Source organism: Perlucidibaca sp. (assembly GCF_057084925.1).
Genome location: NZ_JBXMRC010000013.1, coordinates 1 through 114,499, shown reverse-complemented (window position 1 = coordinate 114,499; position 114,499 = coordinate 1). Strand labels below are relative to the sequence as shown.

Sequence of the window (114,499 nt, the reverse complement as noted above, 5' to 3'; positions counted from 1 at the left end):
GAAGCCTCAGGCGACCTCCTTGGTGCAGGGCTCATTCGAGCCCTTAAGGTTCACTTTCCGAATGCCCGATTTATTGGCATAGCTGGGCCACAGATGCTGGCCGAAGGTGCTGAAACCCTAGTGCCCATGGAGCGGTTGTCTGTCATGGGTTTGGTTGAGGTGTTAGGGCGTTTACGCGAGCTTTTTGCGGTTCGCGACCAGCTGATCGAGCGCCTGCAAGCAGAAAAAATTGATGCCTTTATTGGTATCGATGCCCCCGATTTCAATTTGCGCATCGCCGCAGCACTCAAACCCGCGGGTATCCCCACCATCCATTATGTCAGTCCATCCGTTTGGGCTTGGCGTCAGGGACGCGTCAAGGGCATACGGGCCAGTGTCGATCTAATGCTGTGCTTGCTGCCATTTGAAAAAGCCTTCTACGACACACACGGCGTTCCGGCGGTCTTTGTTGGGCACCCACTGGCGGATACCTTGCCACTCGTACCAGATGCGATGGCCGCTCAAGTCCGTCTCGGGCTGACATCGAAAGCGTCCGAGCGTGCTGCAACCGTGGCGTTGTTGCCGGGCAGTCGTCGTGGGGAAGTGGCTAGCCTACTGCCGTTGCTATTGGCGACGGCGAAAATCTTACACACGCAGTTTCCGACCCTTGAGTTCCTGATTCCGGCCATTAATGCGGAGCGCAGCGAACAAATTCGTGCCGCCGTTGATGCTCATGACGCATTACCCATAACGATTTTTGATCAGCAGATTGGGAACGATGTGGGGCGCGTGGTGATGTCGGCGGCGGATGTGATTGTGCTGGCGTCGGGTACCGCCACGCTGGAAGCCCTGCTTCTGAAAAAGCCCATGGTCGTCGCCTATCGCTTGCATTGGCTGACCTGGCTCATCGCGAGATGGCTGGTGAAAATTCCCTTCGTGAGTTTGCCTAATCTGCTGGCTGGCCGTCGATTGGTGCCTGAATTGCTGCAAAACCAAGCCACCCCAGAAAACTTGGCCCGCGAGACTGCCGAGTGGCTTAACTCGCCGGATAAGGTGCGAACAACCTTAGCTGCCTATGACGCACTGCACCTTGCCTTGCGGCAGGATGCGAGCGCCACGGGGGCGGCGGCTATTGCGCGCTTACTGTCGAGTCGCCCGGCGCCATGAGTCGTGACGCGAGCCAATGGCAAAGCGATTTTTTCGCCCCAGACCCGAATGCCCTGTTATTGGCCGGCGTCGATGAGGTAGGGCGTGGGCCACTCGTTGGAGCCGTCGTGACCGCCGCAGTGATCTTGGACCCAGCACGTCCTATTTCAGGCTTGAACGATTCTAAGAAGCTCAGCGCTACACAGCGTGAGCATCTGGCCGAGCAAATCCGTGAGCGGGCGCTGGCCTGGGCCTTAGGTCGCGCCGAGCCGGCGGAAATTGACCAAATCAATATTTTGCAGGCGACCATGCTGGCCATGCAGCGGGCGGTGGCTGCGTTGCCGATTACGCCAACCTCAGTGCTGATTGACGGCAATCGCTGCCCCTCTTTACCCATGCCAGCACAAGCGGTGGTTAAGGGTGATGCCACAGTGCCCGCCATCAGTGCGGCCAGTATTTTGGCGAAAGTGGCGCGTGATGCTGAAATGCAGGCATTAGAGCTTCAACATCCTGGTTATGGATTCGCCAAACACAAGGGCTATCCGACGCCAGCGCATCTCGAGGCCTTGCAACGCCTAGGGCCATTGCCCGAACATCGTCGCTCCTTTGCGCCTGTCAGGGCGCTGCTTTCGCTACCGAGTAAATCATGACGGCCTTTGTGCATCTGCGCGTTCATTCCGAGTTTTCTTTGCTCGACTCTATCGTGCGTATTGATGATGCCGTAAAGGCCTGTGCTGCTGCTGGCATGCCCGCGATGGCGATGACGGATCGAAGTAATTTCTATGGTCTGGTGAAGTTCTATAAAGCCGCTCAGAGCAAAGGCATTAAACCGATTTTTGGTGCCGACATGGTGGTCCGGGACGGTGAAAATCTCTCGCTGGTGACCGCGTTGGTGATGAATGAGGTGGGCTACAAAAACCTCATCGCGCTGATTTCGCGCGCGTTTGTCGAGGGCCAAGAGCAGGGTAGACCTATCGTGCAGCGGCGCTGGATTAATGCCCAACATGACGGCCTGATTTTTCTGCTCGGCCGGGGCAGCGATGTGGGGCTGGCCTTGCTGGGCAGCGATGCATCCCAAGCCGATCGCCTGTTACGCAGTTGGCTGGCATTGTGCCCATCCCGAGTCTATTTAGAACTGATTCGTACCAGCCGAGAGGGTGATGAAGACCACCTACATGCGGCTGTGGCGCTGGCCGAGCGCTGCCAGTGTCCGGTGGTGGCGACCAACGATGTGCGCTTCATCGCACAGGAAGAGTACGAGGCGCACGAGGTCCGTGTCTGCATCGCCCAGAGCTATGTGCTCGGCGATCCGCGCCGGCCGCGCGAGTACAGCGATCAACAGTATCTTAAGTCGCCTGCGGAGATGATCGAGCTCTTTGCCGACCTGCCCGAGGCCATCGAGAACACGGTGGAAATTGCCCGGCGTTGCAGCCTCGGGCTGACGCTGGGCAAGAGCTATCTGCCCGATTTCCCGGTACCGCCGGGCATGACCATGGCCGAGTACTTTGCCCAGTTATCGCATGAGGGCCTGACTTTCCGGCTGGGCAAGCTGTTTGACCCCAAGCGCCCGGACATGTCGACCATCGAGGCCGAATACCGCGCGCGTTTGGATTTTGAGCTGCAAATCATCAATCAGATGGGCTTTGCCGGCTACTTCCTCATCGTCATGGACTTTATCCGCTGGGCCAAGCAGAACGGTGTGCCGGTGGGCCCGGGCCGTGGTTCGGGTGCCGGTTCGTTGGTGGCGTATTCCCTGCTGATTACCGATCTCGATCCGATCAAGTACGACCTGCTGTTCGAACGCTTCCTGAACCCTGAGCGTGTGTCGATGCCCGATTTCGACATCGACTTCTGCATGGAAGGCCGCGACCGCGTCATCGAGTACGTGGCCAATCAGTACGGCCGGCAGGCGGTGTCACAGATCATCACCTTCGGCACCATGGCAGCCAAGGCTGTGGTGCGTGATGTCGCGCGTGTGCTCGGCAAGGCTTATGGTCTGGCCGACCGCATCTCCAAGATGATTCCGTTTACGCCCGGTATTTCGCTGCTAGAGGCGCGGGCGCAGGAGCCGATGTTGGAGGAGCTGCTGAGCACGCCGGGCCTCAGTGATCACGAAGATGCGCTGGAAATCTGGGAGATGGCGCTCAAGCTCGAAGGCATCACCCGTGGTGTCGGCAAACATGCCGGGGGCGTGCTGATTGCGCCGGGCAAGCTCACCGACTTCACGGCGGTCTATACCGACGACGAGGGCAAATGGGTCAGCCAGCTCGACAAAGACGATGTTGAGGCGGTCGGCTTGGTCAAGTTCGACTTCCTTGGTCTGCGCACGCTGACCATCATCGACTGGGCGCTGAAAGACATCAACGCCAAGCGCGCCCGCCGTGGCGAAGCGCCCATCGACATCGAACGCATTCCGCTCGATGACCCGCGCCCTTACCAGCTCATGTCTGAGGGCAAGACTACGGCTGTGTTCCAGCTCGAATCGCGCGGCATGAAGGAGCTGATTAAAAAGCTCAAGCCGTCACGCTTTGAAGATGTGGTGGCACTGGTGGCGCTGTATCGTCCGGGCCCGCTCGAATCCGGCATGGTCGACGACTTCATCAACCGCAAGCATGGCCGCGCTGATGTGGCTTATCCGCATCCCGAGCTGGAGCCAGTGCTGGCGAACACCTACGGCGTCATTTTGTATCAGGAACAGGTGATGCAGATTGCGCAGGTGCTGGCCGGCTATTCGCTGGGCGGCGCCGACATGCTGCGTCGTGCCATGGGCAAGAAGAAGCCCGAGGAGATGGCCAAGGAGCGCGTCAAATTCATGGAGGGCTCAGGCGCCCGCGGTGTCGACACGAATCAGGCTGGCGGCATCTTCGACCTCATGGAAAAATTCGCTGGCTACGGCTTCAACAAGTCGCACTCGGCCGCCTATGCGCTGGTGTCGTACCAGACCGCCTGGCTGAAGGTGAATTATCCCGCCGAATTTATGGCTGCCGTGCTGTCGTCGGAAATGGCCAACACCGACAAGATCGTCACTTTCATTGAAGAGTGTCGCGACATGGGTCTGAAGATTTTGCCGCCGGCGGTGAACTACTCGAACTTCCGTTTTCAGGCCAATGATCAGGGTCAGGTCGTGTACGGACTGGGCGCGATCAAAGGGGTGGGCGAGGGGCCGATCGAGTCTGTGCTGGCGTCGCGCGCCAAGAGCGGGCCGTTCAGCGATCTCTTCGACTTCTGCCGGCGCGTTGATCTCAAGCGCCTCAACAAGCGTGCGCTGGAAGCGTTGATCCGCGCCGGTGCGCTCGATGAGCAGGGCGAGCATCGCGCCATTCTCATGGCCAGCATTGAAGCCGCCGTGGCTGCCGCCGAGCAGCAGGCGCGCAACGCCGACATCGGCATGGTCGATCTCTTTGGCGATGTCCACGAGGCCGGCCCGGCCGGTGAATGGTCGGATGCGCTGGCGTGGACCGACGATGAGCGCCTGCAGGCCGAAAAGGAAACCTTGGGCTTGTACCTCACCGGGCATCCGATTGATCAGTACGAGAGCGAGCTGGGCCGCTTCGTGCAAGTGCGTCTGGCCGATCTGCAGCCGACCCGGCGCGGGCAGAACACCACCATCGCCGGCCTGCTGCTGGCGCATCGTATCGTCAAGGGTCAGCGCGGCAGCCGTGCCTTCCTCACGCTCGATGACCGTACCGGCCGCGTCGAAGTCACCGTCTTCGGCGAGATGCTGGAGCAGGTGCGGCATCTGCTGCAATACGAGGGCGTGCTGGTCGTCGAGGGCGAGGTGTCCATGGATGAGTATGCTGGCGCGCTCAAGGTCGTGGCCAAGCAGATTCTGCCGCTGGCACAGGCGCGCAATCAGTATTGCAAGGGTCTGGAGTTGACGCTGCCGGTCAGCCTTGGTCTGCGTGGAGTGCATGAACTCACCGAATGGCTGCAGGCGCATCGCGCCGCGCCCGATCAATCCGGCGCCAGTCTGCGCTTCCGCGTGCAACATCCTGCCGCTCAAGCGTTGCTGCAAGGTGGCGGCGGCTGGCGCGTGAATTTGTCGGATGCCTTGCTGCGCGGCCTGCGCCAGCGTCTGGATGGCACCGGCGTGCAGGTGCTGTATTGAGCCTGCAACTTGCGTTTATGAGGGTTTATTGCAGACCGACATGCCGCTACACTCGAGCCATTACCCCTAGGACTCAACCATGAATCCGAATTACCTCGACTTCGAACAACCGATTGCCGAGCTGGAAGCCAAAATTGAAGGCCTGCGCGTCGTTGGCGTTGGTACCAGCCTCAATATTGAGGATGAAGTGGCGCGCTTGCGCACCAAGAGCCTGAAGTTAACGGAAGATATTTTTGCCAACCTCAGCGCCTGGCAGGTCTCGCAACTCTCGCGCCATCCCAAACGCCCCTACACGCTGGACTATATTCAGCGTATTTTTACCGATTTCGACGAACTTCACGGTGACCGTGCCTTTGCTGATGATGCCGCGCTGGTCTGTGGCACGGCGCGTTTTCTCGGCGAGCCGGTCATGGTCATTGGCCATCAAAAGGGTCGCGAAGTGCGCGAGAAAGTGAAGCGCAACTTCGGTATGCCTCGCCCCGAGGGTTATCGCAAAGCCCTGCGTTTGATGGAAATGGCCGAGCGCTTCCGCATGCCGATTTTCACTTTCATTGACACGCCCGGTGCCTACCCCGGCATTGACGCGGAAGAGCGTGGCCAAAGCGAGGCCATTGCGCGTAATTTGGCGGTGATGTCGCGCCTGAAAACGCCGATTATTTCCACGGTCATCGGTGAGGGTGGCTCCGGCGGTGCGCTTGCTATTGGCGTCTGTGACAGCCTGATGATGCTGCAATACAGCACCTATTCCGTGATCTCACCCGAGGGCTGCGCCTCTATTCTTTGGAAAACTGCGGCGAAAGCTCCCGAAGCTGCCGAGGCCATGAATCTCACCGCCACGCGTCTACGCACACTGGGCTTTGTCGATGAGCTGGTGGAGGAGCCCCTGGGCGGTGCTCATCGCGACATGGATGTGATGGCCGACAACCTGCGCAAAGCCTTGCTGCGTCAGCTGAAAAAGCTGCGTACGCTGGATCACGACAGTTTGCTCAATCGACGCTATGAGCGGCTGATGAGCTACGGCAACACGCAACCCATCGCTTGAGCGCGAGCAACGACCAAGTCCAACATCCCCTCGATGCCTTGCAAGGTTTCTTGCAAGCGCGTCGAAAAGATTCGCCCACCGTTAACAGCCTAGTTGTAGCGCTGAGTGGCGGCCCGGACTCCTTAGCCTTGTTACTGGCTGCGGCCCAGATTGCCCCTCAGCTCGGCTATGACCTGCGCGCGCTACATGTTCATCATGGTTTGCACACTGATGCTGACCGCTGGGCTGAACAAGCGGTTCAGCAAGTCGCTGCCGTCAACGTGTGCTGTCAAATCCTTCGCGTGCGAGTTACTCAACAGGCCAGTGTTGAGGCTGCTGCGCGTCAAGCCCGCTATGACGCCTTGGCTCGGGCGATGGAACCCCATGAGGCGCTGCTGCTGGCGCATCATCAGGATGACCAAGCAGAAACCCTTTTATTACGTCTGATGCGCGGTGCGGGCTTGCAGGGTTTATCGGGCATGTCAGCGGTAAGCGCCTGGTCGTCAGGCGCGGGCGTTGAGATTGCTCGCTGGCGTCCATGGTTGGCTTTACCGCGTCAGACCATCGCACGCTGGTTGCCTCGTGCGGTCGCGTGTTGCCATAGCCATGCGCCTCATCTGCCACTGACCGCTTTGCAGCCTGTGCAAGATCCGGCTAATCAGGATGCACGTTTCGATCGCACACTGTTGCGCAGCCAGGTTTTGCCCCTATTAACATCGCGCTGGCCAGAAGCTGCGGCACTGTTGGCGCGCAGTGCGGCACAGGTGGCGCAGCAAGCACAGGCCTTAAATTCACTTGCGGACATTTGGTTAGCGACGCAGCCATCACAAGACACGTTAGCTGTTGAAGCCTTATTAGCACTAGATCCGGCCAGTCTTCAGGCCGTGCTGAGTCGCTGGTTGTGCTTGCATGGGGTGAGGCCTTTGCCTGTGGCCTATTGGCCCCGTGTCCATGCCGAGCTACTACTTGCACGCCACGATGCCAATCCGATATTGCACTGGGCTACGCAGTCATTGCGACGCTATCAGGGACAAATTTACCTGATTCGTGATGCGGATTTGATCAAATTACCCGAAGGCATCCGGTGGCTTAATCCTCAGCAGGAACTGAGCTGGGCAGGGCGACGTTGGTTGCCCGTTAGTCTCGCGGAGCATCACCCGCTTTGGCAGAGTCAATGGCGCATTGCGCCGAGGCTAGGAGGCGAGCGCTGGCGTCCAGCAGGTCGCTTGCACCATGTCCTGCTTAAGCACTGGTGCCAAGAGCAGGCTATCCCGCCATGGCAGCGACAAGCGATCGCCTGTATTTGGGCCGATGAAGCACTGGTTTGTGTGGTCCTGCCTAACGGTCAAGTGTGGCCATCTCACGCACTCGTCGCGTAACCAAACTTACCTCAAGGCAACAAATCTAGCCTAGGCTGGTCAGTGGCATTCCGCACGACCAAAATCCCGAATAAGTCGCTATTTTGACTTCAATTAAATTCTGCAAAACGCTGTTTTTCTCTTGGTTGATGGGCTGAGACTCAGGCTGCAGGCGGCTTCCAGCCGTTTTATTATTTAACGAGCTAATTTGCCCGTAGTGTCTATAATGGTTGTGTTGCAAACAGCCAATTATTAAAGAGTAGAACATGAGCAAAGGTACAGTGAAGTGGTTCAATGCGGACAAAGGTTTTGGTTTCATTACGCCTGAAGACGGCAGCAAAGACTTGTTCGTACACCATTCCGAAATCAAGAACGGTGGTGGCTATGCCACACTGAACGAAGGTCAAGCGGTTTCGTTTGACGTCGGCCAAGGCCAAAAAGGTCCTTGCGCAAACAACGTTGTGGCGCTCTAACCAGCCCGTAATGTAGCGTGTTGAGTTCATCCTCAACGCGTTGGAAAATATCGGTGGATGACCTAAACAGTCATTGCCGATTTTTTTTGTCTAAAATTTCAATGAGCGGATATGCAAGAACTAAAAGTCCCAGAAGTCAGCCGAGAGTTTATTGAGTTATTTCGTGCGGCACGCCAACATCTCCAGCATGTGGGTGGCGACACCTTAGATTGGCTGCGCACCGACTTCAATTTCCCTTTCCGAGATCATTTGTCGTTTCGACTCGGTAATCGGTTGTTCTTCATGTTGGTGGCCTCGGCGGAAGAAGATATTGAAAGCCCAGGCTCTTTAGAGGCATTGGAAGAGTTGGCTGCAGAGGCGAATGGGATTGCTTGTCTGCTTTTAATGACGCGTTCCGAAGATGGGCAGTTCAAACCCTTGGGTCAGGGCTATAGCTTGTTTGCGCTGGACTTTGATACGCCGATTGAGCCTGAGCGCTTGGTAACGGAGGAACTGGTTGTTATTTCTGACTGGGAGCTTCAGCGCTGTGCCACTCAAGCCATGATGATGCATTTAGAGAAGTATGACCTGCCTATTTTAGCCTCCGAGGTAGATCCTCAGGGTGCACCAGCTATTTGGTTTCGTAGTGCAGATGGCCACCCCAATTGGATTGTGATTCGGGGTTTACGCTTTCCCCACCGTGATGCACCCATGCCTGCTGGTTGGGCAGAAAAAGTGAAATTCATGGCGGAGAAAGTACCTAACAGCAAAGGATTTTTTGGCATAGTGACCATCGCCTCACCGGATGACAACTTTGACCCCCAGGCCACAGAGCATCTTTGTCCCTTGTATCGTGGCCAGCAATATCCGATGAAGGTGGTTGGTCTGAAAGGACTGGAGCCGCTGTAGTCAGTGTCCTATTGGGTTGATACATTGCAAGGTATGCCGTGTTTCAACTCATCATAGGAAAGTCATCATGGCCCTCACGTATTCACTCTTAGATGTCTTTGCTGACGCGCCCTTTCAAGGCGTGCAAGTGCCTGTGGTTTGGTCGGAGGGAGCAGCACTTAGCGATGCGCATAAGCAGGCGTTAGCGGGCGAGTTTCAGCAGACAGAAACCGTTTTCATTGATGCCGCTGCAACAGAGAACCCAGCCAGTGTGTTTAATAGTAAAGGGCCGTGCCTTTTTGGTGCGCACACAATTTTAGCGGCCTCTTTTATTGCCTATGAAAAAGGCATGGGTACACCCGAGGGGCGATTCAGTACCCTAAAATTTAGTCAGCAAACGCAGGAAATTAGTAGCTTCATAGATCACTCAGAAGGTGGCCCGGGCGCGATTCAGTTTTCGCGAACGTTGAATCCTAGTGTGGATCACTATGTGCCCACACTGACTCAGTTGGCAGCGATGCTAAACACGGAAGAGCGCCATATCTCATTCAGTAAATACAAGCCGTTAATTGTCAGCGTGGATCATCCGGTGTTGATCATTCCGTTTACACGCCCTGAGCATGTCTTAGCGGCGAGTTTAAATGCGGAGCGTTGGGCTGACTTAGCCGGTCATGTCTACACGCCGCAGTTGTTTCTCTATGCCCCAGGCAGCATTACCGGCAAAACCCAATTCCATGGACGCTTACTCAGTTTTGAGCAGGCTCGCGATGCCGTCCCACCGATCGGCAGTGTCATGCCCGAGTTCGTTGCCTACTTGGCTGCTCAGGCCGATGTCACAGACGGGACGCATACGTTTTCTATCGATCGTGGCAGTCCGAGCACGCGCAAAAGTATTTTGCATGCCGAGTTTGATAAGCGCCCGGGGCGGGCCTTGCGTTGTCGCTTAGGGGGCAATGTGATCAAAATGGGGCAGGGGGAGTTATTTTTTCCTTTTGAAAGACTTATCTAGTTTAACTATTAAAATAAAAAATTATTGAATTGGTTTGGTTATGCATGTCTGAATTAATTAGAAAGGATAGAGGTTTATATGCAGCTAAGATCTACGAGGCTGCACGCCGTGCAGGATTTGATCCCGATTTTTTATGTCGTCAGTTTGGTTTCTCTCCAGACGATTTCAATAATTTAGATTATGGATTTAACCATGAGTTTCATCGTATATTTTGGCCTGCAGTAGAGGAATATACAAAATGCCCTGATATTGGATTTGTTTTAGGCCAGCATCTTCCTTCAAGTTACGGTGATTTTTTTAGCACACTGCATTTTAGCTATCCAAATTTCGGTGCTTCTTTGCTAGGTAATATTGAGCTTTCACGCCTTGCTTCAGATGCAATGGAGTGGTCATTAGGTGAAGATGAAGAAGGTTTTTTTATTCAAGTAAGATCGCCATATGACGATATTCAGACTATACGCCATTTATTTGAGTGTTTATTTTTGGGGCTAATCTCATTTTACACTGAAATAACAAATGGTTTATTTTGTCCTAGCAAAATAAAACTTGCCTGTCAGCCGCCCTTGCAAATGGGTAATCGAAAAGATATTTATGGTTGCGATGCAATTTTTAACTGCAAGGAGAATCGTTTATATTTTCACCCCAGTATGCTAACGATTCCTATGGCAACCCCTGACGAAATTTTAGTAAAAATGCATCAGTCGTATGCCCGCTCAATAATAAAAAAAATTGAGGAAGAAGATATTTTGCAACTCACTCGTAATGTCATCTTTGAAATGCTGCCTTTAGGGGATATCACCCTAGAGCAAGTGAGCCAGCGTTTGAGTTTGACGCCAGCGGAGTTGAAGTATCGCTTGGAAAAAATGAATACGCATTTTCTGAAAGAGCGCGAAGCCTGCCGAAGAAGCTTTGTGATGACGAAGCTGAAAGAAAACCAAGCCAGCATTACGGATATCGCGCTACAGGCGGGCTTCTCTGAGCCCAGCACATTTTATCGCGCCTTTAAGCGTTGGAGTGACGGCGAAACGCCGGTGGCCTTTCGCGCTCGTCACCTAACCAACCCGGCGCATTGAGTTTAAAAACTGAAGGTACTGTAGAGCACGATGCGATCGCGATCGGCTTCAATATTTTCCTTTTCACTGCCGCCAAACTTGGCCTCATAACCGGCGCCGAGTAAAAGCTCATTGGGGAAGCGTAATTGCATGCTTAACGAGGCTGATCGGCGGCCTTGAACAAAGTTCGTGGCCGGCGAGGGGGTAATGCCCTTGAGGTCATGGAAGAACGTTAGGGTAGGCTCAAAGACCGCGCCGGGAATGAGCTTGTGATAAATCAAGCGATTGACCGTCCGATAGCCGTAAGACAGCGCTGTGGGAATGTTAAACGTCTGCGTGGTTGGGGTGAGGCGGCCTGTGTCCGGGGCGGTGCTGCCACTGCCATTGCCGGTGCCATCAGCACCTGCGCTGGGGTGAGTATTATCGCCGGGGCCATTTAGCGGCAACACATGAAAGTCCGTCATGCGGTGAACATAGGTGGCGCCTAACTCCAAGATACTAATCATGTCATCGGCACCAAACGGGTTATTGGGGAATAATTTCAAACCGGAAATGGAAACATTACTGACCGGGAAGCGTTCATAGCCCCGCACCAGTTGCTCGGGCTCAATACCGCCGCGGTATGCGGCTAGATAGGAGGGGATGCCTCGGTCTCGGGAGGGTAGTGTGGCAATACCCCCGTTAATCTCATTTTGGGGTAGCGCCGGTTGAGTTAAGGCATACACCACATCGGTAGTATGAATTTGCAGTGGCATATTGGGACGATAGGCATACTCCCCCGACAGTGCCATGCCAAAGACATTGGTATTAAAACTCAAACCAAACAGGTCAATATTTTCTGGATAGTCCAAAAAAAATTTTGAGGTGTTAATCGGCAAGGGCTCTTGGCCGCCCTGGAAAAGACTTCCCTTAAACCCGCCACAATCCACGAGAGCCATTGCAATGTTGTTGGTCGTTGGGCGAATACAGGTGCTCTTAGCGGCAAAGCCACTCAAATAGGGCAGCTGGCTGTGGTAGCGCAAATAGTGCAGGCCAATTTCGGTGCCATCGTTGAGCCAGTCCGCGACATAGGTGAGTCGTCCACCGTATTGACCTTTATTGGACGCATTGCCGTAGTTATATGGCAGTAGTTTCGAAGTGTAACTACTGGATGAGATTAGGCTGGCTGGGTAATAGACTTTGGACTCAAAGTTAGGATCTTCATGTATGTTGCCACCCAGCGTAATGAAGTGGTTGTAGGGAATGTCCGAAATCGCCGCAAAACTGCCGTGGGGTGGGGCATTCACTGGACGCCATTCAAGCGGTGCAACGAATTCAGCCGACAGGCTATCGCCAATAGGAAAGCTCAGTACGGCCATATTGACCGGCACGGAGGCATCGCTGACTTGGAAGCCGGGGCGCGCCGCTGCATTCGCATCCAGAGGATTGAGCTGATTCAGGTTATTAAAGAGAACCGTAAGGGCTTCGCCCCACGGTAGCACTTGCCGTCCGACCTTCAGGCTAAAGGACTGCCCGAGAATGTCTTGATCGACTTGCACGAAGGCTTTGCGAAGTTCTGCGCCTCGAGCATAGGCATCGACCACCTCTTGTTCGCGAGGTGTGTGAGTCGGCTGGAATGTATTGTCGGCATGGAACTCGGTGAAGTCCGCGTTTACTGGGTCATAAAAGAACAGCCCGGAGAACTCCATTTTGATATCGCCGCGTTGGAGTTTGATTTCAGGGCTAAACAGAACCAATGAATCTGTGATATCACCTTTTTCGTAGTTCCAGTTGCCGTCATCCGCATTCACTCCGCCAAATTGGCCCCGGGCGCGAATAAAGGCAGCGTTGCCTTCCACTGTTGTACAGCCATTATTGGCATTACTGCAGAGATCGTTACCCCGCTGTCCTGGCACAGACAATTTGGCCACCAGGTCCAAATCGCGCTCTTCTGCACGAATAGCCAAGCCTGCGGTCACGGTAGATTTAAAATTAAATCGAATATCGTTCCATTCGCCTTCAAGGGCGATCGCCTGTTGAGATAGCACCCCTAAGCTGATCAAAAATGCAATACGAAGCATCGCTGGACTCTCTTTCCGAGGTTGTATTATTGACTTGGACTTTAAGTAGCTCGTGGGCAATTTTCATTGGTCACGAGGCGCTTAGCCATCCGCTTGCAGGCCAATGCGAGACGGTGTGCTCCTGCCTAACATGCCTTAGCTAAAGCACCACAGGAGCGGTCATGAATAAGGTTTTTGCCACACTTCTTGCCGAAATTCCGGATATTTCAGAGCGTTGGCGGATTGTCGAGCGCATTGCTCTTATTGGCTTTGCCTGTATTTTTCCGCTGACTTTTATTTTGCTGTTGCCGGGCGCTTGGCTGGGTTTTGGCCTAGGTGACGAGTTTACTGTGGAGCAAGTGCAGGCCATGGTGGGTCTCTGGTATGGCGAATACCCGTTATTAGCCAACATTCTCTTGGGCGTATTGGTTATTCATTTGCTCTTTCGCACCTGGATTCTTGCCTTAGGGCATTGGCGTGTGAGCCATGCTGGGTCTGAGCTACCACTGAAGACCTTGGTCCTGTTTACCACCGCCAATACGCTGAACATTATTTTTGTGGTGGTGACGATGGCCTTGATTGGCGCCATTGGCGTGACTCAGGGTTACACCTTTCAGCAAGGCTTTGAGCTAGTTCAGAACCTCGTGGCCTGGTCAAATCAGCAAATTGAGCAAGTGCCTACGCTGGTTCAGTTGCCCCTGCTGCTGGCTTTCATCTTGGTTTATCAGCTGCAAGGCTTTTTCCATTATTGGATACACCGACTCTGCCATCACAACCGTGTGCTGTGGTTGGTCTTGCATCGTTTTCACCACATGCCGCCCGTTCTGGTGGGCATGACGACCACCGTGGTTATCTCCTCAATTCCAGCTTTTCTCGTCTTGGTCGTACCCAAGGTATTTATTTTTGGCACGATCAGTAAGCTGTTTTATGAGCGCCCGCTTTACGCGGAAATTTTTGCTTATCACATTGTGATGTGGATTCCGGAAATCTTCGGCCATCAAACCAAGATGTACCAAGATGGCATTCGCAGTCGCTTTATTCGCTGGAGCAGTTATCTCGGCGGCAATGGTGTTTACCACTATTTGCATCATGCCAGCTCGCCCTACAACCAAAACAAAACCAATAACGTGAATATTGCCGGCGGTTTCCTCATGCTCTGGGACCGCCTGTTTAAAACGTATCAACCCCTAGTGCCGACGGCGCCAAGGGTGGGGCTATGGGGCAATCCTGAACTTACTCACAGTCCGGTAAAACTGGTGTTCTCAGGGGTAATGCAAGTGCTCTATGAGCTCTGGCATAACAAGCGCTGGGATGTGCGCTGGCGCTGCGTGTTTGGGCATGTGTCGTATACGCCCCCCATCACCAAAGACTTTCATGTGAAGTAATTCAGTACCGGAGTTGGTCATGTCATTGAGTTCATCAAAACGCCTGCGTTGGCTGGGGCTTGGCGCCATCTTGCTGGCGGGTTTCGGATTCGGCATTGGGGCTGTTGACGACATTTCGGTAGAGCAACTGATTCAGCGCTATAGCTATCCTGACTCACGCTTCGTCACGATTGATGGCTTGAGCGTGCATTACCGAGAAAGCAATCCTCAGGGGGCAGAAACAGTGTTGCTGCTGCATGGCGCGGGAGCGTCCTTGCACACCTGGGCGGTCTGGCAGCGGGAGCTGGCAAAGCAATATCGTGTGATTTCCTTGGACTTACCCGCTTTTGGTTTAACCGGCCCGTTTCCTGATAACAATTACGGTCATGCACGTATGATGGCCTTTTTAGATGCGTTTCACGACCGGCTGGGGTTGAAGCAAACGCATTTAGTGGGTAATTCTTTGGGCGGCTTATACGCGTGGCAATATGCTCGTCATGCGCCTGAGCGCGTGGCTAAGCTAATGCTGTTATCGCCGGGCGGACTAGATTACGACGTGCCTGAAGCGAAAGCGTTTGATTTGGGTTTAAAGCTAGCGAAGTGGCCGGTATCGAGTGTGTTCTCTTGGTACATCACACCTAAATCGTTGGTGGAGCAGTCCTTAGAGCATGTCTATGCACAACCCGCCAAGCTGACTCAGGCCGATAAAGATCGCTACTACGATTTAATGCTGCGCGAGGGAAACCGCCGAGCCTTTACCGCCATTATGAAAACCTACGATGAGGTGATTCCGCAAGCTGCGGCTTCTTTGCAGCGCATTCAACAGCCCACGCTGTTGATGTGGGGTGATCAGGACACGCATCGCAACTTGGCCGTGGCACAAGCCTTCTCGGCGCACATGCCCAACGATGAACTGAGGGTTTATGCGCCCGCAGGTCATGTCATCATGGAAGAAATTCCGGAGCAAACCGTTGCCGATGCACTGGCGTTTCTCGCGCGCCGCTAGGCACTCTGATGACGTAAGCGGCGTCAGTAGTGGCTGGCCAAAAGTTGGCGCGCTACGACGCCGTCGCGCTGAGTTTTGCGCTGAATATCGTCGGCTAAGAATTTTGTCAGGGTGCCGCCCAAGAGGGGTACGGAGCAGGTCACATCCCACATCATTTGGTTCACGCAGCCACTCGCGGTAGCTAGTAACTTCATATCACAGCGAATGCTCGTGAATTTTTTGAAGGGCTCAATGTCAACCATGAGCTCACCGGTCAGGCTGGCAAAATGCCATCGTTCCGTTTGCGCCACGGAAAACCAATCACTGTCTCCAATAAGCTTGCGAGCCATGGTGGGTACCGTAATGCTGGCCTGCTCAAGGAATCGGTGGGTGACATCCAGATGCGCTTCATCCTGATCGCGGCGCACTACACTGACCTCCCGCAGGCCCATGACCGCATACTTGGCAGGGATGTAGGCCGCATCGGTATACATCGCCAAGACACGCTCAATGGGCGCTTCGAAAGCATGGTCACAACGAAATTTCATACGCTGATCTCTATTTTTTACGCAGGCCTTTGTAGGGCGCGAGGTCTAATACCGGCTTGATGTCGCGCCAGACGAGCTTAGCCATCAGGCCGGTCGGTACAAGGTTTGAGCCCACCCAAGTTTTGAACGAGTCTTTGCCGTAAACAATTTTGGCGCGACCTTTCAACAGTGCCTGTAACACATGCGTCGCAATCGCTTCAGGCGGCGTCACCAGATAATGCTTAGAGAACTCAAGTTCCTGGCCATCTACTTTGCCAATATTGGTCGCGATGCCGCCGGGGTGTACGAGATGAGCCGTCACGCCAGTATCTTGTAGCTCGGCCATGAGAGCCTCGGTGTAGCCGCGAACAGCGAATTTGCTGGCGCAGTAATCACCACTAAACGGGGCGCCTACCAGCCCAAAAATGCTGGAGACATTCACCAGTTGACCACTGCCAGCGGCGAGCATGTGCGGCAGAAAAGCCTGTGTGCCATGCACCACGCCATAGAAATTGATGCGCAGAGTGCGTTCCATGTCGGCAACGGAGAGCTCCCAAACGGGCTTGTTTCCGCCGGCAACACCCGCATTATTAATTACGATATCCACTTGACCAAAGGCGCGCATCACGTCTTCAGCGAAGCCAAACATAGCCTCCCGATCAGACACGTCAAAGGCGGCACTTAATGTGTCTTTTCCACCATGCAGCGCAACCGTTTCTGCCAAGCTCGCGGCATCAAAATCATTCAGTGCTAAGCGTGCGCCAGCCGCAGCATACACTTTCGCGTAAGCACGCCCCATGCCTGAGCCCGCACCGGTAATAACGACGACTTTATCCTTTAAAGACATGTTCGGATTCCTCAGGTAAACAGGTGATGTTGGGGCTTAAAACGATTGGCCATTTGCCGGTAGGTGAAGCTGAAGCCCGGGAACATCGCAATGACGTGACCGCTTTTGGATTGGTACCAGCTATTGCAGCCGCCAGATTTCCATACCGTTTGCTTCATTTCTTCATGGATCATTTGAGTGTAGTTGGCTTCGGCTTCGGGCTTCACTTCAATGGCTTGTTTGCCCGCCTGCTTGAGCGCATCAAGACTCTTCATGATGTAGTTCATCTGCGCCTCAATCACGAAGATCGCCGAGGTATGGCCGATGCCCGTATTCGGGCCGGTGACCACAAATAAGTTCGGAAAGCCTGGCATCGCGGTGCCTAAATAGGCGCGAGGGAACTCTTCCCATTGCTGCTGAAGGGTGGTGCCGTTGCGCCCAATCACAGGATAGGAAATTGCGCCGTCGGTGGCGTCGTAGCCTGTTGAGTAGACAATGACATCAACTGCAATGTCTTTTCCGTCTTGCGTGCGAATACCTGTTGGGGTGATCTCTGCGACGCCTGATCCCTTGGTATGCAGCGATACATTGTCGCGGCACAGGGCAGGGTAAAGCGTGTTCGACAAAATAATGCGCTTGCAGCCAATGGTGTAGTCCGGCGTCACGGCGGCGCGTAGTTCGGGGTCTTTGATTTGCTTTGCAATATGCCGAAGTGCGACTTTCTGGGCGAATTGCTTTAAACCCCAAGAAGAGTATTTGAAGCCAATCACACGGGTTTCAAGTTCCCAATAAATCAGCGAGCGCAGGGCCTTGTGCAGCGGCTTGATGCCGAGCAGTGCGCGTTGCCAGCCGGAGAATTTACGGTCTGGGCGAGGCATGACCCAGTGAGGCGTGCGCTGGAATACGTGCAGGTGACCCACTTCTGGCGCGATGGCCGGAATGGCCTGAGCGGCCGATGCTCCGCTGCCAATAATGGCCACGCGCTTACCTTTCAGGCTGACGTCGTGGTCCCAGTGATTGGTGTGGAAAGTTGCGCCTTGGAAGCTGTCGCGGCCGGGGAAGTTTGGAATGACGGGCGTGCTTAATGGACCCGATGCATTGATCACAATACGCGCTTCGAATACCCCTTTGGCGCTAGTCTCAATCATCCAACGCTGCTTATCAGCTTGCCAGCGCACCTGCTCAACATTGCAGTTTGTCTCGGTTCTCTCGCGCAGTTTGTACTTATCGATGACGAAGTTCGTGTATTCCTCAAGCTCGGCCTGTTCGACGAACATTTGCGTCCATTTGTAGGGTTCGAAAGAGATGGAGTAGAGCGGTGACTGCACATCAACGGCCGCGCCGGGGTAGCTGTTTTGGCACCAGGTGCCCCCCATGAAGTCGCGACGTTCGAGGATACGGAAGTCGGTGATGCCACGCTTGAGCAAATTGATGGCGGCACACTGTCCACCGAAACCGCTGCCAATAATGATGATGTCATGTTGCTGCATTGGATATCCTCGACGATGTATTGCTATCTGATGTTGCGTGTTGTCAATTTATATCTGAATACAGTTGTCGTCAAATTATTTTCTTCGTAAACTAGTGCGAACTGACGAATGGTTGATTTGGATGCTCATGGACGTACCTGCAAAAGAAATTGCGCCTTCACGCCTCTATGGCGGTGAAGCCCCAGACGTACGCCAAGCACGTCGGCGCGCTGCCTTTATTGCAGCCGGCCTGACCTTATTCGGTACCGTGGGGTACCGAAAAACCAATATGCGTTCGCTGTGCAAAACCGCGGGTTTAACGGATCGGTATTTTTACGAGTCGTTTGTGGACATGGAGGACCTGCTGGAAGCGGTCTATGACGAACGCATTGGGCAGATGCAGCTTCACGTCCTTGCCGCCATAAACGCGGTGGATGAAAAAAGCGATTGGGATGCCATGGTGACGGCAGCGCTTAATGCCCTGTTTAAGTTTGTAGAAGACCCGGTGACAGCACGCGTGGTTTGGTTGGAGGTCTTAGGAGTCAGCCCACGAATTGACCAACGCTATGCGGCATCGCTTCAGTTTTTCGTGACCTTTCTTCAGCAATTAACGCAGCACAATTTCCCGCGATGGATACCCGACGATACGCGAGCGAATTTAGTGTCTCGCGCAGTCATCAGTGCCGTCAGTGGCTCGGCCATGAATTGGCTGCTATCCCATTATCGGGAGCCTCGTGACGAGGTGATTGCAGCCTTGAAAATCGTCTTTAATGGATTGCTGCTGCAGGCGAAACTGAGCCGATGACTGACAAGGCCGGTCTTAATTAATTCTCTGGTGCTTTAACCGGGCGTCCGGAAAGTACGGTCTCTGCGCGCTTAGAGCGAAAAATCGGGTAAAAAAATTGGATATACCAACGCTCACTGCCCAAGCGACGATCATCGGGAAGGCCAAAAGTCGGTGGGTAGCGTCGAGTGATTCGCGCGGTACCAAAAAGAATGTCCCAGAAAAACAGTAAGTTGCCGTAATTTCCTTGGTAATACCCAATGCCGTCATCCTGACTCAAGGCATGATGGGCGTAGTGTGTTGCGGGTGTTGAGATGGTGCGCTCCAAGACCCAGGCGATAGGGTGCAACCAACGGTGTCGGTGCAGCGCTTCATCCCATCGTGCCTCCGAGTGAGCGCCAACAATGACGGCCATTTTGATGACGGAATAGACCACGTAAACCCAGCCAAAGCCTAGAAAGACAAGTGCGCCCGACAGCCATAAGCCAGGCATGGCTGCGTAGTAAAAGAAATTATTGCGGTAGACGACACGGACGCCCATATAGGCCGCCGAGTGATGTGCACGATGGAAGGGCCACATCCAGGTGCTATGCGACAGGCGATGCCACCAGTACTGCGTTAAGTCATCGGCAAGAAGGAGGGTGATGGCCATTGTCCACCACGGCAAGTGCGCGAGGACATCGCGATACTCTGCGAAGTGTTGCGTGCCCAGCCAGAAGCTGGTGAAGAAAATCGTGGGCACGATCATGATGGGGAAGACGACCATCACCACGGCGTCCAGCCATTTATCTTCCTGCGTTGCTTCTTTGGCCCAAAAGCGGCCACGTTTAAGTTCAATGGCGGCGAATAGGACAAAAATGGCCAGCACAGCGGCCGCTTGAAACCCGTTCATGTTAAGCACTCCACAGTATTTTTATTTTAGTGGCTTGGGTAGTCAGCGCTGTAGCCTAACGGCACAGGGAGCTCTTAGCAAAGTGGCCTGCCATAGAATGGCAGGCCACTTAAGTGCTTACTTTGCTTTCAGATCAAAACGATCCAAGTTCATGACTTTAGTCCACGCGTTGGCGAAGTCCTGGATAAACTGCTCACGACCATCTGCCGCAGCATAGACCTCCGAAATAGCGCGCAGCTCAGAACTGGAGCCAAAGGCCAGATCCACTGGCGATGCAGTCCATTTAAGCTTGCCAGTGCTACGATCTTTGCCCTCATATAGACCTGGCTTCGTCGCGGACTTTGTCCACAGCGTGTCCATGCTGAGCAAGTTCACAAAAAAGTCATTACTTAAGGTGCCTGGTTTGCCAGTGAGTACGCCTTTACCTTCGCCATCGGTACCCGCATTAAGCGCTCGCAGGCCGCCAACCAACACCGTCATTTCAGGCACGGTCAAGGTCAGCATATTGGCTTTATCGATCAGTGCATTGATCGGTGAAAGGGTGGCTTGCTCCCCGTAATAATTACGGAAGCCGTCAGCCATTGGCTCAAGCGCAGCAAAAGAGCTCACATCCGTTTGCGCTTGGCTGGCATCAACACGGCCTGGCGCAAAAGCCAGTTGTAGCTTATGCCCCGCCTGCTTGGCCGCTTGCTCAATGGCAGCATTGCCCCCGAGTACAATCAGGTCAGCAAGTGATACTTGCTTGCCACCGACCTTCGCATTGTTGAATTGTTGCTGAATAGCCTCTAATTTGACTAAGACATTCGCCAGTTCTGCGGGTTGGTTAATCGCCCAGTCCTTTTGCGGTGCTAAACGAATACGCGCGCCGTTGGCCCCTCCGCGCATATCGGTACCCCGGTAGCTTGAGGCCGATGCCCACGCCGTGCGGATGAGTGCTTGTGGGCTCAAACCGGACGCCAAAATACGGGCTTTCAGCGCAGTGACATCTGCTGCGTTGATCAGTGCATATTGACGTTCTGGCAGTGGATCTTCCCAAAGCAACGTCTCTTTGGGTATTTCAGACCCGAGGTATCGCGAGCGGGGCCCCATGTCGCGATGCGTCAGCTTGTACCACGCTTTGGCAAAGGCGAGCTGATAAGCCGCGGGGTTTTCCTTGAAGTTAAGTGCGATCTTGCGATACGCCGGATCCTCCTTAAGTGCTAAGTCAGTGGTGAACATAATCGGTGCGTGACGCTTCTTGCTATCGTGGGCGTCCGGTACCAAATTAGCAGCTTGGCCATTGGCTGGAATCCATTGAATGGCACCGGCAGGACTACGTGACTGCACCCACTCAAAAGCAAATAGATTGTCTAAGTATTGCGAGGTCCAAGCGATAGGGTTGACGGACCAAGCACCTTCCAATCCACTGGTAACCGTATCGCCAGCATTACCTTTACCGCAGCGATTTTTCCAACCAAGACCTTGTTCTTCCAAGCCAGCAGCAGCGGGCTCTGCGCCCACGCACTCTTCTGGCTTATGAGCTCCGTGCGCTTTGCCGAAGGTGTGGCCACCCGCAATCAGAGCCACCGTCTCTTCGTCATTCATGGCCATGCGGCCAAAAGCTTCCCGGATATCTTGCGCTGCTGCCAGTGGATCAGGCACGCCATTGGGGCCTTCAGGATTCACATAAATAAGCCCCATTTGCACTGCAGCAAGAGGGTTTAATAGTTTCCCACTCTTATCTCGACGCTCACCGGCCAAAAACTTAGTTTCAGGCCCCCAATAAACGAGATCTGGCTCCCAGTCATCTGTGCGCCCGCCGGCAAAGCCGAAGGTTTTGAAGCCCATAGACTCCAGTGCCACATTGCCCGTCAATACCATGAGGTCGGCCCAAGACAGACTACGACCGTATTTCTGTTTTACCGGCCAGAGCAGGCGACGAGCTTTATCAAGATTGGCGTTGTCAGGCCAGGAATTCAGCGGCTCGAAGCGTTGTTGGCCACCACCCGCGCCGCCACGGCCGTCGCTCACACGATAGGTCCCTGCACTATGCCAGGCCATACGAATGAAAAAGGGGCCATAGTGACCATAGTCAGCGGGCCACCAAGGTTGTGATGTGGTTAGGGTCTTACGGATATCTTGTTTAACAGCGTTTAGGTCCAACTTCGAGAAAGCACGGGCGTAGTTGAATTTCTCACCTAACGGATTAGATTCAGCAGCATGCTGACGGAGCGGAGCGAGGTTGATGAGTTCGGGCCACCAGAACTGATTTGACGTGTTATTGCTGTTATTCGCTTGAACAGTGAGTGGCATGAAGGTCATGCCGCTCAATGCGATGGCGAGAGCCAAAGCATTATTGATGGGTTTACGCATGGGTATGTCCTCTTTCGCTTGATAAGTAAGCATCTTGGATCCTAGGTGCGCACTAGTTTTTTTTAAAATTAATTATTTATTAATTATTGATAGCTTAAGTTAATCAATGATTATCATGCGTGGCCAACGCGGCTGCACATGTTGAAATTCAGTGGGTGTTTCGGTGGTCACAACATAAACACGCTGTGCATCACCCCACGTCGCGAGCAGGCCTTGCAGTACAGCGCCTTCAGGTGCTTTCACCCAGTAGGGCTTGTTCTTTAGGTCGCGCTCCATGTAGCGATTCACTACGATTTTTACAGCAACGGGATTAAATCGGTTCCACTTACCCTCATGAATGGACTCTAAGCGGGCACAAGGGCCTTGGAAAAAAGGGCTCTCGACGCCGTGTCGTTCTCCCCAGCGTACCCATTTCAATGTGCCATCTCGCAGGCGAATGGGCAGGTGAACAGCGGGGTCCTTCCAGAGATGCATTTGCCCTTCGTATTCAATGCCGCTGCACATGCCTTAATGCCCAGTAGATTCGTCTCTTAGCATCGTAGCGTAGATGCGTTGGCTGGATTTAGTTACATAAATAGTTTATTTTGAGATTTAATTTGAAATATATATTAAAAATATATAATTAAAACAATAACTTAAAAAAATATTGAGTGGGTTTCATCACTTTGTATTGCAGGATCTATTCATGAGAACTAGAAACTTACTATTTATTGCCTGCGCGATCGTGGTAGTGGGCTGTGGTAGCGAGCGCCCAAATAGCCGCAACTCCGATGCGGCACCCTCCATGCGCACCGCAGAACCCCGATATCAGTTAGCCAATCAGTGCTTCATCGCACGACATCAGGGTACGGGTGGCTATCTTCAGACGAGCCCCTCCGGTTTGGTCTCCTTAGTGATGAAGCCTGCAGACGCCACGCCTTTTTTTATGAAGCCCACACGCTTGGGTCATTATGTTTTTTTTGATCCACAGGAGCGTTTCTTAAGTCAAACCTTGGCGGCAGAAGTGCCCGCCAGTCAGTTAGAAAATATCTTGAAGCAGCTGGGTCAGACGGTGGAAGGTTTGGGCGATTTTATTGACCTAAATGCGGATGTGCACCCAGTAGCAGATGGTGTGGATCAGGTCGGGGAGCAAGTCACCGCACAGTCTTTGGTGGTGAGTGGTGCTGTGCGGGAGGGCGCCGGACGATCCTTAGCCATGCAAGCCAAGCCGGACGACAGCTCGGAATGGCGAATCAGTGGAGCTGCCGGCGCGTTGGATGTAGTGAATGTGGTCACCGAGCAGGGGCTTTTAGCTGAGTCCGGTGCCAGTCAATTTCGTTTTATTCCGGCCACCGGTTGCACCGAGTTTCCCGAGATATCCGTGAATGCCCAAGGCGAGCCCTTCAAAGGCCGTAACCCGGATGGCACGGTCTTTGGTTATGCAGAAACACATATGCATTTAGGCGGACATGAAATGTTCGGTGGCCGCTTAGGTTACGGCAAGCCATTTCATAAGTTTGGTGTTACCCATGCCTTGGGTCGCTGTGAGGAAAACCATGGCCCAACGGGAGAGCTGGCGCTGGTGGATGTGGTGGTCAATCCGAATCAAGGGCCACCGCAACATGATGTGGTGGGCTGGCCAACTTTTAAGGACTGGCCGAGTTATGGCGGCCAGATTCATCAGCAGACCTATTACATGTGGCTTAAGCGCGCTTGGATGGGCGGGCTGCGCCTCATGGTTAATCATTTGGTGGCCAACGAGGGACTTTGCTTGCTCTGGCCGCTGAAAGGCACGGACTGCAATGAAATGGAAACCATTGAGGTGCAGCGGCAATTAGTGCTGGGTCTGCAAGACTATATTGATGCTCAGGCGGGCGGCCCCGGACTAGGATTTTTTCGCATTGTGACCAGCTCGGCCGAAGCCAGACGCGTGATTGAGTCAGGGCAGATGGCGGTGGTGCTCGGTACCGAAAATGAAAAAATCTTTGATTGCGGTGAGTTTCTGGACCGGCCGGACTGCACGGAGGCATCCATCGAGCGCGATCTGAACACGTGGTATGAACGCGGCATACGCGCCATTTTCCCGATCCACCTAGTGGACAACGCCTTTGGCGGTACGCGACTGACCGATGAGCCGGCCATGAATGCGTTGTATAGCGTGGCGAACTTAGTGGAAACCGGTCACCCATACGCCACCGTGCCTTGTGATGGCCCCGATAACATTCAGCCGAATGAGGCCCAAGTCGAGTCACGCAGCATTTTTGACACGATTTTGCTGATGTTCACTAACCCGCCGCCGGTGCAGCCCGTCACGGGATGCCAACGTAATGCCCGAGGGCTGACGCCGCTGGGGGATCACTTTATCCATCGCTTGATTGACTACGGGATTTGGGTCGAGACCGATCACACGGGCACTTTGGCGCGCAATCGCATCTTTGATATTGCTCAAGCGCGTGGTGTGCCCGTGTTCTCTGGGCACACGGGGGAAGTTTCTGCCAAAACCAAAGACTCCGACCGTATTCTGCAAACCGGCGGGCTCATTTCCCAGTTACCCGATAGCACGAGTACGGATTTCATTACCTTTGTGAACGACTTGGAGGCCTTGCACCTTAAGCTCTTTGGCAATACGCGCGAGCTGGCAACCGGCATGGGTTCGGACATTAATGGCCTGCATATTCAAGCGCGCCCACGCGAAGATGTGGCTTCTAAGCCCTTAAAATATCCGTTCAAGTCCTATGACGGGCGCGTGGTTTTTGACAAACAAGTTTCTGGACAGCGCGTCTACGACTTAAATGTGGATGGCGTGGCGCATTACGGCCTGTTTCCCGACTACTTGGCCGATATCCAAATGCAGCCCGATGGTGAGAAAGCACTGAAGTATGTATTTCGTTCGGCGGAAGCGTATTTGCAGCGCTGGGCGAAAGTGGAGCGGGCTAGAAAACAGCCTCCGCTGAAAAACTGAGGGTGTTTTCATGCTGCGCTGTCGGTTGTGTTGCCCCAAGGCCAGTGCTAGTTTCTCATACCTATGCAGACGCTCACTCATCATCTGATTTGCCGCATGACGCTCTTGCTCATGTTGGCCACCTTCCTGTCTCCCAGCCTCGGCTGGCAGATGGTGATCGTGCATGATCATGATGGGCGTTCAGGGCATCATGTAGGGGTGTTGGAGCATCATGACGACATAGGTGATGGCGCTGATCTAGTTTCACCTGATACACACCTTGATGCCCATAGCATGATGGGTCACTTGCTCGGGCATATGCCGGCAAGCCTTGCACATATTCAACTCTTCGATGCGCCTACGGGTCGGATGGTGCTGAATGCTCCACCGCCTGACAGCATGTCTCACGCCATTCCTGATCGGCTTTTTCGTCCCCCGTTAAGCCTTTTCGTTTAAGACTTCAAATCCTGCCGGGTTAGTTTTGCTGGCCTTGGCGGCGGGTGAGCCTGGCAGCGAGATCCAAGCCCCCATGGCGGTGGTCATCTTGTTTGGTCTGCTGTCATCCACCGCGCTGAACATGTTTGTGGTGCCCAGTCTCTATCTGCGTTTTGGCGAGGCAGTTCGAGCGAAAAATCCCCTTACTGGCCATACCTCGTTACCGGACCTTACCTAGGAACTCTTCATGGAATCTTTTTTTGTCTCCACTGGCGTCGTTGCTCTCGCTGAAATCGGCGACAAGACTCAACTTTTGGCTTTTATGTTGGCAGCGCGATTCAAGAAGCCCGTGCCGATTATTTTGGGCATTTTCGTAGCAACTTTATTGAATCATGGCCTGGCCGGTGCACTGGGGGCTTGGATTACGCATGCGGTGACGCCAGAGATTTTGCGTTGGGTTCTTGGTGTGTCGTTCCTTGGCATGGCTGTTTGGATTTTGGTCCCTGACAAAATTGACGAGGAAGAGACTCAAGTTGCCAAACACTTCGGAGTTTTTGGAGCGACTTTGGTGACTTTCTTCCTGGCTGAAATGGGCGATAAGACGCAAATTGCTACCGTTGCCTTGGCGGCTCACTATGCGGCTCCTGTGCTTGTGATCATGGGCACGACGCTCGGCATGCTCATCGCCGATGTGCCCGCTGTTTTTGCCGGTGACAAATTGGCCTCCAGGATACCGATGAAGTGGGTTCACTCAATCGCTGCAGCCATCTTTGCCTTTTTAGGATTGGCTACGCTGTTTGGCGCAGGGGCTCATTTTGGTTTTTAGTGATGTGATTTGTCATGCGTGTGCTGACTCACCAATTCGTCGATCAGTGCAGAATTAAACAATTGGTCAGGAAGCGGAGCTGTATGTTGGCTTACGAAAAGTAGGCTCGGCGAGATCTGGCACAGCACTGGCACAAATTTGGCACAAACGTGAGGACGAAAAAAAAGGCGCCTATAGGGCGCCTTTTTTCTGTTGAAGATCAACAAGTTATTGGTGGGTCGTCCGGGACTCGAACCCAGGACCAATTGGTTAAAAGCCAACTGCTCTACCAACTGAGCTAACGACCCATGCTGACTAACGTTGAGCTAATCAAGCGGCGCGTAGTGTATTGCCTAGTCTGGCGTTGGGCAAGTGCGGCGACGTTTAGATGACCATAATTCCGCCATTTCTTTTCAGCGGGCGCTTGGCGTGAGTAACCGATGCGGTAACGGCGATAGCCCGAGCAGGGCTTTCACCAAGAGCCGGTAGCTGTCTTTATCGAGCAGCGCTTGCGTGGGTGTTCGCGCAATGCCTTCAATTTCGTGAGCGTGTGCTGTGCTGCCTAGCCAGCACCAGTGTTGAATCACGTGAAAATCGGTGTCGCCATTGCTGGCATCGGTTTCGGTAATAACCACGGCGCCATCAAAGGGCCAAGTCATCACCGCGTGTGCAGTTAAAGCGGCTTGCAGGCGTTGGTTGTGGCTCATGATGGTTTCACTGCCGTCGCAGAGGCCTTGGCAGCGCTTCAGCTGGCGTGAGGGGCAAGGGCGCTTGAGTCGGCGCTCCAGGGCTAGTGCGTAATCGCAGAGCCCGTGGTTGCTGGCCAGTTGCCGCAGGAATTTGCTGCCAGCGGCGGGTGAGGTGAACAAACCGTAGAGCGATTGGGCGGCATTCACGGCATCGCTATCGAGCCAGTGAGGTTGCAACAGGCCATCGGGGTTGGCAGCGAGCGTGAGCGAGATCAGCTTCTGTTGCCGGCGTAATTGTCGGTTATGCAGAGGCTGTAGGGTTTTCACATAGCGCGCTTCGCGGAGCAGAGCACCCAGTTCACCGGCGGTGATCTCCCACGTGATATGCCGTACCTGCTGCGCCATGCGCATTTCTTTGGCATCGCTGATGTCGTTGCTGAAATGGCTGAGTACGCGCTGGCGGATGTTCTTCGCTTTGCCGATATAGAGCAGGCCACTGTCGCCATGAAAAAAATACACGCCACAGCGGGTGGGCATTTCATCCACCAGCGTTTCATCTAAATACGGCGGCAGGCTGGGGCGCTTTTTCAGCGTGCTGATGGCGGTTTGAACGGCACAGAGGCCTGCTTGCTCAAGCGCATCGTGGAGGCTATCTAACGTTTGCCGGAGGCGCTCACTGGCGTCACCCTTTAACGGCCAGACCGGAAGATTCAGCGTTTGCCTTAGCCGCTGAGCACACAGGGTGCGGAGCTGTAGGTTTTGATCGGCGCGTGCCCAAGTCGCTTTTAAATAGGCGTAGTGCAGGCGTGCACTGTGAGCGATGAGCCAATGGTCTTGCCAGAGGCCGTTGATCGGGTGATCGGGTGTGGTGAGTGGTGCGATATCGGCGGTGCTGGACCAGTGTTGCAGGCTCACGGTGCCGGCGTCGAGCGTGGCAAGGCTGAGCGCAGTTAGGTGGTCACGATGATAGCGTGGGCCACTCAAGGTCATGCCGGCGATGACCACGGGCTGACCCAGCGCTAGGGCAAGCGTGCGTAGCAGGTCAGCGTCGCGGGAGTGGCTGTGCAGGTTGCTTTGTGTGTTGGACATGGCGCGCACCCTAGCAAGTTTGGGTGCGCCTGCAAGTCTACAGGGCTAGCTCGCCACTGAGATGGAGGGGCGTTGCTCTTCCAGGCCCGCCATGCGTCGGGCGACGCCCATGACATCGCTCAGGTCTGCGCTAAACACCATGTCGGCATAGGCTTGCCAGTGGCCGTCGCTGTTGAGCTCGTAGAGCAGCCAGCCATCCGGGTCTTCACTATGCAGGACTTTTAACACCGGATGTGCGACCAGCATTTCGGCATCGAGGGCGCGCGCGTGCTGCTGCACAATAAAGGCGTCATCGTTGAGGCGATAGCTGAAGTCTAAGTGTGTTCGCTCGCTGGGGAGTGGCCGGATTTCGGCCATCAGCGTTTCCAAGTGCTCTGTGACGCGGGCTTGTAAGCGGGTGTTCATCATCGAGCCAGTCTCCCTGTCGGCAATGTGGGTCAGTATAACGATTGCGCTGCCGTTCAGGCATAGGCGATCGGTAATTCGTCCCAGCAGGTGGTGTAGCGTGGCGAGCGATTGCCGGTACGCATTTGCCACGTGTTGCTGAGTTGTGTGCTGGCAAGTTGCAGTGTGCCAGCGCCTTGATCTCGGTTGATTCGATCCATCAGGCCCATGAGACGCAAGCGTTTCGGGTCATCAACCGGGGCAAACAAATCGGTTTGCTGTTGGCCGACGGGGCTGATTTCACCGAGCATGACGCCGCACTTGTGGTAGCGCAAACCCGGGACAAAAATCTGTTTTAAACCCCGCATGGCGGCTGCGAGAAGTAGGCCGGTATCGGCAGAGGCTTGCGCGAGTGGCACCAAAATACTGCGTCGATATTGCGTATCTTGTTCGCGAAATGGGTTGGTGCGCAACATGACATACAGGTGTGCGCATTGCCCTTGCTGAGCACGCAGCTTTTCGGCCGCTCGGCTGACATGATGGCTAATGGCGGCTTTGATGGCGTTGGGGTCAGTAATCGTGGTGCCAAACGAGCGCGAGGCAATGATTTGCTGTTTCGGGCGGCCGACGTCCTCGAGCGTGAGGCAGGGCTCACCGCGAAGCTCGCGCACGGTTTTTGCCAGCACGATGCCATAGCGCTGCTGAATGGCCAGCGGATCGCAGCGCGCTAAATCTAAAACGGTCTCCACGCCATCGGTCTGTAAGCGTGCGCTCAGTTGTCGCCCCACGCCCCACACCTCGGCCACAGGGTAGGCGGCCATGAGTGCCTGAGTGTGCGCGCAGGTGCTGGCGCTGAGTTGGCAGACGCCCGCGAATTCCGCTTGCTTCTTCGCCAGGTGGTTGGCGAATTTGGCCAGCGTTTTCGTCGCGCCTATGCCCACGCCGCAGGTGATTTTGATGTCTTGCTGCAAGCGTTGGCGGATACGAAGGCCATAGGCACGGGCATCGGCATAGCCGGCGAGGTCGAGAAAGGACTCGTCGATGGAGTAGCTTTCTACCTGAGGGCACATGTCTTGCAGAATGCTCAACATGCGCGCACTCATGTCGCCATAGAGGGTGTAGTTGGAGCTTTTGCTGATCACGCCGTGAGCATCGCAAAAGGCCTGCCATTGATGCATGGGGGCACCCATGGGAATGCCCAGCGCCTTGGCCTCGGCCGAGCGTGCAACAATGCAGCCGTCATTATTGGACAGCACCACCAAGGGCGTGTCGGCCAGTGCGGGGTCGAAAATTTTCTCGCAGCTGGCGTAGAAATTGTTGGCATCTACCAGAGCATACAGCGCCATGAGCTTAGCTTTTCCTTGGTTTTTTTAGGTGTTCCACAATATGACTGGTGACCACCCCGAAGATCTGCAAATCGGTGCTGGGGCGCAGTACGGGGTAGGGCGTGAGGCTGTTTTCCGAGTGCAGCTCGACGCGGCCCTGGTTGTGACGCAGGCGCTTGACCACGTATTTCCCATCCAAGCAGGCCACCACAATATGGCCAGAGACGGGCGGGCGTGAGGCATCCACCACCAGCACCGAGCCATCAACAATGCCGGCATCGCGCATGGAGTCACCGGAGGCGCGCACAAAGAACGTGGCCGCGGCGTTGTGAATCAGACGCTCATGGAGATCGATGGTGTTTTGTACGTAGTCGGCGGCTGGCGAGGGAAAGCCAGCCGGAATCAGCGCATCGAAAAACGCGAAGCGACGACGAATGAATGGGATGAGGGGTTTGCCGATAATACTGTTCATAAGGACAGTATTATCGGGATGCTAGGCTGACGTCAATGGGGCAGCGTCAGCGTCGCGCTCAGCGCCGCGTCGGCAGCACATCCTTGAGCTTGGCGTGCATGGACAGTACGGCTTTCTCGGTGGTTTCCCAATCGATGCAGCCATCGGTTACGGACTGACCGTAGACCAGCTGCGACAGATCCTTGGGGATGTCCTGACGGCCGAACTTGATGTGCGACTCGATCATCATGCCAATGATGGACTTGTTGCCCTCGACGATCTGGTTGGCGACGTTGTCCATGACCAGCGGCTGCAAGGCCGGGTCCTTGTTGGAGTTGGCGTGTGAGGCATCGATCATGATGTTCATCGGCGCTTTCGCCTTTTCCAGCTCGCGTTCGGCCAGCGCCACCGACACTGAATCGTAGTTCGGCTTGCCATCGCCACCGCGCAGCACGACATGGCCGTACTGGTTGCCGGTGGTGTTGATGACCGCGACTTTGCCTTGGTTATCGATACCCAGAAAGCTGTGCGGGTTCTGCACGGAGAGCAGGGCGTTGGTGGCAACTTTCAGGCCGCCATCGGTGCCGTTCTTGAAGCCGACTGGCGACGACAGGCCCGACGACATCTCGCGATGCGTCTGCGACTCCGTGGTGCGCGCGCCAATGGCTGACCAGGCGATGAGGTCGTGCATGTACTGCGGCGACATCGGGTCGAGTGCCTCGGTGGCACAGGGCAGGCCGAGTTCGTTGAGTTCGATCAGAAGCTTACGACCGACATGTAGACCTTCCTCAATACGGAAAGTGTCATCCATGCGCGGATCGTTGATCAGACCCTTCCAGCCCACCGTGGTGCGCGGCTTCTCGAAATACACACGCATGACCAGGTAGAGCGTGTCGCTGACCTTCGCGGCCAGCGCTTTCAGGCGCTGGGCATAGTCATGCGCTGCTTTCACGTCATGAATGGAGCAGGGGCCGATCACCAGAAACAGGCGGTGATCTTTGCCATCTAAAATGTTACGGATGACCTGACGGCCCTCAACCACCGCAGCACGTGCGGCTGGTGTGAGGGGCAAATCACGCTTGAGCTCTTCAGGCGTAATCAGGACATCGATGGAACGAATATTGAGGTCGACGACGGTATTGTCAGCTGGGTTCATAGCGGTCTCCACGCAAGCCCGCGATAATAGCGCAAAGTGGCGAAAAGCAAAGTTTAGAAAAAGATGAACTTCACGCTGAGTAGCATGAGCGTCACGCCCAAAATGGGGCGAATCAGATCCTCTCGCATGCGCGAGCTGAGGTTGGTGCCGATGACGATCATAGGCAGTGAGCCGATGAGCAGCAGGCCGAGCAGATGCCAATCGACATTGCCCATGCTGAGGTGACCCAGACCCGCCACCAAGGTCAGCAACACAGCATGGGTCACATCGGTGCCGATGATGCGAATCATGGCCAAGGCCGGGAACAGCGTCACCAAGACCATCACGCCGAACACGCCCGCACCAATCGACGACAACGTAACCAGCACGCCCAGTGCCACACCCATTGCGATGGTTGCCGCGGTTTGATGGCGAGCCAAGAAGTCGCGTACCGGTGTGTGTGTGCGTGCTTGCAGGCGGCGCTGCAGCCATGGTCGCAGCAGCAAGCTCAGGGCCGTCACCAGCAGCATAAAGCCGAGGGCGTGGGTGAGAATGCTTTTGTAGGCACTGGCGTCTGGGAACCAGTATTTCAGGCCCCAAACGGTCAGCAGCGCTGCGGGCAAGCTGCCTGCCGCGAGGGTTAGGGTGATGCGCCAATCAATGTTGCGATGCCGGTGATGAACGATGGCGCCACCGGTTTTGCTAATGGAGGCATATAGCAAGTCGGTGCCGATCGCCGTGTGCAGCGGCACGCCCATCAGGGTTAGCAGCGGGGTCATCAGCGAACCACCGCCCACGCCGGTCACACCCACAACAAAGCCGACCAGTGCGCCGGAAAGAATAAAGAGCAAATCGTGTGGCGCGAGGGGCATTGCAGAGATGGCCTAGGAAAACAGGATGGGCGGCGAAAATAGTGGGTTTTTAACCGTTTAGCTAAGAATTTTTCATGCTAGCTTTATAGCATTGAGTTATATCGGTCGGAGTTTGATGATGAAGTTGCAGCAGCTGCGTTACATCTGGGAAGTATCCCAGCATGAACTGAATGTTTCGCAAACGGCCAATGCCCTGTTCACCTCGCAGCCCGGCATCAGCAAGCAGATTCGCTTACTGGAAGATGAGCTGGGCGTGGAAATTTTCGCCCGCAACGGCAAGCACCTCACGCGCGTCACGCCGGCCGGGCAGGCTATCCTTAAGCTCGCAGGTGAAGTGCTGCGCCAGACTGAGTCTATTCGACAGGTCGCGCTGGAGTTCTCCGACGAAGCCAAAGGCAGCCTGAGCCTGGCCACTACCCACACGCAGGCGCGTTATCGCTTGCCGCCGGTGATTGCCGAGTTCCGTGACAAGTTCCCGGACGTGGCCTTGCACATGCACCAAGGCACGCCACAGCAAATCTCTGAAATGGCGGCCGACGGCACAGTCGATTTCGCCATCGCCACGGAAGCCCTAGAGCACTTTACTGATCTCGTCATGCTGCCAGCGTATCAGTGGAATCGCTCCGTGGTTGTGCCCAAGGGTCATCCACTCACGCAATTGGATAAGCTCACGCTGGAAGCTGTCGCGCAATTCCCTATTGTGACCTATGTGTTCGGCTTTACCGGGCGCTCCAAGTTAGACGAAGCCTTTAGCCAAGCCGGTCTGGCCGCCAACGTCGTGTTTACCGCTACCGATGCCGACGTGATTAAGACCTATGTGCGACTGGGTTTGGGCGTGGGCATTATTGCCAGCATGGCCTTTGAAGCCGAGAAAGATGGAAGTGACCTGGTGGCGCTGGATGCCGGGCATTTGTTCGAGCCCAGCACCACGCACATCGGGTTCCGGCGCGGTACGTTCTTGCGCGGCTTCATGTTCGACTTCATTGAAACTTTTGCCCCGCATTTAACGCGGGGGCTGGTGGAGTCGGTGTTGAATCGCGGCGATGCCCGTGCCGAAGTGGATCATTTGTTCAAGGGTCGGGAGCTGCCGAGTTTTTAACGGCATGGCAGTTTCGGATGCAGTGGAGCTGCTTGAGCAGCCAATTAAGAAGGTGCGCCGTGAACTACACAGGTCAATGTCTGTGCGGAGCCATTACGTATCAGCTCTCTGGCAGTCCCTATTCGGTGGCGCTGTGCCATTGCAAAGACTGCCGCCGGAGTGCGGGAGCGCCCGTCGTCTCTTGGGCGATGTTTCCTGAGTCAGCCCTCGTTGTGCTGAGTGGCCAGCCGAAAACGATTAATTCGTCGGGGGCCACCCTGCGCAGTTTCTGCCCTGAGTGCGGCACGGGCTTGTTTTATCGTAATGCTGAACATCTGCCGGGCATCGTGGATGTGCAGACTGCCACGCTGGATGACCCGGATGCGTTACCGCCCAAGCTGCAAATCCAGGTGGCAGAGCGGCTGCAATGGATGCAGCAGGTTCATGCGCTGCCCGAGGTGGAGAGGTTTCCGCTGACTTAACCGCGAATCTCGAACGAAACCGTCTCCACATTCCCCATATGCAGCCCGCATTCCTTTTTAGTGGCTTCCTCCCACCACCAGCGCCCTTCACGCTCATGCTGGCCGGGCAGCACAGGTCGGGTGCAGGGCTCGCAGCCGATGCTGATGTAGCCCTTTTCATGCAGCGGGTTGTAGGGTACTTCCAGCGCGCGGATGTAGTCCCAGACTTCGCCGGATGACCAGTTCGCCAGCGGATTGAATTTCACTAGCGCGCCATCGTTGCCGGTGAAGCTGGTGTCGAGCTGGATCTGCGGCACGCTGTTGCGCGTGCCAGGGCTCTGGTCCTTGCGCTGGCCGGTCATCCACGCGTTGGTGGTCGACAGCATGCGGCGCAGCGGTTCGACCTTGCGGATGCCGCAGCATTCCTTGTGATCGTCCTCATAAAAGCTGAATAGACCCTTGTCATTGACCAGCTGCTGCACGGCCTCGGCCTGCGGGTACATGGTCTCGATGCGGATGCCGTAGTGCTTGCGCACGGTATCCAGGTAGCGATAGGTCTCGGCGTGCAGGCGGCCGGTATCGAGCGTGAAGACGCGGAAGGGTAGCTTGCTCTTCACCGCCATGTCGACCAGCGCGACATCTTCGGCACCGCTGAACGAGATGGCCAGACCGGGGAAGGTGGTCAGCGCGAATTTGAGCAGGGTTTGCGGGCTCTTGCCGTCGTATTCGGCGGCCCAGGCGGCGACTTGTTCGGCGGTAACTGGCATGGATGGTATCCTTGAAAATGACGGAGCGAGTCAAACTCGACAAGGATGCAAGCATAGCAGAGCACTTATCAGCGTTGCATGCTGGGAGGCTTGCCAGTAACCTTTGCGCAAAATTTGCCGGCACCGCCGCCGGCTCTCTCTGGCTGGCAATGAGGTGTTGCGATGGAATTGGTGTGTCTCGATCTGGAAGGCGTTCTGGTCCCGGAAATCTGGATCAATTTTGCCAAGCGCACGGGCATCAAGGAGCTTGAGGCCACTACGCGTGACATCCCTGATTACGATGTGCTGATGCAGCAGCGCCTACGTATTTTGCGCGAGCACAAGCTCGGTCTGCCGGATATTCAGGCGGTCATCGCCGAGATGGGTCCTTTGCCGGGCGCGCGCGAGTTTCTGGCCTGGGTGCGCGACCATTTCCAGCTCATCATCCTGTCCGATACGTTCTACGAATTCGCACGCCCGCTGATGGAGCAGCTCGATCTGCCAACGCTGTTCTGCCACAAGCTGGAAGTCGCGGAAGATGGCACCATCACCGATTACAAGCTGCGCCAGCCAGATCAGAAGACGATGGCCATTAAGGCCTTCCACTCGCTGAATTATCGCTGCATCGCCGCCGGTGACTCCTATAACGACACGGGCATGCTCAGCGAGGCCGAGCAGGGCATTTTGTTCGATGCACCGGAGAATGTGATTCGTGAGTTCCCGCAGTTCCCAGTCACGCACAACTACGAAGAGCTGAAGGCCGAGATTCGCAAGGCCTCGCTGCGTAAGATTCCGTAAGGGTCAGCGATGAGACGAAAAAAGCGCCACAGGGCGCTTTTTTTATGCGTGCAGCGAGAGGTTCAGCGCTGCTCTAAGGCCCGCATGATGCCACCCATCTTGTTGCCACATTCTTCCCATTCACTTTGCCACTGCGAGTCCAGCGTGATACCGCCGCCGGCCCAAGTGCGCAGCGTGCCATCTTTCAATACCAGTGTGCGGATGGTGATGTTGCTATCGAAATGGCCGCTGGCATCCCAGTAGAACAAGCTGCCGCAATACAAGCCGCGCGGCGTTGGCTCTAAGTCTTCGATGATTTCCATGACACGTTTTTTCGGCGCGCCAGTAATGGAGCCACCGGGGAAGGCATCGCGCAAGACACTGGCGACATTGGCGTCGGCAGCCAGCGTGGCCTCAATGGTCGTAACCAAATGATGCACCTGACCAAAGCTTTCCAGTGCGCAGAGCTGCGGTACTTGCACGCTACCAATCACCGCATGTTTGCTAAGATCGTTGCGCAGCAGATCGGTGATCATGATGTTTTCGGCCATGTCCTTGGCACTGGCCAGCAGCGCGCTGGCCTCGGCGGCATCGGCGATGGCATCGGCCTGACGGCGGCGCGTGCCCTTGATCGGGCGCGTGGTGATGCGCTGCTGGTGGATGCCGAGAAACTGTTCCGGCGAGAGGCAGAGTATCTCGCCCCAGGGCAGACGCCAATAAGCCGCATACGGCGCGAGGGCGAGCGGGCGCAGCGTTGGGTAGGCATCCCAGAGCTCGCCTTCACAGCGCGCTTCATAGGCCTGCGTGTAATTGACCTGATAGCAGTCGCCAGCGCGGATGAAGTCGTGAATGCGGGCAATATCGGCGGCGTAGCGAGGTTGCGAGGTCAGGGCCTGGAATGGTGCAGTGAGCTGCAAAGACTGGCAGGGTGCGGCGGTGGCCGATTGTAGGCGCGCCAACCAATCGGGCCAGGTCTGCGCATTCAGGCTCCAGGCAAAGCAGCGACGCTGCTCATGGTCCCAGACACAGCCCTGATCGTAGTAGGCGAGGATGGCCAGTGGCCAGTCATCGTGGCGCGGGGTCGGCAGGCCGCGCTCACTGGCGCTGGCGTAGCCCAAGCAGCCCATCACACCGTTCACGAAGGGCCAGTCCTGCGTCTGCTCCGCACGCGGCGCTTCGGGGCCACCCCAGTCCTGTAGCGCCTGCATGACGGCAAAGGCATCGGCATCGGCAGTGAGGTTGGTCGCTGGCCAGTGGGCGTGTTGCCAACCGGCCGGAGTTTGCCACGAGTAGGCACGCGGGGCCGCGACCACAATATCCCAGCGACCTGCTGCTTGGCTGTCTAGCAGCAGTGGCCAAGGCAGGTCGCGAACGGCCGAGAGAGCAGTTTCGGGTGAGTCAGTCCAAGCCAACTCATGGAGTTGCATCAGTGGCTTCCAGTGCCCGCGGCGTCGCCTGCAGATGGCGCGCCTTCAACGGGAAGCCAGTAGCCTGCGCTGATGTCCTCGGCGAGCCAGCTCAGCACAGCTTCAGGAAGCTGGGCAAGCGTTGCGGCAACGTGACGTCGGCCCGTCAGTAGCTGCGGGAGGTAAGGCTTGACCGCATCCGGCACGGTGACCACAGCGCCATTGCGCCAGAAGGTTTGGGTTTGGGGTTCCCAGAGCCAGCGCGAGGCCGGGTCGCGCAATAAGTCGATACCTTCGTTGAGGGCAGCGCGGAGATCGGCCAATGTGCAGGGTTCGCCTTCTGGCTCGTAGTCGTCGTATTTGGCTTCGCTGAGGAAGGGCGCGAGTGCAGTCGGGAACAATAGCGGTTGTTGTAGCCAGCTTTGCAAGGTCGTTGCGAGTGTGGTGACATCGCTCAGGCCTAATTCGCTGGGGTGCGAGGGCAGGGCGCGACCCGCATCGCTATAGAGCTGCTCGGTGCCGCGTTCGAGCAGTACCGCATCCACAACTTGTTCCAGAATATGACCCAAGGACGGCGCGCGGAAGCCCACGGAGTAAGTCAGGCATTCGGTTTGTGCCACACCGAAATGACCCAGGCCAGGCGGCACATAAAGCAGGTCGCCTGGACCAAGAATTTCATCAAAGGTGACCGGCATGTCGGCAATGAGGCGAAGCTGAGCATGCTCAAGACGCGGGGTGTCGTCGTTGCACTGCTCGCCTAATTGCCAGCGGCGCTGACCTGGTCCTTGCAACAAAAACACGTCGTACTGGTCGAAGTGTGCGCCCACGGAGCCACCGGGCACGGCGTAAGACACCATCACATCGTCGATGCGCCATTCCGGCACGAAGGCGAAGTGGTCTAAGAGATCGGCGAGCGGCGGCAGGTAGTGGTCAACGGCCTGAACCAGTGCGGTCCATTTGCGTTGGCTGAGCTTGCGCCAGACCGTGGGGTGAAACGGGCCTTCGCGCATTTCCCATGGCTCAGTGCCATCTTCAACGATAACTCGGCTTTCCACATCTTCCGTTTCGGCCAGTTCCAGCAGTTCCTTGGGCTCAAGCAAACGGGCCAGATCCGGAAAGGCGTTACGCACCAGCAGCGGTTTCTTCTGCCAGTAATCGCGGAGGAATTCGCTGGCGCGCAGGCCACCCAGCCAAGGTAATGGGGCGTCGGCTAGGCAATCGGCAACAGCATGGGGTGTGAGCAGCATGGGCTATCCAGAGTCGAGTAATTAGACGCGTTGCGCTTGTGCGACGGCGTTGCCGATGTAGCTGGCGGGCGTTAAGGCGCGCAGTTCGGCTTTGGCCGACTCTGGCATGTCTAGCGTGTCGATAAAAGTCTGCAAACGCTCGCGATCAATGCCCTTGCCACGCGTCAGCGTCTTCAACTTTTCATAGGGTTCATCGATGCCGTAACGACGCATGACCGTCTGAATCGCTTCGCCCAGCACTTCCCAAGATGCATCGAGATCATCCGCCAAACGCTGTTCATTCATTTCCAGCTTGCCGATGCCCTTCAATGCGGCATCGTAGGCGATGGCGCTGTGCGCGAGGCCGACACCGAGGTTGCGCAATACAGTGGAGTCGGTGAGGTCACGCTGCCAGCGCGAGATCGGCAGCTTCTCGGCGAGGTGACCAAGAATGGCATTGGCCAGGCCGAGGTTGCCTTCCGAGTTCTCGAAGTCGATGGGGTTGACCTTGTGCGGCATGGTCGAGGAGCCGACTTCGCCTTCCTTCAGCTTCTGCTTGAAGTAGCCGAGAGAGATATAGCCCCAGACATCGCGGTCGAAATCGATGAGGATGGTGTTGAAGCGACGCACGGCATCGAAGTATTCGGCGATGTAGTCGTGCGGCTCGATCTGCGTGGTATAGGGGTTGAAGGTCAGCCCCAACGAGGTCACGAAGGTCTCGGCATTGGCCTGCCAATCGACATCCGGGTAGGTCACCAGATGCGCGTTGTAGTTCCCGACGGCGCCGTTGATCTTGCCCAGCAGCGGCACGGCCGCGAGCTGTTCGATCTGGCGCTGAAGACGGAAGGCGACATTGGCCATTTCCTTGCCGAGCGTGGTCGGTGAGGCGGTCTGGCCATGAGTGCGTGACAGCATGGAGACATCGGCATAGCGATGAGCGAGAGCACGGATAGCATCGGTGACGGTCTGCATCTGGGCCTGCACCACATCACGACCGGCTTTCAGCATGAGCGCGTGCGAAAGGTTGTTGATGTCTTCCGAGGTGCAGGCGAAGTGGATGAATTCGCTCACGGCAGCCAGCTCCGGCAAGGCCTTTACGCGATCTTTCAGGAAGTATTCCACGGCCTTCACATCATGGTTGGTGACGCGCTCGCTGTTTTTGATCCACTCGGCATCCTCCAACGAGAAATTGCTCACCAGGGCATTTAGAAAGGCCTGAGCCTCGGCGCTAAAGGTCGGCACTTCGGCCACACCGGGCAGGGCGGACAAGCGCTGAAGCCAACGCACTTCAACTTCAACACGGGCGCTGATCAGGCCAAATTCGCTGAAGATAGGACGCAGGGCGTCGACCTTGCCAGCGTAGCGACCATCGACCGGTGACAGGGCGGTCAGCGTGGTGGATTGAGTGAATTGCGCCATAACGGGCTCCGAAGCGGCAAAGGGAAAGAGGGCGTTTTGAGGGCGCGAAGTTTACACCGATTTGGCGATCTCGCGGATTTCCCGAAGGATTTGCCCGCGGGTAAAGATTAAGTGCCAGCGGCGTCCACCGAGGCGACGCCAGAGCCAGGCTGCTCGCACACCGGCCAAGAGAATGGTGCGGATGCGTTCGGCCATGCCCGGTGCCTGCAATTGCTTGGCATCGCCCCGAATTTGCACGCGGAAGCGCAGCTGACCGAGGCTGTCGACGTAGGCGGAGCCGAGCAGGTTGTTCAATTCAGTGCTGCTCATGTCAGGGTTCATGACGCGCTGACGATTGATGTTTTCCAAGCGGGTACGAAGGGTGTTTTGTACACCTTCGTGCTGGCTAAACTGGCCTTCCACCTGAATCACGCCCAGCGCAATGCGAATGATTTCACCCGCATTCTGTATACCGCGCCCTTGCTCCATGAGGCAGCCTTCAAGCCAGCGAAGACCCGGTTTAAGACCTTCGGGATTTGGGTAGATATCGCTGATGTTATCGGTATCCATGACCAACACCGATTGCGTTAAAAAAGCCTCGACTGAGCTGTCTGTGCTGCCTTTGCGGGCCAGCTCATTGGCTAATCCAGCCGCTTGAAAAATGGCTGCAAGGGCTAGGGTTTTATCACGATTCAATTGGCTCATGCCGGAACAGTCTCCTCAATCACGCCGCCGCCTAAGCAGACGTCACCTACATAAAACACCACGGATTGACCCGGCGTGACCGCACGCTGAGTCTCTTGGAAGTCGACACGATAACGCTCGCCGTCGTGCGCCACGGTGCAGGCTTGATCGGGTTGGCGATAGCGCGTCTTGGCGGTGCAGGTCAGCGGGAATGTCGGAGGCTCCCCCGCCACCCAGTCAATCTCACGAGCAAACAGCGAGCGACTCATCATGAGTGAGTGTTCATGACCCTGACCAATCACCAGGACATTACGCGCCACGTCTTTGTGCACGACATACCATGGGGCTTCATCGGCATCTTTCAAGCCGCCAATACCAATGCCCTGGCGCTGCCCTAGGGTGTAATACATCAGCCCTTGGTGCTCGCCAATGACCTCGCCTTTATCGGTCTCGATGGCGCCGGGCTGTGCCGGCAGGTACTGCGCGAGAAAGTCTTTAAAGCGGCGCTCGCCAATAAAACAAATGCCTGTGGAGTCTTTTTTTGCAGCGGTAGCTAAACCGAGTTCTGCGGCAATGCGGCGAACCTCCGGCTTCTCGATCTCGCCCACGGGAAACAGGGTTTTGGCGATCTGGGTGCCGGCAACGGCATGCAGGAAATAGCTTTGGTCTTTATTGACATCCACACCGCGCAAGAGCTGCGCCGGGTTGCCATCACTGCGCCGGGTGTAATGGCCGGTGGCGATGTAGTCGGCTCCGAGCTGCAGGGCATAGTCGAGAAAGGCGCGGAATTTAATTTCTTTATTACAGAGAATGTCAGGGTTTGGGGTGCGACCGGCCTTGTATTCGTCGAGGAAGTGCTCGAATACGCGGTCCCAGTATTCAGCCGCAAAGTTAGCTTGATGCAGCGTAATGCCTAGGCGATCACACACCGCTTGGGCATCGGCCAGGTCTTCCCGTGCGGTGCAGTAATCTGTGCCGTCGTCTTCTTCCCAATTTTTCATGAACAGGCCTTCCACGGCATAGCCTTGCTGCATCAGCAGCCAAGCGGATACAGAGGAATCGACACCGCCGGACATGCCAACAATGACTTTTTGGCCCGAAAGAGGGCGGTCTGTTTTAACGGATGAAGAATCTAAGTTCATGTTGGGCTGGCGCTATGCACGGCAATTCCGGAAACTAGGATGCTTATGTTAACGGATTGCCAGCACCATGACAGCGAAACAGGCACTGACACACCTCGATGAACACGGCGCGGCGCGCATGGTGGATGTGGGCGACAAGCCCGATACCGCTCGCGAGGCCATCGCCAGCGCGCGCGTGCGCATGCAGGTCGCTACACTCGCGATGATTGTGGCGCAGGGGCATCCCAAAGGTGATGTGCTGGCCGTGGCGCGTATTGCCGGCATTCAGGCGGCTAAACGCACATGGGAGCTGATTCCACTCTGTCATCCGCTCATGCTCACGGGCGTGAGTGTGACGCTGGAGGCCGATGAGTCGCTGCCGGGCTTACAGATTCGTTCGCGCTGCAAGGTAAGCGGACCCACCGGGGTGGAAATGGAGGCGCTCACAGCAGCATCGGTGGCGGCACTCACGGTGTATGACATGTGTAAGGCCGTGGATCGCGGCATGGTGGTTGAACAAATTCAGTTAGAAACCAAGTGTGGCGGTGCCAGTGGTCATTGGCAGCGCGATGCCTCTTTAGTCCGTTGATGAGAAGTTGAATCATGGCTCCCCGCATTACTGTTCGATATTTCGCGCGTTTTCGAGAAAAACTGGGTCTGAGCGAGGAGGTGATCGAGCTCAGGCCGGACATGCAGACAGTAAGCACCTTGCGTGCCGACTTGGCCTTGCGCGGCGACACCTGGTCGGCGCTGGTGGGGCCCGAGGCCAGCGCTGTGATGGTGGCGCTGAATCAAAATCTGCTGAATGTGAGCGGTGAAGTAGAGCTGAACGACCACGATGAAGTCGCATTCTTCCCGCCAGTCACCGGAGGCTGAGTGATGACTCAGGAGCCTTGGCGCGTTGAAATAGTCGACAAGACCCTCTCACCCTATTGCCCGGCGGTTGAAGGCTGGCAAGCGCTGGCGGGCGTCGGTGCCACCGTGACGTTTACCGGTCAGGTGCGTCGAGCAAGTGCTTTGGGGGATGTGGACGCCATAGATCTTGAGCATTACCCCGGCATGTCCGAGCGCGTGTTATGGCAACTACTGCGTGATGCCGAGAGCCGATGGCAAATCGTTGCCGGCGAAATTGTGCATCGTATTGGCTATGTGCCAGCGGGTGAAACCATTGTGCGCGTGAGCGTGGCGTCGGCGCATCGGCGTGATGCCTTTGACGCTGCGGCGTATGTGATGGACGCCTTGAAAACCTCGGCACCGTTTTGGAAGCGCGAGTGGTTAAACGGACAGGCGCATTGGGTCGATGCCCCAAACGCGCATTTGCCTAAGCCCCGAGCGTAACTCCCGGCTTCACGCGTCGGCTTAGCCTAAAACGGCGCGAGCCTCGGCGGTAGGAATCTCGCGGCAAGCGCCCACCGCCAAATCGTTTAGCTGCCACGGGCCGATGGCGACGCGAATCAGGCGAAGTGTGGGCAAACCTACGGCGGCGGTCATGCGCCGCACTTGGCGATTACGACCTTCACCCAACACCAAAGCAATCCAGCTCGTGGGAATAGCAGCCCGATGGCGTATGGGCGGCACGCGTTCGCTCACCATGGGCGCTTCTAATCGAGTCGCTTGTAAGGCCACAGCTGGTCCATCATTGAGCATCACACCGGTGCGAAGTGCCAACAGTGCCTCATCTGTCACCACACCTTCGACTTGAGCCCAGTAAGTTTTCGGCAATTTAAAGCGCGGATGCGCGATGCGAGCCTGCCATGGCCCGTGGTTTGTCAGAATCAAGAGGCCTTCCGAATCAAAATCTAAGCGACCGGCCGGATATAGGCCTGAAAAGTGTTTATCTGCGGCGCGTTGCCCAGAATAGAGCACGTCGGCGAGTGTTTGCTTGCCCTCATGCGCACTGAACTGGCACAAAACCTGAAACGGCTTGTTCAGCAACAGCAGTAGTGCAGTTGGCTGTGCATCAGCCAGCTGGGACCGTGGTCTACGATGCCGATTTGAGTGTGCGCGCGTGTCCATGGGATACCTTGGGGGCAACAAAACGGTTGAGTATACTCGTCCGAAACAAGAACGATTTCATCCATCGCATATTGGCGCTACCCGCGCCGCACTTGAGACGGAGTACCTGCAGAATGGGTGACCTGTCCCTGAATGTGCCGAATTAACCCATCATTCTGTCTGCGGAGATGATGCTGCGTTGCTCTGAATTTGGTGATGCGATCATCAACCATACGTAAGTCAACGTTCACGCGCGTGTGAATCTAAAATGGCCCCCTATCGGCAAACGATTGGAGGCTTTTTTCATTTTAGGGGCTTGTCGTTAGAGCAAAGACATCTGTTAAAGTCTTGTCATGCAGACACGAAAGCAAGAAACCATCAGTCTTACCCTCATGAACGATTCCATGCTCTCTACGCATCATCTTTGCAGCTTGAAACAGCCTTATGCGGGGCCGGATACCGGCCAAGGTGCAAGGGATGATAATGACCTGCACGGTCAGGGCATTGCTCTGGTTGAAGTCGTTAAGCCAGAGCTTAAACACCCTCGTCGCTATCAAGTTGTGATTTTAAATGACGATTACACTCCTATGGAGTTTGTTATAGAGGTGTTGCTTCGCTTCTTTGGGCTGAACGCTGATGCAGCGACTCAGTTGATGCTACAAGTTCACCATAACGGCCGTGCCGGCGTGGGTAGTTATTCAAAAGATGTTGCGGAAACCAAGGCGGCCATGGTCGTCGAATATGCACAACAGAACGAACATCCCCTGTTGTGTCAGGCAGAGCCCATGCTTTAAAGCAATGGCAAGGAGTGGCAGGCATGTTAAGTCGTGAACTAGAACTGACCCTCAATTTGGCCTTCCGTGATGCACGCGGCAAGCGCCATGAGTTCATCACCGTTGAGCATCTCATGCTGGCGTTGCTGGATAATGAATCTGCGGTGCAGGCCTTGAAGGCTTGTGGTGCAGATGTTATTTCGCTGCGTCGCGAGCTGCAACAATATGTGGATGAAGCAACGCCCTTGCTGCCGGTGCCTGATGGAGGCCGTGAAACGCAGCCGACTCTAGGTTTTCAGCGCGTATTACAACGTGCGGTCTTCCATGTTCAGTCTTCCGGTAAGCGTGAAGTCAACGGCGCCAATGTGCTCGTCGCGATTTTCTCTGAGCAGGAATCCCAAGCGGTTTATCTGCTCAAGCTGCAAAGCATTAGTCGTTTGGACGTGGTCAACTACCTGTCCCACGGCGGGCAGCCGGAAGAAGACTCCCGCGATGGCGATAGCAGCGATCAGGAGGCAGCGCCAGAAGCTGCGGCCGATAGCGCGCTGGCAAACTACGCCGTCAACCTCAATGAGATGGCGAAAAAGGGCAAGTTAGATCCCTTGGTGGGTCGAGAGCATGAAATTGAGCGCGCTATTCAAGTTCTCTGCCGCCGTCGCAAGAACAATCCCGTGCTCGTGGGTGAGCCGGGCGTTGGCAAGACTGCGATTGCCGAAGGCCTGGCCTGGCTGATCGTGGAAAAGAAAGTGCCGGAAGCCATTGCCGATGCCGTGGTGTATTCCTTGGATATTGGCTCGCTATTGGCGGGCACCAAATATCGCGGTGATTTCGAGAAGCGCTTCAAGGCATTGATCAATGAACTGACCGATCAGCCCGGCGCTGTGCTGTTTATTGACGAAATTCATACCATCATTGGCGCTGGTTCCGCAGGTGGCGGCGTGTTGGATGTGTCCAATATGCTCAAGCCTGCACTCACCAACGGCTCGCTGAAGTGCATGGGCTCTACGACTTACCAGGAATACCGCAATCTGTTTGAGAAAGACGGGGCCTTGTCGCGTCGTTTCCACAAGATTGATGTGTCTGAGCCCACCGTGGATGAAACTTACCGCATTCTGCGCGGCCTCAAGTCGCGCTTCGAAGAGCATCACCATGTTCGCTATGCCGATAAGGCCTTGCAGATGGCCGCGACGCTAGCGGATCGCTACATCAACGAGCGCTTTTTGCCCGATAAAGCTATCGACCTCATTGACGAGGCTGGCGCCTACCAGCGCTTGCTTCCGGTGAGTCGTCGCAAAAAGGTGATTGGCGTTGCCGAAATTGAGGAAATGGTCGCCAAGGTTGCCCGTATTCCGGCGAAATCGGTGTCGTCCAACGATAAAGAAGCGCTACGTAATCTCGAACGCGATCTGAAGATGACGGTGTTTGGTCAGGACGAAGCCATTGATGTTCTGAGTGCCGCAATTAAACTCTCGCGCGCCGGTCTGAAAGCACCAGAGAAGCCCATTGGTAGCTTCCTTTTTGCCGGCCCGACTGGTGTTGGCAAGACCGAGGTTACCAAGCAGTTGGCGCGCACGCTGGGCGTCGAACTGGTGCGCTTCGACATGTCGGAGTACATGGAGCGTCACACCGTATCCCGCTTAATTGGTGCGCCTCCCGGCTATGTTGGTTATGACCAGGGCGGTTTGCTGACAGAAGCGGTGGTGAAAAATCCGCATTGCGTCCTCTTGCTCGATGAAATTGAGAAAGCGCATCCGGAAGTCTTTAACCTGCTCTTGCAGGTAATGGATCACGGCACGCTAACCGATAACAACGGTCGTAAAGCCGACTTCCGCCACGTGGTTTTGGTGATGACTACCAATGCCGGTGCAGAAATGGTGTCTCGCTCCAGCATGGGCTTTACTTTGCAAGATCACAGCACCGACGGCATGGAAGCATTGAAGAAGACCTTCACGCCGGAGTTCCGTAACCGCCTCGATAGCGTGATTCAGTTTGCTTCGCTGCACCCATCGACGATTGTTAGCGTCGTTGATAAGTTCTTGGTGGAGTTGCAGGCTCAGCTCGATGACAAGCATGTGCAGCTAGAGGTGGATGTGGATGCCCGTGCTTGGCTTGCCGAACGTGGTTACGACAAGCTTATGGGGGCTCGTCCGATGGCTCGTTTGATTCAGGAGCAGCTTAAGAAGCCACTCGCTGAAATGATTCTGTTCGGCGCGCTCGCCGACAAAGGCGGCCGTGTGCATGTGTCGGTGAAAAACGATGCCTTGCAGTTGGATGCCGAAGCGGTAGAGCGTCGTGAGCCGGCAAAAATGCACTGACTGACATGACTTGCTGCTTAAAACAAAAACGCCGGCTAAGATGCCGGCGTTTTTGTTTTAAGCAGCGGTTTCCCTGAGACAGGCGCTTTGTTACGAGAGCAACGAAGCAATCGCTTCATTGAACGTGGCGCTAGGGCGCATCACTGCATCAATCTTTTTTGGGTCCGGCAGATAATAGCCGCCGATGTCGGACGATGTTCCCTGCACCTTCGCCAATTCATCGATAATGCGCTGCTCATCGGCTGTCAGTCTGTCGGCTAGCGGCTTGAAGCGAGCGGCGAGTACGGCGTCGTCACGTTGCTCCGCTAGCGCTTGAGCCCAGTACAGGGCGAGATAGAAATGGCTGCCACGATTATCGAGTTGGCCCGTCTTAGGCGAGGGGCCCTTGCTGTTGTCGAGCAGCTTTCCAGTGGCTTCATCCAGCGTACGAGCCAGTACCGTGGCCTTGGCATTGTTGTACTTGAGACCCAAATCCTCTAGGCTCACAGCCAGCGCGAGGAATTCGCCCAGCGAGTCCCAGCGCAGGTGGTTCTCTTCTACCAGCTGCTGCACATGCTTGGGTGCCGAGCCGCCAGCACCCGTTTCATACATGCCGCCACCGGCCATCAGCGGCACGATGGACAGCATCTTAGCCGATGTGCCAAGTTCCATAATGGGGAACAGGTCGGTCAGGTAGTCACGCAGGATGTTGCCAGTGGCGCTAATGGTATCGAGGCCACGGACCACACGTTCCAAGGTGTAGCGCATGGCGCGCACCTGGCTCATGATCTGAATGTCGAGGCCGCTGGTGTCATGCTCCTGCAAATACAGGCGCACCTTCGCGATGAGTTGGGCCTCGTGCGGACGGTAGGAGTCCAGCCAAAACACCGTGGGCATGCCGGAGTTGCGCGCACGCGACACCGCCAGCTTGACCCAGTCGCGGATGGCGGCATCTTTGGTCTGGCACATGCGCCAGATGTCACCAGCTTCCACGTTTTCGCTCATCAGCACCTCGCCGGTGTCCAGGTCGGTAATGTTGGCCACGCCGTCTTCAGATATCTCGAAGGTCTTGTCGTGCGAACCATACTCTTCCGCCTGTTGTGCCATCAGGCCGACGTTGGGGACGGTGCCCATCGTGGTTGGGTCGAAAGCGCCGTGCCATTTGCAGAAGTTGATGATCTCTTGATAGATGCGCGCGAAGGTCGATTCTGGCATCACGGCCTTTACGTCTCTGAGTCGGCCATCGGCACCATACATCTTGCCGCCGTTGCGAATCATGGCCGGCATGGAGGCGTCGACGATCACATCGTTCGGGGAATGAAAGTTGGTGATGCCCTTGGCCGAGTCGACCATGGCCAGCTTGGGCCGATGCTCGTGACAGGCGTGCAGGTCCTGCTTGATTTCGTCCTGGAGGCTCTGTGGCAGGGTGGCGATCTTGTTGTAAAGGTCGACCATGCCGTTGTTCACGTTAACACCCAGTTCGTCGAACAGCTTGCCGTGTTTTTCGAAGGCTTCCTTGTAGAAGATGCGCACACAATGGCCGAAGACGATGGGGTGCGAGACCTTCATCATGGTGGCTTTAACATGCAGCGAGAACATCACGCCAGTTTTGTGCGCGTCCTCGATCTCCTTTTCATAAAAGGCTACCAGCGCCTTCTTGCTCATGAACATGGAGTCGATCACTTCGCGGTCGAGCAGGGCGACCTCAGGCTTGAGCAAGAGGGTCTTGCCACTCTTGGTAATCAGCTCCATCTTCACCCGGCGGGCGCGGTCCAGGGTCATGGATTTTTCGCCATGATAGAAGTCGCCCGCGTGCATGTGCGATACATGAGAGCGCGAGGCTTGGCTCCATTCGGCCATGCTGTGCGGATGCTTGCGGGCGTAGTTCTTCACGGCCGCTGGGGCGCGACGATCGGAGTTGCCTTCGCGCAGGACTGGGTTTACCGAACTGCCGATGCACTTGTTGTAGCGTGCGCGAATATCTCGCTCCGCGTCAGTTTGCGGCGTCTCAGGAAAGTCGGGGATAGGGTAGCCTTTGTCCTGCAGTTCCTTGATGGCGGACTTGAGCTGCGACACCGAGGCGCTGATGTTGGGCAGTTTGATGATGTTGGCTTCCGGCTGCTGCGTGAGCTTGCCCAGGGCATCGAGCGTGTCGGGAACGCGTTGCGACTCGGTCAGGACTTCCGGAAACTGGCCCAGGATGCGGGTCGCCAGCGAGATGTCGCTAGTGACCACATCGATGTCCGCTGATTTTGCAAAAGCCTGCACGATGGGCAGAAGCGATGCCGTGGCTAAGCGCGGTGCTTCATCGGTCAGGGTATAAATGATCGTAGGTTGTTGCGTGCTCATCTCGTCGTCTCGAGGTTGAGGAGGGGAAAAAGTGTCATTGCCTGATACCGTACCACCAACTGAACTACACCTTAATGAAATTTAATCGAAAGTCTGATGAGGCGATGGCCGCCGGCGACAGGCCGTTCATGGTTGCAGTGATTTTCGCTTGATGCCCACGCTAGCCATGATGCGTGTCGATATCTCTTCGATGGAGGCATGGGTTGTTTTGATGAACTGCACCCCTTCACGATTGAAGATGGCTTCAGCCGCGCGCACTTCTTTCTGGCATTGGCTTAGCGAAGAATAGGGGGAGTTTGCTCGCCGTTCATTACGGATGGCGCTCAGGCGTTCAGGGTCAATGGTTAGCCCGAACAGCTTGTTTTTGTATTCGCGCAGCGAGGCCGGCAGGCGCAAGTCGTCAAAGTCATCTTCGGTCAGTGGGTAGTTGGCCACATGCACGCCAAACTGCAGCGCCATATACAGCGAGGTCGGCGTTTTGCCCGAGCGCGACACGCCGACGAGGATAATGTCCGCCTTGTCGTAATGCTTGGTACGAGCGCCGTCATCGTTATCGAGGGCGAAGTTCACGGCATCGATACGGTCGTTGTAGTGCGGATTGTTGGTGATTGAGTGGGATTTGCCGACGGTGTTGTTGGCCTGTGAGCAAAGCTCGGCCTGCAATTTATCCACGAAGGTATCGAAGACATCCATCATGTAGCCGTTAGCTTCAGCAATAACCGCGCGTATTGATTTATCGACGATGGTGTCGATGATGATCGGCCGCACGCCATCGGCTTCTGCAGTGCGATTAATTTCTTGTTGGGCTGTGATCGCTTTTTCTACCGTGTCGATGTAGGGCAGGGTGGTTTCCTCGAAACGAATCTCTTCGAACTGCGAGAGCAGACTGTGCCCTAAAGTTTCGGCGGTGATGCCAGTGCCATCGGAAATAAAGAACACGGAACGTTTCATGCGAGGCCTTCAGGCGCTAGGCGCCAATTATTCATAATAGAAATGATACTAATTTTTTACGTGAATTAAGTGCAGTGTCTGAATGCCCCAAGAAGGCGCCGGAACGCTCACGCTATTTCCCATCGAAAACAGCAAGATACCTTCAGCGTACGGGCATTTGCAATGGGCTAGACAAGGTATTGCAGCTTGGTCGGGTAGATCGCTGGCAGCGAGGCAAACCAGCTGGCTATACAGTAGAATCCAGCAAGGCTTGAAGGCGTGCGATCCACGTCAGCCTCATCCACCACCCCACTCCATACAGGGAGCAGCATCGTGGCAAATCTCGTCATCCCCTTTCAGAAGCTCGGCAAGCACGACGTTGAAATCGTCGGCGGCAAAAACGCCTCCCTTGGCGAAATGATTAGCAACCTCGCCAATGCCGGTGTATCGGTTCCCGGTGGCTTTGCAACCACTGCGCAGGCCTATCGTGACTTCCTCGAGCAAAGTGGCCTGAACAAACGTATCCACGATGTGCTCGATGATCTGAATGTTGAAGATGTGCTGGCGCTGGCGGAAGCTGGGCGCAAGATTCGCCAGTGGGTCGTTGAAACACCGCTGATTCCGGCGCTGGAACAAGCGGTTCGCGCTGAGTTTGACCTGCTCACCGGTGGCAACGAGCAGATGCCGTTGGCCGTTCGCTCCTCTGCCACGGCAGAAGATTTGCCCGATGCCTCGTTCGCTGGTCAGCAAGAAACCTTCTTGAACATTCGCGGCTATGACAATGTGCTGATTGCCATCAAAGAAGTGTTTGCTTCGCTGTTCAATGACCGCGCAATTGCCTACCGTGTTCACCAAGGTTTTGAGCACAAGCTGGTCGCATTGTCGGCCGGTATTCAGCGCATGGTGCGCTCAGAAATTGGTACATCGGGCGTGTTGTTCACACTCGATACCGAATCCGGTTTCCGTGATGTCGTGTTCATCACCTCGTCCTATGGTTTGGGTGAAATGGTGGTGCAGGGCGCGGTTAACCCAGATGAATTTTATGTTCATAAAGGCACGCTGAACGCGGGTCGTCCAGCCGTGTTGCGTCGCAACCTGGGTACCAAGGCGCAGAAGATGATTTACGCCGACAGCGGTGCTGCCGGTCGTTCTACACAAATTGTGCCGGTAGATAAGCTCGAACGCGCCAAGTTCTCGCTGACTGACGCAGAAATTGAAGAGTTGGCCCGTCAGGCTCTGATCATCGAGAAGCACTACGGTGCGCCGATGGACGTGGAATGGGCGAAAGATGGCGACGACGGCAAGCTCTACATCGTGCAGGCGCGTCCGGAAACGGTGAAGAGCCGCCAGAACGCCGGCACTATGGAGCGCTACCTGCTCAAGCAGAAGGGCAAAGTGGTTTGTGAAGGCCGTTCGATCGGTCAGCGCATCGGCTCCGGTGTGGTCCGCGTGGTGCGTTCGATCAAGGAAATGGAAAAAGTGCAGCCGGGCGATGTGCTCGTCTCCGACATGACTGACCCGGACTGGGAACCGGTCATGAAGCGCGCCAGCGCCATCATTACCAATCGTGGCGGTCGTACCTGTCACGCCGCCATCATCGCGCGTGAACTCGGCGTGCCGGCCATCGTCGGCTGCGGCAATGCCACCGATGTGCTGAAGGATGGCATGGAGGTTACGGCATCGTGTGCCGAGGGCGACACCGGTTTCATCTACGAAGGCCTGCTCGATTTCGAGGTTCAGAAGAACACCATCGACGCCATGCCGAAGCTGCCGTTCAAGATCATGATGAACGTGGGCAACCCGGATCGCGCCTTTGATTTCGCGACACTGCCAAACGAAGGCATTGGTCTGGCGCGTCTGGAGTTCATCATCAACCGCATGATTGGTGTGCACCCGAAGGCGCTGCTGAACTACGACACGCTGCCGCGCGACATCAAGCAGTCGGTTGATCAGCGTTGTGCGGGTTATGCCTCGCCGGTGGATTTCTACGTTGAGAAACTCACCGAAGGCATTGCCACGCTGGCGGCGGCGTTCTATCCGAAGAAAGTCATTGTGCGCATGTCCGACTTTAAGTCTAACGAATACGCCAACCTGATCGGCGGCAAGCTCTATGAGCCGGAAGAAGAAAACCCGATGTTGGGTTTCCGTGGCGCCAGCCGTTACGTCTCGGATAATTTCCGCGATTGTTTCGATCTGGAAGTGCGTGCGCTGAAGAAGGTTCGTGATGTGATGGGCCTGACTAACGTCGAGATCATGATTCCATTCGTGCGCACCACCGGTGAAGCCAAGCGCGTCATCGAGCTGCTGGCTGAGAAGGGTCTGAAGCGCGGTGAAAACGGTCTGCGCATTATCATGATGTGTGAGCTGCCGACCAACGCCTTGTTGGCGGAAGAGTTCCTTGAACACTTCGACGGCTTCTCCATCGGCTCCAACGATCTGACGCAGCTGACTCTGGGTCTGGATCGCGACTCTGGGATTGTCTCCCACCTGTTCGATGAGCGTGATCCGGCGGTGAAGTTCCTGCTCTCGCGCGCCATTCAGGCTTGTCGCAAGGCTGGCAAGTACATCGGTATCTGCGGTCAGGGCCCATCGGACCACCCGGATCTGGCCAAGTGGTTGATGGAAGAGGGCATTGATTCAGTCTCCTTGAACCCAGACTCCGTATTGGAAACGTGGTTCTTCCTAGCGGCTAACCACGGTAAGTAAGCTGAGTTGATGCATTGTGGAAAGGCGGGGAAACCCGCCTTTCTGCTATCTGAACTGAAGTGATTTTGTTTGAGGCAAAGGCAATATGGCGTTTCATGCCCTTGAAAAACTCATGTTTTTAGAAGATGGCTATCGTCGAGAGTTCATCGTCGATGGCATTCCGCTGTTACTCATTCAAGAGGATGGTCAGCGCTATCTGATTCGCAATCAATGCCCGCATCGCGGGGCGGCGTTAACCGAAGGTGCGATCACGGCTGGCGTCATTCGTTGCCCGAATCATGGCTGGTCGTTTAATTTGTCGGATGGCCAGTGCCGCCTGCCGGCCCCGGGACCCTGTTTGACGCAATATAGCTTGGTGTACGAAGGTAATCAGATTGGTGTAGTGCTTTAATTCGCCGCGAGAGAGCCGCCATAAAGACGTGTATAGCGTCCGGTTACGCGCTCCACGTAGTCTTGCGTCTCCGTAAACGGAGGAATGCCACCGTATTTATCCACGTTACCTTCGCCCGCGTTATAAGCGGCTAATGCCAGCGATAAGTCCCCGTATCGCTTCAGCAGATAACGCAGATGTTTGGCACCGGCATTGATGTTTTGCGCGGGATCCCAGGCATCGGTGACATGGTAGCGTTTGGCGGTTGCCGGCATGAGTTGCATCAAGCCTTGCGCACCAGGGCCTGAGCGAGCCTTGGGGTCAAAACCGGACTCGGTATGAATCACGGCTTTAATCAAGCCAAAATCTAAATCGTATTGTTGAGCTGCTAATCGAATGCTGTCATCGAACGCATTACGATTTTTGCTGGCGCTGGCTTTAACGGCCATCTCCGTTTTACCCCAATTGCGGTAGCTGTGCACATTTGTGTCTGGGTACCACGTCACTTTGACCAGACGCCGGTATTGCTGACGGTCTTGGCGCAACGGTTTGCGTTGCTTATCCACTTGATTGGTGAGCAGCACATTGCCATCGGCATCTTGGAAACGATACAGCTGGCCCGCACTCAAGCCACCGGCGGCGAGCAAAAGCAAAGATAAGCTGCTGGCAAACAAATAACGCTTCATGACGCACACTCTTGAATAGGCATGAATTGTCGCACTCGACCTGCGCAGGGTAAAGTTGCCCTTTTAGTGATTCGCTTGGGAGAGCCACCATGTCTTTTGTGACCTGTGATTTGTGTGATGAGTTTCCAGAGGCTGTTCGTGTCTGCGAGCCCATGTTTGCCAACTACGGTGGCCTCAATGCCTTTGGTGGTGCCATTGTCACGGTCAAATGCCATGAGGATAACTCGCGCGTCAAAGAGTTATTAGCTACACCCGGCGAAGGTCGTGTGCTGGTGGTGGATGGTGGCGGTTCTTTGCGTTGTGCATTACTGGGCGATTTGATTGGGGCGAGTGCCGTTAAGCAGGGTTGGGCGGGCGTGATTGTGTACGGCTGCGTGCGGGATGTGGATGCGCTCGCCGAGCTGGATATTGGCATTCAAGCCATTGCCGCCATCCCGTTAAAGAGCGTGCGTAAAGGTGTGGGCGAGGTAGGGTTGCCCGTGACCTTTGCCGGTGTCACGTTTACGCCCGGAGAGTACGTCTATGCCGACAACAACGGCATCATCGTATCGGCACAGAAACTGATCTAATTACATCCAGCCCGCTTGCTTCAGTGTTTTATGGAGCTTTAAGCAGGCGAGTGCCGTTATAGCCAATACCGTCGGGTAAGCATATTTAAATTGCAGCTCGGGCATGTGCTCAAAGTTCATGCCGTAAATACTGGTAATCAGGGTGGGTAGCGCTAATAGGGCCGCCCATCCGGCCAGTCGTTTCACCACTTCGTTTTGCTTCACGGTCACCAAGGACAAGTTGACCTGAATCGCGGCCGTCAGCAGCTCATTTAGGGCATCAATGGCCTCGTTGATGCGCGTGCAGTGATCGGCGATATCGCGGAAATAGGGCTGGATAGCGGGGTGAATAAAATCATCTTGGCCATGGCTCAGATCTTGTGCAATGTCCTGCAGTGGTGCCGAAGCAAGGCGCAAGGTAATGAGCTCGCGCTTCAGCTCATACAAACGCTTGATGGTGCCGCGTTTGTACTGCGGTTGGAAAATATCTTGCTCCAGTTTATGCAAGGTTTGCTTAAAGTCATCGACGATGGGCGCGTAGTTATCCACGATAAAATCGAGAATGGCATAGAGCGGATAGCTTGGGCCGAGCCCTAACTGGCGCGGCCTCGCCTCCACACGCTGACGCATGGTGGCGTAAGTGTGTGACGGCCCATGACGAATGCTGATGAGAAAGCGATCGCTAATAAACAGATGAGTCTCGCCAAAAACAATGCAGCTGCCATTACGCTCGGCGGTATGGGTCACAATAAATCGCGTGTCGCCATAGGTTTCAATTTTTGGGCGTTGATGAGCGCATAAGGCATCTTCAACGGCCAGCTCATGCAGGCCGAATTGATCTTGTAAGGTATTGACCATGGCCGCATCGGGCTCATGCAAACCGATCCACAAAAAGGATTCCGGATGCGCCAAAAGAAAGGCCTTGGTGTCTGATAGTTCGACTTTAGCAATGCGATGACCTTCTCGGTCATAGGCGATGGAGTTAATGATGGCGCCAGACATACTAAGTTCCTAAAAGGCCGCAGCAATTCATTGAGCATGCCACGACTGGTCGCAATCGGGTTGACGGCTGGTCAGAATTATTAGGCGGCAAAAGAAATTGCCCAAAAACGAAAAGCCCTTAACCCGTGCGTCTTGGCAACCCTCAGGATGTACCGACGTTGTTAAGCCAGTGTCTAGTGAAATGGGCTCTCTAGGCCATGTATCTATTTCCAGCCCTGCTGCCAGTTCTCAATACTTTTTAGATCTTGCCATTTAATCGGCATTGAGCGCTTTGTCAGAACGGCCTCGATCAAGCATGAGGTCACAACGCCTTCTTCATCGAATTCGACCTCAGTGACCATGAAATGCTTCTCTCTTGCTTGCGGCCTCTGTGCAGTCCACTTGCTGTGCAGTAGTTTTCGGGGATTAATTTTGTTCATAACACCTCTGATGAGTGAACTCAGTATTAGCAGCGTGATGCCGCAAATACATCGGGATCACTGCGCGGCGAGTCGGAGCAAGACCAGACCAGCGATACCGATGTGTGCCAGTGTGATGAGTACCGATAGCATGTGCAGTATCTGGAAGCGTCGGCTCTTTCCTGAATCAGCAGCGTTGTTGATGGCGGGCATCAGGATCTGACGTGTGGGGAAGGTGGTTAGCGCGATCAGAGCCAAGGCCAGTGTGCTCGGAGCATCCAGCATCCAAGTCAGTAAGGCAGCGAGCGTGGCGGCGAGGATGACGAAAGCGTAGAAGGGCGGAAATGCGGCGCGAATCAGCAGGCGCGCCTCCACCGGTGGCAGAGCTTTAAGGGCGAAGGCCGCAAAGCCGCCGGCAAAGAGCAGCATGCCGCCGAAGAGCAGCGCGGTTGCTAGCAGGGCGGCGATAAGTAGGGTGTGGTTTAGCATGACGGACTCCCGAGAAATGTCACATCAAACTACCGTATCGGGTAATGCCTCACACCTGTTCAAATCGAGGGCTGTCTAACCTAAATAATCTAAGTCAATAGCGACAGTGTTAAGCTGGCTTTCTTGCTCCATTTTGTTGTACTCAAATTTATGTCCTCATTTTTCAAGCCATACTTCGTACTTTCATTTATTTCGTTAGCAATGATGCTTGCAAGCTGCGGTGACTCAAGTGCGGAAAAAAACGAATCTCCGACTTCTGCAGGCCCGACAGTAGAGTTTGATAACCGCTGTGATTTGGCCCCTTTTCCCAGTGCGGAGTGGTCGCGCTGTGAGTTGGAGAATAGCGCGAAAACATTGGAGGCCCCGCTTGAGCAACTGAGCCAGCCTGCGTTTTTGCAGCGTGCATCCGTGCAAAGCGGCACCAATCTGCAAAGCTATTTCGAACGCATCCTGAATGATCCCAGCTGGCTTTTGCTTGGGCTCAACGGTCTGGATGACCCAATCCAACAACTCGTTAGCCAGCCGACAAGCTTGTTGTCTTTGAATGGGAACACGCCGCTCACCTCAGTGACCTCGACTTACGCGGGACCTGCTGTGAGTGACCCTTTTCGCTTTCCAGATTCACCAGGTACAGATGGCAAACTGTTTTATCAAACTGAAGCCGTGGTTACGCCAGTCGTATTTTTCGATCGTGATTGTGCTCGGCTCACCGGTAATATCTGGCGCCCCCGAAATGCTCAAGGCAAACTGCCAGGAATTGTTATCAATAACGGATCTGTTCAAGCGCATGAACCTGCCTACTGGTGGGCTGCTCAAGCACTCGTCCGCGCTGGCTATCAAGTCATGACCTATGATCCGCGCGGACAAGGTCGCTCTGACTTTTTGACCCCAGCCGGCGGCACGGGCACCAATATAAACCCCAGCGTTTTTTGGTTAGGTCTGGTTGATGCCATCGACTTCTTTAGGTCTTCACCCACCCGAGTCGCACCTAACAATCAACGATGCGCTATTACCTATAGCACTGAGATCACGGCCTTCAATCCCGAGTATGCCGCGTTAGATTTGGATCGACTGGGCCTGGCAGGTCATTCGCTGGGCGCCATTGGGGTGTCAGTGGTTCAAGGCTATGGCGCTGCTGGTGCAGATCCTTGGCCGGGTCAATTGGATAACACTAACCCCGTTGATGTGATTGTGGCCTGGGATGGCTTGCTGCGCCCTGAGGGTGGTTTGATTGGCGGTGCTTTTCAAGGCGGTGGTGTGGGCTCCATGCTAAACACGATTGGCGTCACTGATCCGCTATTTCGTTTGGCAATTGAGCGAGGCCTGCCCAACTTCGGGATTCGTGTTCCCGCCATGAGCCAGGGTTCGGATTACGGCGTGATTGTCTCCCCATTCTTGACACCGCCAGACCCTGAACAGCGTCTCAAGCTGGGCTTTGACGCCTGGTCTGCTGCCGGTGTGCCTGTATATGACCTAACACTGCGCGGTTCGACTCACTTCGATTGGAGTTTGATCCTTGGTTTGCCGGCAACATCCTGGTGCGCGCAAGTCGTTAATGATCATTGCGAGGGTGGTTGGGGTATGCCGACTGCTCGTTACTACACAGTTGCTTGGTTTGATCGCTGGCTGAAAAAGCCAAGTGAGCTTGGCTTTTCAACGGCGGATGAAAAACTCACGGCGTTAGATGGCGAGTTTGGTCGTGACCGGATGAGTTTTCGCTATCGGTCAGCATTTTCTTTTAAGCGCCGATCGGGAGAAAAGGTAGCCTGCAACGACATCAGAGCAGCTTGCTTGGTCTCAACAAATTAAGGGGGTTAGGCTTTATTAATAAGCCTAATCCTTCTCACGCCATACCTGAAATTTCCCACCAGCCCGGCATCATCCGAATCGCTTCGGACCGGGCATAGCGGTCATCGAGCAGCATCAGAACACCGGTATCCGTCTCGGTACGAATGACGCGACCGGCCGCTTGGATGACTTTCTGCAGGCCCGGATAGAAATACGCGTAGTCATAGCCTCGACCAAAGCGCACTTGCATGCGGCGCATGATTTCTTCATTGACCGGTGTTTTTGCAGGCAGGCCCAGTGTGGTGATGAAGGCTCCCACCAAGCGATTTCCGGGTAGATCAATGCCTTCTCCGAAAGCACCGCCAAGCACGCAAAAGCCTATGTGCGCCGAAGTGTCGGTAAAGTTGCTCAAGAAGGAGGCGCGCTCCTGTTCGGACATGCCGCTACGCTGAGCAATGGTTGCTATGTTCGGGTAATTTCTCTGGAATGCGTCATGAACCTGCTGTAGATAGACGTAGCTGCTGAAGAACGCCAAGTAGTTGCCAGGTCGTGCGGTGTACTGCGTGGCGAGTCGCTGGCAGATCGGCGTTACGCTGCGCGGCCGATCATCGTAACGCGTGGATATCTTGGTATCGATCTTCACCTGTAATTGTTCAGCTTTGAAGGGGGCTGCGACTTCTAAAAACTGAGCTGATTCGGGCAGCCCGAGCATGTCTTTGAAATAGTCCACGGGGCTGAGCGTGGCGCTGAAGAGCGTGGTACTGATCGCCGCTCGAAACCGATTGGCGAGAAAGGGGGCCGGCAGAATATTGCGAATCGTCAGGGTGGTTTCCGTCGTTGGATCAGTAGGGTCATCGACGGTGACATCAAACAGCGAGTGATCGCCCAGCGTCTCCGCTAGACGAATAAAAAGCATGGCCTCGAAGTAGAAGCGCATCAATAAACCATCGTTACCAGCAGGCTTTTCACTGAGATGGTCGGTGATTTGGCTGACTAAGCGCTGGAGTGACTTGAGCAGGTCTTCTGGGATGACCTCATGGATGCGATAGGGCTCAATTTGATCACGGTAACTGCGGTGCCAGACCTCCCAACATCGGTCGAAGGTTTTGCGCAGGCTACGCGGTGCGACGTCTCGCGCCTCGACCAATGCGCGTGAGCCTAGCGAGGCGGTGTACATGCCCCGCGCGCGATCCACGAGGTTATGCGCTTCATCGACCAGTACCGTTACCCGCCATTCGTTGATGACGGTATAGGCATACATCAACGCGCTCATGTCGAAGTAGTAATTGCAGTCGCCCACAAACACATCTGACCATTTCGCCAGTTCCTGACTCAGGTAGTAAGGGCAAATGGTGTGGCGACTGGCAATGTCGCGAATGACTTCATGCGATAGCCAGCGTCGCGACACCGCTTCGGCGCGGGCGGCGGGTAATCGATCATAGAAGCCAGCGGCGAGCGGACAGGATTCGCCATGGCAGGCGCGGTCCGGGTAGACGCAGGCTTTGTCTCGCGCCACATGCTCGAGCACCCGCAGCTGAAGATCGTAGCAGGCCTTACGCAGCGTCTCGATGGCATCCAGTGCGAGCTGCCGGCCCGGCGTCTTGGCAGTGAGAAAGAACAGTCGGTCGTTATTGCGCTCACCCATGGCCTTGAGCTGCGGGAAGATCGTGCCCAGCGTTTTACCAATACCGGTTGTTGCTTGAGCCAGTAGGACCTGTTCGTCGCGCGCCGCTAGAAAGACTTTCTCAGCCAGTTCCCGTTGGCCCGTTCGGTAGGTCAAATGGGGAAAGGGCATGGCTTTCAGCGAGGTGTTCCGCCGTTCCCGATGGGCGGATTCCTGCTCGGCCCAGCTCAGGAACTTCTCGCTGTGTTGATTGAAGAAGCGTTGCAATTGCTTGGCCGTAAAGCACATTGGCTCTGCTGTTTCTTCCCCACTCAAAATATTGAAATAGACCACCGCGATATTGAGCGTGCTCAGTCCTCGAGACTGGCAAAGCATCCAGCCATAGATTTTGGCTTGGGCCCAATGCACGGCGCGCTGATTATCGGGGATTCGGGATAGGTCCGATCGATATGTCTTGATCTCTTCCAAGGTATTGCTGTCGGGATCGTAGCCATCGGCTCTTCCGGATACCGCCAAGCCAGGATAGTGCCCGCTGAGTCGGATCTCGCTTTCGTAATTGGAGCGACGACGCTGGCGAATGATCTGATGACCGGCAATGCCCTCGATCGCAGACGGTGCCGGCGTAAAGCGCAGGTCAAGGTCGCCCGCGCGAGCGGTGAACGCCACCAGCGAATTGACGCTAACTCGATAGTCGTTCATGTCGGCCAGCTGACATGAACGACTCGGCAGGGAATGTCGTGACGCAAAAAGTAGTCCATCCAGCGTGCCTGATTATCTTGCACGCGGTCATTGGGTGCTTTGACCTCGATCAGCTCGTAACGCTGTTCTAAGGTGTCAAATGCGATGAGGTCTGGGAAGCCTGAGCGATGATTTTTCAGGTCGGCGAGCATGCGCGTGAAAATGACACGAAGTGATGCTCGTGGAATACAGCTGACGGCATGCTTGATGAGCACCTCATCGAGCTGCTGCCAAAAAACAAACGGATTTTGCAGACCGAATTTGCTTTGCCAGCGTGTGATCAGTCGCTCGGCCAGATCATTGGAGGTAAGGCTTTCAAAACCGGCAGCCAACTCGCTTTCACGCCGCGCGGCGAAGTCTGGATGAAAGAGATCAGCAGGACCTGATTGGAAGGGATGAAAAAATGCACCGGGTGAAGGAGCAAAAATAGCATCCCAAAACACTAACCCGAAAAGACTGCTGAAGAGCGTGTTTTCAACATAGTGCACCTGCCGGTTATCGCGGGAAATCGCTTCAGCAACCGACACTTCAACACAGACCGTTGGCGCTTCGTTCAGGTGCAACGAGTCGGTCGCTGCTTGGGTCAATTCAGGCGTTATCGGTACGGGCTGTTTGAGTTTGCGTGCGAGCCTGGGCAACGCTCTGCGCGTAGCCTGAAGTTCATCTTCACCGGAGGGTGCCAGCAGAATGTCTTGCGCAAGCGCAAAGGCGGCTGGCCAATCCGATAGCTGTTCATGAACGCGTAGCAGGCGATGGCGTGAGCCTTTATAGCCGCAGGCTTGATAAATCGTTTTGGCTAGCTGCCAATCCTTGCCGCGCTCTGCAGCCTGACCTAACTGAAAGACAAATTTTGCGACGCGTGATGCCACAGCGGGCGAGACTGTTGACGTGTCGCTTGGAAGACGCGGAAATAACTCATGTACTGGCTCACCAGCCTCAAGACATATTCGCAACTCATGAAGCTGCAGACAGGTGTCCAGATCCTTGCGACTCGTAAAGCCTCTGGAGGTCTCTGGGATGACGATCGCCTCATAGCGCAAGTGACCCAAGTCCGTGATGACAAATTCCGACCAGTCTTGATAGAGGTTGCCAAAAAACAGTAGCCGAAAGGTATCCACGGTGGGGCGCACGAGGACTCTTACGGCACAAACCCCGTCCAGTTTTAGCCAGTCTTCAAGTGTTTTTGATTCGGGATGTTGATGGCTCAGCATCTCCTGCATCTCTGCTTTGCTTTGCTTGGCAGATAAGCCCGCTGCCGAGAAAGCCTTCAAAATGTCAGCTTTCTTACAAAGACAAAACAGGTCTTCGAGACCTATTTCCGTGTTTTGCTCAATAAACCCCGCCGTGTGCAGTGCTTGTAGAGCAGGCCGGAGTGCTGAAATTTCGACATAGTTCAATGCATTTTCAATAAACACATCACGGGACCGCATAATCAGCCTCACGAGTAGGGCTTGCGCATCACGGGGTAGTGCTTGGAATTGTTGGATGAATGCCCGCTCAGGCGACTCCAATAGGTCATCGTAACGAGCAGCAATAAATGCCAGTACGAACTGGAAATTGGCTAAGTAATAGAGCGGCGAGTCATTTGGATGCATCGCGTAAGCATACTGTCCTTATTGCCAGCATGCACCAAGACAGATGGTGTGATGTGCGCAGTGATCTGAGGAGTTCATAGCGTGGGCCGAATCAAGTCCCTAAAACGCGCGCTGGCGCCGCTGCCGCCTCAGAAGTTACAGCCCATGTGTCCCGTATGCGACCGTCCGATCCCGCCCGATGAGGTGGATGCTCATCATTTCATTCCGCGCTCGCTAGGCGGAAAAGAGACGATCGATTTGCATCGCATTTGTCATCGGCAAATACATGCACTCTTCACTGAAGTCGAGCTTGCCCGTGAATATGCAACACCCGAGCAATTGAGGTTGCACCCAGATATGCAACGATTCATTCTTTGGGTCAGCAAGCGTCCACCTGGCTTTCATGAGCGCGTCCGAAGCAGTGCCAAGAAGCGACAAGCGCGATAACCATCATGCCTTTCCAGCCAAGGAGAATTGTCCTGTTAATTCATGCGGATTTCGCGATTCCTGCAATCGTTACCCCAGACCAATATGACTGGGTGAGCTCCCCTCAAATCGGGGTTGAGCGCGTGATGTTGGATCGGGTAGGTGGTGAGGTGGCGCGTGCAACGAGTATCGTCCGCTATGCAGCGGAGTCTTATTTTCCCCGTCATGTGCATACGGGCGGAGAAGAGATCTTTGTGCTTACCGGTACCTTTTCTGATGAAACGGGGCATTACCCAGAGGGCTGGTACCTGCGAAATCCGCCGGATTCTCGCCATCAGCCATTTAGCGCAGAAGGCACAATGATTTTCGTGAAGCTGGGGCAAATGCTTTCGAAGGAGCGTGCCCATGTGCGGGTTGATACACGATGTTCCTCGTCTTGGCAGACGATAGGTAATCGTGAGTCATGTTCGCTATTCGAAAGCACAACTGAGCGAGTCAGTCTTCAGCGCCTGCCGTCAGCAGAGCGAGTTTTGTATGAAAGTGAGGGAGGCTTAGAAATCTTAGTGCTTGCAGGGGCCGCAAAAATGCAGGAGCAGCTTTATCCGCGAGGCGCTTGGTTACGTTTGCCAGTTGGTTCAGACGAAGCATTATATGCCGGGCCGGATGGTTTAACGTGTTACATCAAGTCGGGCCATCTCGCTCATGTTGGCGCAAGTTCTGAGTGCTAATGAGGTGTTAAAGTTGCCGAAGTGCAAGCGCAAATTGTTATGAACTCAGATGAAAATACAAAAAACCGATGTGAGGTAAGCCGTGTCAAATTGGTATGAGAAACACCTGTTGCCTCACCTCATCGACTTTGCTTGCGGCATGAAAGCGATCACCCGGCAGCGCGCCAAAGTGGTACCGAAGGCCCATGGCCGAGTGCTAGAAATTGGTATAGGCACCGGTTTGAATCTGACGCATTACGATGCCAGTAAAGTCGATACGTTATGCGGTCTGGATCCCTCATTGGCACTGCATGCCATCGCCAAAAGCCGATTGGCTTCGACAACCTTGAGTCTTGAGCTCGTGCCTTTATCTGCCGAGCGCATCCCTGCCGATGATGCCAGCTTCGACTGCATCGTTTGTACATTCACGCTGTGCACGATTCCAGACCCACTCGCAGCGCTGCATGAAATGCGTCGGGTGTTAAAGCCCGGTGGTGAGTTGCTGTTCAGCGAGCATGGTCTTGCACCTGAGCCATCCGTGCAGAAGTGGCAGCATCGCCTGACGCCGATATGGCGCCCGATGGCGGGGGGATGTCATTTGAATCGCGATATTCCGGCGCTGCTGGCGCAAGCCGGATTTCGTGTGGTCGAACTGCAGCAGCAATATGTGAAAGGCCCGAGACCGATGACTTGGATCAGCACCGGTGTGGCGGTGTCACATGCATAAATTGTCATGACCACGCCGGTCATTACGAACATTGCCTGTAATGTGTCAGCTTCGTGCACCTCGGGGAGAATCATCGATAGTGCAGCGGCACCAACTTAATGGAGTCAAACCATAGCCAAACCGCTCCATCAGTAGGCTAAATTGATCTGCAGGATGGCGGTGGTGCCACTAATTTCGTTGGCAACCACCAGCAGGGGTTTGCCATTGGGCGACTTGTCGGCGGCCACGAAGGTCAGACCTTCCGGTCCGAGATCACCCGTGTTGCCCGTGCGCGTATTCAAGTAGGTCACGTAGGTTGCCGCTGCCGGATCGGTCACGTCATAGACCATCACGCCACCGACGCGCTCCAGCCCGATGAAGGCATAGGTCTTGTCGCCGAAGCTGCCAATGGTGACGCTTTCGGGCTCAGGACCTTTGGCCGGGCTGCGGTCATCCAGCGTGTTGTTGTCGTGACTGGTGTTAAATGCTGCGTTCGGCAATGCCTTGGTGAGCTGCTCGAACTGGTCACCCGAGTCATACACGCGCGTCATGCTGGTGGCATTCCAGATCGAGAACGAACGTGAGCCAAACGAATACAGCTCGCTGCACTGGCCCATCGCATTTTTGCCGGTATTGTTGCCGTTGGGGAACGCCGTGACGCGCAGGCGGCCGAGGTTGGAGTCAAAAATCTGGTTGACGGCATCGGTAAACACCATGGGGTCCAGACCGTTCGTGCACCACTCGCGTACACGCGGGTCTTCACGGCCACCGGCGTTGATGCCGACATACTCGCGTGCATCGCCCTCATTGGCGGTGATCAGGTAACGCGTGCCGTTCACACTGTAACTCGCAATGGCATCCGGCATGTATAGGCCCTTAATCGGCACCGGCGCTATCTTCACCGATGGCATGCCCGAGTTGGTGTTCAGGCTGCCGTCCTCGTTGCTCACGTCCATGCCCGCACCAGCGACGTTGTGATTTTTTGTGCCCAGCGAGCGAATCTGGGTGATAGTGCCGTTGACGAGATTCACCTCGGCCACGGCATTATTTTCCTGCAGCGTGACAAACGCGGTGCGGCTGTCCGGCGACACGGTCACGTACTCCGGCTCTAAATCTTGGGCCACGCTGGCGCCCGGACCAAACAGGCGCACGCCGGCTGCTTGCAGTGCATCTTTCTGCGTGTTGTAGGTATCGAAGGTGATCTGGGTGACAGCTGGGCTGAGGCTGGATGCCGTGGGTGATACGCCAGAGACGCGTATCACGCTGATGGAGCCGACCGGGTCAACGGACGTGGGCTGGCCGTAGCTGTTCGGCTCACCCTCGTTGGCCACCACCACGTTTTTGCCATCCGGCGTGAAGGTGAGCATGTCGGGCAATGCACCGACGGTCACGGTAGCGAGGCGCGTCAGGTCGGAAGCCCGGTAGAAAATCACGCTACCGTTGTTTTGCTTTACGGCTGCTTCCACCGCAATCGCCACTACCCCGTTATGCACGGCGATACTGTTGGCACCGCCCAGACCCGAGCCCAGATCCATCGACGTCAGCGTGGCCAGCAGCATTGGCGCTGTCGGATTGGTGAGGTCCAGCACATCAACAGTCCCCTGAGCGCCATTGACCACGAACAGGCGTTTGCTGAGAGGATCGAAAGCGGAGATTTCAGCGGCACCGGGCTTGGTCGGGTCAGCGGCCTTGTGGGCAAAGTTGCCGATTTTTTCCAAGCTCAGGGAAACCGGCGTGAGTTCCTTGGGCGATGACGAGCTGGACTGGTTGCAGGCAACTAGGGCTCCGGCCGCGAGTACGGAGGCGAGGGCGGTAACCGTGAATGAAGGGCAAGCATGAGCAAGCAGACGCATCGGGAATATCCTATTGAAGTTATCCTGATGAATCTGGCAGCGCTTTGTAAAAGCCTGAAGTCAGTTTGGTGACAGATTAACGACATCGTTTGCTAGGACTGCAATCAGTGGTAATCCCCCCAAAACAGAAGTTGGGTATGTTGGCCTAGGTTCTACAGGTCCTTGATAAAAATGGGGGGATTACCGGCTCACCGAGCCTAAAAAGCATAAAGCCCCGCATTGGCAGGGCTTTTTCTGTCTAATAAAAACAGTGACACTTAACAAAAACAACGGCTTAGATCGATCATTCGACCATGTTCGTTAGACAGTATAGAGAGTCTAAACCCTTGATTTGTATCAGGTTTTGTATGGTGGGCGATACTGGGATCGAACCAGTGACCCCTACCGTGTGAAGGTAGTGCTCTCCCGCTGAGCTAATCGCCCGACTAGCGGTGTGCATCATATAAATCAGGCAGAAAAAGACAAGCCTTGTGGCAGTTTTTTTCAACTATGGCTGTGCCAAACTGCCCCCTATGATCGCCTCTCTGTCTCGATATCACCTCGCGCACGTCGCACGCGGCCCCTTTATGGTGCCCCTGGGCGGCTGTGGTCAATTTGGTGCAAACATGACCCTTTTGGGCAGCGGGGGCCGCTGGATTGCGATCGACTGTGGTTTGTCGATGGGCACCACCCACGGCACCATGTCACGTTCGGTGCCCAGCTTGCAGGCATTGGAGCAGTTGGACATTCGCTTGGAAGCCTTACTGATCACGCATGGACATGAAGACCACATTGGCGCTATTCCCTATCTGTGGACCACGCTCAATTGCCCGATTTACGCCACGCCCTATACCCTGCGATTGATTCAAAACAAGTTTTCAGATCATCCGGTCTGGCCCGATTTACGTCAAATTCATCCGCTCACATCCACTGAAATTGGACCTGCTCGGGTCGAATGGATTCCGGTGACACACTCCATCCCTGATTCGCACGGTCTGCTTATCGAGCTCGGCGGCCGGCGTATTTACCACACCGGTGATTGGAAGCTAGATTCCTTCCCCGTGGTGGGTGCGCTAACGGCAGAAACACGGTTGAAGCAAATCGGGCGTGAGGGTCTGGATGTGGTTATTGGGGACTCCACCAACGCCACGGTGCGCGGTGCCAGTCGCTCGGAACAGGCCGTTGCTGAAGCGTTGCGGCCCGTGGTTGCGCAAGCCTCAGGGCGCTTGGTGGCCGCCTGCTTTGCCAGCAACGTGGCCCGTTTGGTGAGTTTGGTGACCGCCGGTCAACGGGCGGGCCGCCGGGCGGCTTTATTGGGACGCAGTTTAGACCGTCATGTGGCTACCAGTCGTTTTTGTGATTATTGGGATCGCAACCTACCACTGCTGCGCGATTGGGAACTGGGCTATCTCCCGCGAGAAGAACAGCTGTGGCTAGTGACGGGCAGCCAAGGTGAGCCGGGCGCTGCGCTGTATCGCTTGGCGCAAGACCGTCATCCCGTGGTGTCGTTTGAGGCAGGAGACACCTTGCTGCTGTCAGCACGCACCATTCCGGGCAATGAAGCCTCTGTTCGTGCGGTGATCGCCATGTGTCAGGCGCGGGGGGTGCAGGTGCTGAGTGCCGAGGATTATCCTGAGTTGCATGCGTCCGGACATCCCACGCAACATGATTTAGAAACCCTGTATTGCTGGCTAAAACCGACAATCGTCATTCCCGTACATGGTGAGCAGCGTCATCAACAGGCCCACGCGTCCCTAGCAGAGCAAATGGGTGCCAGCACTGCTCTCCCCATTAATGGTGACGTGTTAGACCTCAGCGCTCGGGCGGAGATCCGTTTACGCGTGCCTGCCGGTCTGCATGAGCTTGCGCCAAACGCCACAGTGGCGGGCCAAATACCCGTGAAATCGAGTGACGATGGCGGGCGAAGAAGGCGTAACTAAAGCGCCAAAAGCCAGCCAGAGCCGGACGTGACATCAACCATGCCACGGTTGGCAGGCCCGCCCGTCGATAGGCTTCAATAAAGACGGGGACACCCATAATGACTCGGCCATCGTCAAATTGAGCGTGCATATTCGCCAGGGCTTCAGCGCAACTGGGTTCTCCATCCAAGGCACAATATTGACCATTCGAGACATCAACGAAGCGCAATAAGCCCGCTTGATTGCGCGTCTCCAAAAAGACAATTTCTGCACGACAGAGCGGACACAGTCCGTCGTAAAACAAGGTCAGTGCTTGCATGGGATAGACTCAAGTGCCCCATCGGCCATGCACCAGACCGCGGCGGGTTGTGGAAGGATCTGCTCTACAACCTGATGGATGGGAATGAAAGCGAGCACCACATCGACGTCAGGGGCGCAGAAACGCCTCGATCGAGTTGATCCAAAATGCCTTCGGTCCTCGTCCGAGCCCAAACTCAGCCCTCTTACGGGCCCTTCACGCGTTAATGACAAAACCAACATGCCCATTCCTACCGAGTCTTAATGGCCCGAGTATACGTGGGTGGTGTCCCGTGTGAAGGGAGTGATCTCCCCCTCCCTGAGTTAATCGCTCAAAGTGACTTTTGGGTACGCATGTTCACGAGGCAAACAAGTTTGTAAGAGATTGAAATTAGATCGGATTGGATCGGCCGGTGGCATGGTTGATCACGGACGCTTAGCGCGCGTCCGGGTGTTCGAGCAGGATGGCGGCACCCAAGCCGCCGCCGGCGCAGGTCGAGATCACCGCATAGCGCTGGCCGCTGGCCTGCAGGCGCTGGCAGGCGGTCATGAACAGGCGCCCGCCAGTGGCGGCAAACGGATTGCCCAGCGACAGCGAGCCGCCCCAGGGGTTGAGCGCGTCCATCGGAATCTCGCCGACCGGGCACTCGCGACCCAGGCGTTCGTGCACGAAAGCGGCATCGGCCATGCAGGCGCGATTGATGAGCACTTGCGCGGCAAACGCCTCGTGAATTTCCCAGACATCAATGTCTTCAAAGCGCAGGCCGTTGCGTGCCAGCAGGCGCGGGATGGACATGGCAGGCCCCAGCAGCATCTCTTCTTCCAGGCTGTCGACGCCGGTGAGGAGGTAGTCGCGTACCACGGCCAGTGGTTTCAAGCCTTCCGCGCGGGCGTGGCCGAGGCTGCCCAGCAGCAGGGCGGCAGCACCGTCGGTGAAGCGCGAGGCATTGCCGGCGGTGATGATGCCGTGCTGGCGGTCAAACACCGGTGGCAGCAGGGCGAGACGGGCCTCGGTGGCATCGGCACGTGGCGTGTTGTCGGTGTTGGCGATCTCGCCGCTGGCGATGCTAACTGGCGTGATCTGTGCGGCGTAGTGACCGGCGGCGGTGGCGGCGATGGCTCCGGCGTGGCTGCGCGCTGCATAGGCATCGCAGACGGCGCGGGTGAGGCCAAACTTCTGCACCATGGCTTCGCAGGCGACACCCATGGTCATGCCGGTGGTGTAGTCGCTGCCGGTTGGAATATCGAGTCTGAGGTCGCTAGGTCGCAGGCCCCCTAATACTTTCAGACGAGCTCCAGTGTTTTTGCGCTGACGCAGCTTCATCAGACTGCGGCGAATATTCTGCGATAGTCGAACAGGCACATCCGAGAAATTCTCGGTGCCGGCAGCGATGCCCAGATCAAGCCGGCCCAGCGCAATCTGGTCGCATAGATTCATCACGCCAACATTTGGTGAAATGCCAGCCATGGCCACGGTATAGGCCGGGATGCGGCTGGGCATGCCGGCGGCAAGCATGGCTTCGCGAGCGACATTGGTGGTCTCCACCTCATGCAGCACAGTGCCCATGATGACCAGTTCGATGGTCGCGGGATCGACGCCGGCGCGATCAAGCAGGCCGCGCAGGGCCTTTGCGCCGAGTTCGTAGCTCATTAGTTCGGCATAAAGGCCTGCGCTATCGAGGAAGGGCGTGCGCGCACCGGCGAGGATGACCGGAAGGCGATGTTCTGGAATAGCAGTGAGCGTTGTTTTCATGGCGTTCACCATGCCGCCGGCAGAAAGCTGCCGACCTGATACAAATTGCCGGTGACATCGGTCAGGCGCAGAGCATGACGACCCTCGGCATCCGCCGTGGCAGCGACTTGGATCAGCAGTGGCGGACTCGGCAACGGCAGTGGTTTGATAAAGCGAACCTCGATGTCGGCAATGGTTTGGCCGCTGTTTTGAATAGCCTCGAAGACCTGAGCGAAAGCCCCATAGCCATGCATGATGCAGCCGCCAAAACGCGAGCGACGTGCCATCACGGGCAGCGTATGGATGGGGTTGAAGTCGCCGGTGAGCAAAAAGAACTTAACGCCTTCGTCAGCGCCGGCCTGCCAATGTCCGACGGTTTCAAAGTCAGGCTCGGCGCGTTCTGCATCCATGCCAGCGGGGCGCTTGCGCAGTACTACGGCCGCATAGGCGTCAATTTCCAGGGCGTTTGGTTGGCTGACAGTACCGATTTCGACATGGCTGTGTACGCGCGCCCGAAAGCCATCATCACTGGCATCGACAAGACGGCCGCGCAGTGTCAGCGCCTCACCTTGCGGCAAGGCCTGGTTGATGCGCAGGCGCACGCCCTGGTTAAGCACGCTGAGCATGGGGTAGGGCGATTGCGCCGTGAGTCGCGCAATCAGGCCAAGACCGAGCTGGCTGCTGGCGAGGTGTGGCGGAATGCTGGTCGGATAGCGCGTGGCATCGGCACGTGACCATTGGCTGTAAGCCTGCAGCAAGGCCGGTGTAGGCGCGGGTCGCTGCTGAGTCAGCCATTCGCCGCGCTGGCGATTGCCCAGTGGCAGATACGACATCACGGCGCCCTTAAGCATGGCGGTGATGTTTGGCAGTTGCTGGCGCAGCAATGTCGTGGGAATGCGCGTGGTGGTACTCGTGGTCATGACCGGGATCCAGACAGATGAGTGGCGTGATGGCATCTTGCCGCCTCTGCGTCGTAACCGGAAAGCGTGAATGACGACATCTGGCATGTAGAAAGTGACAGAACCCTGCGCTATGGTGCGATGCTGTTTTGCCCTGCGGAGTCGTTGCTTTTGGAGCCATGCCTGTGAAGTACCCCGCTACCTATGTTCGCCTGCTGGCGCGCGCCCTGCGCCTGGATCTTGCCGGGCAGGAGCGCTTGCTCGCCGGCACGGCGCTGACACCCGCGGACTTGGGTGTGCTTGATTACATGATTAGCCAGTCTGAGCAGGTGCGCATTCTACGGAATGCCATTGCGCTGGCTGGCCGCGCCGACTTTGCGCTGGACATGGCATCGCGTATGCCGGTTGCGGCGCATGGCCCGCTCGGTGCCTTGCTGTCGGCCTCGGAAACCTTGCTGGATGCGTGGGCCGCACTGGAGCGCTATCACGCCCTGCGCATTCCCGGCGTTCAGATCAGCCGCGCTTTTAGCGGCGAAGATATGGCCATCCGTCTGGAGCTGCAGCTGCCCATGGACGAGGTCGGGCTGTTCTGTTTGGAAGCCATGGCGGTGACGGTGCAGCGTGGCATCGAGCTGGTGATCGGCCGTCGTTTGCGTGAGGCCGTGATCCGTTTCGGCTACCCGGCGCCGGCGCATGCCGAGGCATATGCCGGCTATTTCAATAGCCCCTACAGCTTCGCAGCCGAAGACACCGTGATTATGGTACCGATGCAGCTACTGGCGCAGCCCAACCCCTTCCACGACCGCGCTATCTATGAACAAGCTTTGCGTCAGTGTGAGCAGCTTGAACAGAGCCAACGCGAGCAGAGTAGCTGGAGCCTGCGAATTACTCGGCTTTTGCAGCAGCATCCGGGGCAGCTCTGGAGTCTGGCCAGCATGGCCGATCATCACGGCCTGTCGGCGCGTACGCTGATGCGCCATCTGAAGGCTGAGGGCAGCCACTATCAGGCGTTGCTGGATGCCGAGCTGTCTCGCCAGGCAGCCGCGCACTTGATGTCGCCACGACATACCGTGGAGTCGGTCGCGCTGGCGCTGGGGTATCAGGATGTCACGGCATTCCGGCGCGCTTTTCACCGCTGGTTCGGCATGTCGCCTTCAGTCTGGCTTCAACAGCGCGGGCGTTGAGCCGGCTCGGTCTCGCCCTGTCCCGCCGAGGCTCAGCCCGGCGGCGTGGGGTTGATCACGCTTTCGCCATAGGGCGTGGTCGGGAACTTGCCGTCGAGCATGAGCTGGAGCTGATCGAAGCCGGCGCGGATAACGGGATGACCATAGTCTCCCTCGAAGCCGTGGCCGGTGAGGTTGAGGCCGAGCTCGTCGTTCACATCCGGCGCATCACCGCCGGTCAGCAGAGCCAGCCCACCAGTGAGCGTGGTGCCACTGGTTTGGTCTGGGCCATCAAAAATGACATTGAAGAACTGTGTGGGAATACCGGCCGCGAGCAAGGCCGTGGCCATTTCACGGCCCTGGTTATAGGGCACCAGGCCATCGTTAAAACCGTGAATCACGGCAACGGCTTTCAGCCCGCCTGACTTCATGGTGAGGGCATTCAGGGCGGGTGAGCGGCGGACATATTCTTCTGTTTTATCTGCCGGTGTGCCTCCTGCATCACGCTCCATACCTTCGGCCGCAGCGGGCAGGGCGGCCTTACCCTCAATCCAGCTTTCGGTCAGGTTGCTCAAGCCTTCAACATCTACCCAATAGTCATACAGACTTTTACCCTCGGGTGATTGTTTGGCGGATTCGGTGATGGCATTGCCGCAGACATTGCCGCCGAGACTAACGCCCAGGGCGTAGACAGTTTTGACCGATGGAAAACGTTTCAGGGCATTGCGCGTGGCAATGATGGTGTCCTCGGCGCCACGTAGCGAGGGGAAGCCAAAGTTGTCGCGATAGTTAGTGGAAACCACTGCGATGTCCGGGCTGGCTGTGCGACGCATGTGCTCGAGCCAGGCGCCTTCAACCGTTTGGCCATAACCATGACAGAACACAACCAGTTTGGTTGGATTTGAGTCTGGCACAAAGGCCATGGTGGCCATGACCGTTTCGCCATCCGTGCTGCGTGCAGTGGGCTGCAATTGAACGCCGCTGGGATTGTTGTCGCTGCCACCGGGGCAAGCGCTTAAACAACCGGCGAGGGCAGTGACGGCAAAGGTACGAAGCAACATGGCAGATTCCAGTTTGTTATTTTTATGTAACTGGAATCTACCACAGGTCTAACGGTGTGACTAAAGCGCTTAGCGTTGAATCCGCTCTCCGAGGAAGGTCAGCAAGTCACTGATAGCGACATCCGTGGACTCTGCATCGCGGCGGCCCTTGTACTCCAGCGTGCCGGCATCCAGGCCTTTTTCGCCAACCACCAGGCGATGCGGAATGCCAATCAGCTCGGCGTCAGAGAACTTCACGCCCGGGCGCTCGTTGCGGTCGTCGAAGAAGACCTCAAAACCGGCGGCGGTGAGCTGATCGTAGAGCTTGCTGCTCTCTTCCTGAATGCGGATGGATTTGGCGTAGTTCATCGCCACCAGCGCGATCTGGAACGGCGCGATGGCATCCGGCCAGATGATGCCGCGCTCGTCGTGATTCTGCTCGATGGCCGAGGCCACCACGCGAGTCACGCCAATGCCGTAGCAGCCCATGGTCACCACCAGCGGCTTGCCGTCTTCGCCCAGCACTTTGCAATTCAATGCCTGCGAGTATTTCTGGCCGAGCTGGAAGATATGGCCCACTTCGATGCCGCGTTTAATGACCAGCGTGCCCTGACCGCAGGGAGACGCATCGCCTTCCACGACATTACGGATGTCCGCAACCAGAGCGGGCTCTGGCAGGTCGCGACCAAAGTTGACGCCGCTGAGGTGGGAGCCGGCTTGGTTCGCACCGCAGACGAAATCGCTCATGACGGCGACGGTGCGGTCGGCAATCACAGTGACATCGGCAGACACATTAACCGGACCAATAAAGCCGGGCACGCAGCCCAGGGCGGCCACGATTTCAGCTTCGCTGGCGAGGCGGAAGTCCTTGAGGCCGGCGAGCTTGCCTGCCTTGATCTCGTTCAGGTCGTGATCGCCGCGCACGAGCAGCAGGAAGAAACGCTGGCCCGGCTCGGCCTTGGGGTTGGCTTTCAGCGTGGCGGCATCCACAGGAATGGGGGCGACCACGGCGATGGCCTTGACGGTCTGCGTGACCGGCACACCCAGCAGGGCGGCGACATCGGCACAGGCTGTCTGCGTTGGCGTGGCGACTTGCGTCATGGCTTGGGTGGCAGCGGCGCGTGGCGTGCTCGGGGCCAGCGCTTCGGCCATCTCGATGTTGGCGGCAAAGTCGGAAGCGTCGGAGAAAGCGATGTCGTCTTCGCCGCTGGAGGCCAGCACATGGAATTCATGCGAGCCATCGCCACCGATGGAGCCGGTGTCGGCCTGCACCGGGCGGAAATCCAGGCCGAGGCGGGTGAAGATGCGGCAGTAGGCGTCATACATGACATCGTAGGTCTGCTGGAGCGAGGCCTGATCGGTGTGGAAGGAATAAGCGTCCTTCATGATGAATTCGCGCGAGCGCATGACACCGAAGCGCGGGCGGATCTCGTCGCGGAACTTGGTTTGCACCTGGTAGAAATTTACTGGCAGCTGCTTGTAGCTTTGCAATTCCTGACGCGCCAGATCGGTGATGACTTCTTCGTGTGTCGGGCCGAGCACAAAGGCACGGTCGTGACGGTCCTTGAAGCGCAGTAATTCAGGGCCGTATTGAACATAGCGGCCGGATTCTTCCCAGAGCTCGGCCGGTTGCGTCACTGGCATCAACACTTCCAGTGCACCGGCTCGGTCCATCTCTTCGCGGATGATGCGCTCGACCTTCTTCAGCACGCGATTGCCCAGCGGCAGCCAGTTGTAGAGGCCGGTGGCGACCTTTCGAATCATGCCGGCGCGCAGCATGAGCTGATGCGAAATGACTTCGGCATCGGCAGGGGTTTCACGAAGAGTGGCAAGCAAAAAGCGACTGGCGCGCATGGTGGATTCCAAATGAGCTGGTATTGGCAAGGCACGCATTGTAAGGAGCGATGGTCATGCTGGCTATAAGTGACTGAGCGTAGTCGCTACACTGTTGCGGCGAAATGGATTTAACCATGACTGAATTAGGCTTAAGCGATGAAAATGACCGCGGCTGCAGTGAATGATTTTATTGATAGCACTATTCCTATGTACAAGCTCTCGGGTTATCGAGTGGAAACGGTCATTGAAGGTGAGATTCGTGTGCGCCTGCCCTACAGTGCTGACAGTCTTCGTGCAGGCGGCAGCATTTCGGGACCGACCATGATGACGCTCGCTGATACCGCCATGTATGCGCTGATTCTGGCCAGTCTTGGCCCCATAGGTCTGGCTGTAACGCAAAACCTAAACATTAATTTTCTGCGTAAGCCGCGCAATGCCGATCTCATCGCCACCGCGCGCTTTTTGCGTCTGGGCAAGCGCTCGGCAGTGATTGATGTGTTAATTCATGCCGGTGATGACCCCGAGCCGGTTGCACAGGCGACGGGCACTTACGCGATCCCCGCGGCTTAGCTACACTCTCGACATTCGCGTCCAGAAGTTCAGGGACGCATTTGCCGGAGACTTATCCTTTGTTAAAGCCTCTCGCTCATCACCAGCTCTACCGCGCCACGTCATTAAAAAACCTGCCGTTTCGGCATACTCGCCGCCTCAAGCCCATGACTGACTTTTTGGGGCAGGAACGCGCGCGCGAGTCGGTCGAGATGGCCGTAGCCATGCCGCACGACGGCTATAACTTGTTTGCCATCGGCAATAACGGATTGGGCAAGCGCACCATGATTCGCCGTTATCTAGAATCCGTGGCAAAAGCACGACCCGCGCCGTCTGATTGGATCTACGTCAATAATTTTCTGGATCCACGCTACCCACAGGCTATTGAGTTGCCCGCTGGCGTTGGCGCGGTGTTCAAACAAGACGTACACAAGCTCTGGCGCAAACTCTCCGACCGCATTCTTAGCGCCTTTGAAAGCGATCGTTATCAGGACAGACGCGAGAGCCTTAAGGGCGAGCTCAGCCGAGTCCAGCAAGATGCTCTCACGCAATTGGCGGCCATTGGTGAAAAGCAGGGCGTCAAATTGGTGCTGCGCACTCCCGGTGGCTACGGTTTCTCACCCATGTCTGAGGGCGGTGAGGTACTGAGCGTCGAAGCCTTTAATAAATTGCCTGCGCAGCAGCAAGAAAAAGCTAAGGCGGCCATGGTCGATATGGAAAATCGCCTGCGCAAGGTTGCCCGAAAGCTCGATCAAATTGAGGATCGCAATCGCGACCAGGTCGACAAACTGAATGAAGAAGTCGCGCTGGCGGTGATCGATCCGTTGATGGCGAAATTGCTGGAAAAATACGCCCCGCACGTCAGTTTAGTGCGCTATTTAAAAGCCTATCGCAGTGATTTACTCGATCACCTTGAGCTGGTGCTTAATGCCGGCGACAACCAAGATGCCACCGTCTCTGTGGGTCAGGTTGGCGAGCAGTTACCGCCGGTTCGCTATCAGGTCAATGCCCTAATTTCTCGCGATCCCAAGCAGGGCGCACCGGTCATTTTTGAAGATCTGCCTACACACTACAACTTGCTCGGGCATGTTGAGCAGGTGACCTATATGGGCACCGTGGCCACCGATTTCACGCTGATTCGTCCGGGCGCGCTGCATCGTGCCAATGGCGGCTTTTTGTTAATCGAGGCCGAGCAGGTGCTAGAGCATCCCTATGCGTGGCAGAGCTTGAAGCGCGCCTTGCGGGCAAAATCGTTGAAACTGTCTTCGCTAGAGCAAATGTTGACCTTAACGGGCACGGTGTCACTAGAGCCCGACGCCATTCCGCTGCATTTGAAGCTGATTTTGCTGGGCGATCGCGAAACGTTTTATCTGCTGCAAGAGTTCGATCCTGAGCTGGAAACCGTGTTCAAGATGCGTGCCGATTTCGAGTCGGACATGCCCCGTAATCCAGAAAATGAGCTGATCTACGCACACTTTCTCGGTGATGTGGCCAATCGTGAAGGTCTACGTGCGCTGGATCGCAGTGGCGTCGCTCGCCTGATCGAGGAAAGTGCACGTGCGGCCGATGATCAGGATCTGCTTTCCTTGCATGCACGAGGCGTCGCGGATTTATTGCGCGAGTCGAATTATTGGGCAGAGCAAGAGCAGGCGGAGTTTATTGCCAGCGGCCATATTGCGCAGGCCTTGCAGGGACGTGAGCGTCGTCACGATCGCATCCGTCGCCTGTACTTAGAGGATATCGGGAAGGGCAATCAGCTCTTTACCTGTTCGGGTGAAGTCATTGGTCAGGTTAACGGCCTGACGGTGGTGAGCTATGGCGATGCCAGCTTTGGCTTGCCCTCGCGCATCTCCGTCACCGCGCATTATGGCAATGGCGAGATCATTGATATTGAGCGCGACGTAGAGCTCGGTGGCGCAATTCACTCCAAGGGCGTGCTCATTCTCACCAGCTATTTGAAAGCGCGTTTCGGTGCGGAACATCCCTTGCGTTTCGCCGCCAATATTGCCTTCGAGCAATCTTACTCCGGTGTGGATGGCGACAGTGCTTCGCTGGGCGAGCTCTGCGGCCTGCTCTCGGCCATCGGTAAATTGCCAGTGAAACAGCAGTTCGGCATTACCGGATCGGTTAACCAATTTGGCGAAGTTCAGCCCATTGGTGGCGTTAACGAGAAAATTGAAGGCTTTTTTGCGGCTTGCCAATTGAAAGGCCTAACGGGCGATCAAGCGGTCATTATTCCGGTACAGAACATTCGCCACCTGATGTTGCGTGAAGATGTGCTGGCGGCCATTAAAGCCGGTCAGTTCCGAATTTATGCCATCAGCCGGGTAGAAGAGGCTATTGAGCTTCTACTGGGCAAAACAGCGGGTGTAATGGATAGTGAAGGGAATTATCCGGAAGGTTCGGTCTTCGCCGCTGTGGCGGAGCGCTTTGCGGTCTGGCATGACGCTGAAAAGGACGATGATGACGAGGACGAAAAGCCTGCAGCAGCTGTTTCTGCAGCAGCTTCTGAGCCTGGAAAAGCGCCAGTTAACCCGATAATTTGACTCGCTAGTCACAAAAAGGCGGCGCAAATGACGCGCCGCCTTCGCAAAACCCCTGCCAAAAAAGCCGGAGATGCGTACACTCGGCCAACCCGCTTTCGTGCTGTTTGGTCGATTGACCGCAGCGGCGTGTGCATTCATTCGAACTCTTTCGAAAAAAACGGAGATCACTGCATGATTTATTCGGGATCGGCCATCAGCGTGCAAGCGCTGGACAATGGCATCGCGGAACTCAAATTCGATCTCGCTGGCGAGTCCGTCAACAAGTTCAACGCCGTCACGGTGAACGAACTTGCTGCCGCCACGCAAGCGATTAAGGCTGACAGCAGCATCAAGGGCGTGGTCGTCACGTCTGGCAAAGGCGTATTTATCGTCGGCGCCGACATCACCGAATTCGGCTCGCTGTTCGCCAATGGCGAAGCCGGCGTCGTGGAGTGGACGGCCAAGGCCGCTTCCGTATTCAGCGCGTTTGAAGACCTGACCGTACCGTCTGTGGTTGCCATCAATGGCATCGCGCTCGGTGGCGGTTTTGAAATGTGCCTATCCTGCGACTACCGCGTGATGTCCACTGCCGCTAAAGTCGGTCTGCCGGAAGTCAAGCTAGGCCTGTTCCCAGGCTTCGGCGGCACGGTTCGTTTGAGCCGTGTCATCGGTATCGACAACGCCGTGGAGTGGATTGCCGGTGGCAGCGAGAAGCGCCCGGATGTCGCACTCAAGGAAGGCGCAGTCGATGCCGTGGTCGCTCCTGAGCTGCTGCGTGATGCCGCCATCAACCTGTTGCAGCAGGCCATTGCCGGCAAGCTGGACTGGAAAGCCAAGAAGGCCGAGAAGCTGGCGCCAGTGAAGCTGAACATGATGGAACAGATGATGGCCTTCAACACCTCGATGGCTGTTGTTGCTGGCAAGGCCGGCAGCAACTACCCAGCGCCGGTGCTGGCGGTGAAGACCATGCAAAAGCATGCCACCATGACCCGCGACGATGCCATGCAGGCCGAAGCCGCTGGTTTCGCCAAGGCCGCCGTAACCCCGCAGGCCAACGCGCTGATCGGTCTGTTCATGGCTGACCAGGCCGTGAAAAAAGCTGCCAAAAAGCATTCCGCCAAGTCGGCCAAGGAAGTCAAGCAGGCTGCCGTGCTCGGCGCCGGCATCATGGGTGGCGGTATCGCCTACCAGTCGGCCAGCAAAGGCACGCCGATCATCATGAAGGACATCCGCTCCGAAGCGCTGGATCTGGGGATGGGTGAAGCCTCCAAGCTGCTCTCCGGCCAGGTGGCAAAAGGCCGTCTGACCGCTGACAAAATGGGTCAGGTGCTGTCCAGCATCCGTCCGACGCTGAACTACGGCGACTTCAAGACGGTCGATATCGTTATCGAAGCCGTGGTTGAGAATGCCAAGGTCAAGGGCGCTGTGCTGTCGGAAGTGGAAGGCCTGGTTGCCGACGACTGCATCCTCGCCTCCAACACCTCGACCATTTCTATCACGCATCTCGCCAAGTCGCTGAAGCGCCCGCAGAATTTTGTCGGCATGCACTTCTTCAACCCGGTACACATGATGCCGCTGGTGGAAGTTATCCGTGGCGAGCAGTCGTCTGATGAAGCCGTGGCCGCCACCGTTAAACTGGCGCAGCAAATGGGTAAAACCCCGATTGTGGTTAACGATTGCCCTGGCTTCTTGGTCAACCGCGTGCTGTTCCCGTACTTCGGCGGCTTCGACCTGCTGGTGCGTGATGGTGCTGACTTCCAGGCTATCGACAAGGTCATGGAAAAGTTTGGCTGGCCCATGGGCCCGGCTTACCTGCTCGACGTGGTTGGTATCGACACCGGCGTTCACGCTGCGCACGTTATGGCTGAAGGCTTCCCAGACCGCATGAAGCCGGACTACAAGTCCGCTACTGAAATCATGTTCGACAACACCCGCTACGGCCAGAAAAACGGCAAGGGTTTCTATGTCTACGAACAGGACAAGAAGGGCAAGCCGAAGAAAGTGGTTGATCCAACAACCTATGAGCTGATCGCTCCGGTGGTTGCCGCGCGCAAGGAATTTGAGGCTGACGAGATTATCGCTCGCTTGATGCTGCCACTGGTTAATGAAATTGCCCGTTGTTTGGAAGAGAAGATCGTTGCCTCGGCTGCTGAAGCCGACATGGCTTTGATTATGGGCATCGGTTTCCCACCGTTCCGTGGCGGCGCTTGCCGTTATGTGGATCAGATGGGTATTCAAAACTACCTAGCGCTGTGCGAGAAGTACGCGCACCTCGGCAAGGCCTACGAGGCACCGGCTCTGATCAAGACCATGGCCGCCAACAACCAGAAATTTTTCGGCTGATCTAGGAGCCTGACATGACTACTTTGAACCCGCGTGATGTGGTGATTGTCGATGGCGTACGTAGCGCCATGGGCCGTACCAAGAACGGCATGTTCCGCAATGTCCGTGCCGACACGATTTCGGCTGAACTGGTAAAGGCGCTGTTTGCCCGAAACCCGAATGCCAATCCGGAAGAAGTTGAAGATGTGATCTGGGGCTGTGTGAACCAGACCTTGGAGCAGGGCATGAACGTGGCGCGTAACATCGCCATGCTCGCTGAGTTGCCACGCTCGGTGCCAGGCCAGACGGTAAACCGTCTTTGCGGTTCGTCGATGCAGGCACTGCACACTGCAGCAGCTCAGATCATGACTGGCCAGGGTGATGTTTTCGTCATCGGCGGTGTTGAGCACATGGGCCACGTTGGCATGATGCACGGCATCGATCTCAACCCAGCAGCGTCCAAGTACTACGCGAAAGCGTCGAACATGATGGGCCTGACCGCTGAAATGCTAGGCACCATGAACGGCATCAGCCGTGAAATGCAGGACCAGTTCGGCTTGATTTCGCACCAGAAAGCTTGGGCAGCGACGCAAGAAGGCCGTTTTGCCAATGAAATCGTCGGCATTGAAGGTCACGACGCCAACGGCTTCAAGCAGCTCTGCACAATTGACGAAGTGATTCGTCAGGATGCCACCCTGGAGCAGTTTGCTGCGCTGCGTCCGGCCTTCAACCCTAAGGGTGGCACGGTTACGGCTGGTACGTCGTCGGCGTTATCCGACGGTGCTTCCGCGATGCTGCTGATGAGCGCTGAACGCGCCAAAGCACTGGGTCTGAAGCCACGTGCCAAAATTCGCTCGATGGCGGTTGCTGGCTGTGAAGCAGCGATCATGGGCTGGGGCCCAGTCCCTGCCACTGAGAAGGCACTCAAGCGTGCTGGTCTGTCGATCAACGACATCCAGACTGTCGAGCTAAACGAAGCCTTCGCAGCCCAGGGCCTGTCCGTGCTCAAGGGGCTGAACCTGCTCGATCAGGCTGAAGCCAAGGTCAACCACAATGGCGGCGCGATTGCGCTCGGCCATCCGCTGGGTTGCTCCGGTGCGCGTATCACCACCACACTGCTGAACGTGATGGAACAGAAAGATACGCAGCTGGGTCTGGCGACGATGTGTATTGGTCTAGGCCAAGGCATCGCGACGGTTATCGAGCGTCTCTAAGCTGCAGCGTGCAGTGGCTTTGTTGCACTGCACTGCCGAAGCGTTCCGCTAAAAATACCGCGTGTGACTTGCGCGGTATTTTTTTGCCTGCATTTCTGATGAATGATTGGGAGAACACCATGCGAATTCTTCACACCATGCTTCGTGTCGGCGATCTAGACCGATCTATTAGCTTCTATCGCGATGTCCTTGGGATGCAGTTGCGTCGTCGTAACGATTACCCCGGCGGCCGCTTCACGCTGGCCTTCATGGGTTTTGAGGGCGATGCCATGGAGCTGGAGCTGACCCACAACTGGGACACAGCCAGCTACGAGTTGGGTAGCGGCTACGGCCATGTCGCGCTGGCGGTGCCGGATGCTTACGCCGCCTGCGAGGCCGTGATTGCCAAGGGCGGCAAGGTGACTCGCCCCGCGGGACCCATGATGCATGGCACCACGGTCATTGCCTTTGTCGAAGATCCAGACGGCTACAAAATTGAGCTAATCCAGACACCCCACTGAGTTAGCCCTTCAGTTTCGCGGCCTATGTTAGGTCGCGAAACTATCGCGAATCAGGCCAACAAACACACCCTCAATCACCACCTTGTCTGGCGAAATCAGCTGTGGTTCAAAAGTGGTGTTGGCGGGGACTAGCTTCACCATTTTTTTCTCGTAATCGAGGTATTTAACGGTCACTTCGTTGTCGATGCGCGCGATGACAATTTGGCCAGCGCGAGCGATGCTGGTCTTGTAGACCGCAATGAGGTCGCCATCGAGGATGCCAGCATCCTTCATGGACTCGCCACGAACGCGCAGTAGATAGGTTGGTCGCTTGTTAAACAGACCACGCGGAACCGGTAGGCTGTGATCGTGATTTTCAACAGCTTCCAAGGGAAGGCCCGCGGCCACGGAGCCGATGACGGGGATGAGGTCTTCATCGAGTAGCTCGTCAACCAGCAGCTGTATGCCCCGAGACAGTTCAGCATGCAATTTGATATAGCCTTTCTGCTCCAGCGCGCGCAGATGATCCGCGGCTGCCGTTTTAGAGCGGAAACCAAACTTAAGGGCGACTTCAGCGCGGGTGGGTGCCATGCCATTGCTTTCGACGCAATCGCGTATAAAGTCGAGAATTTCAGCTTGGCGCGTGGTGAGTGCTTGCATGTCGATTAACCTCTCTGTGAGTGTCAAAAATACGAGAATACTGACCAAAAAGCCAGTGCTGACTCTATTGTCAGTAAGTTTTCCGATAGTCGGTTGATACAAACTGATAGACTCAGACTCTTAATCGCGAAGGCGGGTGTCATGACGACGTTTCTTTGGGTGAGCTTTTTGGTACTGGCCAGCATCATTGGCAACATTATGTGGCTGCGCCCCAGTAGAAGTGATCGGGCGCTTATTAAGCAGCGTGACTTTGCCAAGTCCCAAGGCTTAAGCGTGAACCTGCGTGTAGCGCCAGAGTGGCTGGGCCAAAAGCCGGGGCAGGGACTGATTGCCCAGTATCGCTATCCGCTCACGACTCAGCCGGTGGCATTGGGTCGCTGGCGTTGGCATGAGGGACTGCTCAACTGGCAGCCCCTCGATGACAAGTCGGCCTGGCTTACTTCACCTCCTTGGCCAACGCCAGCTCCTGCGGGTTGGTTGGGTATTGATGTTCGTGCTGACGGCGTGGTGCTTTATTGGCGTGAGGATGGCCAAATTCAGACCGTAGAGCAGTTCATTCGCCTACTTAAGCCGGTGTTTGCTTGACCCCATCGCGTCGTCCTCGTATATATGCCGCTCTTTTGATGGGCGTTGTCTGCGTCCCGTCATTCACCGTTGTAAGGAATTCCCGACACCATGGGTAGATCACTGGTCATCGTCGAGTCGCCGGCGAAAGCCAAGACCATCAACAAGTATCTGGGCAAAGACTTTATTGTGAAGTCCAGTGTTGGCCATGTCCGCGATTTGCCGGTCAGTGGTGGCTCCACCAGTGATCCCGCTGAGCGAGCGAAAGCGGCTGCTGAGACCCGTAAGCTCTCGCCGGAGCAGAAACTCGAACAGAAGGCGGGTAAGCAGCGCGCGGCGCTCGTGGCACGCATGGGTGTCGATCCGGACAAAAGCTGGAAGGCTAAGTACGAAATCCTACCCGGCAAAGAGAAGGTCGTTAGTGAGCTCAAGGCGCTAGCTAAAGAAGCTGACACCATCTACCTCGCGACTGACTTGGATCGCGAAGGGGAGGCCATTGCGTGGCATCTTCGTGAAGTCATTGGCGGTGATGACAGCCGCTTTAAGCGTGTGGTGTTTAACGAAATTACCAAAACGGCCATTACCGAGGCATTTAAAGCGCCGGGTGAGCTCAATCTGGATCGTGTGAATGCCCAACAGGCGCGTCGTTTCCTTGATCGTGTCGTTGGCTACATGGTGTCGCCGCTGCTCTGGGAAAAGATTGCGCGTGGCTTGTCCGCTGGTCGAGTGCAGTCTGTGGCTGTGCGTTTGGTGGTTGAGCGTGAGCGTGAAATTCGCGCCTTCATTCCCGAAGAATATTGGGAAATCTGGGCCGATACTTTGACGCCGCAAAAGGGCGCCTTGCGCCTTGAAGTGAGCAAGCAGGGTGGTGATGCCTTCAAGCCGGTCAACGAAGCGCAAGCCAGTGCCGCCGTGACGGTGCTGCAGAAAGCCGCCTATCGCGTGACTAAGCGGGAAGACAAACCCACTCGCAGCAAGCCCACAGCACCGTTCATTACGTCCACACTGCAGCAGGCTGCGAGCACGCGCTTGGGCTTTAGTGTGAAAAAGACCATGACGCTGGCGCAGCGCCTGTACGAAGCCGGTCACATCACCTATATGCGTACCGACTCGACCAACCTGAGTCAGGATGCCGTGGCCGCCGTGCGCGACTACATCACGGACCAGTTTGGCGCGAAATACCTGCCCGCCAACCCCATTTCCTATAGCAGCAAGGAAGGCGCGCAAGAGGCGCATGAAGCAATCCGTCCTTCTAATGTGTCGGCCAAGCCAGGTACGGTTGAAGGGCTGGAGAAAGATGCTGAGCGCTTGTATGACCTGATCTGGCGTCAGTTTGTGGCGTGCCAGATGACCGAAGCCGAATACACCAGCACCAGCCTTACCGTCAGTGCGGCGGATTTTGAGATGCGTACCCGTGGCCGTATTTTGCGTTTCGATGGCTTCACTCGCGTGCTCAGTGCGATTGCTAAAGATAAAGAAGACATCGTCCTGCCGGATGTGGCCGTGGGGGAAACCTTGGCCTTGCAGGCACTCGATCCCAAGCAGCATTTTACTAAGCCGGTAGCGCGCTATACCGAAGCCAGCTTGGTGCGTGAGTTAGAAAAACGCGGCATTGGCCGGCCATCGACCTATGCCGCCATCATCTCCACGATTCAAGAGCGCGGCTATGCCCGTGTTGAGAACCGTCGCTTCTATGCGGAGAAAATGGGCGATATCGTGACCGATCGCCTCAGCGAGAACTTCAGCAACCTCATGGACTACGCCTTCACGGCGGATCTTGAGGCTCAGCTCGACAAAGTGGCTGAGGGTTCAGAGAACTGGAAGGCCGTGCTCGATCGCTTCTACAAGGACTTCCTGAGGAAGCTCGAAAAAGCAGGGCAAGATGACGACGGTATGCGTCGCAACCTGCCGGTGCAAACTGAGTTGCCCTGCCAGCTCTGTACTCGCCCATTGCAAATTCGTACCGCGTCAACCGGGGTGTTTTTGGGGTGCTCAGGCTATGCACTGCCGCCAAAGGAGCGCTGCAAGTTCACCCTCAATTTGATTCGCGGCGATGAAGCGGTCTCCGATGATGACGACGAGAGCGAAACCAAGGCCCTGCGCGCCAAGCATCGCTGCCCGATCTGCAGCACGGCGATGGAAAGCTACCTCATCGATGCTGATCGTAAGCTGCACGTCTGCGGCAACAACCCGGACTGCGCCGGCTACGAAGTGGAAGAGGGCAGCTATCGCATCAAGGGCTATGACGGCCCGCTGATTGAGTGCGACAAATGCGGCAGCGACATGCAGCTGAAGACGGGGCGTTTCGGCAAGTATTTCGGTTGTACCAGCACGACCTGCGGCAATACGCGCAAGCTGTTGCGCAGTGGCGAAGCTGCGCCACCGAAAGCGGATCCCATCCGTATGCCACACTTGCCCTGTGCTAAGTGTGACGATCATTTCCTGCTGCGCGACGGGGCCAGCGGCTTGTTCTTAGCGGCTAGCAAATTCCCTAAGAATCGCGAGACTCGCGCCCCCTCGGTAGACGAGCTGCATACGGTGGCCGAGCAGCTCGATCCCAAGCATCTGTATCTGCTCGATGCCCCGCGTCAAGATCCGGAGGGTCGCCCGTATATCCTCCGTTTCAGCCGCAAGACACGCGAGCAGTATGTGATGTCCGAGGAAGATGGCAAGGCCACGGGTTGGCAGGCCTATTTTGACGGCGGACGTTGGTTGGTGACGGCGCCAAAAGCGGACAAGAAGGTCAAGTCCGATGAGTAAAGACCGAAATATTTTTCCGGCGCGGACGAACCAAAAGCTCTATTTTGCTCGTCTGCAATTGAATTTGTTGCAAGCGGCATTGGCCGACACGGATTCTTTTGACGCGGAGCCACGGGCGATGAGTTGTCGCGAAGCCGCCATCTGGCATCTGCATGCGGGCCTAGGCGCGTTCATGCAGGAGCTGTCGCGCTTTTACAAGGTTATTCCGCCGGTATCGTCCCCGGCTGCGCTTGCTGCAGCGATGGCGCAACGTCAGCAGGTGTCGCCGGAGGCGGAAATTTTGCAGCAGCTGAGCGAGCTGCCTGATAGCTGGCTATCCCAGCTCACTCAGCTCTATCGGGCGACCCTGTTGCCGATTGAATTGCCTGATTTGGCCTCGGAAGCAGATTCACCGGCCCGTATTGGGATTGCTGTCGTCAATACCACTGTGGACTCACCGCTGAGTCAAACCGATCTGGCTACCTTAGACGCTATTCACCGTGCCTTGACGCAAGCCATCCGCGATTTCCGCGCCGAGCTTGTTGAGTTTTAACGTTTTTTCTTGAGCACACCATGTCTGATTTTGCATTTTTAGAACTGACCGAATCGGCCGATGGCGAAGTGATTTTACGACGCAGTGGCGATGCGGCGGACGCTGAGCCTCTCGTCAGTGTGCGCTTCTCGGCGGAAGCTCGTTTAATGTTGGGCGCGCGTACCACCGATATCGCACGCGCTATGGTCGGGGCTGGCGTTCAATTGGCAACACATCACCTGGCCAATCCCGAAGGCTTTGAGGGCGATCAAAAAACCCTGCATTGAGGTCTGTATGTTGCCGAGCCAAGGTTTACCCGCGCAAATTCCTGCTGCTCGTTGGCTGCTAGTGGGTGTGCTGAGTCAGCGCCTTTGGCTCTGTGAAGGTAACAATATCCTCGCAGACTACTCGATCTCTACCGCATTAAAGGGTGTTGGCGAGAGCTCGGGCAGTGAGCAAACGCCGCGTGGATGGCATTGTGTGCGAGCGCGCATTGGCGCTGATGCGCCGTTGACAGCCGTGTTTCGGGGGCGACGTCTTACCGGAGAAATTTGTACACCGGACTTATTGGCTCAATTTCCCCAGCGTGACTGGATCTTGACCCGTATTTTATGGCTTTCAGGTCTTGAACCTGGTGTTAATCGCGGCAAGAACGCGCAAGGCTGTGTGGACTCGATGCGTCGCTACATTTATGTGCATGGCACTCCCGATAGCGAACCCATGGGTGAGCCTCGTTCGCACGGCTGTATTCGGATGCGCAACACCGACATCGTCTCTCTGTTCGATCAAGTGCCGGCCTACACGCCCGTGTTCATTTCGGAGCAGGCATGATTGGTCAGGCGTGGCCCGTGGCGGCCACTGGCTACACCATTTTGGAGTTAGGCGAGATTAATCGTCAGACCCTACAGTTAGTGCTACAGGCCTACTTAGTGGCCGACCCTCGTGGCAATACGTTTGCAGACCGCTTTGCTGACTACGAACTTGCCGAGGCCGCAGCCCGGCATTTTGCTGCTCAAGGGCTGCTTGCAAAGGCATAGTTTCCTTCAAAATCTTCGTTGCGCTCATAAAAGCGTCACTTGATGCGTTTGCCCTAAGAATCCTTTTGACAGCCTGAAAAGAATCCCTATAATGCGCCCCACACAGCGACGACAATGGGTGTTTAGCTCAGCTGGGAGAGCAGCGCCCTTACAAGGCGCGGGTCGGCGGTTCGATCCCGTCAACACCCACCATTTCGTCTTTGTGTACCGACGCGCAGCGGTAGTTCAGTCGGTTAGAATACCGGCCTGTCACGCCGGGGGTCGCGGGTTCGAGTCCCGTCCGCTGCGCCATATGACTAAGAAACGCCTTAATCGAAAGATTAAGGCGTTTTTTTTAGTCCAGATTCTGTCATCTCCTTTCGTCACATTTTTCCCAAGCTTTTCGCTTTGACAAGATCTTTCTTGCCCCGTTATATGCCTACTGGGTTTTAACTTTTCAGTAGGATGCTGCAATGAGTGGAAATCAAGTCTTAGTCGGCAAAGGGGACGTCACGTGCTTGTTGGAAGGGCGTTACGCTAATCGCCATGGCCTGGTGGCGGGTGCAACCGGTACCGGTAAAACGATTACGCTTCAAATTTTGGCGGAGGGCTTTGCCGACCTTGGTGTCCCGGTATTTTTGGCAGATATCAAAGGTGATGTGGCGGGTCTGTCGCAAGCGGGCGACAGCGCGAATCCGAAATTGGCAGAGCGCGCGGTAAAGACTGGAATGAGTGAGTTCAGAACTCAGGCGTATCCAGTGGTGTTTTGGGATGTTTTTGGTGAGCAGGGTCACCCCGTTCGCGCCTCCATCTCTGATTTAGGCCCACTCCTGCTGACCCGCATGCTTGATCTCAATGAGACTCAAGAAGGCGTTTTAAACCTGCTTTTTAAGTATGCCGACGACAACGGCCTACTTTTACTCGACCTGAAAGACCTGCGCGCCTTGCTGAGTTTTGCTGCCGATAATACCGAGGCCTTTGGTCGTGACTACGGAGCCTTGAGCAAAGCTAGCTTGGGGGTGATACAGCGCTCGTTGCTGACGTTAGAGCAGCAAGGCGCAGAGGCCTTTTTTGGTGAGCCCGCCCTGAAGCTCGAAGACTTCATGCAAACCACCTTGGAAGGTCGCGGCGTCATCAATATTTTAGCGGCGGACAAGCTCTATCAGCAGCCACGCTTGTACGCGACTTTTTTATTGTGGTTGCTCTCGGAGCTCTTTGAGAACCTGCCTGAGCGGGGTGATGCAGATTTACCGCGTTTGGTGTTTTTCTTCGATGAAGCTCACCTGTTATTCAACGATGCCCCGAAAGCGCTCATTGATAAGGTTGAGCAAGTGGTGCGCCTGATTCGCTCCAAGGGCGTGGGGGTGTATTTCATTACCCAAAATCCGTTGGATGTACCGGAGTCCATTTTGGGGCAGCTGGGGAATCGTGTGCAGCACGCGCTGCGCGCCTTTACTCCGCGCGATCAGAAGGCCGTTAAGGCCGCTGCTGAGACGTTTCGTGCCAAACCGGGCTTGGATGTGGCAACGGCGATTCTTGAGCTGGGCGTGGGCGAGGCCTTGGTGTCGACCTTGGGTGAGGGCGGTGTGCCTTCGCCCGTTGAGCGTGCCAAAATTCGTCCGCCGCGTTCTCGTATGGGGACAGTCAGTGCCGAAGAACGGCAAATCACTCTGGGTCGATCGCCGTTCAAAGGCCGCTATGATGCCTTGGTTGATCGAGAGTCTGCTTATGAGATGTTGCAGCAACGAGCGCAAGCGCAAATGCAATCCGCCACGGCTGCTGCGTCTGCCCAAGCTGCGGAAAAGGCGGCTGCTTTAGCTGCGAAAGCGGCAGCAAAACGACCGGCCAGTGAGCCGGATAGCTTATGGAAGACCGCGGCAAAAAGTGCGGCTCGCGCAGCCAGCTCCGAAGTTGGCCGTAAAATTGGCCGAGAGCTTTTGCGGGGCCTTTTGGGCTCGTTTAGTCGTCGTTAATGGAGATCATGCATGGTGCTTAATGTTCAGCCCGTGGCTTTTGCCTTGGATGAAGTGGAGTTTCTGGCTATCCGAGCGCAGGGCGCGGGCGGGCAAAACGTCAATAAAGTGTCTAACGCGATTCACTTGCGCTTTGACGTGGCGGCGTCTTCATTAGCGGATGAAATTAAGCAGCGTATTCTGGCCTGGTCAGATCAGCGCATTAGCCGAGAAGGCGTGATCGTTATTAAAGCCCAGCGCTTTCGCAGCCTAGAAAAAAATCGCGAGGATGCGATTCAGCGCCTTCACGAGTTACTTGCCGAAGCTAATCATGTGCTGCCCCATCGAACCCCCACGCGGCCAACGCGAAGTGCGCGTCGGCAACGGGTTGATAGCAAGGTTCAGCGCGGTCAGGTAAAAGTCTTACGCAGTCGTGTGCTTGATCATTAAGTAACAGCGCTGCTTACTCACAACCGGAATAAGCAAGTTCTACGCGACGGTTTTGCGCCCAAGCGGATTCATCTGAGCCAAGGGCAGCCGGCTTCTCTTCTCCGTAGCTCACCACTTGCAGCTGCGTAGGTGTCACGCCTGCGGCAGCGAGGAAGGTGGCAACCGCATTGGCGCGGCGCTCGCCAAGCGCGAGGTTGTAGTCGGCGGTACCTCGCTCATCCGTATGGCCGGTGATTTTCATTTGCACACGTGGATTCTGTTGCAGCAGCAGTGCATGCGCGGCTAGAACGCCAGAGATTTCACTGTTCAGATCGTGCTTGTCGGTAGCGAAGGTAAAAACGCTTTGTGTAACGGCCGTTTGTTGCGATGCCTCGGGCAGGCGAGCGGCCAGCGCCGTTAGGGCTGCGGGTGCACAAGCGCGGTCTGCCGGGCGATTAATTTCTTCCGCATTATTAACAACGGAGGGTGCTAGAGGGCCATTCGTCTCGGGTTCGATAGCCGCTGATGGGTTGCCTTTGAGCAAGCGATCAAGGGTAGAACAGCCACTGAGACTGATGAGTGCGGTGCTGAGAACCGCCAGAGCCACTACATTTTTCATATGATCCATCCGTTTAAAAATACGATTTAGCGCAAAAAAGGTGACCATACAGGGCCTTTAATTTCACCTTGCTGGGTGGGGATTCGCCACTGAGTTTTACCGTCAATGGATTGCACGCGAAGGCCGCGGCCGCCACCTTGTCGACTGCCATAAACCAGCAATCGACTGTCGGGGGCAAAGCTGGGTGAGTCGTCCAGACTGCTCTCACTGAGGATGTCGGTGGTGCCGGTATTGAGGTCGCGCACGGCGAGACGGTAGCGGCCATCGCCAGAGTCATGAACCATCGCCACAAAGCGTCCATCGGGGCTAGGCGCGGCCTTGGCATTGAAACGACCCTCGAATGTCAGGCGCTTGCTATCACCGCTGGCGATATCCAGACGATAGAGCTGAGGCCGTCCCCCGCGATCTGACGTGAAGATAATTTGCTGGCCGTCCTGTAACCAGCGCGGCTCGGTGTCGATGGCGGGGTTGTTGGTAAGCCGAGTCAATGACTGTGTGGCGATCTCCATGACATAAATTTCGGCATTGCCATCCCGTGATAGTGACATCAGCAGGTTTTTACCATCGGGAGACCACGATGGGGCACCGTTGACGCCTTCAAAATTGGTTAGGCGTTTACGCTCTCGCGTTTGTAAATTTTGGATATAGATTTGCGATTGGCCGGTCTCGAAAGACACATAGGCCATGGACCTGCCGTCAGGCGACCACGTCGCGGACATGATGGGCTCATTGGAGTCCAGCAAACGTGTGCGGCGAGCGCCATCAATATCGCTGAGCTCGAGCCGATAGCGACGCTTGCCATCGCGTTCATACACATTGATGTAGGCAATGCGGGTGGAGAAGATGCCTTTTTCCCCGGTGAGCGTTTCAAAGACTCGATCGCTAATGTAATGACCCGCATCTCGCCATCGGGAACTGCTGACGGTGAAACGCTCGGCCAGTAGCGGCGCGGCGCTATCGCGACGCAAGAGCTCGTAGCTAAAGCTGAGTTTGCCATCGGCTTCCCGACGTTGACTGCCGCGTAAGAGCATGTCGCCAGGTAGGGCCTGCCAAGAGTCTGGGTGGATAGTGCCGGTTAGGGTGAGACCCATGGGCAGATCGTTTTCGGCAACGATCTTTAGTTGTCCGCCGCGCGTCAGGTCATTTCGAACAATGCTGGCAATATTTTCGCCACCGTCCTCATCGGCAAATGGCAGCACCGCCAATGGCCTTAGCTGCGCGAGGGCTTTGCTGATTTCAATGCTCAGCATGGCCTGCGCGCTGCCGGAAAGCGTGACCAGCAACATCAACACCGAAAGTGAAAAAAAGCGCATGGGAACCCAAGTCATCATAAAAAAACGGCTGCATTATAAGGGTGATGCGGAGCGAAATGGCCGGTTAAACGGTAGCAGAAATGCATCCTGGCCAGTCTGCCCCAACCACAAAAATTCGAACGACTTCGTCGCTGCCGTGGTAACCAATGAGTGCCTGAGCCTCATCGCCAAGGAAGCCAGTTAGCAACGTCTCTGGCATTAACGTCGGGTGTTGCGATGGCGTGGACAAGTTCGGCGCTAACCAATGCTTTTTTTCGAGCAGGTACCACTGGTAGGGATGTTTTTCAGCGTAGCACTGAAAGTCCGCGACGCTAAACCATTGCGCTTGGTGAGGATGGGTGACTAATGCCTGTGGTTGAAACAAGCGTCCTTTTAGCCAAGCCCAAGGACGAGGCGGCTTTTCATGACTCAGCCCTTCAGCGTCCAGCCAGGCTTTGCCCGGCGGTGTGCTTAGCAGAGGCAGCTGTTTGTTGCTAAGGTGTGAGAGTTTGCGCGCCAAGCTATCGCTTCGGTTTGGGCCAAACCAGCGTAACTCGGGGCTGCTGCTCGTGTACGTCCCTAAGTAGAATTTCAATGCCAGTTCTATGTGGCAAAGTTGGCCAGTGGCGCGCTCGCGCACTAAAAAATCTAACTCACCCAGGGTGATGCCATTTTCCCGAAGCGCAACATGCTCGGCGACCGGTTCAAACTCGTGATTGTCTGGGTCGGATAACCAGAAATGCAGTAAATCTTCGGCATAGCGTCCCAAACGCAAGTCACGGGCCTGGCTCAATACGGCTTCAAGACGCTGGGGGGCGGCATCCAGTTGCCGTAACCAGGGCTCATGGCGGGCATACAGCGCGAGGTAGTCCTCGGCGCTGGGCCAATAGGCGTGTGGATCTTGAGCGTGTTCAGGGCTAATGAGTGGCGCGCTAGCAATCAACCACACTAAGTCACGGACAGCAGGGTGCTGATAGCTGCGCCAAGGCATTAGTGTCTATTTTTCCAATATTCAGTGGCTAGGCTTAAAGCATGCTGCTGGCTGTCGGCTCGTTGTAAGACGCGTAACGCCAAAGCCAAGGTACCAATCACCGCCATTTCCCCATACTCATGCTCCGCCTCGCCACGCCACACGGCGAGGAAGTGATTCAGATCAAAGGCCTCTTCGGGGCTATGGCGTAAGGGAAATAAGGCTGGCCATTCTTCTTCGGTAAGCACGCCGTCCACAATTTGTTTGGCTAAGCAAAGGCCATCGGGGTTGCGTTCAATTTCACCGCCCTCGCCCTTGATGACGCAGCTATTGCGATAGCCCAGTTGTTCCGCCGCATGCTGGTGAGATTCGCGGTAGGCCGGGTGAAAAATGGCCTGCATGACATACGGCGCATCTACCGGGTTAAGCAGGCGCGATAGCGTATGAACGGGCGAGCGCAGGCCCAGCACATTGCGTAATTGAATGATCTCTCCCAGCGGCGGGCAGACGGCATCCAAACTGAGGTAAGCAAATTGATGTGCATCCAATGCGGCGTTCACGTCAGACCACTGAGTGCACACGGGTAAATCCAGCGTGGGCAATACCGCTTCGGTATAGAGCCGGTTCATGGTGTGGCCGCTAGCACCGTGCATAAAGATTCGAACGCCGTTGGCGGCCAGCACTTTAACGGCCAACAGAAACCAAGGGTAATGCTTGCGTTTGCCGGCGTAGGAAGACCAGTCTAAATCGACCTGAATCGCAGGTTGGTTAGCTTTAGCTAGTGCCTGATCCCGTTGTTTTTGCAGGCCTGCGCGTGCCGCCATGACAAAGCCGGCCAGTTCTTCTGGGCTCTCTTCTTTCACCCGTAAAAGCATGAGAAAAGCGCCGAGCTGCACAGGCTCTACATCACCCGCCACGATCATAGCCATGGCGTCGCGTGCTTCCTCCAACGTCAGTGAGCGACTGGAGGTTTTGCCTTTGCCCAGAATGCGGACGTATTGCGCAAACGGGTGTTCGGCGGTTTTGTAGAGATTTTTCATGACCATGAGCTAAATTCTTATCGATGGCTTTAAAAGCAGTTGGGCGGTTTTGGCAGTCCCGCACAGAGGGCGACTAAGCGCATGGGGTAGTTCGGAAAGTGCAGCATTAATGTAGCGCTTTGGCCGTAGGGCTCGCCCAGGCTAAGTCCCAGGTGTTTGACGAATGCACGTGTTGTCGGCATGCGCTCATAGCGTTGGTAGAAGTCGCGCGCGGCCATCACGATGCGCTGTTGCTCATCACTTAAGCCCTGCGCTGAGCAGAGACTTAAACAGAGACCGATAGCGTCAGCGAGGGCGGGCGACCATTGTGTGAGGTCGCGCAGAAAACCTTCGTCATCGAACTGCGCTTGCGAAAACGTTACCGGTAATTGGCGGCTATCCCAAAAGGCTTGGGTCATGACCAACTTAAGCTCTTAGCGTGCTGACAAACCAAGGCGACCCATTCCGTGTCGGAAACCCGTGTAATGTTCGTTGGCCAGTGCTTGCTTAATCCGCGCGCTAGCACGGCGTCATCTAAAGCGAGGCAGCGAATACCGGTGCCTACCCGCTGCAAGAAATGTTGCATCGGACTTTGAGGGCTCACCGCTAGTGCCACACTGGCCCCCGCTAATAAAATTGCATCGCCAGGACTAAAAAGACGCTCAAGGGCTTTCGGCCAGGTGGCGCCATAAAGAATGTGTAGGGTCGTCATGCGCGAATTACCTGGTCATGAACGGCGACCAGAGCCGCCATTTCCTGACTGTCTAGCGCCATCACTGGCAGGGCTAAGTCCAAGGTTTTAAGGCCCAGTTGACCTAGGGCGTTAAGGTCAACATAGACGCGCTCGATATCAAATAAGGGCAGGGCATTGAGTTGCCGGCTGAGGCTGCGGCGGCCGAGCAGCTCAGACGACTGATCTGGCAGTAATTGCAAAATGCCGGCATCTTGAAACAACAGCGAGACCTCGGCACCAAAGGTGGCGGCGACTAGCATGGCATCCAGTAATTCTTGGGCATGCTGGTGGGCGTAGGGGTCGCTGGCGGCAATGATGAGCAGGCGCATGTCTTAAGCCGGAAAGTGAATGAGACGATCGGCGCTGAGCTGGGCTTCTGCCAGCTGGCCCAAACCGCTAATGATGAAACCGGGCGCCACACTGAGCGCTGACTTCTCCCAGCGCTGAGCGTTATCGGCATCGAGTATGCCGTGACGCAGTGCTGCGGTAACGCAGAGCACCAACTCGCCATTTTGTGCGGTAGCACCGGGTAAGGCGTGTACCTGCTTCTGCAACAGCTGCCAACGCTCGGTCAATGACACTTCATCGCGCCCTGAGACAGCCAGCGCTTGGCCATGCTGTACGCCAGCGCCGGCAAAGAAGATGCGTCCTAAGCTATGACCCGCCTGCACAGCGGCGTGGGCAAACTGCCAGGCGCGGAAGGCAGTTTCTTGTTCGGGCGCAGCAGTAATGTAGAGGCTTAGGCGCATAGCAGGGCTGACGAAATTGGAATCAATAAGCGTTGAGGATAACCGAAAGTGCGGCTGTACGAGCTGCCAACTTCGGGTCGCGTGTTATCTTGCGCGCAGTGTAATGAGGGTATGAGCAAATGGAAGTGATGAGTGCGTTAATTCCGGTATTGGCGGCTGTGTTTGCCGCGTTAGTAACCTATGTCTTGCTGGCCGCGCGACTGCGTCGACAAGAGACCGATGTAGTGACCGCTGAAACGCGAATTCGGGCTGAAAGCCAAGCCGACGTTGCACGATTAGAAGAGCGCATTGCTGGGTTAAGCCACGGCAAGATGATTAAGGATGAGGAGCTGCAATCCTTGCGTGCTGCTTTAGGCGAGGCGCGTGAACGCTTGGCCGCGTTGACCCGTGAGTTGCAGAGTGAGCGCGAGCAGTCCAGCGAAAAGCTCGCGCTACTGCAAGATGCGCGTGGCCAGCTCACACAACAGTTCCAGGTGCTCGCACAAGAAATACTCGAAGAAAAATCCAAGCGTTTTAGCGAGCAAAACCAGTCGGCTCTGGGGCAGTTACTTGAGCCATTGAAATCTCGCTTACAGGAGTTTCAGGGCAAGGTGGAAACGGCCTATGTCAGCGAGAGCAAGGATCGCTCTGCGTTAGCTGAGCAGGTAAAGCAGCTCATGGGCTTGAACCAACAGCTCAATCAGCGTGCCAGTGATTTAACCCGTGCCTTAACCAGCCAGAATAAGTCGCAAGGTAATTGGGGCGAGCTGGTGCTTGAGCGTGTGCTTGAAGCTTCAGGCTTGCGTAAGGGTCAGGAATATGAGGTTCAGGAAAGTCATACGCGTGAGGATGGCACTCGGGCTCAGCCTGATGTGGTGATTCATTTGCCTGAAGGTAAGCACCTTATCATCGACGCAAAAATGTCCCTCAATGCCTACTTAGACTATGCCAATAGTGATGATGAAACGGTGCGCGAAGCATCGGTGAAGCGCCATTTGGACTCGGTGCGCACGCACATCAAAGGCTTATCAGATAAAAACTACCAAGAGCTCTACGGCCTAAAATCTTTAGACTTTGTACTGATGTTTATTCCGGTAGAGCCTGCCTTTATGTTGGCAACCAGCCACGATGCCGAACTTTGGCAAGATGCTTGGAGGCGCAATGTATTACTCGTTAGTCCAAGCACGCTGTTGTTTGTGGTGCGCACGGTGGCGCATTTGTGGCGACAGGAACAGCAGACGCGGAACGCAAAGGATATTGCCCAGCGCGGGGCCGAGCTCTACGACAAGTTTGTGGGCTTTGTTGAAGGTTTAGAGCTGGTCGGTACGCGCCTGAATCAAGCGCAAAAGGCTTTTGATGACACGCATAAAAAGCTCAGCAGTGGCCGCGGTAGCTTGGTTCGCCAAGCGGAAATGTTGCGTGAGCTTGGTGTGAAGCCCACGAAGCGATTAGGCGAAGGCCTGTTGGATAATGCGCTCGAGAGCTCGGATTAATGCCTGCTGCTCAACGCACGCCTTTATTGGTGTTTCTGCTCGGTAGCCTGACCGCGTTTGCCCCCATGTCTATCGACATGTACTTGCCGGCATTACCGGCAATGCAACTCGCGCTGGCGACGAATGCCAGTCAGATGCAGCTGACCTTGGCGGCATTTTTTGCGGCGTTTGCCGTGGGTCAGTTGTTTTATGGGCCATTAGCGGATCGCTTCGGACGTAAGCCGCCCCTGTATGCCAGCCTAAGTCTTTTTATTTTGGCTTCACTGGGCTGCGCCTTAGCCACGTCGGTCGAAGCACTGATTGCCCTTCGGTTCTTACAAGCCTTTGGTGCCTGTGCGGGTGTTGTCATTGCGCGGGCTATTGTGAGAGATAGTTTCGATAGTGCCGAAGCGGCGCGGATGTATGCCGCCATGATGTTGGTCATGGGTGTTGCACCCATGGTAGCCCCCATCTTGGGTGGCCAGTTGCTGCAATATTGGGGCTGGCAGTCGATTTTTCTCGCGTTGGTGGTCTATGGCAGCATGTGTCTCTGGGCACTGCACAACTATTTGCCAGAAACCTTAGACGATGCCTATCGCCGCCCTTTGGTATTTTCCACCACCGTCCGCGCCTATGGCGATTTACTGATGCAGCATCGTTTTCGGGGCTTTGCTATTACCAGTAGTGTCAGCATGGCGGGGTTGTACGCGTTTATTGCGGTCTCACCTTTTGTCTTTATTGAGCACTTTCAAGTCTCACCCTCACAATTTGGATGGATATTCGGTGGCAATGCCTTTTGGCTGATTCTGGCCTCGCAATTTAATGGTCGCCTCGTGCGTCGTTTTAAGCCTTTGCCGTTACTAAAGGCCAGCCTGCTTGTGCAGGTAGGCGCGGGCGTTATGTTGCTCGCGGTGGGTTGGACCGGTGTTGGCGGCCTCTGGTTGCTGCTGCCGCCGTTGTTTCTTTACACAGGGTGTTTGGGCTTTATTTTGCCTAATGCCACCATTCTGGCCATGGAGCCCTATAAATCACATGCCGGTACCGCATCGGCGTTATACGGCACTATCGGTTCAATCTCTGGTGCGATTGCTGCGAGCACGGTGAGTGTATTGCAAGGTCAGGATGCCAAAATCCTATGCACAGTGATGGCGATTTGTACGATGCTTGCTTGTCTGCGTAGTCGATTTCTGCGGGATTAAAGTGGCTGCAAATGATCTGAGATCGTGCCTTGCTTGAGTAGGTGTTGAAAGCTGCCACTGATGTCTTCACTGACAGTGAGCGCGGCCTGCCACGCTGCTAAACGCTGCCTATCGCGGCCATGATAAATCGTAAAGTCCTTTCGGCAGGGAATCTTACCGCCAGGCAATTTAGCCACTACCTCCGGTGAGGGTGACAACACCAGCATGCTCTCATGGTGCGCGGGCTGTCTTCGTTTCAGGTGCTTATCAAACCAGCCGCTTACAATGCGTTGTTCGTAATGCGGGATAAACAAGATGCCAGCCGTGGGCTGGATATTTTGCAGTGGAAGATCCATGTGGTAATCCAGCATGCCGCCATCGATATGAGCACCTTCTGGCGAGTTTGGAATATCCCTCACGGTCTCCATCACTAAGGGGATGCTGCCACTGGCCAGCGTTACGGTAGCGAGATTTTCTGGTGTAAGCGCATGGTAATGCGTCCGAAAGCTATCTTTCGCGAGCACGCTAGGCGCTTCGGTTTGGTTCTGAAAAATGCAGCGCTCAAAGCGTCGGGCAAGATGCTGCCGCGAGCGTAAATTGCTGCCAAAAGCCAGTGCGAACCCCAGCGCTTGCCACGCCGGTTGTTTAGCGGCGGCTAAGCCCAGGCAGCGAGTCGTCAATAAATTCAGTTGCAACCACGGGTGCTGCAAAATTGTAGGGATGTGCTCTTTTTGCAGAACGGCATGAAGAATATGGCAGACTTCGCGCGTAATTTCGGGAGCGGTGGGCTTGCTTGCATAGTGTTGCTGGCAATACGCGTCATAAAGTCGTTCGGCTGCCGCAGCCGGGTCGGGATGAGCGCCCGCTAATAGCCGGAATGCGCCAATCGAGGAGCCAAAAGCCGGGAGAGCCGATTCTCGTTGCGGTAGCCATTCGCCAAACAAAAACCGATCCAAATGACTTTGGATGATGAACTTGGGGCCACCCGCAGGCGCACCCAATGCAGCCAAACTATTGACGTTAAAGCCAAGATTTTGGATTTGCGTTCGAGCAGCGGACCCGGCCCGAAGGACAAACGGTAACGTGTGCAATGAATTCATAGCTCAGAGGTTACCGTATTCATGCTGAGTGAGATTAGTTGAGCGTAGCAATGGCCGCCGCGTAGTTGGGTTCGTCACCGATTTCGGCGACTAACTCGCTGTGCAGCACGTGATTGTTAGCGTCTAAGACCACCACTGCACGTGCGGCTAAACCACGCAGTGGGCCTGTTGCGATGGCGATGCCATAGTCCTTCAAGAACTCAGGGTGACGGAAGCTAGAAAGATTAACGACCTTGTCCAAACCTTCGGAACCGCAGAAACGTGCCTGCGCGAAAGGTAGGTCTGCTGAAATACACAGCACAACGGTATTACTCAGTGAATTTAGTTCGGCGTTGAATTTGCGCACTGACACAGCGCAGGTCGGTGTATCTACGCTAGGGAAAATATTCAGCACTTTGCGCTGATCAGCAAAGCTGGCGAGGGTGACATCTTCCAGTTTGCCATTCACCAGGGTAAAAGCGGGTGCTGCTTGCCCAGTTTGGGGCAAGGTGCCATCGAGCGTGACGGGGTTGCCGTGTAGTGTGACTGTTGCCATGTGCTTAACTCCAATGCGTTTTAAAAATTACATTGGAGTTAAGCAGATTTGGCGCGTGATAGGGAGAGTGCAAAACGGCAATTTTAGAATACGGCCACCTCCTATGAGTTCGCTCGCGGATGAATTCGATCGATGGAGAGTGTGAAAACCTCTATTTAGGAGTTGGCGGGATGGGGTTCTGCATAGGGGCGTGTGAGCAAGGCCCAGGCGCCGTGAAGCAACATGCCTATGGTTATCGTACTGGCGAATATGACCATAATGATCTCCGGTTGAGGATAGATAGGAATCTGTTCAACTCAGCTTGGCTGTCTCAAGCCACATTTCAATAGTGGCGGATGCCAGCTTTTTCGCCAGTAATCTTTCGTGCTAACGACGAAAGACGCAAAGGTACTGAAACTCAACGCGGAACTTAGATTTTTGTTTCAGACGAAGTAAAAATCAGGTTTTACATAGCACGTTGCGTTATTTAGCGCGGTGGAGCTTAGTGATCTAAGTATGTAAGCAAGGTTTGATTTGCTGCAGAAGTTTTTGAATTTATTGTAATTTGTTGGCGGAGGCGGTGAGATTCGAACTCACGATGCCTTTCGGCACGCCGGTTTTCAAGACCGGTGCATTCAACCACTCTGCCACGCCTCCGAACCGGCGAGCAGGATACCGAAGCTATGGTTTGGGTCAAGCAACTTCGTCATTTTTTGAGGATTTTTGCTCGCCCCCACGGCGATGGTGTAGGTAACGTCTTCTCGCAATTCGCAGTAAGTTGATGCTGACCCACGCGCTAATGGCAGCTAAAGGCCAAGCGATCCAAGTCGGACGCCAAAATCCAATGATGGCAATTCCAAGTCCGAATAGCGCCAACAGCATGAGTGCGGTTGCATCCGCAGGGCCTAGTCGGCGAGATTCACGTACAGCCATTGCCATGGCGCGGGAGACGCGAATGGTTGAGACTGCGGATTGTTGATGCTGCATCTGCCGACGCTGCTTGCGCCGAGGCTGGGCTAGGCGAACCGTTTGGTCAGGGCGCAGCACAATCTCTGTGGCCGACTCGAGGTCAGTTAAGAATTGCGCCATCATTTGTGCGCCAAAGTCCGGGCATTCAATTGCCACATCTAGCTCATAGTTTCCCAGCCAAGATGCCGGATTAAGATTACTCGAGCCCACGCGGGACCAGTGCCCATCAATGACGGCTGTCTTGGCATGGAGCATGGCACCATTCCATTCGTAAACGCGAACACCGGCTTCCAATAGCGCGCGATAACCACTGCGGGCCAGTAGGCCAAGCCAAGGCAGGTCTGTGCTGCCCGGCACCAGTAAGCGCACATCAACGCCGGCTTGAGCGGCTCGCCGGAGGCCATCTAAGTAGGCCGGTGTGCCTATCGGGTAGGCATCAGTCAGCCACAGTTGCTGTTTCGCCTGACTGATCATCAGCTGATCCAAGCGAAATAGGGGGCTGCTTTGTGGCTGGCCTACAATCAGTCTAACCCGTGAGTCGGTGACGCGAGGTTGGGCGAGGTTTACGTTTGAAACCACACTCCAGGCAGCGCCTCCAGCCATTTGCCACGTCTGAGCAAATGCCATTTCGGCTTCTGCAGAGATAACACCGTTAATTAGAACCCCGGTGTCTCGCCAGGGTTGTGTGGTTGTATTGGCAATGCCTGTCACTTGGCCTCGCCAGCGCGCGCTATGGCACCAGCCAGTGATTAGGCTGAATTGACTGTCTACCACCAGCAGTTTGCGATGATTCCGAATGATCCAGGCTAGTGGTTCACCAAGGCCGGGAACATTAAACCGGCGGCATTCACCCCCAGCATCAATCAACTCTTGTCGCCAGCGACGACTTAAGCCCCAGCTGCCCAGCCAGTCGCACAGAACAGCTACTTTGACGCCACGCTTTGCGGCACCACACAGTGCCAACAGCAACTGCTGACCCCAGTCATCATCGGCAATGAGGTAGTTCTCTAGGGCAATTTGGTATTGGGCGTTATTAATGAGCCTAAGGGTAGTCTGCTCATGCTCGGGGCTATCTCGCAGCAGGGTTATGGCGTTGCCTGCGCTGCTGGCTCTCCCCACCAGCCGAGTCAGCAGGTGATCGAGAAGCTCACGTTCTGACGTCGGCTGGGGTAGCATATTTAACGTTCGCTAACGTTAGCGGGTCGTGCTTTGGCCGCTGAGTTTATGGAGCCAGCGGTCTTCAGTGTGGGCAGCGTCGGCAGATTGCGAACAGGCGGCAGGGTATCTAGCAAAATCTCGGCGGCTTCCATCGTTAAAGCCGCTTCTTCCGAGCGCTCAAAGTTGGGGTCTGAGTTAGGATTTAACTTTTCCTGTTGCGCCTCAAAGTCCTCCCACGACTTAAAGGCACTTAAGCCTTTAGCCGTGCGACGACGATTTTCAATAGCTAAACGTCGTGAGTCGAGTTGTTGCTTTTCTAGGCGCCGTGTTTTTTCGTTCAATGACTGGGTCTTAATGCCATTGAGCTCCGCAATTAGCTTCTGCTCATCGAGCAGATAGCGGAAGTCTGGATTGCGAGCTTGTCGTTGCGCAGAGGTACTGCGTAGGCTGGTCATGCGCCAGTTGCCCTGGCCTTGGCGTTGGTAGCGCGCTGGAGGAATGGTGTCCCATGGAAGGGCGCGAGGCAGCACAGACTCACCAATTTCGCTGGCCATGGATAATTCAGGGAAGACAATATCAGGCACGACGCCTTTATTTTGTGTGCTGGCCCCAGAGATACGGTAAAACTTGGCCTCGGTAATTTTGAGTTGCCCTGAGCCCAGTTCCCGCAGCGATTGCACGGTGCCTTTACCGAAGGTCGTGCCGCCCACGACCAAGCCGCGACCGTAATCCTGAATGGCACCGGCAAAAATTTCGGACGCTGATGCTGATAATCGGTTGGTCATCACGACGAGCGGGCCTGAGTAAGCCACTTCGGGATTGCCATCGCCCAAGACTTCAACTTTGCCACGGGCATCACGGACTTGGACGGTCGGTCCTGTGCTAATGAACTCACCAATGAGGTCATTCACTTCAGACAGTGAGCCGCCGCCATTATTGCGTAAATCCAGAATAATGCCTTGGATGCGTTCCTGCTTAAGTTCGGTTAACAGGCGATGCACATCACGCGTGGTGCTACGGTAGTTCGGATCGCCCGCTTGCATGCCTTGGAAGTCGGCATAAAACGTCGGCAGTTTTATGACACCGATTCGACGAACGACGCCATCACGTTTGATATCAATAATTTTTTTCGTGGCTGCCTGGTCTTCCAGCGCAACCGTATTTCGCACCAAGCTGATTTCTTTGCTATTGGCGGTGTCCGTCGAGCCAGCGGGCAGCACCTGTAATCTTACGGTCGTGCCCTTGGCACCGCGAATCAGTTGCACGACTTCATCTATGCGCCAGCCCACCACATCAACAAACTCTTTGTCGCCTTCTGCCACCGCGATTAAGCGATCGTTCGGCTTGAGCTGTCGTGATTTATCGGCCGGCCCACCAGGCACTAAACGAACCACCTTGGTGTACTCGTCATCGGTTTGAAGAACGGCGCCAATACCTTCGAGCTGCAGGCTCATGTTGATATTGAAGTTCTCTGAACTTCGCGGTGAGAAGTACTCGGTATGCGGATCATAGGTTTCAGTAAATGCATTCATATAGGTTTGGAATGCATCTTCTTTTTTGGTTTGAGCAACGGCGCTTAATTGCGATTTATAGCGTCGTTTGAGGGTGCTCAAAATGTCTTCATTGCTTTTACCCGCCAATTTTAAACTGAGCGCGGCTGACTTAATGCGCAGTCGCCAGAGCTGATCCAGCTCCGCCGTTGATTTGACCCAGGCCGCATTTTTGCGATCAATGACTAAAGTTTCATTGCCCGAGAAATCTAGGAGTTTCTTATTGTTATCCAGCTCGCTCAGAACAAATTGAAGGCGCTCGCGCTGGCGATTTTGAAAACGATTGTAGATCGTGAACCCGGGAGTGAGCACACCTGTTTTCAGGTGATCGTCCATCTGGAGTTGCCAGCGCGTAAAGCCCTCGATATCTGAGGCAAGAAAAAACAAGCGCTGACCATCCAGGTCGCTCAGATAGCGATTCCAAATCACTAGAGATAAGGCATCGTCGAGCGGGGGGCGCGTGTAATGCAAGACGGAGAGTTGCCTTGCCACTGTTCTGGCGACTTTACTTTGTTGCTCCGTTGGGACAAGTTCTGCCGCCGCTAAGGGCAGAGCCAGAGAAAATACGGTTGTTAGCAGAAGTCCACGGGTGAAAAACGACGATCTAAGCATGGCGATCTTTGTATTCCTTGGCACCGCATCTGGGGTGCAATCTTGCTCGATAATAACACTGCCTTAGCGTTCAGGGCGCGATTCAGGCTTTGACAATTATGTTCATGAGCGGCTTACTTCTCACTCTTCATTTGATGTTTTTGCTAGGAGATTTTGCATGGTGCGCGGACCGTTGATGGTAGACGTGGGTGGCTTAACCTTAACGGCCGAAGACAAGGAATTGCTGGCACATCCTCAAGTAGGCAGCGTTATTTTGTTTAGTCGAAATGTCGATACGCCCGAACAGATTCTGGCGCTGACAACGGCCATGCGCGCCGTGCGTCCAGAGCTTTGGATTGCGGTCGATCAAGAGGGTGGGCGAGTGCAGCGGTTTCGTGAAGGATTCACGCGCCTACCCGCCATGCGTTCGTTTGGGCATCAATATGATGTTGACCCTATGGCTGCCCTAGCCGCTGCGCGAAGCTGTGGAGAGCTCATGGCTAAAGAAGTAAAAGCAGTTGGTGTCGACTTTAGTTTTGCTCCCGTGCTGGATCTCGATGTAGGCGTGAGCGGAGTCATTGGTGATCGCGCATTTCATACTGAGCCAGAGTCCGCCACCGCGCTCGTGCGCGCCTTTATGCAAGGCATGAAAGCGGCGGGCATGATGACCATCGGCAAGCATTTCCCCGGACATGGCTCGGTGGCGGCAGACTCTCACTTTGCCTTGCCGGTAGACGATCGTTCGTGGGATGAAATCAATGCGTATGACCTGCAGCCTTTTCGTGCCTTAGCGAAAGAGTTAGACGGCATTATGCCGGCGCACGTGGTCTATCCGCAGGTTGATTCGTTACCTGCCGGTTTCTCTTCCTTCTGGTTAAAAACAGTGTTGCGTGAGCAGTTAGGATTTGCGGGCTTAGTTTTTTCAGATGATCTATGTATGGAAGGAGCGGCGGGTGTCGGGACGATGCGTGAGCGTTACGATTTAGCGCTAGCGGCGGGGTGTGATGTGGTGTTGATCTGTAATAACCGCGAAGCGGCACTCAGCGTATTGAGTTAATTAGGGAGTATGGAGGTCGGCGCTGGCTTCGTCGAGGTTGGAACCGACCTCGCGAATAGCGGTATAGGTATTGTTGCCAATAAAAGGCATAGCAATGACGGCGACCAGTGCAATTAGCCCTGTGATTAGGGCGTATTCAATTATGGTTGCGCCCTGTTCACGTCTGTGTCTGATGAAGTGCAATGCTTTCATTTGGAGCAGCCTCATCTAGCATTTAAGATAAAAAATGGGCCCGGAGGCCCATTTTTATTGCGCATATTAGGTCGGTGTAGCCGACTTCATAGCGCTTCCGATGCCGCTCATGGTCGATTTGACCGATGTGCCGATGAAGCTAAAAGCAGCAATGGCAGCAACAGAAATGAGCGCGGCAATCAAAGCGTACTCAATAACTGTGGCGCCCTTTTCTTTACGGCGCATTTTTGCGACGAGCGCTTGGAATTTTTGCATGTTCTTCTCCAGATAGTTGTCGTCGGTCTGTGCCGGACATTTACAGTTTACGGAAAAACGTCGAATTGGCTAGGGCTGCCGACATGGAATTGTCGTGGCTTTGTAAGTGCATGCAATCGGGTGAGAGTTAAAAGAATGAAGTATTAGCTTTATGTAAAGTTTGCCGGGTGGTTAAGCTCAAGTGTTGATTATGAAAAAAAAGGGCCAGGCGGCCCTTTTTTCAACGCTAGGCTTAGGTCGGTGTTGCCGAAGACATGGCACTACCGATACCGCTCATGGTCGATTTAACTGACGTGCCGATAAAGCTAAACGCGGCAATGGCAGCAACAGAAATCAGTGCGGCAATCAATGCGTATTCAATGACTGTTGCACCTTTTTCACGACCCTGAACCTTTGAAAGTAGTGCGGTTTTAATTTTCATTTTTACCACCTCAAATTAACTTGGATTAGTGTTACAGCCCTAGTGTATGTAATTTCACGCTAGGTGCTACCCACTCGAACTGCATTTTGTCGTTTATTTGTAAGGCCTTGTAGGTGTTTGTTGATTTAGCACTGTTATGTGATGGCTTCCTTGCTAGGATCAATAGTCACTTGGTAAATGTGCAATTGCACCTTTCAACACGGAAGCTAAAGGCATGAACAGTCGGGTTATGATATTGCTCGCGATATTGCTAATTCTGGGGGCCTCTATTGCAGGCTATCTAGGCTATAAAACAACCACTGAGGCCAAAGAGGCCGCCATTCAGGCAGAGCAAAAAGCGATCGCGGCGCAAAAAGTGGCCGAAATTGGTGTGCCCGGCAAAGTCGCTGTGGTGGTCGTTAAGCAGAATGTCCCAGCCTATAAAGTGCTAACAGCAGAAGACCTCGCGCTGGACTATCTGAAAATTGCGCCCCCCAGAACGTATCGCACAATAGAAGAAGTCATCGGTCAGCCGGTTCAGGTAGAACTAGTGGCAGGCGATATTCTGGAGTTAGGTGATTTGCAGCCGGGTAGTGAGGTGGCTAGGCTGTTAAAGCCGGGTGAGCGTGCGGTGGCAATTCCCGTGGATGAAATCATCGGTGGTGGTGGCTTCGTGCAGCCGGGAGATACCGTTGATTTGCTCTTATTTTTACGCGGTGAAAATGGCGCTAAAGATTCTGCGCAAGTCGTGATGCAGTCGCTCCGTGTGCTCGGCTTTGGTGCCGATATTATTAATCCGGATGGTGGCGTAGAGACGCCAGAGCAGAAAGCCGGACGTAAGAGTGAGCGTGCACGTGCCCGCTCAGCTGTGTTGGCCATAGCCGAAAAGGATGTAACACGCATTATGTTGGCTAGCAGCCTAGGCACATTGCGTATGGCCACTCGTCCCGCGGCGGAGTTAGTGGCAGCGAGTGATGCCGCCCAGCCGGGACCCACGAAACCCAATGCCACCCAAGCCGTTACTGAACCGGTCTGTAAGCCACAAAGTAGTGTGCCCACCCCAACTCAACGGCAATTGCTGACATCTGCAGCCCTAAGAGCCGATGGTTCTTCGAGTGTGCCGAGAGCCGCTGCTAAGGCGCCAGAAGCTAAACCAGCAGCTAAGCCAAAGCCCAGTGAGCCAACTATTTTGATTTATCGCGGGTTGGACGCCCAGAGGGTTACACCATGAGTCGTATCGTTTGGTCCAAAGGCCTGGTCATACTGCTTACTTCGATGGCTAGTAGTGTGGCTTTAGCCGCAGCTTGCGAAGATCCGGACTTTGTTTATCCCAAGGTGTTAAGCATTAAGGCCGGCCTGCAGGACACCTTAACTCTGCCCGGTGCCGTCACACGCCTCTCCATAGGTGACCCCGCGACAGCAGACGTGGCATTAACCGATTCTCGAAATCTCTTGGTTCAAGCAAAAAAAGCGGGGGAGACCAGCCTGCTGATTTGGACGCAGTGCGGCAAACAACCTGCTCGCGTCATTATTAATGTTCCTATTGCCATGAGTGCGGCTCAGCAAGTCGCTCAAGCAGCGGCTCCCGAAGCCTTGGCAACACTGCCTTCTCAAGTGCAAGCGGACATTCGATTTGTTGAGCTGAGTCGGTCCCGATTAAGTGAGGTCGGTGCACGCATCGGTGTTAGTGGTGGAAAGGGTCTTATTTCGCCGTCCAATACGATTGGCAGTGCGGTGAGAAACCCTGCGGGCGCGTTTTCGCTGCCAGGCTTTCCGCTCGATTCTGGTGCATTCAATATTTTATGGGGTGGCGGCTCCAGTCGGTTTTTAGCGGCAATTAATTTGCTCGAGCAAACCGGTTATGCCTACACCTTGTCGAGACCTTCCTTGGTGGCCATGAGTGGCCAATCAGCGAACTTCTTGGCGGGCGGGGAGGTTCCTATTCCGGTGCCTCAAGGAACTAATGGCACGGTAGCGATCGAGTACAAAGAGTTTGGTGTGCGACTGAGCCTAACTCCCACGGTGCTGAGTAATCAGCAAATTTTGCTGAAAGTAGCGCCTGAAGTGAGTGACTTAGACTTTAACAATGCGGTGACTTTGCAAGGCTCAGTCATTCCAGCCCTGCGCATCCGCAGAACCGATACCACCATATCGTTAGCGGATGGTGAGAGCTTCATTATCAGTGGCTTGGTGTCACGCAGTACCAATAACAATGCCAGCAAGTTTCCTGGCTTGGGGGACATCCCTATCCTCGGTGCATTTTTCAAATCTAATCGATTTGAAAGCGAAGATAGAGAGTTGCTAATGATCGTAACACCGCGTCTAGTCAGGCCTATTTCGGTGAAAGCGGAATTGCCGGAATTGCCGGGTGACGGCTTAAGAACCTACGACCCGAATGCTGGGCGCTTATTTTTTAAGGGCTCGGAATCCCCTTATCGCCGCGCACCCATTGGCTTTTCACGGTAATTTATGATGAATAACTCTTTGCCATCGGTTGTGATTGTTACTCAGGATCGAGACCAATTTACGTGGCTGCAGTCGGCGCTGGAGAGCAATGCCGATGTGGTGATGTCGCAGCAGCGTGATCTTAATGATGTGCTTCAGTTAATTAATATGGCCACGGCTTCCATCATTTTCGTGCCCGTTCGCCGAGATGCTTGGATTGAGGATGTGCAGTTTATTGAGGGCTTGGTGGCAGCTAGTCCGACGCTTGCTTGCGTCGCGGTATCGGAAGTGTTGGACCAAGATCGACTCTTGGGCGCGATGCGCGCCGGGGCAAAAGATTTCGTGACCTTTGCCACTCGCCCGAGTGAGTTGGCCGGCTTGGTTCGTCGCTTAGGTGAGCGTGTTCCAGAGGTTATCGAAAATCCCATGCGTCAAGGCACGATGGTTGTCATGGCCAGTGAGCGACCTGTGTTGCAGTCAGCCTTTCATGCCCTACATTTGGCCGCTTCGCTGCAAACCCAAAATCCGGATGCGCGGGTGCTCTTAGTGGATGTGGGGCAGCCGTTTGCCGAAGCGCAACTGCTGTTTGGATTGGAAGGCCAGTTCAGCTTCATGGATACCTTAAGGAATTTACGCCGTCTCGACCAAACACTCGTAGATACCGCCTTTCCGCGCCATAAGTCCGGCGTACGGGTGTTGTCTGCACCCCGAGAAGGCATGGATATGGATGAGGTCACAACGTCCGAAATGTTTCTGCTGGTGGGCACGCTCCGTAGTCTCTTTACTCATGTGGTGGTCAACATCTGTGGCCTCCCCACGGTGGATATGACCGAGCTACTTATTGGCAATGCCAACCACATTATTTTTGTTGTGGATCAGTCCATTACCAGTTGCCGTGCTGGGCTGGACTTCCAGTCCAACTTGAAGCAACTCGGCGTGCCCATTGCGGATGCCCTGCTGTTGGTCGATCACTACTTACCCAAGATTTCTCCGGACGCTAAAGCCATTGCGCGATCGTTTGCCATTGAGCGTCATGTGGAGTTGCCAGCCGCAGCTGAAGTACGTTTGCGGGCGATGAACATCGGCCAATTGGTGTTTGAGTTGGCGCCTCAAGATCCGTTGGCGAAGCGATATCGCGATTTGGCCGACATGATTTATGTGCCGGCCATTGCTAAGGCACGGGCTAAACAAGCCGGCAGTTCGGGTGGCTTCCTCGACAAGCTTAAATCCAGTTTGAAGGGTAACTGACATGGCCGGCTATATTCCCGGCGGGCGGATGTCGCCAAAGAAAATTGAGCAAGATATTGCTCAGATCAAATTTCGCTTTCATCGCTATTTGATCGAGCGGGTCGACGATGACCACTTCAATATTCTGGAAAACACGCGCCAAGCGATCATGGACTATGTCCAGATTAAGCTCACGGTGTATGTGAATGACAACGCGCTACCCTTGTCGCGATACGAAGCCGATCGTTTAGCCGAAGAGTTAGTTGATGAGCTGGTGGGTTTCGGCCCTTTAGAGTCGCTGCTGAAGGATTCCTCGGTCACAGAAATCATGGTCAATGGCGCCCAGCGTATTTTCTACGAGCGTGACGGGGTTATTCAACGCAGCGATTTGCGCTTTGTGGATGACAATCATGTCTCGCGCGTGATTCAGCGAATTCTTGCGCCTATAGGCCGTCGCCTTGACGAATCTAGCCCGATGGTGGATGCGCGCATGCCGGATGGCAGCCGTGTAAACGCCATTATTCCTCCCATTGCCTTAGACGGCCCGAGTATTTCCATTCGTAAATTTCGCCGCGACTTATTGCGTGCGAACGACTTGGTGACCTATCGCTCGGTCAGCGAAGAAATGCTGCAGTTCATCAAGAAAGCGGTGGGTCAGCGCGCCAATATTCTCGTCAGTGGCGGTACCGGTACGGGTAAAACGACGTTTCTCAATGTGCTGTCGAGCTTCATTAATCATCACGAACGTATCGTGACTATTGAAGATACCGCTGAGCTTCAATTAGGCAACGATCATGTGGTGCGTTTGGAGACACGCCCGCCCAATGCCGAAGGCTTTGGCGAGGTGAGTGCCCGTGATTTGATTCGTAACGCGCTGCGTATGCGTCCGGATCGCATCATCGTGGGCGAAGTTCGTAGCTATGAAGTTATGGACATGTTGCAGGCCATGAACACCGGCCATGAAGGCTCCATGTCGACCCTGCATGCCAACAGCGCTGCCGATGCGCTCTTGCGTATGGAGACCTTGGTGGGCTTGTCCGGCCAAAAGATTTCGGAGGCGACGTTGCGCGCCATCATTGTGTCGGCGGTGGATATTGTTGTGCAGCTCACCCGCTTGCCAAATGGCCGTCGCTGCGTGGCAGAGATTACGGAGGTGGTGGATCTTCGTGATGATCAATATGTCACCAATACCTTGTTTAAGCTGGACCGTATATCAGGCAATCATTTAAAGGCCAGCAGCGGGCCAGCTAAACCACGTGTCATTGAGCTCATGAAGCAAGCCGAGGCTAAGCACTAATGCTCTTTTTTGTGTACCTGCTGGCGGCCATGCTGATGGGTCTAGGCTCGCTTTATCTGATTTGGTTAGGCCAGAAGCAGGCGCAAGAAGAGGCCGTGTCTAAGCGATTAGCGCTTATTGGTGTGCAGGCCTTGGAGTTTCCCAAAAAGAACTGGCTCACCATTCAGCTTGAACGTGCGGGTATTACCTTACCTGAAACTCAGCGACGCATGATTGGTTTAGCGTTAACGTTGATTTTATTGCTCGTCACGATTCAATTTGGCTTTGCTCTAGCGCTGCTTTTGGCTTTTGGTTTAATGGTTTTTGCGTACACGGCCATCGGCAGTATTTATCAACGCCGTATGAACCTCATTGTTTCGCAATTACCGCGTTTGCTAGATCAAGTGGTTCGTTTGATGCGTACCGGCAAAACCTTGGCGGATAGCTTCTTTATTGCCACTCGAGATGCCGATGAGCCGCTGAAAACGGTGATGCTGAAATTACAGCGCAATATTCAATTAGGTATGACGATCCCCGAAGCGTTTATTGATTTGTCGGAAGTCTATGTGCTGAAGGAGTTGCAAGTGCTGGCGTTGGGCGTGAACGTCAACTCTCGCTTTGGCGGTAGTTTGATTGACCTGCTCAATAACATCATTACCTTGATCCAGCAGCGCGAACAACTGAATCGACAGCTGCGTGCTTTTACCGGAGAGACGCGTTCAAGCGCGGTGGTTTTGTCGGCCCTACCTATCATGGTGGGTTCTTTCATGATTTTGAGTAACCCGGACTACATATACCAAATGATCGATGACCCCACGGGTAAATGGGTCATGGTGACAGCAGCGATTATGCAGATTTCGGGTATGGCCGTGATCTGGAAAATGCTGAGGAGCATCTGATGGCCGGACTCTTAGGCACCCTCTTTTTTTGCGTCGTTTTGCTCGCGATCGGCATGGCTATTTGGATTTTCACGCGGATTGCCGGCGAGCGTCGTCTCGTTGAGCGGCGCATGACGGTGCGCGGTAATGCACGCGAAGATGCGCGCTTGCTCAGCATGCGATTTGCCGACTTGTTTGATGACCAAGAACGCATTCGCAAGCACATCGAGAAAGACAGCGAGCTCGTCTTAGCCATGTGGCGCGCGGGTTACCGCTCCGCTGCCCAACGCGCCACGCTCTATGGTGTGCAAGTTATTTTGCCGCTTGCTGCATTAGCGCTGACGGGACTTTGGATTCTGATCAACGGCTACAGCCAAAACGGTCTGTTGTTAGGCGTTGTCATTGTCATAGTTTGTGTGCTGCTGCCTAAACGTGTCATCAATGGCATCGCCAAGGATCGCTTAAAGCGTATTGATGATGAACTCTCCCTCTTCGTGCAAATGCTGCGCATCCTATTTGATGCCGGCCTTGCCGTTGAGCAAGCGTTACGCGTCATGGCGAATGAAGCCAAGTTAGTCCTACCAGAATTAGTGAAAGAGCTGGAGCCCGTATTGCGGCGCGCTGAGCAGGGTCTGGACCTGGAAAATGAGCTGGGCAGTTCGGCTGCCGCGCTAGATCACGCTAACTTCACTGACGTTACCGTCATCATTCGGCAAATGCTGAAGCAGGGGGGGAGTGCCCGAGCCTCCCTGACAAAATTGATTGAAGTCATGGAAAGCCGGCGACTGACCGATATGCAGGAGAAGGTCAGTAAGTTGACGGCACGTATGACGGTGGTCATGGTGGTTTTCTTTTTCCCCGCACTGGTCATTTTGTTGGCCGGCCCTGGCTTTATTTCTATTGGCGATGCCATGGGTGATATGTGATGACGCGCTTTCAGTCAACTGGACTCTGGACGGGCTTAGGTGTCCTACTGATACTCGTATCAGGCTGTGCGACATCGAAAGGCACGGTTAGGCAGATCCCGAGTGCAGCGGTGGTGGGTGTCCCTATTGAGTCGAGAGCCACAAGCAGTGTTGATGAAGCTCCAGAAATCATAGCGCCTGTAAAGCTCCAAGAGCCTGCGATTCGAGTCAATTGCCGAGCAACACTGAGCAAAGACGATGAGCTGGTAAAGGCACTAGTAGAGCAGCGCGTTCGCGATGGCAACTATTACGCAGCCCTGGCTCAAATTCAGTCACTGCCCTCTGAAGTCGCTGCGGTTGCTGCCCTGCGCGCCGATATCCTGCGCCAGTTACAGTCACCACAGGCCGAGGCTTGGTATGTGGCTTTGCAGGGTAGCTGCTTGGCTGGTCGGGCAGAGCATGGCTTGGGCTTATTAGCGGCTCAACGAAATGATTACACACAGGCGCTCAAGCGACTGATTAGTGCTTCACGTTTACTTCCTGCGGATAGTCGAGTTCGTAACGATTTAGGCTTTTTGTACCTGCATCTCAACATGGATGCCCCCGCTGAATTTGAACTACGGACAGCGTATGAGTTAGCGCCAGAGGACAAGGTGTCTGGGTTTAATTTGGCGTTGCTGGCACTGCTTCGTCAAGATGAAGGCGCATGGGCTTATTGGTCAGACCGCGTCAGCTTGACGACATCTGACCGGGAAGAGCTTTTACACAGCTGTCAGTATTTAATGCGCAAACGGAGCCGCTCACAAAGTTCCGTTTCCTGCCCCATGAGTCCGCGCACGGCATTACCTAATGCAGCTCAAATGCCCGCCATGCCAAAGGGTAAATAATCGTGGATGTTATGCGTACGTGACGATTTGTGGCTGTTTTGCAGCAGGTGATCAGTCAACTTGTTACGCGGCGTATGATGTTTAAATCTGATGGGAGAGAAGTAATGCGAAATATAGCGCCGATTAAATGCTTATTAGCTCTGACCCTATTCGCAAGTGCTTCCGCAGCTGTAGCGCAGGAAGAGTTGCCCATGGCAGGCGAGCAAACCAGCCTGTGGCTGAGTATGCAGCGGGAGGGTGAGCAAGCCTCGAGCAATCCGCAGGCAGCCTCTGCTGTTCAGCGGGAGAAGGCGGCTGAGCGCTTTCTCAAAACCTACGATTACGCCATCAAAGAGAGCTTTTATGGTGACGGCTTTGGTGCCGGGAAATAGCCTGAGAATAAACGCATGACACCACAACGCTTATTAATGCGTAAAAACAACCTCATGCTGTCACGACATAGCCAGCAAGGCGCTGTGTTAATTATGACAGCAGGTTTTATGTTGCTGGCGGTGTTGTGCTTGGCGCTCGTGGTGGATACGGGTCGGTTGTATGTTGAAAAACGGAAACTCCAGCGTGTTGCCGATATGGCGGCTATTGAGGCGATGGCGCGAAATGGAGCCTGTAATACGGGTACTGCTCTGACCTTCGCGACGCAAAGCGCTGCGCGTAATGACTTTATCGTGGGCGGCACCAATACATTGACGTTGACCTGTGGGCAGGTGAGTACCGTTGGCGGTTTAAGAACGGTAGCGGCCACACCCTTTGGTGGTGTCGATAATGCAATTCAAATAGTCGCTGCCCGCCAGGTTGCCGCCAGCATGATAGCTGGCGGCATTTTCGGTGGAAAAATATCGCTGTCGGCGGCCGCTGTTGCTACCAAGGGCGTGCCACTAGCTTCTCTGGCGTTGCGAACCACGGTAGCAACGGTAGACTCCACCAGAGGTGCGCTGCTTAACTCCGTCATGGGCGGCTTACTCGGCGGTGCTGTTAACGTTTCAGCGCTCGGGTGGAATGGACTCATTGGCACACAACTCAGCCTCTTCGACTTTTTAAATCAGCTCAAAGTGGATTTGGGTTTGTCGGCCGGTGGGTATACCGAGGTTCTTTCACAAAACCTCACGGTGGGCCAAATTATTGATGCCACATCTACGGTATTGGGGCGCGATGGCAATACCGCTGCCTCCACGTTAACGGCTTTATCCGCACTGAAAGTAGGGGCGTTGGTTAACCCTGTTACGGTCCAGCTGGCTAATATTATTAAGCTACAGACGGCCACCTCCTACGCGGGGGCCGACCTGGGCGTCAATGTATTCGATTTAATTCAGGGCAGTGTGCAGTTAGCGAACGGCACGAATGCTTTGGTAGCCGATGTGCCTATTACCTTGCCTGGCTTTGCGGGCACCAATATCAGTACCCGGGTCATGGAAGCGCCGCAGCTATCCTCGGTGGGTAACCCGGCGTTGGCTAAAGCCGACCCGTTGGGGTTGAACAAAATCTATGTCCGGTCCGCTCAAATTCGCTCGCTGGTCTCGGTAGATTTACCTGCTGTGTCTGGCTTGAGCTCCGTTGTCACCGCACTGTCTGCTGCTTTGTCGCCGGTAACTACATTGTTAACGAGCTCGTTCAGCATTAGTGGCTTGGTGACAAACTTACTTTGCGGTTTAGTTGGTACCTGTGAAGGTAAAGAAACCCTGATTAAGGTTCTGCCTTCAGCCCGAGTGGATGTGAATTTAGATGTGGGCGGCGGTGAATCCTATGTCAGTGATTACAGTTGTAGCGGCGCCAATAAAACCCTAACAGCACCCAGTAAAACCTCTGCAGCCTGGTTGCGTATTGGTCAAATGGGCACCTCTGCTGCTAACGCCAAGACCAATGTATTTAGTTCTGCGAACGCGCCGGTGGTAGATCCGGTGCCGGTCTTACAAGTTGGCTTTGTTGAAGTAAGACAAACCTGTGCGCTATTTATTATTTGTGGCTCCAAAGTCTATAAGTCCAATGCCAATACATGGACAGAGTCAAACCGTAACAACGCTAAATTTACGGTGAA

Annotated in this window: 107 protein-coding genes, 5 tRNA genes and 1 pseudogene (1 of these 113 cut by a window edge); 60 read left to right on the top strand and 53 right to left on the bottom strand. The window is 55.3% G+C overall.

The window, feature by feature from the left end; genetic code table 11:
* The 9 genes from lpxB to AC14IB_RS04555 all read left to right on the top strand — a co-directional run.
* Positions 1-1,146 carry the 3' portion of a lipid-A-disaccharide synthase gene (gene lpxB / locus AC14IB_RS04595; RefSeq protein ID WP_484230768.1) on the top strand. Its footprint begins 39 nt before the window's first position, so 1,146 of the gene's 1,185 nt are visible here — the last part of the coding sequence; the start codon falls outside the window, past its left edge; the stop codon is at positions 1,144-1,146.
* Positions 1,143-1,775 carry a ribonuclease HII gene (gene rnhB, locus AC14IB_RS04590; protein WP_484230767.1) on the top strand — a complete coding sequence of 211 codons (633 nt, stop codon included), beginning with the start codon at positions 1,143-1,145 and terminating at the stop codon, positions 1,773-1,775. Before lpxB ends, rnhB begins: the two co-directional genes overlap by 4 nt.
* Positions 1,769-5,233, top strand: coding sequence for a DNA polymerase III subunit alpha (gene dnaE / locus AC14IB_RS04585; RefSeq protein ID WP_484230799.1), 3,465 nt, complete (start codon positions 1,769-1,771; stop codon positions 5,231-5,233). Before rnhB ends, dnaE begins: the two co-directional genes overlap by 7 nt.
* A 79-nt stretch (positions 5,234-5,312) precedes the next feature.
* Positions 5,313-6,275 (top strand): acetyl-CoA carboxylase carboxyltransferase subunit alpha, encoded by a 963-nt coding sequence (locus tag AC14IB_RS04580; RefSeq protein WP_068859778.1) that lies wholly within the window; start codon positions 5,313-5,315, stop codon positions 6,273-6,275.
* On the top strand, positions 6,272-7,633 hold the full coding sequence (gene tilS / locus AC14IB_RS04575) for a tRNA lysidine(34) synthetase TilS (protein WP_484230766.1): 1,362 nt from the start codon (positions 6,272-6,274) through the stop codon (positions 7,631-7,633). Before AC14IB_RS04580 ends, tilS begins: the two co-directional genes overlap by 4 nt.
* Before the next feature lie 245 nt (positions 7,634-7,878).
* Positions 7,879-8,085, top strand: coding sequence for a cold-shock protein (locus tag AC14IB_RS04570; protein WP_068859772.1), 207 nt, complete (start codon positions 7,879-7,881; stop codon positions 8,083-8,085).
* Between the two features lie 111 nt (positions 8,086-8,196).
* Entirely contained in the window at positions 8,197-8,973 is a 777-nt protein-coding gene (locus AC14IB_RS04565) for a hypothetical protein (RefSeq protein WP_484230765.1), read from the top strand.
* A gap of 67 nt (positions 8,974-9,040) precedes the next feature.
* A complete protein-coding gene (locus tag AC14IB_RS04560) occupies positions 9,041-9,961 on the top strand; it encodes a PhzF family phenazine biosynthesis protein (protein ID WP_484230764.1) in 921 nt (306 codons plus the stop codon).
* Between the two features lie 44 nt (positions 9,962-10,005).
* A complete protein-coding gene (locus AC14IB_RS04555) occupies positions 10,006-11,034 on the top strand; it encodes an AraC family transcriptional regulator (protein ID WP_484230763.1) in 1,029 nt (342 codons plus the stop codon).
* Between the two features lie 2 nt (positions 11,035-11,036).
* Here AC14IB_RS04555 and AC14IB_RS04550 read toward each other — a convergent pair whose 3' ends face one another.
* Positions 11,037-13,073, bottom strand: a complete 2,037-nt coding sequence (locus AC14IB_RS04550) for a DUF1302 domain-containing protein (RefSeq protein WP_484230762.1) — start codon at positions 13,071-13,073, stop codon at positions 11,037-11,039.
* A gap of 161 nt (positions 13,074-13,234) precedes the next feature.
* Here AC14IB_RS04550 and AC14IB_RS04545 point away from each other — a divergent pair, with 161 nt between their 5' ends.
* On the top strand, positions 13,235-14,437 hold the full coding sequence (locus tag AC14IB_RS04545; RefSeq protein ID WP_484230761.1) for a sterol desaturase family protein: 1,203 nt from the start codon (positions 13,235-13,237) through the stop codon (positions 14,435-14,437).
* Between the two features lie 19 nt (positions 14,438-14,456).
* Positions 14,457-15,422: an alpha/beta fold hydrolase gene (locus AC14IB_RS04540; protein WP_484230760.1), complete on the top strand. Its 966-nt coding sequence runs from the start codon at positions 14,457-14,459 to the stop codon at positions 15,420-15,422.
* A gap of 23 nt (positions 15,423-15,445) precedes the next feature.
* Here the strand turns inward: AC14IB_RS04540 and AC14IB_RS04535 are convergent, their stop codons facing one another.
* Genes AC14IB_RS04535 through AC14IB_RS04525 form a run of 3 tightly spaced genes read right to left on the bottom strand, consistent with a single transcriptional unit; the run spans position 15,446 to position 18,244 of the window.
* Positions 15,446-15,949: a DUF2505 domain-containing protein gene (locus AC14IB_RS04535; protein ID WP_484230759.1), complete on the bottom strand. Its 504-nt coding sequence runs from the start codon at positions 15,947-15,949 to the stop codon at positions 15,446-15,448.
* A gap of 10 nt (positions 15,950-15,959) precedes the next feature.
* Positions 15,960-16,775, bottom strand: a complete 816-nt coding sequence (locus AC14IB_RS04530; protein ID WP_484230758.1) for an SDR family NAD(P)-dependent oxidoreductase — start codon at positions 16,773-16,775, stop codon at positions 15,960-15,962.
* Positions 16,776-16,786: 11 nt separating this feature from the next.
* Positions 16,787-18,244 (bottom strand): flavin-containing monooxygenase, encoded by a 1,458-nt coding sequence (locus AC14IB_RS04525; protein WP_484230757.1) that lies wholly within the window; start codon positions 18,242-18,244, stop codon positions 16,787-16,789.
* 127 nt (positions 18,245-18,371) lie between these two features.
* Here AC14IB_RS04525 and AC14IB_RS04520 point away from each other — a divergent pair, with 127 nt between their 5' ends.
* Positions 18,372-19,028, top strand: coding sequence for a TetR/AcrR family transcriptional regulator (locus tag AC14IB_RS04520; protein ID WP_484230756.1), 657 nt, complete (start codon positions 18,372-18,374; stop codon positions 19,026-19,028).
* Between the two features lie 19 nt (positions 19,029-19,047).
* Here the strand turns inward: AC14IB_RS04520 and AC14IB_RS04515 are convergent, their stop codons facing one another.
* The 3 genes from AC14IB_RS04515 to AC14IB_RS04505 form a co-directional block, all read right to left on the bottom strand.
* Positions 19,048-19,899, bottom strand: coding sequence for a sterol desaturase family protein (locus tag AC14IB_RS04515; RefSeq protein ID WP_484230755.1), 852 nt, complete (start codon positions 19,897-19,899; stop codon positions 19,048-19,050).
* Positions 19,900-20,016: 117 nt separating this feature from the next.
* Positions 20,017-22,200, bottom strand: a complete 2,184-nt coding sequence (katG, locus tag AC14IB_RS04510; RefSeq protein WP_484230798.1) for a catalase/peroxidase HPI — start codon at positions 22,198-22,200, stop codon at positions 20,017-20,019.
* Between the two features lie 150 nt (positions 22,201-22,350).
* Positions 22,351-22,755, bottom strand: a complete 405-nt coding sequence (locus tag AC14IB_RS04505; RefSeq protein WP_484230754.1) for a hypothetical protein — start codon at positions 22,753-22,755, stop codon at positions 22,351-22,353.
* Positions 22,756-22,936: 181 nt separating this feature from the next.
* Between AC14IB_RS04505 and AC14IB_RS04500 the strand changes: the two genes are divergently transcribed.
* From AC14IB_RS04500 to AC14IB_RS04485, 4 genes are all read left to right on the top strand, one after another.
* Positions 22,937-25,192, top strand: coding sequence for a hypothetical protein (locus AC14IB_RS04500; RefSeq protein WP_484230753.1), 2,256 nt, complete (start codon positions 22,937-22,939; stop codon positions 25,190-25,192).
* A 96-nt stretch (positions 25,193-25,288) separates the two neighbouring features.
* Positions 25,289-25,627, top strand: a complete 339-nt coding sequence (locus tag AC14IB_RS04495) for a hypothetical protein (RefSeq protein ID WP_484230752.1) — start codon at positions 25,289-25,291, stop codon at positions 25,625-25,627.
* Between the two features lie 25 nt (positions 25,628-25,652).
* Positions 25,653-25,844 (top strand): efflux RND transporter permease subunit, encoded by a 192-nt coding sequence (locus AC14IB_RS04490; RefSeq protein ID WP_484230751.1) that lies wholly within the window; start codon positions 25,653-25,655, stop codon positions 25,842-25,844.
* A 9-nt stretch (positions 25,845-25,853) separates the two neighbouring features.
* Positions 25,854-26,432, top strand: a complete 579-nt coding sequence (locus AC14IB_RS04485) for a TMEM165/GDT1 family protein (protein WP_484230750.1) — start codon at positions 25,854-25,856, stop codon at positions 26,430-26,432.
* Positions 26,433-26,643: 211 nt separating this feature from the next.
* Here AC14IB_RS04485 and AC14IB_RS04480 read toward each other — a convergent pair.
* From AC14IB_RS04480 to AC14IB_RS04450, 7 genes are all read right to left on the bottom strand, one after another.
* A tRNA-Lys gene (locus tag AC14IB_RS04480) sits at positions 26,644-26,719 on the bottom strand.
* Positions 26,720-26,824: 105 nt separating this feature from the next.
* A complete protein-coding gene (locus AC14IB_RS04475; protein ID WP_484230749.1) occupies positions 26,825-28,189 on the bottom strand; it encodes a GIY-YIG nuclease family protein in 1,365 nt (454 codons plus the stop codon).
* A gap of 45 nt (positions 28,190-28,234) precedes the next feature.
* Positions 28,235-28,597: a DUF3024 domain-containing protein gene (locus AC14IB_RS04470; protein WP_068859730.1), complete on the bottom strand. Its 363-nt coding sequence runs from the start codon at positions 28,595-28,597 to the stop codon at positions 28,235-28,237.
* A gap of 53 nt (positions 28,598-28,650) precedes the next feature.
* The gene (locus tag AC14IB_RS04465) at positions 28,651-29,919 is read right to left on the bottom strand and encodes a Y-family DNA polymerase (RefSeq protein WP_484230748.1); all 1,269 of its coding nucleotides are present in this window, start codon (positions 29,917-29,919) and stop codon (positions 28,651-28,653) included.
* A gap of 4 nt (positions 29,920-29,923) precedes the next feature.
* Entirely contained in the window at positions 29,924-30,370 is a 447-nt protein-coding gene (umuD, locus tag AC14IB_RS04460) for a translesion error-prone DNA polymerase V autoproteolytic subunit (RefSeq protein WP_484230747.1), read from the bottom strand.
* A gap of 58 nt (positions 30,371-30,428) precedes the next feature.
* Positions 30,429-31,505 carry a 3-deoxy-7-phosphoheptulonate synthase gene (locus AC14IB_RS04455; RefSeq protein WP_484230746.1) on the bottom strand — a complete coding sequence of 359 codons (1,077 nt, stop codon included), beginning with the start codon at positions 31,503-31,505 and terminating at the stop codon, positions 30,429-30,431.
* A 53-nt stretch (positions 31,506-31,558) separates the two neighbouring features.
* Complete coding sequence (locus AC14IB_RS04450) at positions 31,559-32,356, bottom strand: sulfite exporter TauE/SafE family protein (protein WP_484230745.1); 798 nt, start codon at positions 32,354-32,356, stop codon at positions 31,559-31,561.
* A gap of 118 nt (positions 32,357-32,474) precedes the next feature.
* Here AC14IB_RS04450 and cysB point away from each other — a divergent pair, with 118 nt between their 5' ends.
* Both cysB and AC14IB_RS04440 read left to right on the top strand, forming a co-directional pair.
* Entirely contained in the window at positions 32,475-33,455 is a 981-nt protein-coding gene (cysB, locus tag AC14IB_RS04445; protein WP_484230744.1) for an HTH-type transcriptional regulator CysB, read from the top strand.
* Between the two features lie 59 nt (positions 33,456-33,514).
* Complete coding sequence (locus AC14IB_RS04440) at positions 33,515-33,916, top strand: GFA family protein (RefSeq protein WP_484230743.1); 402 nt, start codon at positions 33,515-33,517, stop codon at positions 33,914-33,916.
* Here the strand turns inward: AC14IB_RS04440 and AC14IB_RS04435 are convergent.
* Entirely contained in the window at positions 33,913-34,662 is a 750-nt protein-coding gene (locus tag AC14IB_RS04435; protein WP_484230742.1) for a phosphoadenylyl-sulfate reductase, read from the bottom strand. The two genes, AC14IB_RS04440 and AC14IB_RS04435, sit on opposite strands and share 4 nt — an antisense overlap.
* A gap of 162 nt (positions 34,663-34,824) precedes the next feature.
* Here AC14IB_RS04435 and thrH point away from each other — a divergent pair, with 162 nt between their 5' ends.
* Complete coding sequence (thrH, locus tag AC14IB_RS04430; protein WP_484230741.1) at positions 34,825-35,439, top strand: bifunctional phosphoserine phosphatase/homoserine phosphotransferase ThrH; 615 nt, start codon at positions 34,825-34,827, stop codon at positions 35,437-35,439.
* Between the two features lie 62 nt (positions 35,440-35,501).
* Here thrH and pabB read toward each other — a convergent pair whose 3' ends face one another.
* From pabB to mnmA, 5 genes are read right to left on the bottom strand one after another with little or no spacing between them, the layout of a single operon-like run.
* Positions 35,502-36,845 carry an aminodeoxychorismate synthase component I gene (gene pabB, locus AC14IB_RS04425; RefSeq protein ID WP_484230740.1) on the bottom strand — a complete coding sequence of 448 codons (1,344 nt, stop codon included), beginning with the start codon at positions 36,843-36,845 and terminating at the stop codon, positions 35,502-35,504.
* Entirely contained in the window at positions 36,845-38,071 is a 1,227-nt protein-coding gene (locus AC14IB_RS04420; RefSeq protein ID WP_484230739.1) for a JmjC domain-containing protein, read from the bottom strand. Before AC14IB_RS04420 ends, pabB begins: the two co-directional genes overlap by 1 nt.
* Before the next feature lie 21 nt (positions 38,072-38,092).
* Complete coding sequence (gene purB, locus AC14IB_RS04415) at positions 38,093-39,469, bottom strand: adenylosuccinate lyase (protein ID WP_484230738.1); 1,377 nt, start codon at positions 39,467-39,469, stop codon at positions 38,093-38,095.
* A gap of 51 nt (positions 39,470-39,520) precedes the next feature.
* Positions 39,521-40,153: a lysogenization protein HflD gene (locus AC14IB_RS04410; RefSeq protein ID WP_484230737.1), complete on the bottom strand. Its 633-nt coding sequence runs from the start codon at positions 40,151-40,153 to the stop codon at positions 39,521-39,523.
* The gene (mnmA, locus tag AC14IB_RS04405; protein ID WP_484230736.1) at positions 40,150-41,274 is read right to left on the bottom strand and encodes a tRNA 2-thiouridine(34) synthase MnmA; all 1,125 of its coding nucleotides are present in this window, start codon (positions 41,272-41,274) and stop codon (positions 40,150-40,152) included. The genes AC14IB_RS04410 and mnmA overlap by 4 nt, the downstream gene beginning before the upstream one ends.
* A gap of 67 nt (positions 41,275-41,341) precedes the next feature.
* Between mnmA and moaC the strand changes: the two genes are divergently transcribed.
* Genes moaC through AC14IB_RS04390 form a run of 3 tightly spaced genes read left to right on the top strand, consistent with a single transcriptional unit; the run spans position 41,342 to position 42,591 of the window.
* Entirely contained in the window at positions 41,342-41,842 is a 501-nt protein-coding gene (gene moaC / locus AC14IB_RS04400; protein ID WP_484230735.1) for a cyclic pyranopterin monophosphate synthase MoaC, read from the top strand.
* Between the two features lie 14 nt (positions 41,843-41,856).
* Positions 41,857-42,129: a molybdopterin converting factor subunit 1 gene (gene moaD, locus AC14IB_RS04395; RefSeq protein WP_484230734.1), complete on the top strand. Its 273-nt coding sequence runs from the start codon at positions 41,857-41,859 to the stop codon at positions 42,127-42,129.
* Between the two features lie 3 nt (positions 42,130-42,132).
* Positions 42,133-42,591, top strand: a complete 459-nt coding sequence (locus AC14IB_RS04390) for a molybdenum cofactor biosynthesis protein MoaE (protein ID WP_484230733.1) — start codon at positions 42,133-42,135, stop codon at positions 42,589-42,591.
* A 21-nt stretch (positions 42,592-42,612) separates the two neighbouring features.
* Here the strand turns inward: AC14IB_RS04390 and AC14IB_RS04385 are convergent, their stop codons facing one another.
* Positions 42,613-43,221 carry a pseudouridine synthase gene (locus AC14IB_RS04385; RefSeq protein WP_484230797.1) on the bottom strand — a complete coding sequence of 203 codons (609 nt, stop codon included), beginning with the start codon at positions 43,219-43,221 and terminating at the stop codon, positions 42,613-42,615.
* A 419-nt stretch (positions 43,222-43,640) separates the two neighbouring features.
* Here AC14IB_RS04385 and clpS point away from each other — a divergent pair, with 419 nt between their 5' ends.
* A complete protein-coding gene (gene clpS / locus AC14IB_RS04380) occupies positions 43,641-44,042 on the top strand; it encodes an ATP-dependent Clp protease adapter ClpS (RefSeq protein ID WP_484230732.1) in 402 nt (133 codons plus the stop codon).
* Between the two features lie 23 nt (positions 44,043-44,065).
* Positions 44,066-46,336 (top strand): ATP-dependent Clp protease ATP-binding subunit ClpA, encoded by a 2,271-nt coding sequence (gene clpA / locus AC14IB_RS04375; protein ID WP_484230731.1) that lies wholly within the window; start codon positions 44,066-44,068, stop codon positions 46,334-46,336.
* Between the two features lie 90 nt (positions 46,337-46,426).
* Here the strand turns inward: clpA and AC14IB_RS04370 are convergent, their stop codons facing one another.
* Together AC14IB_RS04370 and ppsR are read right to left on the bottom strand one after the other, a co-directional pair.
* On the bottom strand, positions 46,427-48,664 hold the full coding sequence (locus tag AC14IB_RS04370) for an NADP-dependent isocitrate dehydrogenase (RefSeq protein ID WP_484230730.1): 2,238 nt from the start codon (positions 48,662-48,664) through the stop codon (positions 46,427-46,429).
* Positions 48,665-48,790: 126 nt separating this feature from the next.
* Positions 48,791-49,615, bottom strand: coding sequence for a posphoenolpyruvate synthetase regulatory kinase/phosphorylase PpsR (gene ppsR, locus AC14IB_RS04365; RefSeq protein ID WP_484230729.1), 825 nt, complete (start codon positions 49,613-49,615; stop codon positions 48,791-48,793).
* Positions 49,616-49,927: 312 nt separating this feature from the next.
* Between ppsR and ppsA the strand changes: the two genes are divergently transcribed.
* Together ppsA and AC14IB_RS04355 are read left to right on the top strand one after the other, a co-directional pair.
* Positions 49,928-52,300 carry a phosphoenolpyruvate synthase gene (gene ppsA / locus AC14IB_RS04360; RefSeq protein ID WP_484230728.1) on the top strand — a complete coding sequence of 791 codons (2,373 nt, stop codon included), beginning with the start codon at positions 49,928-49,930 and terminating at the stop codon, positions 52,298-52,300.
* A gap of 112 nt (positions 52,301-52,412) precedes the next feature.
* Positions 52,413-52,691 (top strand): Rieske (2Fe-2S) protein, encoded by a 279-nt coding sequence (locus tag AC14IB_RS04355; protein ID WP_484230727.1) that lies wholly within the window; start codon positions 52,413-52,415, stop codon positions 52,689-52,691.
* Here the strand turns inward: AC14IB_RS04355 and AC14IB_RS04350 are convergent.
* Positions 52,688-53,356, bottom strand: coding sequence for a lytic transglycosylase domain-containing protein (locus tag AC14IB_RS04350; protein ID WP_484230726.1), 669 nt, complete (start codon positions 53,354-53,356; stop codon positions 52,688-52,690). The genes AC14IB_RS04355 and AC14IB_RS04350 overlap by 4 nt on opposite strands.
* A gap of 89 nt (positions 53,357-53,445) precedes the next feature.
* On the opposite strand from AC14IB_RS04350, the gene rraA reads away from it, so the two are divergent.
* Positions 53,446-53,925 (top strand): ribonuclease E activity regulator RraA, encoded by a 480-nt coding sequence (gene rraA / locus AC14IB_RS04345; protein ID WP_068859665.1) that lies wholly within the window; start codon positions 53,446-53,448, stop codon positions 53,923-53,925.
* On the opposite strand, the gene AC14IB_RS04340 is transcribed toward rraA, so the two are convergent.
* The 3 genes from AC14IB_RS04340 to AC14IB_RS04330 form a co-directional block, all read right to left on the bottom strand.
* Entirely contained in the window at positions 53,926-54,906 is a 981-nt protein-coding gene (locus tag AC14IB_RS04340; protein WP_484230725.1) for a magnesium and cobalt transport protein CorA, read from the bottom strand.
* A 203-nt stretch (positions 54,907-55,109) separates the two neighbouring features.
* On the bottom strand, positions 55,110-55,325 hold the full coding sequence (locus AC14IB_RS04335) for a TIGR02450 family Trp-rich protein (RefSeq protein ID WP_484230724.1): 216 nt from the start codon (positions 55,323-55,325) through the stop codon (positions 55,110-55,112).
* Between the two features lie 57 nt (positions 55,326-55,382).
* Complete coding sequence (locus tag AC14IB_RS04330; protein ID WP_484230723.1) at positions 55,383-55,793, bottom strand: DUF4149 domain-containing protein; 411 nt, start codon at positions 55,791-55,793, stop codon at positions 55,383-55,385.
* Positions 55,794-56,087: 294 nt separating this feature from the next.
* On the opposite strand from AC14IB_RS04330, the gene AC14IB_RS04325 reads away from it, so the two are divergent.
* Positions 56,088-57,602 carry an alpha/beta hydrolase family protein gene (locus tag AC14IB_RS04325; protein WP_484230722.1) on the top strand — a complete coding sequence of 505 codons (1,515 nt, stop codon included), beginning with the start codon at positions 56,088-56,090 and terminating at the stop codon, positions 57,600-57,602.
* 34 nt (positions 57,603-57,636) lie between these two features.
* On the opposite strand, the gene AC14IB_RS04320 is transcribed toward AC14IB_RS04325, so the two are convergent.
* Positions 57,637-59,904 (bottom strand): ATP-dependent DNA helicase, encoded by a 2,268-nt coding sequence (locus AC14IB_RS04320; RefSeq protein WP_484230721.1) that lies wholly within the window; start codon positions 59,902-59,904, stop codon positions 57,637-57,639.
* Positions 59,901-61,538, bottom strand: a complete 1,638-nt coding sequence (locus AC14IB_RS04315) for a VRR-NUC domain-containing protein (protein ID WP_484230720.1) — start codon at positions 61,536-61,538, stop codon at positions 59,901-59,903. Before AC14IB_RS04315 ends, AC14IB_RS04320 begins: the two co-directional genes overlap by 4 nt.
* A gap of 144 nt (positions 61,539-61,682) precedes the next feature.
* On the opposite strand from AC14IB_RS04315, the gene AC14IB_RS04310 reads away from it, so the two are divergent.
* From AC14IB_RS04310 to AC14IB_RS04300, 3 genes are all read left to right on the top strand, one after another.
* Positions 61,683-61,964 carry an HNH endonuclease signature motif containing protein gene (locus AC14IB_RS04310; RefSeq protein ID WP_484230796.1) on the top strand — a complete coding sequence of 94 codons (282 nt, stop codon included), beginning with the start codon at positions 61,683-61,685 and terminating at the stop codon, positions 61,962-61,964.
* Between the two features lie 5 nt (positions 61,965-61,969).
* The gene (locus AC14IB_RS04305; protein WP_484230719.1) at positions 61,970-62,671 is read left to right on the top strand and encodes a cupin domain-containing protein; all 702 of its coding nucleotides are present in this window, start codon (positions 61,970-61,972) and stop codon (positions 62,669-62,671) included.
* An 82-nt stretch (positions 62,672-62,753) separates the two neighbouring features.
* Positions 62,754-63,377, top strand: a complete 624-nt coding sequence (locus AC14IB_RS04300; RefSeq protein WP_484230718.1) for a class I SAM-dependent methyltransferase — start codon at positions 62,754-62,756, stop codon at positions 63,375-63,377.
* 128 nt (positions 63,378-63,505) lie between these two features.
* On the opposite strand, the gene AC14IB_RS04295 is transcribed toward AC14IB_RS04300, so the two are convergent.
* Together AC14IB_RS04295 and AC14IB_RS04290 are read right to left on the bottom strand one after the other, a co-directional pair.
* Complete coding sequence (locus AC14IB_RS04295) at positions 63,506-65,209, bottom strand: choice-of-anchor I family protein (RefSeq protein ID WP_484230717.1); 1,704 nt, start codon at positions 65,207-65,209, stop codon at positions 63,506-63,508.
* A 348-nt stretch (positions 65,210-65,557) separates the two neighbouring features.
* Positions 65,558-65,632 (bottom strand) — tRNA-Val (locus AC14IB_RS04290).
* An 89-nt stretch (positions 65,633-65,721) separates the two neighbouring features.
* On the opposite strand from AC14IB_RS04290, the pseudogene AC14IB_RS04285 reads away from it, so the two are divergent.
* Positions 65,722-66,960 (top strand): annotated as a pseudogene (locus AC14IB_RS04285) (ribonuclease J); the annotation flags it as partial.
* A gap of 40 nt (positions 66,961-67,000) precedes the next feature.
* Here the strand turns inward: AC14IB_RS04285 and AC14IB_RS04280 are convergent.
* From AC14IB_RS04280 to AC14IB_RS04270, 3 genes are all read right to left on the bottom strand, one after another.
* A complete protein-coding gene (locus AC14IB_RS04280) occupies positions 67,001-67,426 on the bottom strand; it encodes a thiol-disulfide oxidoreductase DCC family protein (protein WP_484230716.1) in 426 nt (141 codons plus the stop codon).
* 414 nt (positions 67,427-67,840) lie between these two features.
* Entirely contained in the window at positions 67,841-69,157 is a 1,317-nt protein-coding gene (locus AC14IB_RS04275) for a thiolase family protein (protein ID WP_484230715.1), read from the bottom strand.
* A 5-nt stretch (positions 69,158-69,162) separates the two neighbouring features.
* Positions 69,163-70,056, bottom strand: coding sequence for a MaoC/PaaZ C-terminal domain-containing protein (locus tag AC14IB_RS04270; RefSeq protein WP_484230714.1), 894 nt, complete (start codon positions 70,054-70,056; stop codon positions 69,163-69,165).
* A gap of 164 nt (positions 70,057-70,220) precedes the next feature.
* Here AC14IB_RS04270 and AC14IB_RS04265 point away from each other — a divergent pair, with 164 nt between their 5' ends.
* Positions 70,221-71,219, top strand: a complete 999-nt coding sequence (locus tag AC14IB_RS04265; RefSeq protein ID WP_484230713.1) for an AraC family transcriptional regulator — start codon at positions 70,221-70,223, stop codon at positions 71,217-71,219.
* Between the two features lie 32 nt (positions 71,220-71,251).
* Here AC14IB_RS04265 and AC14IB_RS04260 read toward each other — a convergent pair whose 3' ends face one another.
* Both AC14IB_RS04260 and AC14IB_RS04255 read right to left on the bottom strand, forming a co-directional pair.
* On the bottom strand, positions 71,252-72,259 hold the full coding sequence (locus AC14IB_RS04260) for an alpha/beta hydrolase family protein (protein WP_484230712.1): 1,008 nt from the start codon (positions 72,257-72,259) through the stop codon (positions 71,252-71,254).
* Between the two features lie 69 nt (positions 72,260-72,328).
* Positions 72,329-74,092, bottom strand: a complete 1,764-nt coding sequence (locus AC14IB_RS04255; RefSeq protein ID WP_484230711.1) for a proline--tRNA ligase — start codon at positions 74,090-74,092, stop codon at positions 72,329-72,331.
* A gap of 144 nt (positions 74,093-74,236) precedes the next feature.
* Between AC14IB_RS04255 and AC14IB_RS04250 the strand changes: the two genes are divergently transcribed.
* The 5 genes from AC14IB_RS04250 (at position 74,237) to gloA (ending at position 81,184) form a co-directional block, all read left to right on the top strand.
* On the top strand, positions 74,237-74,644 hold the full coding sequence (locus tag AC14IB_RS04250) for a PaaI family thioesterase (protein ID WP_484230710.1): 408 nt from the start codon (positions 74,237-74,239) through the stop codon (positions 74,642-74,644).
* 59 nt (positions 74,645-74,703) lie between these two features.
* Entirely contained in the window at positions 74,704-77,169 is a 2,466-nt protein-coding gene (locus AC14IB_RS04245) for an AAA family ATPase (RefSeq protein WP_484230709.1), read from the top strand.
* A gap of 171 nt (positions 77,170-77,340) precedes the next feature.
* On the top strand, positions 77,341-79,491 hold the full coding sequence (gene fadB / locus AC14IB_RS04240; protein WP_484230708.1) for a fatty acid oxidation complex subunit alpha FadB: 2,151 nt from the start codon (positions 77,341-77,343) through the stop codon (positions 79,489-79,491).
* Between the two features lie 14 nt (positions 79,492-79,505).
* Positions 79,506-80,684, top strand: coding sequence for an acetyl-CoA C-acyltransferase FadA (gene fadA / locus AC14IB_RS04235; RefSeq protein ID WP_484230707.1), 1,179 nt, complete (start codon positions 79,506-79,508; stop codon positions 80,682-80,684).
* Positions 80,685-80,803: 119 nt separating this feature from the next.
* Entirely contained in the window at positions 80,804-81,184 is a 381-nt protein-coding gene (gene gloA, locus AC14IB_RS04230) for a lactoylglutathione lyase (protein WP_484230706.1), read from the top strand.
* A gap of 27 nt (positions 81,185-81,211) precedes the next feature.
* On the opposite strand, the gene lexA is transcribed toward gloA, so the two are convergent.
* A complete protein-coding gene (gene lexA, locus AC14IB_RS04225) occupies positions 81,212-81,823 on the bottom strand; it encodes a transcriptional repressor LexA (protein WP_068859620.1) in 612 nt (203 codons plus the stop codon).
* Positions 81,824-81,964: 141 nt separating this feature from the next.
* On the opposite strand from lexA, the gene AC14IB_RS04220 reads away from it, so the two are divergent.
* The 10 genes from AC14IB_RS04220 to arfB all read left to right on the top strand — a co-directional run bounded on the left by AC14IB_RS04220 (position 81,965) and on the right by arfB (position 89,076).
* Positions 81,965-82,408 carry a hypothetical protein gene (locus AC14IB_RS04220; protein WP_484230705.1) on the top strand — a complete coding sequence of 148 codons (444 nt, stop codon included), beginning with the start codon at positions 81,965-81,967 and terminating at the stop codon, positions 82,406-82,408.
* A gap of 90 nt (positions 82,409-82,498) precedes the next feature.
* On the top strand, positions 82,499-85,147 hold the full coding sequence (topA, locus tag AC14IB_RS04215) for a type I DNA topoisomerase (RefSeq protein WP_484230704.1): 2,649 nt from the start codon (positions 82,499-82,501) through the stop codon (positions 85,145-85,147).
* A complete protein-coding gene (locus tag AC14IB_RS04210; protein ID WP_484230703.1) occupies positions 85,140-85,679 on the top strand; it encodes a DUF6586 family protein in 540 nt (179 codons plus the stop codon). Before topA ends, AC14IB_RS04210 begins: the two co-directional genes overlap by 8 nt.
* Positions 85,680-85,699: 20 nt before the next feature.
* Positions 85,700-85,945, top strand: coding sequence for a hypothetical protein (locus AC14IB_RS04205; RefSeq protein ID WP_068859612.1), 246 nt, complete (start codon positions 85,700-85,702; stop codon positions 85,943-85,945).
* 7 nt (positions 85,946-85,952) lie between these two features.
* On the top strand, positions 85,953-86,489 hold the full coding sequence (locus tag AC14IB_RS04200) for a L,D-transpeptidase family protein (RefSeq protein ID WP_484230702.1): 537 nt from the start codon (positions 85,953-85,955) through the stop codon (positions 86,487-86,489).
* Positions 86,486-86,695, top strand: a complete 210-nt coding sequence (locus AC14IB_RS04195; protein WP_484230701.1) for a hypothetical protein — start codon at positions 86,486-86,488, stop codon at positions 86,693-86,695. The genes AC14IB_RS04200 and AC14IB_RS04195 overlap by 4 nt, the downstream gene beginning before the upstream one ends.
* Before the next feature lie 116 nt (positions 86,696-86,811).
* Positions 86,812-86,887 (top strand) — tRNA-Val (locus tag AC14IB_RS04190).
* Between the two features lie 22 nt (positions 86,888-86,909).
* Positions 86,910-86,986: transfer RNA gene (locus tag AC14IB_RS04185), tRNA-Asp, on the top strand.
* Between the two features lie 161 nt (positions 86,987-87,147).
* Positions 87,148-88,647 (top strand): helicase HerA-like domain-containing protein, encoded by a 1,500-nt coding sequence (locus AC14IB_RS04180; protein ID WP_484230700.1) that lies wholly within the window; start codon positions 87,148-87,150, stop codon positions 88,645-88,647.
* 12 nt (positions 88,648-88,659) lie between these two features.
* Positions 88,660-89,076 (top strand): alternative ribosome rescue aminoacyl-tRNA hydrolase ArfB, encoded by a 417-nt coding sequence (gene arfB, locus AC14IB_RS04175; protein WP_068859604.1) that lies wholly within the window; start codon positions 88,660-88,662, stop codon positions 89,074-89,076.
* A gap of 13 nt (positions 89,077-89,089) precedes the next feature.
* Here arfB and pal read toward each other — a convergent pair whose 3' ends face one another.
* From pal to tusD, 8 genes are read right to left on the bottom strand one after another with little or no spacing between them, the layout of a single operon-like run.
* Positions 89,090-89,674, bottom strand: coding sequence for a peptidoglycan-associated lipoprotein Pal (pal, locus tag AC14IB_RS04170; RefSeq protein WP_484230699.1), 585 nt, complete (start codon positions 89,672-89,674; stop codon positions 89,090-89,092).
* Positions 89,675-89,700: 26 nt separating this feature from the next.
* The gene (gene tolB / locus AC14IB_RS04165) at positions 89,701-91,005 is read right to left on the bottom strand and encodes a Tol-Pal system beta propeller repeat protein TolB (protein WP_484230698.1); all 1,305 of its coding nucleotides are present in this window, start codon (positions 91,003-91,005) and stop codon (positions 89,701-89,703) included.
* Positions 91,006-91,051: 46 nt separating this feature from the next.
* The gene (locus AC14IB_RS04160; protein WP_484230697.1) at positions 91,052-91,957 is read right to left on the bottom strand and encodes a DUF1853 family protein; all 906 of its coding nucleotides are present in this window, start codon (positions 91,955-91,957) and stop codon (positions 91,052-91,054) included.
* Positions 91,957-92,982 (bottom strand): glycosyl transferase family protein, encoded by a 1,026-nt coding sequence (locus tag AC14IB_RS04155; protein WP_484230696.1) that lies wholly within the window; start codon positions 92,980-92,982, stop codon positions 91,957-91,959. Before AC14IB_RS04155 ends, AC14IB_RS04160 begins: the two co-directional genes overlap by 1 nt.
* A 23-nt stretch (positions 92,983-93,005) precedes the next feature.
* Positions 93,006-93,374, bottom strand: coding sequence for a TusE/DsrC/DsvC family sulfur relay protein (locus AC14IB_RS04150; protein WP_484230695.1), 369 nt, complete (start codon positions 93,372-93,374; stop codon positions 93,006-93,008).
* Positions 93,371-93,667, bottom strand: coding sequence for a DsrH/TusB family sulfur relay protein (locus AC14IB_RS04145; protein ID WP_484230694.1), 297 nt, complete (start codon positions 93,665-93,667; stop codon positions 93,371-93,373). Before AC14IB_RS04145 ends, AC14IB_RS04150 begins: the two co-directional genes overlap by 4 nt.
* Positions 93,664-94,017, bottom strand: a complete 354-nt coding sequence (gene tusC, locus AC14IB_RS04140; protein WP_484230693.1) for a sulfurtransferase complex subunit TusC — start codon at positions 94,015-94,017, stop codon at positions 93,664-93,666. Before tusC ends, AC14IB_RS04145 begins: the two co-directional genes overlap by 4 nt.
* 3 nt (positions 94,018-94,020) lie before the next feature.
* Complete coding sequence (tusD, locus tag AC14IB_RS04135; RefSeq protein ID WP_068859591.1) at positions 94,021-94,437, bottom strand: sulfurtransferase complex subunit TusD; 417 nt, start codon at positions 94,435-94,437, stop codon at positions 94,021-94,023.
* Positions 94,438-94,565: 128 nt separating this feature from the next.
* Between tusD and AC14IB_RS04130 the strand changes: the two genes are divergently transcribed.
* Positions 94,566-95,909, top strand: coding sequence for a DNA recombination protein RmuC (locus tag AC14IB_RS04130; protein ID WP_484230795.1), 1,344 nt, complete (start codon positions 94,566-94,568; stop codon positions 95,907-95,909).
* Positions 95,909-97,087: a Bcr/CflA family multidrug efflux MFS transporter gene (locus AC14IB_RS04125; protein WP_484230692.1), complete on the top strand. Its 1,179-nt coding sequence runs from the start codon at positions 95,909-95,911 to the stop codon at positions 97,085-97,087. Before AC14IB_RS04130 ends, AC14IB_RS04125 begins: the two co-directional genes overlap by 1 nt.
* Here AC14IB_RS04125 and AC14IB_RS04120 read toward each other — a convergent pair.
* From AC14IB_RS04120 to AC14IB_RS04100, 5 genes are all read right to left on the bottom strand, one after another.
* Positions 97,084-98,166 carry a hypothetical protein gene (locus AC14IB_RS04120; protein WP_484230691.1) on the bottom strand — a complete coding sequence of 361 codons (1,083 nt, stop codon included), beginning with the start codon at positions 98,164-98,166 and terminating at the stop codon, positions 97,084-97,086. The genes AC14IB_RS04125 and AC14IB_RS04120 overlap by 4 nt on opposite strands.
* Before the next feature lie 34 nt (positions 98,167-98,200).
* On the bottom strand, positions 98,201-98,701 hold the full coding sequence (gene tpx / locus AC14IB_RS04115; protein WP_484230690.1) for a thiol peroxidase: 501 nt from the start codon (positions 98,699-98,701) through the stop codon (positions 98,201-98,203).
* A gap of 548 nt (positions 98,702-99,249) precedes the next feature.
* Positions 99,250-99,337 (bottom strand) — tRNA-Ser (locus tag AC14IB_RS04110).
* A 36-nt stretch (positions 99,338-99,373) separates the two neighbouring features.
* Positions 99,374-100,825 (bottom strand): phospholipase D-like domain-containing protein, encoded by a 1,452-nt coding sequence (locus AC14IB_RS04105; RefSeq protein ID WP_484230689.1) that lies wholly within the window; start codon positions 100,823-100,825, stop codon positions 99,374-99,376.
* Between the two features lie 2 nt (positions 100,826-100,827).
* Positions 100,828-102,969 carry a carboxy terminal-processing peptidase gene (locus AC14IB_RS04100; protein WP_484230688.1) on the bottom strand — a complete coding sequence of 714 codons (2,142 nt, stop codon included), beginning with the start codon at positions 102,967-102,969 and terminating at the stop codon, positions 100,828-100,830.
* Positions 102,970-103,126: 157 nt separating this feature from the next.
* Between AC14IB_RS04100 and nagZ the strand changes: the two genes are divergently transcribed.
* A complete protein-coding gene (gene nagZ / locus AC14IB_RS04095; RefSeq protein WP_484230687.1) occupies positions 103,127-104,005 on the top strand; it encodes a beta-N-acetylhexosaminidase in 879 nt (292 codons plus the stop codon).
* On the opposite strand, the gene AC14IB_RS04090 is transcribed toward nagZ, so the two are convergent.
* The 3 genes from AC14IB_RS04090 to AC14IB_RS04080 form a co-directional block, all read right to left on the bottom strand.
* Complete coding sequence (locus AC14IB_RS04090) at positions 104,006-104,197, bottom strand: Flp family type IVb pilin (RefSeq protein WP_484230686.1); 192 nt, start codon at positions 104,195-104,197, stop codon at positions 104,006-104,008.
* Positions 104,198-104,263: 66 nt separating this feature from the next.
* Positions 104,264-104,452, bottom strand: a complete 189-nt coding sequence (locus AC14IB_RS04085; protein WP_068859573.1) for a Flp family type IVb pilin — start codon at positions 104,450-104,452, stop codon at positions 104,264-104,266.
* Between the two features lie 232 nt (positions 104,453-104,684).
* Positions 104,685-104,873, bottom strand: coding sequence for a Flp family type IVb pilin (locus AC14IB_RS04080; RefSeq protein ID WP_068859571.1), 189 nt, complete (start codon positions 104,871-104,873; stop codon positions 104,685-104,687).
* Positions 104,874-105,087: 214 nt separating this feature from the next.
* Between AC14IB_RS04080 and cpaB the strand changes: the two genes are divergently transcribed.
* The 9 genes from cpaB to AC14IB_RS04035 form a co-directional block, all read left to right on the top strand.
* A complete protein-coding gene (cpaB, locus tag AC14IB_RS04075; protein ID WP_484230685.1) occupies positions 105,088-106,083 on the top strand; it encodes a Flp pilus assembly protein CpaB in 996 nt (331 codons plus the stop codon).
* Complete coding sequence (locus AC14IB_RS04070; protein ID WP_484230684.1) at positions 106,080-107,318, top strand: type II and III secretion system protein family protein; 1,239 nt, start codon at positions 106,080-106,082, stop codon at positions 107,316-107,318. Before cpaB ends, AC14IB_RS04070 begins: the two co-directional genes overlap by 4 nt.
* Before the next feature lie 6 nt (positions 107,319-107,324).
* Complete coding sequence (locus tag AC14IB_RS04065) at positions 107,325-108,545, top strand: CpaE/TadZ family protein (protein ID WP_484230683.1); 1,221 nt, start codon at positions 107,325-107,327, stop codon at positions 108,543-108,545.
* A gap of 1 nt (position 108,546) precedes the next feature.
* Positions 108,547-109,821, top strand: coding sequence for a TadA family conjugal transfer-associated ATPase (locus AC14IB_RS04060; RefSeq protein WP_484230682.1), 1,275 nt, complete (start codon positions 108,547-108,549; stop codon positions 109,819-109,821).
* Positions 109,821-110,699: a type II secretion system F family protein gene (locus AC14IB_RS04055; protein WP_068859563.1), complete on the top strand. Its 879-nt coding sequence runs from the start codon at positions 109,821-109,823 to the stop codon at positions 110,697-110,699. The genes AC14IB_RS04060 and AC14IB_RS04055 overlap by 1 nt, the downstream gene beginning before the upstream one ends.
* Positions 110,699-111,604, top strand: a complete 906-nt coding sequence (locus AC14IB_RS04050) for a type II secretion system F family protein (RefSeq protein WP_484230681.1) — start codon at positions 110,699-110,701, stop codon at positions 111,602-111,604. Before AC14IB_RS04055 ends, AC14IB_RS04050 begins: the two co-directional genes overlap by 1 nt.
* Positions 111,604-112,470, top strand: a complete 867-nt coding sequence (locus AC14IB_RS04045; RefSeq protein WP_484230680.1) for a tetratricopeptide repeat protein — start codon at positions 111,604-111,606, stop codon at positions 112,468-112,470. Before AC14IB_RS04050 ends, AC14IB_RS04045 begins: the two co-directional genes overlap by 1 nt.
* Before the next feature lie 191 nt (positions 112,471-112,661).
* Positions 112,662-112,841 carry a DUF3613 domain-containing protein gene (locus AC14IB_RS04040; protein WP_157686364.1) on the top strand — a complete coding sequence of 60 codons (180 nt, stop codon included), beginning with the start codon at positions 112,662-112,664 and terminating at the stop codon, positions 112,839-112,841.
* 15 nt (positions 112,842-112,856) lie between these two features.
* On the top strand, positions 112,857-114,499 hold a 1,643-nt coding region (locus AC14IB_RS04035), incomplete at its 3' end, for a pilus assembly protein TadG-related protein (protein WP_484230679.1).

Coding starts and splice junctions, on each gene's coding strand:
- AC14IB_RS04220 (WP_484230705.1), top strand. CDS start 81,965: ATGACGACGTTTCTTTGGGTGAGCTTTTTGGTACTGGCCAGCATCATT.
- lexA (WP_068859620.1), bottom strand. CDS start 81,823: ATGCAAGCACTCACCACGCGCCAAGCTGAAATTCTCGACTTTATACGC.
- AC14IB_RS04540 (WP_484230760.1), top strand. CDS start 14,457: ATGTCATTGAGTTCATCAAAACGCCTGCGTTGGCTGGGGCTTGGCGCC.
- katG (WP_484230798.1), bottom strand. CDS start 22,200: ATGACCTTCATGCCACTCACTGTTCAAGCGAATAACAGCAATAACACG.
- AC14IB_RS04305 (WP_484230719.1), top strand. CDS start 61,970: ATGCCTTTCCAGCCAAGGAGAATTGTCCTGTTAATTCATGCGGATTTC.
- AC14IB_RS04390 (WP_484230733.1), top strand. CDS start 42,133: ATGACTCAGGAGCCTTGGCGCGTTGAAATAGTCGACAAGACCCTCTCA.
- AC14IB_RS04450 (WP_484230745.1), bottom strand. CDS start 32,356: ATGCCCCTCGCGCCACACGATTTGCTCTTTATTCTTTCCGGCGCACTG.
- AC14IB_RS04130 (WP_484230795.1), top strand. CDS start 94,566: ATGAGTGCGTTAATTCCGGTATTGGCGGCTGTGTTTGCCGCGTTAGTA.
- fadB (WP_484230708.1), top strand. CDS start 77,341: ATGATTTATTCGGGATCGGCCATCAGCGTGCAAGCGCTGGACAATGGC.
- AC14IB_RS04530 (WP_484230758.1), bottom strand. CDS start 16,775: ATGTCTTTAAAGGATAAAGTCGTCGTTATTACCGGTGCGGGCTCAGGC.
- AC14IB_RS04045 (WP_484230680.1), top strand. CDS start 111,604: ATGACGCGCTTTCAGTCAACTGGACTCTGGACGGGCTTAGGTGTCCTA.
- AC14IB_RS04205 (WP_068859612.1), top strand. CDS start 85,700: ATGTCTGATTTTGCATTTTTAGAACTGACCGAATCGGCCGATGGCGAA.
- AC14IB_RS04455 (WP_484230746.1), bottom strand. CDS start 31,505: ATGAACCCAGCTGACAATACCGTCGTCGACCTCAATATTCGTTCCATC.
- AC14IB_RS04435 (WP_484230742.1), bottom strand. CDS start 34,662: ATGCCAGTTACCGCCGAACAAGTCGCCGCCTGGGCCGCCGAATACGAC.
- AC14IB_RS04255 (WP_484230711.1), bottom strand. CDS start 74,092: ATGCGCGCCAGTCGCTTTTTGCTTGCCACTCTTCGTGAAACCCCTGCC.
- AC14IB_RS04485 (WP_484230750.1), top strand. CDS start 25,854: ATGGAATCTTTTTTTGTCTCCACTGGCGTCGTTGCTCTCGCTGAAATC.
- AC14IB_RS04475 (WP_484230749.1), bottom strand. CDS start 28,189: ATGTCCAACACACAAAGCAACCTGCACAGCCACTCCCGCGACGCTGAC.
- AC14IB_RS04310 (WP_484230796.1), top strand. CDS start 61,683: ATGTGTCCCGTATGCGACCGTCCGATCCCGCCCGATGAGGTGGATGCT.
- AC14IB_RS04495 (WP_484230752.1), top strand. CDS start 25,289: ATGACGCTCTTGCTCATGTTGGCCACCTTCCTGTCTCCCAGCCTCGGC.
- AC14IB_RS04465 (WP_484230748.1), bottom strand. CDS start 29,919: ATGGCGCTGTATGCTCTGGTAGATGCCAACAATTTCTACGCCAGCTGC.
- AC14IB_RS04160 (WP_484230697.1), bottom strand. CDS start 91,957: ATGCCTTGGCGCAGCTATCAGCACCCTGCTGTCCGTGACTTAGTGTGG.
- AC14IB_RS04515 (WP_484230755.1), bottom strand. CDS start 19,899: ATGAACGGGTTTCAAGCGGCCGCTGTGCTGGCCATTTTTGTCCTATTC.
- moaD (WP_484230734.1), top strand. CDS start 41,857: ATGGCTCCCCGCATTACTGTTCGATATTTCGCGCGTTTTCGAGAAAAA.
- AC14IB_RS04370 (WP_484230730.1), bottom strand. CDS start 48,664: ATGAGCACGCAACAACCTACGATCATTTATACCCTGACCGATGAAGCA.
- AC14IB_RS04565 (WP_484230765.1), top strand. CDS start 8,197: ATGCAAGAACTAAAAGTCCCAGAAGTCAGCCGAGAGTTTATTGAGTTA.
- tusC (WP_484230693.1), bottom strand. CDS start 94,017: ATGCGCCTGCTCATCATTGCCGCCAGCGACCCCTACGCCCACCAGCAT.
- arfB (WP_068859604.1), top strand. CDS start 88,660: ATGGTGCTTAATGTTCAGCCCGTGGCTTTTGCCTTGGATGAAGTGGAG.
- AC14IB_RS04070 (WP_484230684.1), top strand. CDS start 106,080: ATGAGTCGTATCGTTTGGTCCAAAGGCCTGGTCATACTGCTTACTTCG.
- AC14IB_RS04550 (WP_484230762.1), bottom strand. CDS start 13,073: ATGCTTCGTATTGCATTTTTGATCAGCTTAGGGGTGCTATCTCAACAG.
- AC14IB_RS04535 (WP_484230759.1), bottom strand. CDS start 15,949: ATGAAATTTCGTTGTGACCATGCTTTCGAAGCGCCCATTGAGCGTGTC.
- AC14IB_RS04505 (WP_484230754.1), bottom strand. CDS start 22,755: ATGTGCAGCGGCATTGAATACGAAGGGCAAATGCATCTCTGGAAGGAC.
- AC14IB_RS04260 (WP_484230712.1), bottom strand. CDS start 72,259: ATGTTGCTTCGTACCTTTGCCGTCACTGCCCTCGCCGGTTGTTTAAGC.
- clpA (WP_484230731.1), top strand. CDS start 44,066: ATGTTAAGTCGTGAACTAGAACTGACCCTCAATTTGGCCTTCCGTGAT.
- AC14IB_RS04200 (WP_484230702.1), top strand. CDS start 85,953: ATGTTGCCGAGCCAAGGTTTACCCGCGCAAATTCCTGCTGCTCGTTGG.
- AC14IB_RS04150 (WP_484230695.1), bottom strand. CDS start 93,374: ATGACCCAAGCCTTTTGGGATAGCCGCCAATTACCGGTAACGTTTTCG.
- AC14IB_RS04275 (WP_484230715.1), bottom strand. CDS start 69,157: ATGAAAACAACGCTCACTGCTATTCCAGAACATCGCCTTCCGGTCATC.
- AC14IB_RS04410 (WP_484230737.1), bottom strand. CDS start 40,153: ATGAGCCAATTGAATCGTGATAAAACCCTAGCCCTTGCAGCCATTTTT.
- AC14IB_RS04315 (WP_484230720.1), bottom strand. CDS start 61,538: ATGCATCCAAATGACTCGCCGCTCTATTACTTAGCCAATTTCCAGTTC.
- AC14IB_RS04560 (WP_484230764.1), top strand. CDS start 9,041: ATGGCCCTCACGTATTCACTCTTAGATGTCTTTGCTGACGCGCCCTTT.
- AC14IB_RS04320 (WP_484230721.1), bottom strand. CDS start 59,904: ATGAACGACTATCGAGTTAGCGTCAATTCGCTGGTGGCGTTCACCGCT.
- AC14IB_RS04500 (WP_484230753.1), top strand. CDS start 22,937: ATGAGAACTAGAAACTTACTATTTATTGCCTGCGCGATCGTGGTAGTG.
- AC14IB_RS04100 (WP_484230688.1), bottom strand. CDS start 102,969: ATGCTTAGATCGTCGTTTTTCACCCGTGGACTTCTGCTAACAACCGTA.
- rnhB (WP_484230767.1), top strand. CDS start 1,143: ATGAGTCGTGACGCGAGCCAATGGCAAAGCGATTTTTTCGCCCCAGAC.
- AC14IB_RS04210 (WP_484230703.1), top strand. CDS start 85,140: ATGAGTAAAGACCGAAATATTTTTCCGGCGCGGACGAACCAAAAGCTC.
- tusD (WP_068859591.1), bottom strand. CDS start 94,437: ATGCGCCTAAGCCTCTACATTACTGCTGCGCCCGAACAAGAAACTGCC.
- moaC (WP_484230735.1), top strand. CDS start 41,342: ATGACAGCGAAACAGGCACTGACACACCTCGATGAACACGGCGCGGCG.
- AC14IB_RS04145 (WP_484230694.1), bottom strand. CDS start 93,667: ATGACGACCCTACACATTCTTTATGGCGCCACCTGGCCGAAAGCCCTT.
- AC14IB_RS04350 (WP_484230726.1), bottom strand. CDS start 53,356: ATGAAGCGTTATTTGTTTGCCAGCAGCTTATCTTTGCTTTTGCTCGCC.
- AC14IB_RS04155 (WP_484230696.1), bottom strand. CDS start 92,982: ATGGTCATGAAAAATCTCTACAAAACCGCCGAACACCCGTTTGCGCAA.
- AC14IB_RS04355 (WP_484230727.1), top strand. CDS start 52,413: ATGTTTTTAGAAGATGGCTATCGTCGAGAGTTCATCGTCGATGGCATT.
- AC14IB_RS04470 (WP_068859730.1), bottom strand. CDS start 28,597: ATGATGAACACCCGCTTACAAGCCCGCGTCACAGAGCACTTGGAAACG.
- AC14IB_RS04080 (WP_068859571.1), bottom strand. CDS start 104,873: ATGAAAATTAAAACCGCACTACTTTCAAAGGTTCAGGGTCGTGAAAAA.
- gloA (WP_484230706.1), top strand. CDS start 80,804: ATGCGAATTCTTCACACCATGCTTCGTGTCGGCGATCTAGACCGATCT.
- AC14IB_RS04105 (WP_484230689.1), bottom strand. CDS start 100,825: ATGCTACCCCAGCCGACGTCAGAACGTGAGCTTCTCGATCACCTGCTG.
- AC14IB_RS04570 (WP_068859772.1), top strand. CDS start 7,879: ATGAGCAAAGGTACAGTGAAGTGGTTCAATGCGGACAAAGGTTTTGGT.
- AC14IB_RS04555 (WP_484230763.1), top strand. CDS start 10,006: ATGTCTGAATTAATTAGAAAGGATAGAGGTTTATATGCAGCTAAGATC.
- AC14IB_RS04065 (WP_484230683.1), top strand. CDS start 107,325: ATGAATAACTCTTTGCCATCGGTTGTGATTGTTACTCAGGATCGAGAC.
- pabB (WP_484230740.1), bottom strand. CDS start 36,845: ATGCAACTCCATGAGTTGGCTTGGACTGACTCACCCGAAACTGCTCTC.
- AC14IB_RS04195 (WP_484230701.1), top strand. CDS start 86,486: ATGATTGGTCAGGCGTGGCCCGTGGCGGCCACTGGCTACACCATTTTG.
- AC14IB_RS04085 (WP_068859573.1), bottom strand. CDS start 104,452: ATGCAAAAATTCCAAGCGCTCGTCGCAAAAATGCGCCGTAAAGAAAAG.
- thrH (WP_484230741.1), top strand. CDS start 34,825: ATGGAATTGGTGTGTCTCGATCTGGAAGGCGTTCTGGTCCCGGAAATC.
- AC14IB_RS04525 (WP_484230757.1), bottom strand. CDS start 18,244: ATGCAGCAACATGACATCATCATTATTGGCAGCGGTTTCGGTGGACAG.
- AC14IB_RS04520 (WP_484230756.1), top strand. CDS start 18,372: ATGGACGTACCTGCAAAAGAAATTGCGCCTTCACGCCTCTATGGCGGT.
- AC14IB_RS04040 (WP_157686364.1), top strand. CDS start 112,662: ATGGCAGGCGAGCAAACCAGCCTGTGGCTGAGTATGCAGCGGGAGGGT.
- AC14IB_RS04050 (WP_484230681.1), top strand. CDS start 110,699: ATGGCCGGACTCTTAGGCACCCTCTTTTTTTGCGTCGTTTTGCTCGCG.
- AC14IB_RS04545 (WP_484230761.1), top strand. CDS start 13,235: ATGAATAAGGTTTTTGCCACACTTCTTGCCGAAATTCCGGATATTTCA.
- mnmA (WP_484230736.1), bottom strand. CDS start 41,274: ATGAACTTAGATTCTTCATCCGTTAAAACAGACCGCCCTCTTTCGGGC.
- AC14IB_RS04330 (WP_484230723.1), bottom strand. CDS start 55,793: ATGCTAAACCACACCCTACTTATCGCCGCCCTGCTAGCAACCGCGCTG.
- AC14IB_RS04250 (WP_484230710.1), top strand. CDS start 74,237: ATGACCGCGGCTGCAGTGAATGATTTTATTGATAGCACTATTCCTATG.
- ppsR (WP_484230729.1), bottom strand. CDS start 49,615: ATGAAACGTTCCGTGTTCTTTATTTCCGATGGCACTGGCATCACCGCC.
- AC14IB_RS04580 (WP_068859778.1), top strand. CDS start 5,313: ATGAATCCGAATTACCTCGACTTCGAACAACCGATTGCCGAGCTGGAA.
- AC14IB_RS04125 (WP_484230692.1), top strand. CDS start 95,909: ATGCCTGCTGCTCAACGCACGCCTTTATTGGTGTTTCTGCTCGGTAGC.
- topA (WP_484230704.1), top strand. CDS start 82,499: ATGGGTAGATCACTGGTCATCGTCGAGTCGCCGGCGAAAGCCAAGACC.
- pal (WP_484230699.1), bottom strand. CDS start 89,674: ATGAAAAATGTAGTGGCTCTGGCGGTTCTCAGCACCGCACTCATCAGT.
- cpaB (WP_484230685.1), top strand. CDS start 105,088: ATGAACAGTCGGGTTATGATATTGCTCGCGATATTGCTAATTCTGGGG.
- AC14IB_RS04090 (WP_484230686.1), bottom strand. CDS start 104,197: ATGAAAGCATTGCACTTCATCAGACACAGACGTGAACAGGGCGCAACC.
- AC14IB_RS04120 (WP_484230691.1), bottom strand. CDS start 98,166: ATGAATTCATTGCACACGTTACCGTTTGTCCTTCGGGCCGGGTCCGCT.
- tolB (WP_484230698.1), bottom strand. CDS start 91,005: ATGATGACTTGGGTTCCCATGCGCTTTTTTTCACTTTCGGTGTTGATG.
- umuD (WP_484230747.1), bottom strand. CDS start 30,370: ATGAACAGTATTATCGGCAAACCCCTCATCCCATTCATTCGTCGTCGC.
- AC14IB_RS04180 (WP_484230700.1), top strand. CDS start 87,148: ATGAGTGGAAATCAAGTCTTAGTCGGCAAAGGGGACGTCACGTGCTTG.
- fadA (WP_484230707.1), top strand. CDS start 79,506: ATGACTACTTTGAACCCGCGTGATGTGGTGATTGTCGATGGCGTACGT.
- AC14IB_RS04295 (WP_484230717.1), bottom strand. CDS start 65,209: ATGCGTCTGCTTGCTCATGCTTGCCCTTCATTCACGGTTACCGCCCTC.
- AC14IB_RS04420 (WP_484230739.1), bottom strand. CDS start 38,071: ATGCTGCTCACACCCCATGCTGTTGCCGATTGCCTAGCCGACGCCCCA.
- rraA (WP_068859665.1), top strand. CDS start 53,446: ATGTCTTTTGTGACCTGTGATTTGTGTGATGAGTTTCCAGAGGCTGTT.
- purB (WP_484230738.1), bottom strand. CDS start 39,469: ATGGCGCAATTCACTCAATCCACCACGCTGACCGCCCTGTCACCGGTC.
- AC14IB_RS04060 (WP_484230682.1), top strand. CDS start 108,547: ATGGCCGGCTATATTCCCGGCGGGCGGATGTCGCCAAAGAAAATTGAG.
- AC14IB_RS04280 (WP_484230716.1), bottom strand. CDS start 67,426: ATGCAAGCACTGACCTTGTTTTACGACGGACTGTGTCCGCTCTGTCGT.
- clpS (WP_484230732.1), top strand. CDS start 43,641: ATGAACGATTCCATGCTCTCTACGCATCATCTTTGCAGCTTGAAACAG.
- AC14IB_RS04055 (WP_068859563.1), top strand. CDS start 109,821: ATGCTCTTTTTTGTGTACCTGCTGGCGGCCATGCTGATGGGTCTAGGC.
- AC14IB_RS04270 (WP_484230714.1), bottom strand. CDS start 70,056: ATGACCACGAGTACCACCACGCGCATTCCCACGACATTGCTGCGCCAG.
- cysB (WP_484230744.1), top strand. CDS start 32,475: ATGAAGTTGCAGCAGCTGCGTTACATCTGGGAAGTATCCCAGCATGAA.
- nagZ (WP_484230687.1), top strand. CDS start 103,127: ATGGTGCGCGGACCGTTGATGGTAGACGTGGGTGGCTTAACCTTAACG.
- tpx (WP_484230690.1), bottom strand. CDS start 98,701: ATGGCAACAGTCACACTACACGGCAACCCCGTCACGCTCGATGGCACC.
- AC14IB_RS04340 (WP_484230725.1), bottom strand. CDS start 54,906: ATGTCTGGCGCCATCATTAACTCCATCGCCTATGACCGAGAAGGTCAT.
- AC14IB_RS04335 (WP_484230724.1), bottom strand. CDS start 55,325: ATGAACAAAATTAATCCCCGAAAACTACTGCACAGCAAGTGGACTGCA.